We start from the raw sequence: 114931 nt of genomic DNA on the forward strand, positions 1-114931 counted from the left end.
TAATGGCTGTTCAAGGGCCGGCCGGGCGCACATTGTGGTACCCGCCCGGTCCGGCGGCGGGGCACGGGGCGTGGTGGGTGGGGGCCGCCCCGTAGGGGGCGGCCCCACTCCGGGATTCCCGTAGTCGGACGTCACAGTCCGGTGGCGCTACTCGGACGCCTCCGCCTCCGCCAGTTCTTCCGCCGTCGGCGGCTCCGTGGGGCGCAGCTTCATCCAGATCAGGAAGAACAGGCCGAGGATCAGCATGCCGATGCCGGTCCACAGGTTGATGTTGATGTCCTGGGCCTTCTTGAGGTCGGCGTCGGACGCCGTGAAGCCGGCGATCGTGACGATCACGCCGTACACCACGAAGAGGCCGCCGATGATGCGTCGCACGTCGAAGAGGCGGGCCGCCGTCGCCGACTTGGCCTCAAGCTCCTTCACTTCCTCGACGTGCTGGTTCATTTCGTCGCTCATGTCGTGTTACCTCGGACCTCAGAAGGAGAACGGGATGTAGCAGATGACGGCGAGGACGATCGCTCCCCAGCCCAGCAGGGCCGGCTTGCGGTACCAGGCGTCGTCACCCTCGGCCGGCGGCTCCTCCATGCCCGGCGACTTCGTGCCGTACACGAGACCGGCCAGCTCCTCGGCGGGCTTGGACTTGGTGCAGAGCGTGACCACGAACATCACCACGGCGCCGACCACGAAGGCGACGATCGAGGAGACGAAGTTGGCGCCCTGGTCGGAGGGGATCGAGATGACGCCCTGCTTGTAGAAGTAGAAGTAGTTCACCATCGCGGCCACGGTGCCCGTGAGCAGCCCCCAGAAGCCCGCCGCCGGCGTCGTCCGCTTCCAGAACATGCCGATGATGAAGACCACGAACAGCGGGACGTTGAAGAACGAGAACAGCGTCTGCAGGTAGTTCATGATGTTGCTGAAGCTGCCCGCGATGAACGCGGTGCCCATGCCGATCACGACGCCGACGGCGGTGACGACGCGGCCGGTCGCCAGGTAGTGCCGGTCGCTCTGGCCCTTCTTGATGTACGCGGCCCAGATGTCGTTGGTGAACACCGTGTTGAAGGACGAGACGTTGGCCGCCATGCCCGCCATGAACGCGGCGAGCAGACCCGTCACCGCGATGCCGAGGACACCGTTGGGCAGCAGGTCGCGCATCAGGACCGGGATGGCGTCGTTGTACTGGAGGCCGTCCGCGGACTTGCCGATGGACGGCTCCATGACCAGGGCGATCAGACCGGGGATCACGACGACCATCGGGATGAGGATCTTCGGGAACGCGGCGATCAGCGGGGTGCGCTTGGCGGCGGAGAGGTTCTTCGCGGACAGCGCGCGCTGCACCTCGGCGAAGTTCGTCGTCCAGTAGCCGAAGCTCATCACGAAGCCGAGGCCGAGCACGATGGTCAGCCAGTTGGCGCCGAGCGGGTTGGCGTCGCCGATGCCCGTGCCCTGCCAGGCGGTCATGAACGAATCACCGTGCGAGCTGGACAGGGAGTCGGATATGCCGTCCCAGCCGCCCACGCGCTTGAGGCCGACGATCGTCAGCGGGATGAGCGCGGCGAGGATGACGAAGAACTGCAGGACCTCGTTGTAGATCGCCGAGGAGAGCCCGCCGATCGTGATGTACGCGAGGACGAACAGGCCCGCGATGACGATCGCCACCCACTGCGGCCAGCCCAGCAGCGCCTGGAGCACCAGGGCCATCGCGTACAGGTTGACGCCCGCGATCAGCACCGAGGAGACGGCGAAGATGATCGAGGAGAGCAGGTGTGACGAGGGGCCGAAGCGGTGGAGCAGGAACTCGGGGACCGAGCGCACCTTCGACGAGTAGTAGAAGGGCATCATCACCAGGCCGAGGAAGACCATGGCGGGGATGGCGCCGATCCAGTACCAGTGCACCGTGTAGAGGCCGTACTGCGCCCCGTTGGCCGCCATGCCGAGGAGCTCGGTGGCGCCCAGGTTCGCGGCGACGAACGCGAGACCGGTGACCCAGGCGGGCAGGGAGCGTCCGGACAGGAAGAAGTCCAGGCTGGTCTTCACGGACCGGCGAGCGGCGAAGCCGATGCCCAGCACCACGACGAAGTAGATCGCCATGATCGCGTAGTCGAGGCCATTGGTGGGCAGCCGGAGCCCCTCGGCCAGGGTTGTTGTGGGGGACAGCATGTAGATCTCGCTTCGTTGCGCGAACTGAAACATCCCGGAACCTACGCCTCCGGCTTCAATAAGTGAACAGTTCCGCTGACGTTCTTTGTTGGATTGTGATCGAGATCCCGTTCCGACCCCTCGGGACGGCACGAGACAGCACAGAAAGCGCACAGTCCGCTGCGGGCTGTCGGTGCGGCCCGTTCCCCTTGACGCCACTGTTGGCTTATGCTTTGTTGTGTTTGGTTCTGTTTGGTTGTTGTGATGAGGAGCATCGGCCGTGAAGAAGACGTCGACCCGGCTCGCCGACGGTCGTGAGCTCATCTATTACGACTCGCGCGACGACGTCGTCCGGGACGCGGCCGACCGCCGCCCCCTCGACCCCACCGTCACCACCTCCGAGGTGCGCCGCGACCCGCTGCTCGGCGACTCCGTGGCGATCGCCTCACACCGCCAGGGCCGCACGTACCACCCGCCGGCCGACGAGTGCCCGCTGTGCCCCTCCGAGGGCGAGCGGCTGAGCGAGATCCCCGACTCCTCGTACGACGTGGTGGTCTTCGAGAACCGCTTCCCCTCGCTCGCGGGTGACGCGGGCCGCTGTGAGGTCGTGTGCTTCACGTCCGACCACGACAAGTCCTTCGCCGACCTCACCGAGGAGCAGGCGGGCCTCGTCCTCGACGCGTGGACGGACCGCACCGCTGAGCTCTCCCACCTCGACTCCGTCGAGCAGGTCTTCTGCTTCGAGAACCGCGGCGCCGAGATCGGCGTCACCCTCGGCCACCCGCACGGCCAGATCTACGCCTACCCCTTCACCACCCCGCGCACGGCCCTGATGCTGCGCTCCGCCGCCGAGCACAAGGAGCAGACCGGCGGCCGCAACCTCTTTGCGGATGTCGTGGAGAAGGAGGTCGAGGACGGCTCGCGGATCGTCCTCGAAGGCGAGCACTGGGTGGCCTTCGTGCCCTACGCCGCCCACTGGCCGTACGAGGTGCACCTCTACCCCAAGCGCCAGGTCCCGGACCTGCTCGCGCTCGACGACGACGCACGCACAGAGTTCCCCAAGATTTATCTGGAACTCTTGAGGCGCTTCGACCGGATCTTCGGCGCGGACCAGCCGGTGACGCCGTACATCGCGGCCTGGCACCAGGCCCCGTTCGGCTCGCTGGACGAGTTCGAGGGCGTCAACCGCGATGACTTCGCGCTGCACCTCGAGCTTTTCACCATCCGCCGCACTTCCGGCAAGCTGAAGTTTCTCGCGGGTTCCGAGTCCGGCATGAGTGTGTTCATCAACGACGTGCCGCCGGAGACCGCGGCCGAGCGACTGCGAGAGGTAGCGAGCAAGTAATGGGTAAGGCCGTTTCCAAGAAGTACCTGGTCACTGGCGGTGCCGGCTACGTCGGCAGCGTCGTCGCGCAGCACCTGATCGAGGCGGGCCACGAGGTCACCGTCCTCGACAACCTCTCCACCGGCTTCCGCGAGGGCGTCCCCGCGGGCGCCGCCTTCATCGAGGGCGACATCCGCGACGCCGCCAAGTGGCTCGACTCCTCCTACGACGCCGTGCTGCACTTCGCCGCGTTCTCGCAGGTCGGAGAGTCCGTCGTGAAGCCCGAGAAGTACTGGGCCAACAACGTCGGCGGCACCATGGAGCTGCTCGCCGCGATGCGCGCGGCGGACGTCCGCAAGCTCGTCTTCTCCTCGACCGCCGCCACCTACGGCGAACCGGTCAACACCCCGATCACCGAGACCGACCCGACCGCGCCCACTTCCCCGTACGGCGCCTCGAAGCTCGCGGTCGACCACATGATCACGGGCGAGGCGGCCGCGCACGGACTGGCTGCAGTGTCCCTTCGGTACTTCAACGTGGCGGGCGCGTACGGCAGTTGCGGTGAGCGGCACGACCCCGAGTCGCACCTCATCCCGCTCGTCCTCCAGGTCGCGCAGGGCAAGCGCGAGGCGATCAACGTCTTCGGCGACGACTACCCGACGCCCGACGGCACCTGCATCCGCGACTACATCCACGTCGCGGACCTCGCCGAGGCGCACCTGCTCGCCGTCGACGCCGCACAGCCCGGCGAGCACCTCATCTGCAACCTCGGCAACGGCAACGGCTTCTCCGTCCGCGAGGTCATCGAGACCGTCCGCCAGGTCACCGGGCACCCGATCCCCGAGGTCGTCGCCCCGCGCCGCGGCGGCGACCCGGCCGTCCTGGTCGCCTCCGCCGACACCGCGCGCGAGCGCCTCGGCTGGAACCCGTCCCGCGCGGACCTCGCGGGCATCGTCGCCGACGCCTGGGCCTTCGCCCAGGCCCGCCAGTAGGAATCAGGGGCTTCAACTCATGTCCGTCGACGCGCAGTTCAAGGACCTCTACGGGTACGAGCCCGCCGGAGTGTGGGCGGCCCCCGGCCGCGTCAACCTCATCGGCGAGTACACCGACTTCAACGAGGGCTTCGTCATGCCGCTCGCGCTGCCGCACACCGCGGTCGCCGCGGCGGCCCGGCGCGAGGACGGCGTCCTTCGCCTGCACTCCGCCGACATCGACGCCCCGGTCGTGGAGCTGCGCGTCGACGACCTGGCCCCGCTGTCGAAGTACGGCCAGGGCGGCTGGGCCGCGTACCCCGCGGGCGTCGTCTGGGCGCTGCGCGAAGCGGGCCACACGCTGACCGGCGCCGACATCCACCTCGCCTCCACGGTCCCGACCGGCGCCGGCCTGTCCTCCTCGGCCGCACTTGAGGTCGTGACCGCGTACGCCATGAACGACCTGTACGAACTCGGGCTCACCGGCGCCGAGTTGGCGGTGCTGGCACAGCGCGCCGAGAACGCCTTCGTCGGCGTGCCGTGCGGCGTCATGGACCAGATGGCCTCGTCCTGCGCCACCGAGGGCCACGCGCTGCACCTCGACTGCCGCGACCTGTCCATCCGCCAGGTCCCCTTCGACCTGGCGACCCATGGCCTCCAGCTGCTCGTCGTCGACACCCGCGTCAAGCACGAGCTGGGCGACGGCGCGTACGCGGAGCGCCGCGCGGGCTGCGAGGAGGGCGCGCGCGTCCTCGGCGTGAGTCACCTGCGCGACGTCTCGTACGCCGAACTGGGCAGGTCCGTCGCGGAGTTGGAGCTGGCCGGGGTCGACGAGAAGGTTGTCCGCTACGTCCGCCACGTCGTCTCCGACGACCACCGCGTCGAGCGCGTCATCGAGCTGCTCGACTCCGGCGACGTCCGCGCCATCGGCCCGATCCTCGTCCAGGGCCACGTCTCGCTCCGCGACGATCTGCGCATCTCCTGCCCAGAGTTGGACCTTGTCGTTGGCACGGCGATGACGTCCGGCGCGATCGGTGCCCGGATGACGGGCGGCGGCTTCGGCGGCTCCGCGATCGTCCTGGTGGAGTCGGACGAGGCCGACACCGTCACGAAGGCGATCACCGCCGCCTTCGCGGAGGCCGGCTACACGGCGCCGCGCGTGTTCCCGGCGGTGCCTTCGGCGGGGGCGCACCGCACCTCGTAACGGCTACCCCAGCCGCTTCGTCAGCGTGAACTCCTTGATCCCGGGCGGGTAGTCCGGGATCACGGACACCACCTCGTATCCCTGCAGCCGGTAGAAGCCCGGGGCCTGAAAGTCCCACGTCTCGACACGGGAGCCCCGGCACTCGCGCTCCTCGCGCGCGAGGCGCTCCGCCTCCGCGAGGAGCCGGGAGCCGAGCCCCGCCCCGCGGTGCTGCTCGGCGACCCACAGCAGATCCACGTGCAGCCAGAACGCCCACGTGTACGCGTCGAGCCCCGCCGCCAGTGCGCCCTCCTCGTCCAACACCCATACCTGGAGCGGGACATGCTGGTCGGCAGGGGTGCCGCGCAGCTCGCGAAGCTCCGGTGACGCCGCCGTATTGGTCTCCCTCAGCAGCGACCGGAGCAGAAGGGCGCGCTCCTTGTCGACTTCTGTCTCGATGCGAAACATGCGCATCACCATAAACGCGCAGGACAGTCGCTGCTCCGCCAACCGACAACCAGTTCTGCGAATTGACTTCCCCTGTGGGCCTTCGCCTCTACTCTGAGGACAGCACCGGTGGGGGCCGGTGCCGATCAGGGGGCGAGACAGCCGGGTACGACGCCCGGAGCGGGGGTAGCAGTTCTGCGCACGGCGGCGGCCGTGCCGCTGCGGCGACCCGTACTCCGGGCGCCGTACCTGTGTTGGTCCGACCCCGGCGATGGGGTATCCCCTGCTCCTTCAGGGAGCTCGGGGAAGGGGGTAATCACGTGGTTCGCATCAGGGTCCTGGTGGTCGACGACCATCGCATCTTCGCCGAGTCGCTCGCGGCGGCACTCGCCGCCGAGCCCGATGTCGACGTATCGGCCGCGGGAAGCGGCCCCGCGGCCCTGCGCTGCCTCGACAGGGCGGTCGCGGAGGGACGCCGCTTCGATGTGCTGCTGATCGACGCGGACCTGGGCGCGGCATCGTTCCAGGGCATGCGCGCGCCGACGGCGGTACCCGACAGCGCCTCGCAGGACGGCCTCGTCGACGGCATCTCCCTGGTGGCGGGCGTCCGTTCGGGCCAGCCCGCCGTCCGCACGGTGGTGCTCGCCGAGCGGGACGATCCGCGCCGCGCGGCGCTCGCGCTGCAGGCGGGGGCGTCCGGCTGGGTCGCCAAGGACTGCTCCCTGTCGCGCCTGTTGACCGTCATACGGGGCGTGCTGCGCGAGGAGACGCATCTGCCGCCGGCGCTGCTCACGGGCGTACTGCGGGAGTTGACCGCGGCGCGCAAGCACCGCACCGAGTCCGAGCGGCTCGTCGAGTCCCTGACGCCCCGGGAGCGCGAGGTGCTGCGCTGCATGGTGGCCGGTCTCGGCCGCAAGGCGGTGGCGGAGCGACTGTTCCTGTCGCCGCACACGGTGCGGACACACATGCAGAACGTACTGGGCAAGCTCGGGGTGCACTCGACACTCGCGGCGGTCGCACTCGCCCGCAGGGCGGGCGTGGGCCCGGCGGACCTGGAGGCGGCCAGCTGAGGCCCTACGCCTTGGTCCTCAGCCCGGGATGTTGTCGAACGGCGCGGTCAGCTGGCGGAGCAACCCCGCCAGTTCACCGCGCTGCGTACGCGACAGCTCCGCCAGAATCGCCCGCTCCTGGTCGAGCAGCCCGGCCAGGGCCTGGTCGGCACGGTCGCGGCCCTCGTCCGTGAGGCGGACCAGGACGCCGCGGCGGTCACTGGGATCCGGCAGCCGCTCGACGAGGCCCTTCTTGGCGAGCCGGTCGATACGGTTGGTCATCGTGCCGGAGGTCACCAGCGTCTGCGTGAGCAGCTGACCGGGAGAGAGCTGGTACGGGGTGCCCGCGCGGCGCAGCGCCGTCAGGACGTCGAACTCCCACGGCTCCAGGTTGTGCTCGGAGAACGCCAGGCGGCGGGCCCGGTCGAGATGGCGCGCGAGCCTGCTGACCCGACTGAGCACCTCGAGGGGCTCCACGTCGAGGTCGGGGCGCTCTCGGCGCCACGCTGAGACCAGACGGTCGACCTCGTCCTCCATGACGATCAGTGTAGGGGGTGTGTCGACGTGAAGTCTCTTGAGGTCGACTATCTTGACATCGAGATACCAGCGGCCGACGCTTGATGCATGACGCCCACACCCACCTGGGACCCCCACCAGTATCTCCGTCATGCCGGCCACCGCGGCCGCCCCTTCGTCGACCTGCTCGCCCGCGTCCCCGCCCTGCCGGGGGAGCCCGCCCGCATCGCCGACCTCGGCTGCGGCCCCGGAAACGTCACGACGCTGCTCGCCGAACGCTGGCCCACCGCCCGCATCACCGGCTACGACAACTCGCCCCAGATGCTGGAACAGGCCCGCGCCCACGCCGGTGACCGCCTCGACTTCGCGTACGCGGACGCGGCCGACTGGGCGCCCACGGAGACGTACGACCTGCTGCTGTCGAACGCGACGCTGCAATGGGTCCCGGACCACGTCGACGCCTTCCCCCGGTGGATCGACGCGGTGGCACCCGGCGGCACGTTCGCCTTCCAGGTGCCCGGCAACTTCGACGCGCCCAGCCACGTCCTGATGCGCGAGCTGGCGGAATCGGCCCGCTGGAAGGACCGATTGGCCGGGGTGCTGCGCCACGGGGACGCGGTGCTCACGCCTGCGGCCTACCTGGAGCGGCTCGCCGGCCTCGGCTGCGAGGTCGACGCCTGGGAGACGACGTACATGCACCTGCTGGCGGGCGCGGACCCCGTCCTCGACTGGGTCAAGGGCACGGGCCTGCGCCCGGTCCTCACGGCCCTGGCCGACGACCCGGAGGCGCGCGACGCCTTCGTCACCGAGTACCGGGACCTGCTCCGCGAGGCGTACCCGGCGACGGAGCACGGCACGGTGCTGCCGTTCCGGCGGATCTTCGTGGTGGCGACGCGCTCATGACGCTGGTCGGGGTGGACCACGTACAGCTCGCGGCGCCGCCGGGCAGCGAGGAGATCCTGCGGTCCTTCTACGCCGACGACCTCGGCATGACGGAACTCCCCAAGCCACCGGCGCTCGCGGCGCGGGGCGGCTGCTGGTTCCGGGCCGGGGCGGTGGAGCTCCACCTGGGCATCGACCGGGACTTCCGCCCCGCCAAGAAGGCGCACCCGGGCCTGCGGGTGCGGGACATCGAGGCGTATGCGCGACGCCTCGCGGGGCGGGGCGTGCCGGTCGAGTGGGACGACCTACTGCCAGGGCGCCGCCGCTTCTATTGCACGGATCCTGTCGGCAACAGACTGGAGTTCGTCAATTCCAGCCCCGCTCTGTGAACGAGAGCCAGCGGGGCCTGGGGCAGAGCCCCGCGACCGCAACGCCGCCGCGGCGTGTCAACTCTTCCGGTGCCCTATCAGCCGCGGCTTCGGCTCGAGGCCATCGAGCCCATGCCACGCCAGATTCACCAGATGCGCCGCGACCTCCGCCTTCTTCGGCTTGCGGGCGTCCAGCCACCACTGGCCCGTCAGCGCCACCATCCCCACCAGCGCCTGCGCGTACAGCGGCGCCAGCTTCGGGTCGAAGCCCCGGTTCTTGAACTCGCGGCCGAGGATGTCCTCGACCTGCGTCGCGATGTCGGAGATCAGCGAGGCGAAGGAGCCCGTGGACTGCGGGATGGGGGAGTCGCGGACCAGGATGCGGAAGCCGTCCGTGTACTCCTCGATGTAGTCGAGGAGCGCGAACGCGGCCTGCTCGCACAGTTCGCGCGGATGCCCGGCCGTCAGCGAGCTGGTCACCATGTCCAGGAGCTGGCGCATCTCGCGGTCCACGACCACCGCGTACAGGCCCTCCTTGCCGCCGAAGTGCTCGTACACCACCGGCTTGGAGACCCCGGCCTTCGCCGCGATCTCCTCCACCGACGTGCCCTCGAAGCCCTTCGCGGCGAAGAGGACGCGACCGATCTCCAGCAGCTGCTGACGCCGCTCCGCCCCCGTCATCCGCGTTCTGCGCGTGCGCCGAGCCTTCTCCGGCCGCTCGGGCCGGTCACTGCTCGCGTTGCCAGGGGTGCTTGAGTCGGTCGCCACGTCCCCATCATGCCGTGCCGCGCTCACGCGGCATCGGCGACCTTCTCCTTGCGGCGCGAGGCGATGCGGTCCTTGGACGGCCAGCGCACGTCGTGCGCCCAGCCCAGCTGCTCGAACCAGCGGATGAGGCGGGCCGAGGAGTCGATCTGGCCGCGCTCCACGCCGTGCCGCGCCGACGTCGGGTCCGCGTGGTGCAGGTTGTGCCAGGACTCGCCGCAGGACAGAACGGCCAGCCACCACACGTTGCCCGACTTGTCGCGGGACTTGAAGGGGCGCTTGCCGACGGCGTGGCAGATCGAGTTGATCGACCACGTCACGTGGTGCAACAGCGCCACCCGGACGAGGGAGCCCCAGAAGAACGCCGTGAACGCGCCCCACCACGACATCGTCACCAGGCCGCCGATCAGCGCGGGCAGGAACAGCGACAGCATCGTCCAGAAGATGAACTGGCGGGAGATCGCGCGGATCGCCGGGTCCTTGATCAGGTCCGGCGCGTACTTCTCCTGCGAGGTCTGCTCCTCGTCGAACATCCAGGCCATGTGCGCCCACCACAGGCCCTTCAGCAGGGCCGGGACCGTCTCCCCGTACCGCCACGGCGAGTGCGGGTCGCCCTCGGCGTCGGAGAACTTGTGGTGCTTGCGGTGGTCGGCGACCCAGCGCACGACCGGGCCCTCCACCGCGAGCGAGCCCATGACCGCCAGCGCGATCCGCAGCGGGCGCTTCGCCTTGAAGGAGCCGTGCGTGAAGTACCGGTGGAAGCCGATCGTGATGCCGTGGCAGCCGATGAAGTAGAACGCGACGAGCAGCCCGAGATCGAGCCAGCTCACTCCCCAGCCCCAGGCCAGCGGCACCGCCGCGAGCACGGCGAGGAACGGGAGGACGATGAACAGGAGCAGTGTGATCTGTTCCACGGAGCGCTTCTTTTCGCCGCCGAGCGTCGCGGAGGACGAGGTGGCGGGGGGTTCTGACGCCGGACCGGGAGCTTCTTCGATCACATCGGTACTGGTGGCCATGGGAGTCCCCTGTAAGTCGAGGGTTGAGACGGGCTGAGACGGGTCAGGAGATCCACGGGGATCCGCGGACAGCTTGCCTACGGTTCCGTAACCTACGGCACCGTAAGTACGTAAGCGTGCAGCCGGGCGGCAACAGGCTCCGAGCCTCGCCGTCGGCGGTGGCACATATCCTTGGAATCGGTCGGACAGCGCGGTCCGCTCTGAATCTCCACCCCGGGTCTAGTACCCGGATCCGGGGATCCTTCCTCCCGTGTCACGTGCTTCACCATTGCAAGGAGCCGCACCTGTGAGCAGTGCCGACGAACAGACCGCTGCGACGAGCACCAGCGCCGAGCTGCGCGCCGACATCCGTCGGCTCGGTGACCTGCTGGGCGAGACCCTGGTCCGCCAGGAGGGCCCGGAGCTCCTCGAGCTGGTCGAGAAGGTCCGCCGCCTGACCCGCGAGGACGGCGAGGCCGCCGCCGAGCTGCTGCGGGGCACCGAGCTGGACACCGCGGCCAAGCTGGTCCGCGCCTTTTCCACGTACTTCCACCTGGCCAACGTGACGGAGCAGGTGCACCGTGGCCGCGAGCTGCGCGCCATGCGGGCCGCCGAGGGAGGACTGCTCGCCCGTACCGCGGACCGGCTCAAGGACGCCGACCCGGACCACCTGCGCGACACGGTCAAGCACCTGAATGTACGACCCGTCTTCACGGCGCACCCGACGGAGGCCGCCCGGCGAAGCGTCCTCAACAAGCTGCGCCGCGTCGCCGAGCTCCTGGAGACCCCGGTCCTGGAGACCGACCGGCGCCGCTACGACACCCGTCTCGCCGAGAACATCGACCTGGTGTGGCAGACGGACGAGCTGCGCGTGGTCCGCCCCGAGGTCACGGACGAGTCCCGCAACGCGATCTATTACCTGGACGAGCTGCACGCCGGAGCCGTCGGCGACGTCCTGGAGGACCTCACCGCCGAGCTGGAGCGCGTCGGCTTCAAGCTCCCCGAGGACAGCCGCCCGCTCACCTTCGGCACCTGGATCGGCGGCGACCGCGACGGCAACCCGAACGTGACGCCGGCCGTCACCTGGGACGTCCTGATCCTCCAGCACGAGCACGGCATCAACGACGCGCTCGACATGATCGACGAGCTGCGCGGCTTCCTGTCGAACTCGATCCGCTACACGGGCGCCACCGAGGAGCTGCTCACCTCGCTCCAGTGCGACCTGGAGCGCCTCCCGGAGATCAGCCCCCGCTACAAGCGGCTCAACGCGGAGGAGCCCTACCGGCTCAAGGCCACCGCGATCCGGCAGAAGCTGGAGAACACCAAGACGCGGCTCGCCGACAACACCCCGCACCGGGAGGGCCGCGACTACCTCGGCACCGCCGAGCTGCTGCACGACCTCAAGCTCATCCAGACGTCGCTGCGCGAGCACCGTGCCGGACTGTTCGCCGAAGGCCGCATGGACCGTACGATCCGTACGCTCTCCGCCTTCGGTCTGCAGCTCGCCACGATGGACGTCCGCGAGCACGCCGACGCCCACCACCACACGCTCGGCCAGCTCTTCGACCGGCTCGGCGAGGAGTCCTGGCGGTACGCGGACATGCCGCGCGACTACCGGGGCAAGCTGCTCGCCAAGGAGCTCCGCTCCCGCCGCCCGCTGGCCCCGACCCCGGCGCCGCTCGACGCCGAGGGCGAGAAGACGCTCGGCGTCTTCCACACCATCACCAAGGCGCTCGACGTGTTCGGGCCCGAGGTCATCGAGTCGTACATCATCTCGATGTGCCAGGGCGCCGACGACGTGTTCGCCGCCGCCGTGCTCGCCCGCGAGGCCGGTCTCATCGACCTGCACGCCGGCTGGGCCAAGATCGGCATCGTGCCGCTCCTGGAGACGACGGACGAGCTCAAGGCCGCCGACACGATCCTCGAGGACATGCTCTCCGACCCGTCCTACCGGCGCCTCGTCGCGCTCAACGGGGACGTGCAGGAGGTCATGCTCGGCTACTCCGACTCCTCGAAGTTCGGCGGCATCACCACCTCGCAGTGGGAGATCCACCGCGCCCAGCGCCGCCTGCGCGACGTCGCGCACCGCTACGGCGTGCGCCTGCGCCTCTTCCACGGCCGCGGCGGCACCGTCGGCCGCGGCGGCGGCCCCTCGCACGACGCGATCCTCGCCCAGCCCTGGGGAACCCTGGAGGGCGAGATCAAGGTGACCGAGCAGGGCGAGGTCATCTCCGACAAGTACCTCGTGCCGTCCCTGGCCCGCGAGAACCTGGAACTGACCGTCGCGGCCACGCTGCAGGCCTCCGCCCTGCACACGGCGCCGCGCCAGTCCGACGAGGCCCTCGCCCGCTGGGACGCCGCCATGGACGTCGTGAGCGACGCCGCCCACACGGCGTACCGCAAGCTCGTCGAGGACCCGGACCTGCCGAACTACTTCCTCGCCTCCACGCCGGTCGACCAGCTCGCCGACCTGCACCTGGGCTCGCGGCCCTCCCGCCGCCCCGGCTCGGGCGTCTCGCTCGACGGACTGCGCGCCATCCCGTGGGTGTTCGGCTGGACGCAGTCGCGGCAGATCGTGCCCGGCTGGTTCGGCGTCGGCTCCGGCCTCAAGGCGCTGCGCGAGGCGGGCCTGGACACCGTCCTCGACGAGATGAACGAGCGCTGGCACTTCTTCCAGAACTTCATCTCCAACGTCGAGATGACGCTCGCCAAGACCGACCTGCGCATCGCCCGCCACTACGTCGACACGCTCGTGCCCGAGAACCTCAAGCACGTCTTCGACGAGATCGTGGCCGAGCACGAGCTGACCGTCGCCGAGGTGCTGCGCATCACGGGTGAGGACGAACTCCTCGCCGCGCAGCCCGTGTTGAAGCAGACGTTCGCGATCCGCGACGCCTACCTCGACCCGATCTCGTACCTCCAGGTCGCCCTGCTCAAGCGGCAGCGCGACGCGGCGGCCGCGGGCGAGGAACCGGACCCGACGCTCGGCCGCGCCCTGCTGCTCACCGTGAACGGTGTGGCCGCGGGCCTGCGCAACACCGGCTGACCCAGGGGCCGTTCAAGAAACGGCTAGAAGCCGACGGCCACGAAAGCCGCCGTCAGCAGCGCGATTCCGGCGCCTCCCGTGACCCACGTGAGGCGCCGGTTGCGTATCCCGCCCGCGAGCACCACCGACGCGAGCAGCAGCGCCCCGCCGAGCGGCACCCAGGCGTGCAGGAATCCGGCGGTGCCCGCACGGACCGCCGAGGTCGAACTCGGCTTCAGGACGACAGGGAAGCGCGCACCCTTCTTCTCCCCGATGGAGCGGTCGATCGTCACGCTCTTGTGCCGCACGGCGGTGGGGGAGGCGGGCGAGAACGGGCCGGCGCAGGTCTCGTCCGCGCACCGGCTCACCGTCATCGTGCCGCGCTCACGGCCCGTCGGGAACATCACGTGCTGCGCCGCACCCCACGAGGCCCACACGCCGGCGATCAGCAACAGTGCGGCGACCACGGCCGCCGCGGCTTGACGGGCAACTGGCAACATGGCCGGGATCCTTGGCCATCACCCTGCGTACGGTCAACTCCCGGCGGAATCCCGCCCCGACAAGTCCGTACAGGTCAGGAGTTGTACGCCGTGCTCAGGAGTTGTACGTCGACTGCGCGCGCTCCAGGCCCTCGATCACGAGCGCCTCCGCCGCGTCGGCCGCCCGGTCCACGAAGTAGTCGAGCTCCTTGCGCTCCGTCGACGAGAAGTCCTTCAACACGAAGTCCGCGACCTGCATCCGCCCCGGCGGACGCCCGATCCCGAACCGCACCCGGTGGTAGTCGGAGCCCTGCGACTTCGTGATCGACTTCAGACCGTTGTGCCCGTTGTCGCCGCCGCCCAGCTTCAGACGCAGCACCCCGTAGTCGATGTCCAGCTCGTCGTGGATCGCCACGATGTGCTCCGTCGGCACCTTGTAGAAGTCGCACAGCGCCGTCACGGGACCACCCGAGACGTTCATGTACGACATCGGCTTCGCGAGGATCACCCGGCGGTTCAGCGGCCCCGGCGGACCGATCCGCCCCTCGACGACCTGCGCCTGACCCTTGGTCGCCCGCTTGAACTTGGCGCCCATCCGCTGCGCGAGCAGATCGGCCACCATGAAGCCGACGTTGTGCCGGTTCATCGCGTACTCGGGCCCAGGGTTGCCCAGCCCGGCGATCAGCCAGGGAGCGTTCTCGTCGGACATGCACATTCCTTAGGTGTACGTCGATACGTCGCGATACAGCGATACGGGGTGGTGGGCCGCGCCCACCACCCCGTACAGGTCAGACCCTGAAGGCTCAGGCCTCCGCGGCGGCCTCGTCGCCCTCGGCCTCGGCCGGGGCCTCCTCGGCCTGCGCGGCCAGGACCTGGAGCACGACGGCGTCCTCGTCCGTGGCCAGCGTGGTGCCCTTGGGGAGCTTGATGTCCTTGGCGTGGATCGAGGCACCGGCCTCGAGGCCCTCGACGGAGACGGTGACCGACTCGGGGATGTGCGTCGCCTCGGTCTCGACCGACAGCGTGTTCAGCACGTGCTCGAGCAGGTTGCCACCCGGGGCCAGCTCGCCCTCGGTGTGGACGGGGAGCTCGACGGTGACCTTCTCGCCGCTCTTCACCTGGAGCAGGTCGACGTGGACCAGGAAGCTCGTGATCGCGTCACGCTGCACGGACTTCGGGATGACCAGCTCGGTGGACTTGCCGCCGTCGATGTCCAGACGGATCAGGACGTTCGGCGTACGCAGGGCCAGCATCAGGGCGTGCGAGTCGAGCACGATGTGCTTCGGCTCGTCGCCGTGGCCGTAGACGACACCGGGAACCTTCTCGACCTGGCGCAGACGGCGCGAGGCACCCTTGCCGAACTCGGTGCGGGTCTCGACGGAAAGCTTGACCTCGGACATGCTCTTCAACTCCTCGTAGAACTAGGGGAAAGAGTCACCCGGCCACGAACGGCCTGCTACGAAGAGCGCGTCGATAACGGACAGCCGACCTTCTGAGAACAGAAGTGCGGCCTCCCTCGCCGAGCAACTTCAGCAGTTTACCCGGCGGAGGAGGCCGCACCCAAATGGATCTTCAGTGAGGAGATCCCCTACGGGATCAGGCCTCGCCCTCGAAGAGGCTGGTCACCGAGCCGTCCTCGAAGACCTCGCGCACCGCGGAGGCGATCGTCGGGGCGATCGACAGGACCGTGATCTTGTCGAGCTCCAGCTCGCCCGGCGTCGGCAGCGTGTCCGTGAAGACGAACTCGCTCACCTTCGAGTTCTTCAGGCGGTCCGCGGCCGGACCCGACAGCACACCGTGCGTCGCCGTCACGATGACGTCCTCGGCGCCGTGCGCGAACAGGGCGTCGGCGGCGGCGCAGATCGTGCCACCGGTGTCGATCATGTCGTCGACGAGCACACAGACGCGGCCCTTCACGTCACCGACCACCTCGTGGACGGTCACCTGGTTGGCGATGTCCTTGTCGCGGCGCTTGTGCACGATCGCGAGCGGGGCGCCCAGACGGTCGCACCAGCGGTCGGCGACACGCACGCGGCCGGCGTCGGGGGAGACGACCGTCAGCTTGCTCCGGTCCACCTTCGCGCCCACGTAGTCCGCCAGGATCGGCAGCGCGAACAGGTGGTCCACCGGGCCGTCGAAGAAGCCCTGGATCTGGTCCGTGTGCAGGTCGACCGTGAGAATGCGGTCCGCGCCGGCGGTCTTCATCAGGTCCGCGACCAGGCGCGCCGAGATGGGTTCACGTCCGCGGTGCTTCTTGTCCTGCCGCGCGTAACCGTAGAACGGCACGATGACGGTGATGGAGCGGGCCGACGCGCGCTTCAGCGCGTCGATCATGATCAACTGCTCCATGATCCACTTGTTGATCGGAGCCGTGTGGCTCTGGATCAGGAAGCAGTCGGCACCGCGAGCGGACTCCTGGTAGCGGACGTAGATCTCGCCGTTGGCGAAGTCGAACGCCTTGGTCGGGACGATCCCGACACCGAGCTGGTGCGCGACCTCCTCGGCAAGCTCGGGGTGGGCGCGGCCAGAGAAGAGCATCAACTTCTTCTCGCCCTGCGTCTTGATCCCGGTCACAGCACTAGTCTCCTCAGACGAGTTCGTCCGCCGCAGCTGCCCGCGCGTCCCATTAGCAGCGAGCCAGGCGAATCGTGAGCACCTATCACGGTACGCCGTGTCGGGCGCACCTGTTTCCGGTCAGACCACGTCAGTCCGTGGTTTCCGGATTCCTGGAAGCCGCCTCCGCCGCCTTGGCGGCCGCGCTCCCGGGTCGCTTTCGGGCCACCCAACCCTCGATATTCCTTTGCTGGCCCCGCGCCACGGCCAACGAGCCGGCCGGCACATCCTTCGTGATCACGGACCCGGCAGCGGTGTACGCACCGTCCCCGATAGTGACAGGAGCCACAAACATGTTGTCCGAACCGGTCTTGCAGTGGGACCCGACGACGGAGTGGTGCTTGCTCTCACCGTCGTAGTTCACGAAGACGCTCGCGGCACCGATGTTGGTGTGATCGCCGATCGTCGCGTCACCCACGTACGAAAGATGCGGCACCTTCGTGCCCTCACCGATCGACGAGTTCTTCGCCTCGACGAACGTCCCGATCTTCGACTTCAGACCGAGCCGGGTACCGGGCCGCAGATACGCGAACGGACCGACGGACGCCTCCGGACCCACCTCCGAGCTGTACGCCACCGTGTTGTCGACCCGGGCCCCCGCACCCACGCGGGTGTCCGTGAGACGGGAGTTGGGGCCGACCACGGAGCCCTCGGCGAGATGCGTGGCACCCAGCAGCTGCGTGCCCGGGAGAACGGTGGCGTCCCGCTCGAAGGTCACGGCGACGTCGACGAAGGTGCTGGCCGGATCGACGACCGTCACACCCGCGAGCATCGCCTGCTCGAGCAGCCGCTCGTTCAGAGTGCGACGGGCCTCGGCCAACTGCACCCGGTTGTTGATCCCGGCGATCTCACGGTGATCGCGCGCCACGGACGCCCCGACCCGATGCCCGGCCTCCCGCAGAATCCCGAGCACGTCCGTGAGGTACTCCTCACCCTGACTGTTGTCGGTCCGCACCTGCTTCAACGCCTCGACGAGCAGCCGCCCGTCGAACGCGAACACACCCGAGTTGATCTCACTGATCGCGCGCTGCGCCTCGGTCGCGTCCTTGTGCTCGACGATCGCGGTGACGGCGCCCGACACGTTGTCCCGGACGATCCGGCCGTAGCCGGTGGCGTCGGGGACCTCGGCGGTCAGCACGGTCACGGCGTTGCCGTCGGCGGCGTGCGTGGCGGACAGGGCCTGGAGCGTCCCGCCGGTGAGCAGCGGGGTGTCGCCGCAGACCACGACGACGGTGCCGTCGAGGTCCGCGCTCCCGCCGGCCAGCCCTTCGAGCCCCATCCGTACGGCGTGCCCCGTGCCGTTCTGCTCGGCCTGCACGGCGGTGCGGGCCTCGGCGTCGACCGCGCCCACGTGGGCGGCGACCTTCTCCCGCTCGTGGCCGACGACCACGACGAGCTGCTGGGGGTTCAACTCACGGGAGGCGGCGAGCACATGGCCGACCAGTGAGCGGCCGCAGAGCTCGTGCAGGACTTTCGGCGTGGCCGACTTCATACGGGTGCCCTCACCCGCTGCGAGTACGACGACGGCTGCCGGGGTGTTGGCGCTGCTCACGGGTGGGCCCTTCGGCGTCGGATGCGTTGTGGGGTGGACATCCGCAGGATACCGGGGCGTTTTGGGCCGGGCATGGGGGCGGGGCCCGACCGTTTCGATCGGGCCCCGCAGTGTGCTCCCGGGGAAGGAATCGAACCCTCATTCAATGGACCAAAACCATTTGTCCTGCCATTAGACGACCCGGGATAGATCGTCCGCTATGTCCAATTGCTTGGATCACTCGCGGAGGCAGCCTCTACTATGCCGTACCAAGAGCCTTCGATGCGACGGTACAGCTCGGCGCTCTGCAGAACCTTGATCACGAGGCAACCTCGGTAGGCCTCACCGATGTTCTTGCGCACGGTCTTCGGGTTGTGCTTCTTGAGCGTCGTTTTGTAGAAGGCGTCGCGGTCCGAGCCGACGAGGTCTGCCCAGTAGCGCTCGGAGGCGGACACGTCCGCCGTTTCGTGGATCATCACGCAGAAGCGCAGGCGGCGGCGCTCGACCCCGAGCATGTCGAGCCATGCCAGGAAGACCTGGATCACGCCCGGATCGCTGTTGACGAATGTGACGGTCTCGCGTCGCGCGTGCGGCTTGTCCTTGGTGCCCTCGGCCCAGTACAGGGCGGCGCCGACGAGGAGCAGCTCGCGGTCCGACATCCGGCCGACTTCCAGCCGGGCGGCTTCCTTGGTACGCGACCGTTCTGCCTCTCGCACCGCGTGCTCGTGCTCCCACCTCTTCCGTGCCGCCAGCTTGGCCTGGTCCGACCGGGCCGACTGTTCCGGCTTCGGCAGGTCCCGCACCCACAGCGAGATCGAGCCCTTCGAGCAGCCCAGTTCGACCTGGATGCGGTCGTACGTCCAGCCCTGGAGGCGCAGTTCGCGGGCGCGGTCGCGCAGGTCGTCCTTCGCGTTGGGGCGGCGGGTCCAGTCCGGGGGCGGCTCGCCTTCGAGGAGGCGGTTGAGGATGTCGTTGTTGTCGACGTGCAGGGTGTCGCGGATCTGGCGCCGGCTGAGGCCCTCGCGGCGCAGCTGGACGGCTTGCTCGCGGAGGGCTTCGAAATCGGCGTACTTGCCTGTGGCGTGTGTCATGGGCAACAGGGTGGGGCGGAATCTCGGGATCCGGCGGATGTTCGATTAGGGATCACCAGTACGCGTGGTGGAGTTATCCACAATGCGGGCCGCGCGGAGTGGGGTGGTGGAGACCACTACGTAAAACTCGCCGGAAATCGGGCACCCGGCGCCCGTAGTCTTGAGGGCATGACCACAGCGGGGGAAGTTCACCGAGCCGCGGCCGGGGGGCCGTGGTGGTGGGCGCGGCGCAGGGCTGCCGCGCTGGATGTGGTGCTGGCGGTGGCGTCCGCGGTGGAGTGTGCCGTGGAGGGGGTGCCGTTCGCGCACAAGGCCGGGCTGCCGGTCTGGGTGGGGGTCCTTTTCGGGGCGCTGACCGGCTCGACGCTCGTGCTGCGGCGGCAGTGGCCGATCGCCGTGGTGCTGATCTCGGTGGCGGTGACGCCGGCGCAGATGGGCGTGATGCTGACGGTCGTCGGGCTGTACTCGCTGGCGGCGTCGGAGGTGCCGCGGCGGATCATCGGGGCGCTCGCGGGCATGTCGTTCCTGGGCACGTTGATCGTGTCGGTGGTGCGGGTGCAGCAGGACTCCGCGGCGCATGCGGACACGTTCCAGGTGGCCAACTGGGTCGTGCCGTTCCTCGCGATCACCACGGCGCTCGGGGTGACGGCTCCGCCGTTGCTGCTCGGGCTCTACGTGGGGGCGCGGCGCCGGCTGATGGATTCGCTGCAGGAGCGCAACGAGTCGCTGGAGCGGGAGTTGGGGCTGCTCGCCGAGCGGGCCGAGGAGCGGGCCGAGTGGGCGCGGGGCGAGGAGCGGACCCGGATCGCGCGCGAGATGCACGACGTGGTGGCGCACCGGGTGTCGTTGATGGTGGTGCACGCGGCGGCGTTGCAGGCGGTGGCGCGGAAGGACCCCGAGAAGGCCGTGAAGAACGCGGCGCTGGTCGGGGACATGGGGCGGCAGGCGCTCACCGAGCTGCGGGAGATGTTGGGGGTGCTGCGGGCCGGGGAGCCGGTGCCGCGGCGGGTGGACCGGATGCCGTTGGAGGCGGTGGGGGTGGCCGCCGCGGCGGCGGCGTCGCGGGCCGAGGCGGAGGTGGAGGCCGGGCCGTGGCTCGCCGAGCTGGAGGATCTGGTCGGGCAGTCGCGGGAGGCCGGGATGGTCGTCGAGGTGTCCGTGGAGGGGGAGTCGCGGGGGTACGCGGCGGTGGTGGAGCAGACGGCGTACCGGGTGGTCCAGGAGGCGCTGACGAACGTGCACAAGCATGCGGCGGGGGCGAAGACGTACGTGCGGCTCGCGCATCGGGGTGCGGAAGTGGCGATGCAGGTGGAGAACGAGCCGCCGCCGGAGCCGGGGGCTGCCGCGTCGGCCGGGTTGCCCTCCGGGGGAAACGGTTTGGTGGGCATGAAGGAACGTGTCGCCGGGCTCGGCGGGGTGTTCGTGTCGGGTCCGACGGATGCGGGTGGCTTCCGGGTGTCGGCGGTGCTGCCGGCGGCGTTGTAGGGGGCGGGTCCCCTCCGGGGCGTCTTCCGTGATGGGTTGCGGCGCCGCGGTCTTGAGCTGGGCCGGGGTGGCGCCTGCCGTGATCGTTGCGCGGCACCGGTCTCGTCCGGCTGCGCCGGTGCCGGAGTTGGTATCTGGCGTGATGGCTACGCGGTGCCGTTCCCTGTGCGGCTGTGCCGGTACCCGCTCAGGTCCCACCACCCGCCCCCTTCCGGGGGCTTCGGCCCGATGCCCGGCGTGGTGGTTGCGCGGTGCCGCGGTTTCGAGCTGCGCCGGGGTGGCCGCCCGCCCTTTCCGCTGCGCGGAACCAGGGCTTGGGGGCGGTGCCGGAGTTGGTGCCTGGGGTGATGGCTACGCGGCGCCGGTCCTTGTCCGGCTGTGTCGGTGCCGGCTCACCTCCCGCCGCCCGCCCCCTCCGGGGGCTTCGGCCCGACGTCCGGCGTGGTCGTTGCGCGGCACCGGGGCTTTTCGCCGGGCTGTGGTCCGTGTCTGCCGCGAGTGGTGCGCTGGTCGCTGCGTGGCGCCAGGGGTTGTGGGTGTGTCGGAGTTGGTGCCTGGCGTGGTGGTTGCGCGGCGCCGGTCCTTGTTCGGCCGCGCCGATGCCCGCTTACCTCCCACCGCCCGTCCGCGGGGGCCGACGTCTGTCGTGAACGGCGCGCTGTGTCAGGGGCTGTGGGCCCACGCGCCCGTTGCACGGCGCCGGTCCCCGTCCGGCTGCGCCGATGCCCGCTCAACTCCCACCGCCCGCCCCTCCGGGGGCTTCGGCCCGACGCCTGGCGTGATCGTTGCACGGCACCGGGGTTTCTCTCCGGGCTGTGGTCCGAGTCTGCCGCGAACGGTGTGCCCGCCGGGGCGCCTTGCCCACCCTGTCGCCCGGTGGGGTCTCCCCTGCCCGGATCGGAGCTTGTCGTAGAGCTTGGGCGGTCGGCCGACTGCCAACGGTGGGGAGCCTTGGGCGGCGGCAGGCGTCCAAGGTGGGGTGGGCGGTCGGACGAACGCAACGGCTGGGAACCTCGCCCCTCTCGGCCGGAGCCCCCGGAAGGGGTGGGCGGGGGAGAGGCGGATCAGGTGGGGTCGGCTGTGGCCGTGCCCGGCGTCTGTCGTGAGCGGTGCGTTGCGCCAGGGGCTGTGCTTGTCCGGGGCTGGGCCCCACGCCCGTGTTGCGTGGCACCGGTCGCCGACCGGGGGTGCCGTACCCCTCTGGGCGGGAGTCCCCGGAGGGGGTGGGCGGGGGAGAGACGGATCGGGCGGGGTCGGTCGTGGCCGGGCTCGGCGTCTGTCGTGAACGGTGCGCTGCGCCAGGGGCCGTGCTTGTCCGTGGTCGGGCCCCACACCCGTGTTGCGCGGCACCGGTCGCCTACCGGGGGTGCCGCACTCCTCTGGGCGGGAGTCCCCGGAAGGGGCAGGCGGGGGAGAGACGGATCGGGTGGGGTTGGCCGTGGCCGGGCTCGGCGTCTGTTGTGAGCGGTGCGTTGCGCCAGGGGCTGTGCTTGTCCGGGGCTGGGCCCCATGCCCGCGTTGCGCGGCACCGGTCGCCAACCGAGGGTGCTGCACCCCTCTGGGCCGGAGCCCCCGGAGGGGGCGGGCGGGTGGGAGATGGGCGGCGGATCCGGCGGAGTCAGGCGGGGGTTGGCCGTGGCCCGGCAGGGGCGGTTGAGGTCAGACGGGGCCGGACGGCGCGGGACCGGCGGGTTGCGGACCCGTTCGGCGCGGGTGGGGGACAACGTTCGACGCGGGTGGGGCACACCGTTCGACCCGGGCGGGGGACACCCTGCCGCAGGTGGGCAGGTGCCGGTTACCCCGGAGGGGACAGGCGTGGGGGCTGGAGGCCCGTGATCAGGGTGGAGAGGGCCGCGTCTATGTCGGGGCCCAGGTACCAGTCGCCGCTGTGGTCGAGGGCGTAGATGCGGCCCTCCGTGTCGATCGCCAGCAACGCCTCCGTGCCCGACTCCGCCCCCAGCGGAGCGAGTTCCGTGTCGAGGGCGCGGCCGAGGTCGCCGAGGGTGCGGGCCGCGTGGAGGCCGTGGAGGGGGTCCAGGTGCGGCTGGGCGGGGGCGATGTGGCGGCCGGGGCCCGTGGGCGTGAGGTGGAGGCCGCCGAATTCGGCCCAGGCCTCGACCGCCGCCGGGAAGACGGAGTGGCGGTGGCCGGCGGGGGAGACGTGGGTGCGCAGGGCGTCCGCCCAGAATTCCGCCTGCTTGATGTCCCAGCGGCCCGGCTGCCATCCGGCGACGCGCAACGTGGCGTCGACCAGGTCGGAGAAGCGGGCGTCCTGGGAGGTGGGGTGGGGCATCAGTGCGCGGCCTCGTTGTCGTCGTGCGGGGTGTTGTCCGTCTCGGGGGCCACTACGTGGACGCCGAAGTGGGCCGTCAGCGCCGTACAGGCGCGACAGGGGCGGGCGAAGCCGCCGTGCAGCGGGTCCCCGTCCTCGCGGATGCGCCGGGTGGTGAGCTTGGACTGCTTGAGGGCCTTGCGGGCCTCTCCGACGGTCATGGGCCTGCGGCGGGCCCGCTTCGACTTCTCCGTGCGCTCGGCGTCGCTCGCCGTGAGGTGCCGGGAGACGAGGATGACCTCGGCGCAGCGCCCGGTGAAACGGTCGCGCTGCGCGCTGGTCAACGTATCCAGGAAGTCCTGGACCAACGGGTGCAGGGCCGGGGCCTTTTCGCCGCGGGCCGCGGTCGCGGTGAGGGTGGTGCCGCGGACGGAGAGGGCGGCGGCGACGGTGGGGAGTATGCCGTCCCGGCGCACGCGAAGGGTGGGTACGGCGCCGTCGTCGGTGGCGCTCCAGCCGACGCGCGGGTCGTCGCCGGGCTGCTCGTCCGCGGGTGCAGTTTCCTCTGCGGTACCGCTGCGCATCTGTTGTTTCCCCTCCTGCAGTTCCCCACTGCAATCCCCCTGGTTGCCTGCACAGACTGCCAAACGGGCCCGCGGATGTGGAAGCCGGACCCCGATGTCGGCGCTGTCACGCCCGATCGGTCACGTCGTGGTGATGCTCAGGTGACTGCTGGTCATGGAACCGGAGGCCCGGTGACCGGTGTCGCACAACCGCATAGGCTGTCGTTTGATTCGTACGGATCAGGAGCAGGTCCGGAACAGACCCGGGACGGCCCCGGGACAGATCCGCAACCGTCACGAGCGCCGCAGGGGGCAACAGCCATGACGACAGGTCGGCTCGGGCAGCAGGCCGCGCCGCCGAACGCGGCTTATGCCGGGCAGGTCGTGCACTTCCCGGACCCGGTCCGCGCTGCCCGTCATCCGCGCGGAGTTCGCGTGGACGATGACGGTTTCCCGGATTTCTCCCCGTATGCCCGTGCCGTCGCGGAGATCGCGGATCCGCCGCAGGGCTTCGGTGTCGACGAGTTGCGGCTGACGGACTACGTGTCGGCGAACGCGGCGCTCGCCGCGTCCGGGCACGAACTGTGGGACATGATCCCGCCGGTGGCGACGCCGCACGGCTGGACGTGGCACCACGCGCGCGGCTCGCGTCGCCTGGAGTTGATCCCGGTCGAGGTGAAGGCGCTGCTGCGGCACCACGGTGGTCTCGCGACGGCTGCGGTGGACCAGCGCAAGCGTGGCACGCGGCCGTTGCAGGACACGCGGCCCGTGCACTTCGGTCTCCCGAAGTCCGGGGTCGCGGTCTCGGAGAGCCAAGTGCTGTCCGCGGAGGAGGACTTGGGCTACCGGCTGCCGGGCGCGTACCGCTCGTTCCTGAAGGCGGGCGGCGGCTGCGCGCCCGTCGGGACGGGCCTGGACGCCGAGTTGGGCCTCCTGGTCGACCAGCCGTTCTTCACGGTGCGCGACGAGGCGGCCGTGAACGACCTGGTGTATGTCAACAAGTGTCTGCGCGATCACCTGACGAAGGACTATCTGGGTGTCGCGTTCGTGCAGGGCGGGTTGCTCGCCGTGAAGGTGCGGGGCGACGCGGTCGGCTCCGTGTGGTTCTGCGCGTACGACGACGCGCGGGACAGCGGTGAGACGGCGGTGCTGCCGGTGGCCGAGCGGGTGGAGCGGCTGCTGCTGCCCTGCGGTGCGGACTTCGACGGTTTCCTGTCCCGACTCGCGGGCAGTCCGCCGGAGTTGGAGACGGTGGCGAATCTGATGGTGGACGGCGGCTTCGCGCGTGCCGTTCCGGTCGCCGGTGGGGAGTGAGCTTGCGATGGTGACGTTCGCGCAGGCGCAGGAGCGCGCCGAGGAATGGATCAACGGGGAGGTGCCCGCGTACCAGCACCGTGAGGTGCGGGTGCGGGAGTTCGAGCTGGGCTTCGTCGTGTGGGCGGAGGACCGGGAGGCCGGTCCGGTGTCCGACGGCGGGCGCCAGCGCCTCGTGATCGCGCGGGACAGCGGGGACGCCTCGCTGTGGCCCTCGCTGCCGGTGGGTGAGGTGATCCGGCGGTACGAGGAGGAGTACGGGCTGCCGGACGCGCCGGCCGAGCCGTCGGCTCCGCGGTCGCCGGAGCGGGTGGACCTGAACCAGACGTCGTTCCTGCTGACTCCTCCGGAGTGGTTGCAGGAGGAGGCGGACCGGCGTTCGGACGCGCCGGCCGAGCCGGTGGATTCGGTTCCTGCGCGGGTCGATGCCGAGCCGCAGGACGCCGTGCCCCCGGCCCCGGTCCCGGTCGATGCGACGCCGTGGGCCGGTACGGACACGAACGGGGTGGGCGACGAGGAGGACCGTTCGGTTCCGCTGCCCGACACGGTGTTCTCGCCGCCGCTCGCCGAGGACGCGCCGCCGCCCGGTGTCACGCCGGACGCGCAGACGGCCCGCATCGTGGGTGGCAGCCAGCTGCCGCCGACGGCACCGTCCCCGGCCCTGGACAAGCAGCCGGAGACGTCGTCGTACGGCTACCCGGCGGGTCCCCCCGAGGCCGCCCAGCCGCCGACGGCCCCGCCCTCGTACGGCTACCCACAGGGCACCATCCCGCCGCCCCCACCACCGCCCCCGTCGGACGTCCCGGTGACGTACGCCAACCAGCAGCCTGCGCCTGACGCGCCTGCCCAGCAGCCCCCGTCGGCTCCGCCTGCTCCTTCGCACGGCTTCCCGCCGGCTGCGTCGGACACGGGTGCTCAGCCCCCGTCGGCTCCGCCTGCTTCGGCGCCTTCGTACGGCTTCCCGCCGGCCGCGTCCGACACGGGCCCTCAGCCTCCGTCGGCTCCGCCTGCTTCGGCGCCCTCGTACGGCTTCCCGCCGGCTGCGTCGGACACGGGTGCTCAGCCTCCGTCGGCGCCGCCCGCGGCTCCGACGCCCCCTCCCGCCGAGCGGACCGACTCCTACGGCTATCCGCAGGCCGCGGCCGCGGCCTCGTTCCCGCCGCCCGCTCCGGGGACCGCGGTTCCCGGGCCGCCGCCTCCCGGGGCTTCGTACGGCTACCCGCAGGAGGGTCCCGGGGCACGCGACGCCGGCGGTCGGCCGCTGCCGCCCGGCGCCGGTGACATCGCGAACGCCGCGACCAGCAAGGCCGAGCCCCCGCGGGGTGGCGGTGCGCAGACTCCGCCGCCGCCGGGACCTCCCGGTGCCCCGGCGGGTGGCTACGTGCCTACGCAGATGATGTCGCAGCCCGGCCCGGACGCGCCGCCGCAGACGCCTGGCGAGCCCGGCCCGCCTCCGCCTCCCGGCGCCCCTGGTGCCCCCGGTGCTCCCGGCGAGGGCGTTCACCACGCCGCGACGATGCTCTCGGGCCCGCCTCCCGGCGGCCCCGCAGGTCAGGCCCCGCCTCCGCCTCCCGGCGCCCCTGGCGCCCCTGGTGCTCCCGGCGAGGGCGTGCACCACGCCGCGACGATGCTCTCGGGCCCCGGCCCGCAGGGCCCCGACCAGTCGACGCCGCCCCCACCCCCACCCCCCGGCGCGCCCGGCGCGGGTGTCCACCACGCCGCCACGATGCTCTCGGGTCCCGCCCCGCAGGGTCCCGGCCCCATGCCCCCGCCCGCTCCCGGTCAGCAGATTCCCGGCGCGCCCCCGGCGGCGTACGGGTATCCGCAGCCGCCGCAGCGTCAGCAGCCCGCCCAGCCGGCGGGGCAGCCGACCGTGGGGCCCGGGTATCAGGCCGTGCTGCGGTACCGCGCGCCCGACGGGTCCGAGCAGCAGCTCATCCGGCGGTCCGCGCCGGGGACGCCGCACCCGGAGTGGCAGATCTTCCACGAGCTGCGCGGCATGAGCGTGCCGCCGGACCAGGTGCTCGAACTCCACACGGAGCTGGAGTCCTGCTCGCTGCCCGGCGCGTACTGCTCGCGCATGATCCAGGAGCAGTGGCCGCAGGCGCGGATCACGTCGATCGCGCCGTACGGCACCGATCACGCGAGCCGTCAGCAGGGCATGCAGCAGCTCCTCGCGCACCAGGGCGAGCTGCACCAGGTCGCCGACGGCCCGGCGCGCCCGGCGCCGGTGCGCGCCCCGCTGCAACCCGCGCACCCCGCGCCCCCGGCCGCGCCGGAGGCGATCGCGCAGGAGCTGGCGGCGGCGTTCGGCCCCGGTGTGTTCCGCTTCGACCAGCGGGCCGTGTCGCGGCAGGGCGTCCCGGACACCGTGGCGCACACGCTCGTCGTCGCGGGTCTTCCGTCCGACTTCGGGCCGTTCTTCTGGGCGCAGGCCCAGCCTGGCCGCCCCGTGCCGACGCTCGCCGAGCTGGCGCAGGAGCGTGGCGTGCAGGCGGCCTCGGACGCGGGCTCGTACCTCGTGATGGGCAGCGACTTCGGCAAGGCGCTGTGTGTGCAGTACGGGACGGCGAACATCGTGGCCGTGCCGGTGGAGGCGGGGCCCGACGGCGCCCCCGCGCCGCCGCAGTTCGTGAACAGCGGTCTGCCGGAGTTCGCCCGCTCCATCGCTCTGCTCGGCCGGATGTGGCGGCTGCGCTTCGGGCTCAACCAGGAGCAGGCGGGCCGCTGGACCGTCGACTTCCAGGCGGAGCTGAGCGCGATCGACTCGGCGGCGCTCGGATCGCCCGAGACCTGGTGGTCGGTGCTGCTCGAGCAGATGTGGGACGGGCTGCTGTAGGCGGCCGCGTAAGGCTGTCTCGTACGGCGGTGACGGGGCGCTCGACCTGCGCGACGGGTCGGGCGCCCCGATCATGCGCACATGGCAGCTGAGTGGAGTGAGCCGACGACGTTGCGGGCGAAGCGGCCGCGGCGGCGCTGGCCCCGGCGGGTCGGACTGACCCTGCTCGTCGTCCTCGTGGTGCTCGCCGCGTACGGCATCGGCCTGTGTTTCTGGGCGGGTTCGCGGCTCCAGACGACGGACGCGTTCAGCGACTACGACGGCCGTCCGGCCGCGGGCGCGGGCACGAACTGGCTGCTGGTCGGTTCGGACTCGCGGGAGAACCTGACGCCCGAACAGCGCAAGGACCTGCACGTCGGCAACGACGAGGGCAACCGCACCGACACGATCATGGTGCTGCACTACGGGGACAGCGGCCCGTATCTCGTCTCGATCCCGCGCGACTCGTACGTCCCGATCCCGGGATACGGCCAGAACAAGATCAATTACGCGTACTCGGTGGGCGGCGCGAAGCTGCTCACACAGACCGTGGAGCAGGCGACGGGGCTGCGCATGGACCACTACGCGGAGGTCAGCTTCCTGGGTCTCGTCGATGTCGTCGACGCGCTCGGCGGGGTCGAGATCTGTGTGGCCGACGGCGGCCTGCACGACGAGAAGTCGGGCGCCGACTTCGACGCTGGCTGCCAGACGATGAACGGCACGCAGGCCCTGCAGTACGCGCGCGCCCGCTACTCCGACCCGACGGGCGACCTGGGCCGGGTCAAGCGGCAGCAGCAGCTGGTGGACGCGATCGCCCACAAGGCGCTCAGCCTGCGGGTGCTGGTGCCGCCGTGGAGGCTGATCCCGTTCATGAGCGCCTCGCTCGACGCGCTGACCGTCGACAAGGACACCGGGGTCGGCGCGCTGGCGAACATGGGTGTGAAGATGTCCGATCCGGCCGCGACGACGACCGTTCCTGTGGGCAGTGAGCCCGATGTTTCGGGAGTCGGGGACGTGGTGATGTGGAACGAGAGCGAGGCCGATCAGCTCTTCACCGCGCTGCGAGAGGACAAGGCGATTCCGACTTTCGACGGCAATTGACGCATCCTGGACCGAGTGGGTCGACCTGGGCGTCACGTGTGTCGGAATGTGGCCGCCTCAGGTTGTTCCATCAAGATGTGCGCCAATCGCGCAAAATGTCGTAGATCGGGCTTGCCGGTGCCGGTCGGTGCCTTGCCGGAGAGGGGATCCAGATGAGCGGTGCGGGTGGAACGGGGTCGTCGCAGTACGGCTTCGTCGGCGTACGGGGCCGGGGGTATCGGCCCGAGCAGGTGGAGGCCGCCGCCGCCAAGCTCTCCGGGGAACGGGACGAGGCCTGGGAGCGGGCCGCGCGCCTGACCGTCCTCGCCAAGGAGATGGAGGAGGAGGTCGAGCGACTGCGTGAGGCCGTCGCGAACCTCGCCCCGCAGACGTACGAAACGCTGGGCAAGCGGGCCCAGTACCTCCTGGAGCTGGCCGAGGAGGAGGACACCGCCGTGCGCGGCGCCGCGCTGGCCGACGCGCAGGCCGAGGCCGATGCCGCACGCGCGGCGGCGGACGAGGCGCGGGACGACGCGCAGGCGCACTCCGACGAGGTGCGCGGCAAGGCGGAGGAGTACGCGCAGCGGCGCATCGCGGCCGCGCAGGCCGAGGCCGACGACATCCGGGTGTCCGCCCGGCGCGACGTCAAGGAGATGCGCGGCGAGGCGCTCGCGGTGCTGCGCGAGATGCGTGAGCGCACGGACGCGCACCTCGCCGACCAGGCCAAGGAGCACGCCGAGCGGATCGAGGAGGCGGACCGGGAGGCGGCCGAGCAGGTGGCCGCGTCCGAGGCGTGGGAGGCGGGTGCCGTCGCCGAGGCCGAGGAGCGGCTTTCGGAGGCGAAGCGGTTGCTCGGTGAGACCGAGGAGGAGGCGCGGCACGGCCAGGAGGACGCGGAGGCCGCGGCGGCGGAGCTGCTTGCCCAGGCGCGGGCGCGTGAGGAGCGGATCGAGCGGGAGACGGAGTCGATCCTCTCGGGGCACGAGGAGGAGCGCGAGGAGATGCGCTCCCACATGGAACACGTCCGCGCCTCGCTGGCCACCCTCACGGGCAAGGCGTCCGCCGAGGCCGAGTGAGGCCCACCCGATCCCACGCCACGGGGCGCTGCCCCGGGCCCCGCGCCTCAATCGCCGGCGGGGCTGGAAAGATCGGGGCTCCGCCCCGGACCCCGCGCCTCAAACGCCGGCGGGGCTGGAAATGCCAATCGCCGCCGGGCCGGGTCGCCTCAATCGCCGGCGGGGCTCGGTATTTCCAGCCCCTGCGGCGATTGAGCAGCGGGGTCCGGGGCGGAGCCCCGTGGCGTGGGGGCGGACGAGTGCACCGTTAAGGTTGGGCGGTCGTCAAGTGGTGGGCGGATGCGAAAGGTTGAGTCGACATGGGTGATGGCCAGCTGCTGCCGGAGGTGGAGCGCGGCGCGGTCCGGCGCATCACGATCGTCGGCGAGGACGTCCTGCGCCGCCGCTGCGAACCCGTCACCGCCACCCTCTTCGGCACCCCCGAGCTGGACCGCCTGATCGACGACATGTTCGCCACGAACCACGTCGCGCACGGCGCGGCCATCGCCGCCAACCAGGTCGACGTGGACCTCCAGCTCTTCGTCTACGACATGGAGGACGACTGGGGCGTCCGGCACACCGGCCACATCTGCAACCCCGTGCTCGACGAGCAGCCGCCGGCGGACCGCAGGCTCGTCGACGAGATGGAGGGCTGCCTCTCCGTGCCGGGCCCCTACAAGACGGTCGCGCGCGCCGACCACGCCGTCGTACGCGGTCAGGACAAGGACGGCAACCCGCTCGTCGTCGAGGGCCGCGGCTACTTCGCCCGCTGCCTCCAGCACGAGACGGACCATCTGTACGGCCGCCTCTACATCGACCGCCTCGCCAAGCGCGAACGCCGGGACGCGCTGCGGGAGATGGAGGAGCTGAAGGATGATGTGCTCGCGCGTCGCGCCGAGTTGGCGGAGCGGCTCGGCAAGTAACGCCGGGCGCGCTCAGTTCCGCGTGCTCCCGCCCGGCGCCGTCGGCGAGCCCGCCAGGATCCACGCCTCCACGGCCTCGTACTGCTGCCGCTGCGCGTCGGCCTTGCGCCGGTCCGTGAGGACCGTGCCGAGCCAGCCGAAGAGGAAGCCCAGCGGGATGGACACGACGCCCGTCGTCGTGAACGGGAACCAGTTGAAGTCCATGCCGGGGAACGCCGAGGTCGGCGAGCCCGACACCAGGTTGGTGCCGGTCATCAGGACGACGCAGGCCGCCGTGCCGCCGAGCAGTGTCCACAGCAGGCCCGCGCGCGTGTAGCGGCGCCAGAAGAGGCTGTAGACGAGGGCCGGGGCGATGGCCGACGCCCCGAGGCAGAAGGAGAGCGTGACCAGCGGCTGCAGGTTGCGGTGCTGGAACACGCAGGCCAGGGCGATCGCGAAGGCGCCGACGCCGAGGGCCGACATCCGGGCGATGGTCAGTTCCTTACGGCCCGTCAATTCCCGCTTGGTGTAGGCGATCACGTCGTGCGCGAGGGAGTTCGCGCAGGCCAGGATCATGCCCGCGACCGAGGCGAGCAGCGTCAGGAAGAGCGCCGTGGTGACGGTGGTGAACAGCAGGGACTCGCCCGTGCTCGTCGTCGCGCCGAAGACCGCCCGCGCCCCGAGCAGATACGCCGTGTTGCCCTGCCGGTCGGCCTGGGTGATCGCCTGGCTGCCGAGCATCGCCGTCGCGCCGAAGGCGACCACGGAGATGATCAGTACGAACAGGCCGACAGCGGACACCGCCCAGGTCATCGAGCGGCGCACCTCGCGCGCGTGCCGGGCCGTGTACATGCGCATCGTGACGTGCGGCAGCGCGGCCCCGCCGACGACCACCGTCAGCTCCGAAGTGATCATGTCGAGGCGGGGGGCCGGGCTGCCCGCGAACTGGAGGCCCGAGGACAGATAGGCGTTGCCCGCGCCGCTGCCGCGCGCGGCGGCCGCGAGCAGCGTTCCGGGATCCCAGTCGAAGCGGCTCAGTACGAGCAGGGCGATCACCATGCCCGAGCCGAGCAGCATCACGATCTTGAAGATCTGGATGACGGCGGTGCCCTTCATGCCGCCGATCACCGCGTAGCTGATCATGAGGGCGCCGAGCGCGATCACGGCGGCCGTCTTGAAGGTCTCGTTGCTGAAGCCGAGCAGGAACGCCAACAGGTCGCCCGCTCCCGCCAGTTGGACGAGCATGATGGGCATCAGGGCCGCGATCGTGGCCGCGCAGGCCGCCATCCGCACCGAGCGGCCCGGCATCCGCCGCGCCAGGGTGTCGCCCATCGTGAACCGGCCCGCGTTGCGCAGCGGTTCGGCCAGCAGGAACATCAGCAGCATCAGGGAGAGCGCCGTGCTCAGGGCGAGCACCACGCCGTCGTAGCCGAGCAGCGCGATGATGCCGCCGGTGCCGAGGACGGTGGCCGCGGAGATGTAGTCGCCCGCGATGGCCAGGCCGTTGCGGATCGGGCCGAGGCGGCCGAAGCCCGTGTAGAACTCCTCGAGGCCGTCGCGGTCGGGGCCGGTCATGATGCACAGCAGCAGCGTGATCGTCGCCACCGCCGTGAACGCGACCAGGGACATGGCGTCGGTGGACGCGGCGGCGACGGCCGGACCCGTTGTCATCGCGCGTAGCCCCCGCCCTTGCGGCACTGCCGGCGGATGCGGTGGACGAGCGGGTCCACGCGGCGGCGCGCCGTGTACTCGTACAGGAACAACGCCAGGCAGGTGACCGGGAGTTGGCACAGGCCGATGAGCAGTCCCGTGGAGAGGCCGCCGGTGGCCGAGCGGTTCATCAGGCCCGGTGCGAACGCGGAGAGCAGCAGGAACAGCGTGAAGTACCCGAGGGCGGTGAGGGTGGCGACGCGGCGCTGCCAGCGGTAGGCGGTGCGCAGCAGGCGCAGTTCGCCGCTGGGTGCGTCGGGATGGCGCGGGAGACGGTGCGAGTGGGGGTGAGCGGGGGCGCGCGTGTGGGGAGGGGGGTACGCCTGGAACGGATAGGGCTGTGATGGCTGGGGCTGGTACGACATCCCTGTTCTCCTTGCGTGGCTCGGGCCCGCCGGGGACTGGACGGACCGCAGGGAGTGTGTGGGGAGCCGGAACGTTACTCGTAGGTAGACGAGTTGGGGAGCGTTTAGGTGAACGATCAGTCGGTGCCGGGCGACTTTTCTTGTACGTGAGGTGAGTGTTGCTGGTGGGGGAGTTGTGCGGCGGATGACTTTTCCTGCCCGCTCTTCTCCGCTAGGGGATCGGGAGCCTCCGATTCCAGGACGGGAAAGCGCCGCGGGGCGAGCGTGAGGAGGACGAGCAGGGCGATTCCGGCGGCGCAGGCCGCGCCGACGTACACCGAGTCGACGGCCGCGTCGATCGCCCGGCGCACCTCGTCGGCGCCGGTGTCGCGGGCCACCGAGTCGAGGTCGGTGCCGGAGCCGAGGCGGCCCGCGATCACCCCGTTGGCGACCGCTCCGAAGGCGGCGGCGCCGACCGTCTGCCCGATCTGCCGGTAGAAGAGGACCGACGCGGTGGCGGTGCCGCGCTCCGCCCAGCCGACCGTGGACTGCACGCCGACGATGAGCGGGAGCTGGAAGAGGCCGAGGGTGGCGCCGAGCAGCAGGCTGAGCAGCGTGGGCTGCCAGACCTCCCCCGGGTACGGCAGCAGCAGCGGGAACGCGGCGAGCAGCACCAGCGCCCCCGCCATCCCGATCGCCGCCGTGTCCCGGAAGCCGATCCTGCGGTACACGTGCTGGCTGAGGGCCGCCGAGACCGGCCAGCTCAGCGTCATGACGGAGAGCACGAAGCCGGCGGCCGTGGGGGACAGGCCGAGGACGGACTGCGCGTACGTCGGGAGGAACGCGGTCGGCGCCACCATCAGCAGGCCCATCGCGCCGAGCGCCAGATTGACCGCCGCGATGGTGCGCCGCCGCCACACCCAGCCCGGCAGGATCGGCTCGGCGACCCGCCGCTCGATCAGGAAGACGGCGCCGATGAGCGCAATTCCCGTACACAGCAGGGCGATCGAGGGCACCGATCCCCACGCCCACGCGACCCCGCCCTGCACCAGCCAGGTCAGCAGCGCCCCGCCGGCCGCGAACACGGCGAGCGCGCCCGCCCAGTCGATCCGCGGGCGGGCCGCGTGCTCCCGGTCCGCCCGAGGTTCGTGCAGGTGTCGTACGAGGAGGAAGAGCGCGACGGCGCCGATCGGCAGGTTGATCAGGAAGATCCAGCGCCAGCCCGCGAACGAGGCGAGCAGCCCGCCGAGCGCCGGGCCGAGGACCGACGAAGTGGCCCACACGGTCGACAACTTGGCCTGGATCTTGGGGCGTTCCTTCAGGGGGTAGAGGTCGGCCGCCAGGGTCTGCACCGTGCCCTGGATCGCGCCGCCGCCCAGGCCCTGCACCACCCGGAAGGCGATCAGGGCGCCCATGTTCCACGCGGACGCGCACAGCAGCGAGCCGACCAGGAACAGCACGCTGCCCGCGATCAGCACGGGCTTGCGGCCGAAGGTGTCCGACAGCTTCCCGTACACGGGGAGGGTGACGGTGACCGCGAGCAGATAGCCCGAGAACAGCCAGGAGAAGACGGAGAAGCCGCCGAGGTCGCCGACGATCTGCGGTACCGCGGTCGAGACGATCGTCGTGTCGAGCGCGGCGAGCGCCATGCTCAGCATCAGCGCGGCGACGACTGCCCCGCGGCGTCGGTCGGTGGACCCCTGCATGTGTTCCCCCTGCACGTATCTACGTCAGGAGCTTATGCGGGTGGAGGCGCCCCTGAGTAGACGTCCACCGAGGGGTGGACCTCCCCTAAGGGAGCCTCCGTACAAGGGGCCAGGGTCGGTTCGTACCGCTGGAGGACGAGCGGGCACAGGGGGGTTCGTAGCGTTTGGGTGGTGGGGTTTTCCCCCGGAAAAGACGGGGCTTTTCCACAACGCGCAGGGGCACCCCGCTCCACCAGACTTAGCCGCACAAGGCGTTGATCCCACGCATCCGACGCGTGACCGACTTAGGAGACTTACCGTGACTACGGCTGCAACCATTCCCGGGTACAGGGACACTGGACAGCGTTCGGCCGTCGCCGCGCGGGCGCTTCAGCTCGTGAAGGCGTACGGGACGGGGGAGACCCGAGTCGTCGCGCTCGACCACGTCGACGTGGACATCGCCCGCGGGCGGTTCACCGCGATCATGGGCCCTTCGGGCTCGGGCAAGTCGACGCTGATGCACTGCCTGGCGGGCCTGGACACGGTCACGTCCGGGCAGATCTTCCTCGACGAGACCGAGATCACCGGCCTCAAGGACAAGAAGCTCACCAAGCTGCGCCGGGACCGCATCGGCTTCATCTTCCAGGCGTTCAATCTGCTGCCGACGCTGAACGCGATCGAGAACATCACGCTCCCGATGGACATAGCGGGCCGCAAGCCGGACGCCGCGTGGCTGCGCCAGGTCGTCGAGACCGTGGGGCTCGCCGAGCGCCTGAAGCACCGGCCCACACAGCTCTCCGGCGGACAGCAGCAACGGGTCGCCGTGGCCCGGGCGTTGGCCTCCCGGCCGTCGATCATCTTCGGTGACGAGCCGACCGGAAACCTCGACTCGCGCGCCGGCGCCGAGGTCCTCGGCTTCCTGCGCCGCTCCGTCGACGAGCTGGGCCAGACGATCGTGATGGTCACGCACGACCCGGTGGCCGCCTCGTACGCGGACCGCGTCCTCTACCTCGCGGACGGCCGCATCGTCGACGAGATGACGCGCCCGACCGCCGAGGCAGTCCTCGACCGGATGAAGGACTTCGACGCCCGAGGTCGCACATCATGAGTGCCAACACGGTCATGAAGACCTCGCTGCGCAACTTCGTCGCGCACAAGGGCCGGATGGCCCTCTCGGCGGTCGCCGTGCTGCTCTCGGTCGCCTTCGTCACGGGCACCCTCGTGTTCACCGACACGATGGACAAGACCTTCGACAAGCTCTTCAGCGCCACCGCGTCCGACGTCACCGTCAGCCCCAAGGACTCCGATGTCGAGGGCGGCGCCACCGGGCGGCCCGAGTCGCTGCCCGCGTCCACGCTCGCGGCCGTCCAGAAGGCCGAGGGCGTCAAGTCGGCCGAGGGCGCGGTCAGTTCGATGAACGTGACCGTGGTGAACTCCGACAACAAGAACATGGGGTCCACCACCGGCGCCCCGACGATCGCGGGCAACTGGACGCACAACGACCTGCGGTCCATGGAGATCACCTCCGGGCACTCGCCGCGCGGCCCCACCGATGTCATGGTCGACGCCGACACGGCGAAGAAGCACCACCTGAAGCTGGGCGACGAGCTGCGCACCATCGCCGCCACCGGAGACTTCAAGGCGAAGATCACCGGCATCGCCTCCTTCAAGGTGACCAACCCCGGCGCGGCCGTCGTCTACTTCGACACCGCGACCTCCCAGCGTGAACTCCTCGGCAAGACCGGTCAGTTCACCCAGATCAACGTCGCCGCGGACAGCGGCGTCAGTGACACGCAGCTCAAGAAGGACGTCGCCGCGACCCTCGACGCCGCCGGCACGTACAAGATCCAGACCCAGCAGGAGACCGCGGACGCCAACGCCGCGGACGTCGGCTCCTTCATGGACGTCATCAAGTACGCCCTGCTCGGCTTCGCCGGCATCGCCTTCCTCGTCGGCATCTTCCTGATCATCAACACGTTCTCGATGCTGGTCGCCCAGCGCACCCGCGAGATCGGCCTGATGCGCGCCCTCGGCTCCTCGCGCAAGCAGGTCAACCGCTCGGTGCTGGTCGAGGCGCTGCTGCTCGGCGTCGTCGGCTCGGTGCTCGGCGTCGTCTCGGGCATGGGCCTGGCCGTCGGCCTGATGAAGCTCATGTCGTCCATGGGCATGGAGCTGTCCACCGGCGACCTCACCGTGAAGTGGACGACCCCGGCGATCGGCCTGCTGCTCGGCATCGTCGTCACCGTCCTCGCCGCGTATCTGCCGTCCCGACGGGCCGGCAAGGTCTCCCCGATGGCCGCGCTGCGCGACGCGGGCACCCCGGCCGATGTCAAGGCGGGCGCCGTACGCGCGGTCATCGGCCTCGTCCTCACGGGCGGCGGCGGGTACGCGCTGTACCTGGCAACGCAGGCGGACAAGGCGAGCGAGGGCTCGCTGTTCCTCGGCGCGGGGATCGTCGCCTCGCTCATCGGTTTCGTCGTCATCGGCCCGCTGCTCGCCGGGATCGTGGTCCGCGGCATCAGCGCCGTGCTGCTGCGGATGTTCGGCCCGGTGGGCCGCATGGCCGAGCGCAACGCGCTGCGCAACCCGCGCCGCACCGGCGCCACGGGCGCGGCCCTGATGATCGGCCTCGCGCTGGTCGCCTGCCTCTCCGTCGTCGGCTCCTCGATGGTGGCCTCGGCCACCGACCAGCTCGACAAGTCGGTCGGCGCGGACTTCATCGTCGAGCCGAGCAACGGCGACATCACGCCGCAGGCCGCCGCGGCCCTGAAGAAGGTCCAGAAGAGCGGGAGCGTCTCCCACGTCACCGAGGTCAAGTTCGTCAAGGCGACACTGACGACCCCCTCCGGCGCCAAGGAGAAGGAGGAGCTCTCCGCGGCGAGCCCGAGCTACGCCGAGGACCTGCGGCGCGACATGACCTCCGGGCAGCTGTCGGCGGCGTACGGGAAGAACGCGATGTCGGTCGGCTCGGAGTTCGCGAAGCGCCACCACATCAAGGCCGGCGACACGATGACCGTCGCCTTCGACCACGGGCGCACGGCCGAGCTGAAGGTCGCGGCGATCACGAACGACGAGAACACGGTCTTCGACAAGGGCGCGATGTACACGAACGTCGCGACGGCCGCCCGGTACCTGCCGGCGGACCGGGTGCCGCTGAACGGGATGATGTTCGCGAAGGCGGAGCCCGGCAAGACCGACCAGGCGTACAAGGCCCTCAAGGCCTCCGTCGCCGCCGACCCGACCGTCAAGGTCAAGGACCAGACCGACTACAAGCAGACACTGAAGGACCAGATAGGCCAGCTCCTGAACATGATCTACGGGCTGCTCGCGCTCGCGATCATCGTGGCGGTGCTCGGCGTCGTGAACACGCTGGCCCTCTCCGTGGTCGAGCGGACCCGCGAGATCGGCCTGATGCGTGCCATCGGCCTCTCGCGCCGCCAGCTGCGCCGCATGATCCGCCTGGAGTCGGTGGTCATCGCCGTCTTCGGCGCGCTCCTCGGCCTGGGCCTGGGCATGGGCTGGGGCGCCACCGCACAGAAGCTGCTCGCCCTGGAGGGCCTCGGCGTCCTGGAGATCCCCTGGCCGACGATCATCGCGGTCTTCATCGCCTCGGCTTTCGTGGGCCTCTTCGCAGCCCTGGTCCCGGCGTTCCGGGCGGGCCGCATGAACGTCCTGAACGCAATCGCGACGGAATAGCCGTCCGGCACCGGCGGGGGAACGGGGGCGCGGGCCCGGGAAGCGAGAGCTTCCCGGGCCCGTTTTGCGCCCCTTCGGCGGGACGGCACGGTCAGCCCCGGCGGCGGGCGGGCCAATCAAGCCCCTGCGGCGTTTGAGCAGCGGGGTCCGGGGCGGAGCCCCGAGGCCGCAACCCCGGGTAGCCGGAAACGTTCAAACGGGTGAGCCTCCGGAGGACGACGTACTCTGGAACCCCCCGGCCCGTACCACGTGTCGGGCCCTTTGCGTTGCCCACTGACCCGGGACGGATCTTCTCCATGAGCCTGCACGGACTGCTCGACGCCGTAGTCAAGGACGCGGCCCTCGCCGAAGCGGTGAAGGCCGCGGGGGACGGCAACCGGATGCACGTCGACCTGGTGGGCCCACCCGCGTCCCGCCCCTTCGCGATCGCCGCGCTCGCCCGCGAGGCGAAGCGCCCCGTCCTGGCGGTGACCGCCACCGGGCGTGAGGCCGAGGATCTGGCCGGCGCGCTGCGCTCGCTGCTGCCGGAGAGCGGGATCGTCGAGTACCCGTCGTGGGAGACGCTGCCGCACGAGCGGCTCAGCCCGAGGTCGGACACCGTCGGCCGCCGCCTCGCCGTGCTGCGCCGCCTCGCCCACCCGACCACCGACGACCCGGAGACGGGCCCGGTCTCCGTCGTCGTCGCGCCCATCCGCTCCGTGCTGCAGCCGCAGGTCAAGGGCCTCGGCGACCTGGAGCCCGTGGCCCTGCGCAGCGGGCAGAGCGCCGACCTGGAGGAGACCGTCCAGGCGCTGGCCGCGGCGGCGTACGCCCGGGTCGAACTCGTCGAGAAGCGCGGCGAGTTCGCCGTGCGCGGCGGCATCCTCGACGTCTTCCCGCCGACGGAGGAGCACCCGCTCCGCGTCGAGTTCTGGGGCGACGACATCGAGGAGATCCGCTACTTCAAGGTCGCCGACCAGCGCTCCCTCGAAATCGCCGAGCACGGCCTGTGGGCGCCGCCCTGCCGCGAGCTGCTGCTCACCGCCGACGTCCGCGCGCGTGCGGCCGAGCTCGCCGAGCAGCACCCTGAGCTGGGCGAACTGCTCGGCAAGATCGCCGAGGGGATCGCCGTCGAGGGGATGGAGTCCCTCGCCCCCGTCCTCGTCGACGACATGGAGCTGCTGCTCGACGTGCTGCCGGCCGGATCGATGGCCATGGTCTGCGACCCCGAGCGCGTACGGACCCGGGCCGCCGACCTCGTGGCCACCAGCCAGGAATTCCTCCAGGCGTCGTGGGCCGCCTCGGCCACGGGCGGCAAGGCCCCCATCGACGTAGGGGCGGCGTCCCTGTGGGCCATCGCGGACGTACGGGACCGGGCGCGCGAGCTCGGGATGATGTGGTGGTCGGTGTCCCCGTTCGCGGCGGACGCGGTGGACGGCGAAGCGGACACCCTCCAGCTCGGCATGCACGCCCCGGAGACGTACCGCGGTGACACCGCCCGTGCGCTCGCCGACACCAAGGGCTGGCTCGCCGACGGCTGGCGCGCGGTCTACGTCACCGAGGGCCACGGCCCGGCGACCCGCACCGTCGAGGTGCTCGGCGGCGAGGGCATCGCGGCCCGCCTGGAGAAGGACCTCGGCGAACTCGCCCCGTCCGTCGTCCAGGTGTCCTGCGGCAGCCTCGAATTCGGTTTCGTGGACCCGGGGTTGAAGCTCGCCGTCCTCACCGAGACCGACCTCACCGGGCAGCGGGCAGCGGGCAAGGAAGGCGCCCGCATGCCCGCGCGGCGCCGCAAGACCATCGACCCGCTCACCCTCGAATCCGGCGACTACATCGTGCACGAGGCGCACGGTGTGGGCCGCTACATCGAGATGGTGCAGCGCACGGTGCAGGGCGCGACCCGCGAGTACCTCGTCGTCGAGTACGCGCCCGCCAAGCGCGGCCAGCCCGGCGACCGCCTCTACATCCCCACGGACCAGCTGGAGCAGATCACCAAGTACGTGGGTGGTGAGGCCCCGACGCTGCACCGCCTGGGCGGCGCCGACTGGACGAAGACGAAGGCGAAGGCCAAGAAGGCGGTCAAGGAGATCGCCGCCGACCTGATCAAGCTGTACAGCGCGCGCATGGCGGCGCCCGGCCACGCCTTCGGCTCGGACACCCCCTGGCAGCGCGAGCTGGAGGACGCGTTCCCGTACGTGGAGACGCCCGACCAGCTGACCACGATCGCCGAGGTCAAGGAGGACATGGAGAAGACGGTCCCGATGGACCGGCTGATCTGCGGCGACGTCGGTTACGGCAAGACGGAGATCGCGGTCCGCGCCGCGTTCAAGGCCGTCCAGGACGGCAAGCAGGTGGCGGTACTGGTCCCCACCACCCTCCTCGTACAGCAGCACTTCGGTACGTTCACCGAGCGGTACGGCCAATTCCCGGTCAGCGTAAAGGCGTTGTCGCGCTTCCAGACGGAGACCGAGTCGAAGGCGACGCTTGAAGGGCTGCGGGACGGCTCGGTCGACATCGTCATCGGCACGCACCGGCTGTTCTCCTCCGAGACCAAGTTCAAGGACCTGGGCCTGGTCATCGTCGACGAGGAGCAGCGCTTCGGCGTCGAGCACAAGGAGCAGCTGAAGAAGCTCCGCGCCAACGTCGACGTGCTGACGATGTCGGCGACCCCCATCCCCCGTACGCTCGAAATGGCGGTCACCGGCATCCGCGAGATGTCGACGATCACGACGCCGCCGGAGGAGCGCCACCCGGTCCTGACCTTCGTCGGCCCGTACGAGGAGAAGCAGATCGGCGCCGCGATCCGCCGCGAACTGCTCCGCGAGGGCCAGGTCTTCTACATCCACAACCGGGTCGAGTCCATCGACAGGGCGGCGGCCCGGCTCCGGGCGATCGTCCCGGAGGCGCGGATCGCGACGGCGCACGGCCAGATGTCCGAACAGGCCCTGGAACAGGTCGTCGTGGACTTCTGGGAGAAGAAGTTCGACGTCCTCGTCTCGACGACGATCGTCGAGTCCGGCATCGACATCTCCAACGCCAACACCCTGATCGTGGAACGCGGCGACAACTTCGGTCTCTCTCAGCTCCACCAGCTGCGCGGCCGCGTGGGCCGAGGCCGCGAGCGCGGTTACTCCTACTTCCTCTACCCGCCCGAGAAGCCCCTGACGGAGACCGCGCACGAACGCCTCGCCACCATCGCCCAGCACACGGAGATGGGCGCGGGCATGTACGTCGCGATGAAGGACCTGGAGATCCGCGGCGCGGGCAACCTCCTGGGCGGCGAGCAGTCAGGACACATCGCGGGCGTCGGCTTCGACCTGTACGTACGCATGGTGGGCGAGGCGGTCGCGGACTACCGCGCGTCGCTCGAAGGCGGCGTGGAGGAGGAGCCGCCGCTGGAGGTCAAGATCGAGCTCCCGGTCGACGCGCACGTCCCGCACGACTACGCGCCCGGCGAGCGCCTGCGCCTCCAGGCCTACCGTTCCATCGCCTCCGCGAACACGGAGGAGGACGTCAAGCAGGTCCGCGAGGAACTCGTCGACCGCTACGGCAAGCTGCCGGAACCGGTGGAGAACCTGCTGCTCGTGGCGGGCCTGCGGATGCTGGCGCGGGCCTGCGGGGTCGGCGAGATCGTGCTCCAGGGCAACAACATCCGCTTCGCACCGGTGGAACTGCGGGAGTCCCAGGAACTCCGCCTCAAGCGCCTCTACCCCGGCACGGTCATCAAGTCGGCCACCAACCAACTCCTCGTGCCCCGCCCCAAGCCCAAGAAGATGGGCGGCAAGCCGGTGGTCGGCCGTGACCTGCTGGCCTGGGTCGGAGAGTTCCTGGCGTCGATCCTGGGGGCGTAGGCCGCGGCCGGGCGATGGGCGGGGCGGAAAACCGGCTGCGGTGCCGCCCCGCCCGCTGCACGATGTGCGCATGAATTCCGACCCTGGGTCCGACTCCAGCACTGGCACCGGCTCCGGCCCTGATCTCGCGATCAGCACCCTCGCCGAGCGGCCCGAGCTCGCGGTTGCCATGTGGACGATGCCGGACACCTGGCCCGCGTTCATCGGGCACGACGTATGTGCCGGGATCTTTCTGCGGCGCATCTGGGAGGAGCTGCCCGAGTACGCGTTCGTGGCGACGGATGCCGGAGGGGACGTGGTCGCCAAGGCGTACAGCGTGCCGTTCGCGTTGCACGCCGAGGGGCGCGGGGTGCTGCCGGACGGGGGCTGGGACCAGGTGTTGCGGTGGGCGTTCGCCGACCGGGCCGCCGGGGTCGCGCCCGACACCGTGAGCGCCATCGAGATCGCGATCCGGCCGGAGCTCCAGGGGCGCGGCCTTTCGGGGCGGATGCTCGCGGCGATGCGGGAGAACGCGCGGGCCCGCGGGTTCGGCGAGGTCGTCGCGCCCGTGCGGCCGACCGCGAAGCACCTTGAACCCGGAACGCCGATGTCCGAGTACGCGTTCCGGGTGCGGGAGGCGGACGGGCTGCCGCACGATCCGTGGCTGCGGGTGCACGTGCGGGCGGGCGGCGTCATCGAGAAGGTGGCGTCCGCCTCGATGGCCGTGTCCGGGTCGCTCGCGCAGTGGCGGGGGTGGACCGGCCTCGCCTTCGACAAGGAGGGCCCGGTCGAGGTGCCCGGCGCGCTGGTGCCGGTGCACTGCGAACCGGAGCACGACTACGCGGCGTACGTGGAACCGAACGTGTGGGTGCTGCACGCGCTGTGAACACGCGGACGAGGCACGCGCGTTGAGCGCGTGCCTCGTCCACTCCCCCCATTTTCCGAAGCCGGTTACAGCTTCAGGTCCCATTGCGTGCCGTCGTAGTCGAAGCCCGGCGTGACCTCGACGGTCAGGTTCTTCGCGTCCGCCGGGGCGTCGAAGCCGTAGACGACCGTGGCCTTCTTGCCGGGCAGGATCGTGCCGGTGAAGGCGTCGCCGACGTTGTCGTCGAAGATCTGCTCCGCCGAGGTGCCGTTCTTGCCGGCGCGGGCGTCGGCGGTCAGCAGGGTCGCGTCGAACTTCTCCTTGGAGTCGTTGGTGACGGTGACCGTGACCTTGTAGGCGTGGTTGCCGTTCTTGTGGCCCGCCGCGAACTCGCTCGGGCTGAACGTGACCGCGTTGGAGACGGAGACGGTGAGGTCGTCGTCGTAGACCACGGCGTCGCCCGCGGCGAGCGTCTTGCCGGCGGCCGGCTTCTCGTCGCCCTTGTCCTTTGCGTCGCCGGACGACTTCGCGTCCTTGGCCTTCGTGTCGGACACCGACTTGTTGATCTCGTCGACCGCGTCGTCCACGGCCTTGAACGTCGTGTACGCACCGAAGACCGCGAGGCCCATGGCCGCGAGGCCGAGGATCGTGCCGGCCAGGGCGATGCCCTTGTTCGTGGCCTCGCCGCGCTTGGCCCTGCCGCGCCCCGTCAGGCCCAGGATCAGGGCGATCACGCCGAGGATCCCGGCCAGCCAGAACAGCAGCGGGATCAGCCCCGACAGCGCGCCGATGACGCCGAGGATCAACGCTGCCGTCCCCAGCCCGTTGCGCGCGACCTGCCGCGGCGGCTGCTGCTGGAACGGCGGGTACTGGGGGTGCTGCTGCGGCGACTGGGGCGGCTGGGTCTGGGACATAGCTGTTCCTCCGATGAGAGATGCCAACCTCCCCCCGGCTTTCCGTCTATCCGGCGGTTGGCTGAGGCAATAACAGCACTGTCTGTGAACCGAGTCAACCGCGTTCACAAAACTTGATGCGCTCACGGCTGTGAATGCGGGTCTTATGCGGGAGTCTGTATGGTCGGTCGCACAGGCACGTCAGGACGCATCGGTGGGACAGGCGTCCGGAGAGGAGTCGGCTCGTGCAGGACAACGCGACAGAGGTCACGGCCGCGGGAATCGCCCGGCTCGCCGGGGTGGGGCGCGCCGCCGTCAGCAACTGGCGCCGCAGACACGCGGACTTCCCCAAGCCGGTCGGTGGCACCGAGACCAGCCCCTCCTTCGCGCTCACCGAGGTCGAGGAGTGGCTGCGCGACCAGGGCAAGCTCGCCGAGGTCCCGCTGCGCGAGCGCGTGTGGCAGCAGCTCGCCGGGCACCCGGCGGGCCCGGTCACCGCACTCCTGCACACGGGCTGCGCCCTGCTGCTCGTGCACGACCGGCCCACGGAATGGCTCACGCTCGCCGCGACCGACAAGGAGCGCGACCTGGCCCAGCGCCTGTCGGCGTCGCTCGAAGGCGTCCTCACCCCGCGCTTCGGCCACGCCACCGAGCGCGCCGTCGCGACCCCGACGCCCGCCGACCTGCTGCCGTCGGTGCCGCTGCTGCGCGGCGCCGCCGAACTCGCCGCGGAGCTGGGCGCCCGCGGCACCTTCGCGTTCCTGCTCGGCCGGCACCTCGACGCCAACCCGCGCCAGTACACGCTCACCCCGCAGGGGCCCGCCGAACTGATGGCCGCGCTCGTCGGCCCCGCCACCACCGCCCTCGACCCGGCCTGCGGCACCGGCGCCCTCCTCGACGCCGTACGCGCCCACGCCCCGCGGCCCGGCCGCACCCTGTACGGCCAGGACGCCTCCGCCGAACTCGCCGCGCTCACCGCACTCCGCCTCGCCCTCGACGGCAACGGCGGGACGGACGCCCCTGCCGTGCGCACCGCCGCGGCCGACACCCTGCGCGCCGACGCCCTGAGCGACGTACGGGTCGACGCGGTGCTCGCCCACCCGCCGTTCAACGAGCGCGGCTGGGGCCACGACGAGCTGGCCTACGACCCGCGCTGGGAGTACGGCCTCCCCGCCCGCACCGAGTCCGAACTGGCCTGGGTGCAGCACGCGTTGGCGCGCCTGAAGGACGGCGGCAGCGCCGTGCTCCTGATGCCGCCCACCGTCGCCTCGCGCCGCTCGGGCCGCCGGATCCGCGCCGACCTGCTGCGCCGCGGCGCCCTGCGCGCGGTGATCGCGCTGCCCGCGGGAGCCGTCCCGCCCAACAACATCCCGCTGCACCTGTGGGTGCTGCGCCGCCCCGGCCCGGGCGCGCCCGCCGCCCCCGAACTGCTGCTCGTCGACACGGCCTCGCTCGCCGAGTCCGGCGACGTACGGGAGCAGCAGGTGTGGGACGAGGTGCGCAGCACCGTGCTCGACGCCTGGCGCGCCCACGACCGGGACGGCTCCCTGGAGGAGCGGCCGGGCCTCGCCCGCTCCGTGCCCGTCATCGACCTGCTCGACGACGAGGTCGACCTCGCGCCGGCCCGCCGCCTGCCCCCGCCGGCCACGGGCGGCGGCGCCGCGGAGCTGACCGCCGTACGCGAGGAACTCGCGGACGCGCTGCGGCTGACCACGAAGCTCGCCCCGCGGGCCGTCCCCGACGCCACGACCCCGGCGCGCTGGCCACTGACGACGGTCGGTGAACTCGCGCGCGCGGGCGCGCTGTCGCTGCGCACCGCGGCGACGGGTGGCAGTCCGGGAGGCCACGCGCGCGTACCCGTCCTCACCGACCACGACGTCCTGACGAGCACCGCGCCCTCCGGCGCCCACGCCGCGGACGACGACCCCGTGATCCTCGAAGTCGGGGACGTCGTCGTGCCGGTGGTCGGTGGCACCGCCGCCGTCCGCGTCGTCGACGAGGCGGACGCGGGCGCCGCGCTGGGCAGGGGACTTGCCCTGCTGCGACCCGAACCGGCCGCGCTCGACCCGTGGTTCCTCGCCGGCTTCCTGCGCTCCACGGCCAACAACCGGCAGGCCTCCAGCCACGCCTCCACCGCCACGCGTCTCGACGTCCGGCGCCTGCAACTGCCCCGCCTGCCCCTCGCCGAACAGTCCGAGTACGGCGAGCGCTTCAAGTCCCTGGCCACATTCGAGGACACCCTCCGCCACGCGTCCCGCCTCGGCGAACAACTCGTCCAGGGCCTCCACGACGGCCTGACGGCGGGAACCCTGCCCCCGAACGGTTAGGCCCGGCAATTTCAGCCCCGCCGGCGATTGAGGCGCGGGGTCCGGGGCAGAGCCCCGTGACGTAGGACCGGTCGACCGGCCACCACCGGAGGCACCCGTTCCACAAGAGCCCGGTGTGAGCGGAGCGACATCCGTTCCGTACAACCCCGGGCCCGTTGTCCGAGTCCGCCTATACGCTCGAAGCAACCGGCATCGCATTGCCGCGTGTTCCACCCCGCACAAGTGACCAGGAGCTGCCATGTACGGGCCCGGCGCGGCGCCGCCCCGACGCGAGAGCGACGGCGCGGTCATCACCCTGAGGGTGCTGTTCCCTGCGCTGTCCGTGCTGACGTGCGGCCTGCTCTCCTGCGCCCCGCTGTTCCGCATCGCGGCGCTGCGGCGCAGGCCGCTCGACTGGGCCCTGGCCGTCGCCTCGTTGCCGGTCAGCATCACGCTGTTCGCCATCATCGGCTCGCTGCCGGAGGAGGACACGCGCACGGACGTCGCCCTCGCCCTGTTGCTGCTCCTCGCGATCGGCAGCGCCGTGTACTTCCTCGTGTACGACATACGCAGGCTGTCCTCCGCGCCCCCGCTGACCGCGTACGCGCCGAGGCCCCCGTCCGGGCCGTCCGCCTACGGCCACCCGCAACCGCAGCAACCCTGGCCCGCCGCACCGCCGCAGGCGCACACGACGATGGGCACACCAGGCACACCCATGCCGACGCCTGCGCCCACGCCGCCGCCCACACCCGCCCCGCCGCCCACGCCTCCGCAGAACCAGGCCCCGCCGCCGCACCGCATCGACCAGGTCCGCGCGGAGCTGGACGAGCTGAGCGACTACCTGCGCAAGCAGGACGGCGGCCGGTGACCGGGCACCCCCAGGCCGGCGGCCGCGTCGTCGCCGAGCGCTACGAACTGTCCACGCTCATCGGTCAGGGCGGCATGGGCCAGGTCTGGACGGCGTACGACCAGCGCCTCGACCGCCGCGTCGCCGTGAAGCTCGTACGCCCCGACCGCGTCGCGGGCGCCGAGGCCGATGAGCTGCGCCGCCGCTTCCTGCGCGAATGCCGGGTCACGGCACAGGTCGACCACCCCGGCCTCGTCACCGTGCACGACGCGGGCAGTGACGGCGACGAGCTGTACCTCGTCATGCAGTACATCGACGGGGCCGACCTCGCCGACCACCTCGCCGAGCACAGCCCCTTCCCCTGGCCCTGGGCGGTCGCGGTCGCCGCGCAACTGTGCGCCGTGCTCTCCGCCGTGCACGCGGTGCCGATCGTGCACCGCGACCTCAAGCCGCGGAACGTCATGGTCAAGCAGGACGGCACACTCACCGTCCTCGACCTCGGCGTCGCCTCCGTCCTCGACACCGACACCACCCGCCTCACCCACACCGGATCGCCCATCGGCACGCCCGCCTACATGGCGCCCGAACAGGCGATGGGCGGCGCCGTCGGCCCGCACACCGACCTGTACGCGCTCGGCGTGCTGCTGTACGAACTCCTCAGCGGCGACGTCCCGTTCGCGGGCACCACCGCCCTCGGCATCCTCCACCGCCACCTCTACGAGGCCCCCGTCCCGGTCCGCCAACTGCGCCCCGAAGTACCGCAGGCCCTCGAACACCTGGTGCTGCGCCTGCTCGCCAAGGACCCCCAGGACCGCCCGGCCTCCGCCCAGCAGACGTACGAGGAACTGCTCCCGCTGCTGCCCGCGCGCGGCGTGCCCACCGGCCGCCCGCTCGACCCCACCCGCCCCTTCCTGCGCCCGCACGCCCCCTGGCCCGACCGCGCCGTCACCCCGGCCCCGCAGCCCCCGGGAACCGACCTCCAGGGCGACCGCCCCGACGTGGCACGCGCCGTCGACGAAGTGAAGGTGCTGCTCGGCGAGGGCCGCATCACACAGGCCGTCGACATCCTCGGCGCGATCCTGCCCGCCGCGGCCGTCCAGCACGGCGAGCACTCACCCGTCGTCCGCACCCTGCGCAAGCAGTACGCGGCCACCCTCATGGACGACGGCCAGTACCGGCGCGCCCTGCCCGAACTGCGCCGCCTCGCCGATGAACGCGCCGCGGAGGCGGGCCACGCCGACCCGCAGTCCCTCCAGTTCCGCTACGAGGCGGCCCAATGCCTGGAAGCCCTCGGTGAACCCGCCGCGGCGCTCGCCGAATACCGCTCCCTGCTCCCGTACTACGAGAACCAGTACGCGACCACGGACCTCAGGCTCGCCCTCGAAGTGCGGCGCCGCATCGGCCAGTTGCTGCTCTCCGTGGGCGACCGGGGCGCGGCCCACGAGACACTGACCCGACTCCTGCACGACGCCGAACGCCTGCACGGCCCCGGCCACCCGTTCCCCGCGGAGGTGCGCCGCACGCTGCAATGGTTGGGACAAGTGCGCGGCTGAGCAGCGGCCTTTACGGTCAAGCCCCGGCCAAGATCCTCCCAAGGCGCCGTTCCAGGGGCGGTGACGGCGAACTGATCGTGCACAATCAGTCAGCTCCCTGTGTGCATCCCCCGGCGCGCCAGGGTCCCGCCCCACCGGACCCCGCGCATCCCGCCCTCGGCGGCGCCCACACGGCGTTCCCCCCACGCATGTCCCCACCCCGCAAGTCCCCAAGGAACCTCATGCGTACCGCTGTCCGTGCCGCCGCCGTGCTCGCCCTGGCCGCCCTCCCACTCACCCTGACCGCCTGCTCGTCCGGCGGCTCCCACGACGACTCCGACGGCGCCGCCAAGCCGGCCGCCAAGACCTCCCGGAATTCCGACGCCGGACTCGCGAAGGGAGCCCGGCTGAAGTCCGCGCTCGCGCCCGCGTCGTTCTTCGGCGCCGGCTACCGGATCGACCAGGACGCCGCCCGCGACACCGGCGACACCTACCAGGAGCCGAGCAGCGACCCGGCCGCCCTGAGCAAGCCGGACTGCACCAAGCTCGGCGGCACAAGTTGGCTCGCCCTCACCGGCGACGAAGGCGTCTCCTTCGCGCAGAACGACTACATGAACGCGAAGACCACCGCAGACATCGCACAAGAGGTGGACGTCTTCCGCGGCAAGACCGCGGCCACCGTCATGCGCCACCTCCAGAAGGCCGTCGCCTCCTGCCCCACCTACAAGGACGCCGACACCAAGAGCGACGTGAAGGTGGCGGGCACCGCGACGTCCGGGCTCGGCGACGAGGCGTACACCATCACCCTCACCGACCCGACGTGGGAGAACGGCACGACCCTGATCGCCGCCCGCACGGGAACGGCCGTCGTCACGGTCATGTCGACGGACGGCCACGACAACGGCGCGGCCACGGCGAAGAAGCTCGCCGCGAAGGTCACCGCCGCCGTCGCCGCCCTCAACTGACGCCGCACCCCCGCCCGCCCGCGTACGACGAAGGAAGACGCATGCCCACTCCGGTCCGGCACCGCCGCTCCCGCACAAGACGCCGCCTCGCCATCGGCGCGGTCGGCGCCGCCGTCCTCGCGGGCGGGATCACGGTCCAGCAGTCCCTCGCCACCACGACCACCTGGCCCGCCGCGAAGTACTACGCCGGCCGCGCCTTCGACGCCTGCACCGCGCCCTCCGCCTCCGCCATGAAGGCCTGGCACACCGGCTTCTACGGCGCGGCAGCCGTCTACGTGGGCGGCAAGAACCGCGGCTGCACCCAGGCCAACCTCACCGCCTCCTGGGTCAAGACCGTCAACTCCCAGGGCTGGAAGCTGATTCCGCTCTACGTAGGCGCGCAACCGCCCTGCGCGAGCGGCACCAACCCCGAGAGGATGACGACCACGACCGCCGCCTCCCTCGGCGCCACCGACGGCGCCGACGCCGTCGCCAAGGCCTCCGCGCTCAACATGAAGGCGGGCAGCGCGCTCTACCTCGACATGGAGGCGTACGACACCACGAACTCCTCCTGCAACACGGCCGTTCTCACCTACATCCGCAACTGGCAGAAGGCGGTCCACGCGAAGTACTACCGGACCGGCATGTACGGGTTCTCCAGCTCCAGCGCCAAGGCAGTCGCCACGACGACCGACCGCACGAACCTGCCGGGCAACCTCTGGTACGCAAAGTGGGACAAGGTGAACACGACCACCACGGACTGGCCGTTCGCCTCCACCCTGTGGACCGGCCACCACCGCGGCCATCAGTACATGGTCAACAGCAAGGAGTCGCGCGGCGGTTACGCGATCACCGTCGACCGCGACGCGTGGGACGCACCGGTGGCCGTGGTCGGCTGAGCGCCGGTCGATACCTCGACCCGCGGCGAATCGTTGTCGAATAGGTGGCCTAGCAAGCGGCCACCTCCTAACATCGATCACCGCCGGACTTTGTGCACCGACGCACAAACTCTTCGCAGGGAGGCCCACCTTGCACCGCCGCAACAGTCGCCGCACCGTAGTTGCTCTGTCCGTCGCCATCGCCGCAGTACCCGCCCTGACCGCCTGCGGCAGCGAAGCGCACCCCGGTGCCGCGGCCGTCGTCGGCGGCCAGCGGATCACCGTCTCGCAACTGGAGAGCCGGGTGAACGAGGTGCGGGACGCGCAGCAGACCGCCACCAAGGACGCCGCGCAGTACGAACAGGCCATCGCCAAGACCGGCGGCCTCACCCGCAACACGCTGCACACGATGGTCCTCGACCGGGTCCTGCACCGCGCCGCCACCGACGCGGGCATCTCCGTCACCCGCAAGGAGATGCAGAGCATGCGGTCCGGCCTGGAACAACAGGCGGGCGGCGCCAAGCAGTTGGAGGTCGCCTGGCTCCAGCAGTACAACGTCCCGCCGAACCGGCTCACCGAGAGCCTGCGCACCGAGATCGAGGCGCAGAAGCTGTCGACCGCGCTCGGCGCGGACATGCAGACCCCCCAGGGCAAGGCCGTCTTCTGGAAGGCACTCTCCAGCGCCTCCAAGGAGCTGGACGTCGACCTCAACCCCCGCTACGGCACGTGGGACGTCAAAAAGAACAGCCGGGTCGACGCGAAGACGCCGTGGCTGAGGCAGATCACCAAGGAAGCCCCGGCCCAGCAGCAGCAGACGACGTAGGGACCCGGGCCCGGGGAGGCGGGGCTGTCAGTGGCCTGCGTTACGTTCGAGGGGTGAACGAACCCGAGGCGCACGACCACCACACCCCCGCCGCAGCAGGCGACACCGCCGGCCGCGTCGTCCTGCTCACCACCAGCCACCGGGTCGCCCCCGGGCTCCTCTCCTGGCAGGCGTGGCAGACGCTGCGTACCGCCGACGAGGTGCTGTGCGCCGACTCCGCGCACCCGCAGCTGCCGTACGTGAAGGACGCGGGCGTCCAGGTGACGATCGCCTCGCCCACCGCCCGCGAGCTCGTCGACCGCTGCGGCGACGGCGGGCGCACCCTCGTCGTCCTCGCCACCGCCGAGGGCGACCGGCAGCTCACGGACGGCCTGGCGCGCCTCGCGGGCTCGGGCCGCGAACAGATGCCGAACCTCGAACTGCTCCCCGGCTCCTACGACCTGCCGGGCGCCCGCCTCCTCGACCTCGTCCAGGTCATGGACCGCATCCGCCGCGAATGCCCCTGGTCGAAGCAGCGCACCCACGAGGACCTCGCCAAGTACGCGATCGAGGAGGCGTACGAGCTGGTCGAGGCCATCGAGACGGACGACCGGGAGGAACTGCGCGAGGAGCTCGGCGACGTACTCCTCCAGGTCGTCTTCCACGCGCGCATCGCCGAGGAGGACGCCGACGAGCCGTTCTCGGTGGACGACGTGGCGGGCGGCATCGTCGACAAGCTCATCCACCGCCATCCGCACGTCTTCGGCGACGACACCGCCACGACCCCCGAAGAGGTCAAGGAGCACTGGCTGCGCACCAAGGCGGAGGAGAAGCGCCGCGCCTCGGTCACGGACGGCGTCCCGGTGGGCCAGCCGGGCCTCGCCCTCGCCGCCAAGCTCGGCTCGCGGGTGCGCACGGCGGGCCTGGACGTCCCGGTCCCCACGGGAGAGGGCGTCGGCTACGAACTGCTGGCCCTCGCCCTGCGCGCCGAGGCGGAGGGCGTGGACCCGGAGGCGGCGCTCAGAGCCGCCGCCCGCGCCTACCGTGACGCGGTACGGACCACCGAGGGGCTCACCGACCAGTAGGGGCGGCTACGGTCGGGTGGTGACCGAGAGCCCCACCCCCTCCAGCGCCCCCGAACTCTTCAGCTGGGAGTTCGCCAGCAACCCGTACCCCGCCTACGCCTGGCTGCGCGAGCACGCGCCCGTGCACCGCACCACGCTGCCGAGCGGCGTCGAGGCCTGGCTGGTCACCCGGTACGCGGACGCCCGCCAGGCGCTCGCCGACCAACGGCTCAGCAAGAACGCGGACCACCACGACGAGCGGAGCCCCGCCAAGGGCAAGACGGGCATCCCCGGCGAACGCCAGGCCGAGCTGACGACGCATCTCCTCAACATCGACCCGCCGGACCACACCCGCCTGCGCCGCCTCGTCTCGAAGGCGTTCACCCCACGCCGGGTCGCCGAATTCGCGCCACGCGTCCAGCAGTTGACGGACGACCTCATCGACGCCTTCGCGGCCAAGGGCGAGGCCGACCTCATCCACGACTTCGCCTTCCCCCTCCCCATCTACGCCATCTGCGACCTGCTCGGCGTCCCCCGCGAGGACCAGGACGACTTCCGCGAGTGGGCGGGCATGATGATCCGCCACGGCGGGGGACCGCGCGGCGGCGTGGGCCGGGCGGTGAAGCGGATCCGCGCGTACCTGGTGGAGCTGATCCACCGCAAGCGCGGCGACCTCACCGACGACCTGATCTCCGAGCTGATCCGCGCCTCGGACCACGGCGAACACCTCACGGAGAACGAGGTGGCGGCCATGTGTTTCGTGCTGCTCTTCGCCGGTTTTGAAACTACGGTCAACCTGATCGGCAACGGCACGTACGCCCTGCTCACGCACCCCGACCAGCGCGAGCGCCTCGTGAGGTCGATCGCGGCGGGGGAGACGGGGCTGCTGGCGACCGGGATCGAGGAACTCCTGCGCTTCGACGGGCCGGTGGAGATGGCCACGTGGCGCTTCGCCAGGGAGCCGCTGACCATCGGCGGTCAGGAGATCGGCGTCGGCGACCCGGTCCTCGTCGTGCTCGCCGCCGCCGACCGCGACCCGGCGCGCTTCACAGAACCCGACACCCTCGACCTCTCCCGCCGTGACAACCAGCACCTCGGTTACGGCCACGGCATCCACTACTGCCTCGGCGCCCCGCTCGCCCGGCTGGAAGGCAGGACGGCCCTGGTGACGCTGTTGTCCCGGCTGCCGGATCTCAGACTGGCCGTGGAGCCGGCGGAACTCCGCTGGCGTGGTGGTCTGATCATGCGCGGGCTGCGCTCCCTTCCTGTCGAGTTCACTTGATTCTGTAGAGGGGATCCGGCTTTCACGCCGGGGAGGAATGGACTCCCGAGCCTGCGGCGCGGAGCGTCGCAGGCTCGACCCTCTTACTGGGGCGGGGCACCGACCATCGAAGATCTGGCGCAGCCGGGTAATGCGAACAATTGCTCGCTCTGGCACCGGTCTTGATGATCTCGGGACGGATGGCGGTCTGATGTGTGATGGCCGTACTAATGTCCGGGCTTGTGAAGCTGGTGGTGCGGGTAAAGCTGCTGCCGACGCGGGAACAGGCGTCGGTACTGGAGGCGACCCTGCGCGCCTGCAACCGTGCTGCCACCTACGCCGCCGAGGTCGCTTTCGAGCGCAAGGTGTACTCCCGCAACGATCTACAGAAACTCCTCTACGCGGACGTGAAGGCCACCTTCGGGCTGTCCGCCCAGCCCGCCGTGCGGGCAATCAAGAAGACCGTGGACGCTTACGCCACCCTGCGCGCCAACCTCAAGGCCGGGAATCTGGGCAGGGCCGGCTCGAAGCGGTGGCGGAAGGCCACCGGGGAACCGGTCGCCTTCCGTGCGCAGGCCGCCCAGCCGTTTGACGACCGGTGCCTGTCCTGGCAGTACGACGCCCGCACGGTCTCGATCTGGACCGTCGAGGGACGGTTGAAGAACCTGCGCTACACCGGCCAGGCCGACCAGCTCAAGACGCTGGCCGAGTACCGGCGCGGGGAGAGCGACCTCGTCCAGGTCAAGGGAAAGTGGTATCTCCTGGCGACCTGCGAGATTCCGGATCCTGAGGTGTATGAGCCGGTCGACTGGATCGGTGTGGACCGGGGCATCGTCAACCTCGCCACCACCAGCGACGGCACCAACCACCAAGGCCGCCACCTGTCCCGCTACCGCCGCTGGCAGGCCCGTAAGCGGGCCGAACTGCAGAAGAAGCAGACCCGTGCGGCCACCCGCCGTCTGGCCCGCCGGGCGCAGAAGGAGTCCCGACATGCCACGCATGTGAACCACAGGATTGCCAAGGAGATCGTGTCCGTCGCGCAACGCACCGCTCGCGGGATCGCTGTCGAACAACTCGGCGGTATCCGCGATCGGGTACGGCTTCGACGCGACCAGCGGGACGCGCTCTCCTCCTGGCCCTTCCACCAGCTCGGGCAGCACCTGGCGTACAAGGCCCGCCGGGCCGGGGTGCCGTTCCTGGAGGTGGATCCGGCCTACACCTCGCAACGCTGCGTGCGCTGCGGGCACACCGAGAAGGCCAACCGGTCGACTCGGGACCACTTTTGCTGTCGTCGGTGCGGTCTCGCTGGGCCCGCCGACCACGTCGCTGGGGTCAACGTGCGCAACCGTGCACGCTCGGCGTGGGTGCTCGTCAACGCACCCGTCCCCGTCGTGCCCGGCTGAACCAGCCCGGCATGACAGGGAGATGCGACCCGTGACCGTCCTGTCGTAGGGGGCAGTCGGGAGCGCGACAAGGTGTGAACGACCAGAGCCGAACAGGCTCCGGCCGTTCACGGCCGAGAAGTTGACGTGATCTACGCTGCATCGACTTGTGACAGGTGTTCGAGTGCCGCTACGTTCACGGATCATCGCGACACATGCACAACCCGCACCACTTGCACCACCCGTCGCGCGTAGCAGCATCAGTCTCGCGAAAGGCAAACGCATGCTCTCCGGGAACGGTCGTCACCGTCGCCCCCGTCAGGCCCCTGCTCTCGTCGTCGCCGCCGGAGTCACCGGCAGCGCCATCGCGATCCCGCTGTTCGCCGCGAGCGGCGCGAGCGCCGCGACCACGCAGGCGTGGGACAAGCTCGCCGAGTGCGAGAGCGGCGGGCAGTGGAGCCTGGACGCCGGTAACGGCTACTACGGCGGTCTCCAGTTCACGCAGGAGAGATGGGAGGAGTACGGGGGGCTCGAGTACGCCCCGCGTGCCGACCAGGCCAGCCGCTCGCAGCAGATATCCGTCGCCGAGAAGGTCCTCGACGACAAGGGTGTGAGCGCCTGGCCGATGTGCTCGCTCACCGCCGACCTCACCAAGGACGACGACTCGGCGGACGTCGACCCGGGCGTGTCCGCGTCGCCGCAGCCGTCCGAGTCCTCCGCGTCGTCCGACACCGATGCCGACAGCAAGTCGGACGACGGTGACGACAAGAGCGCCGACGAGGACGCCGACAAGACCGGCTCCCCGGACGCGACGGATGCGACCGAATCGGCTGATTCGGGAGACAAGGGTCACGATGAGGCCGAGGGCTCCGACGCGTCGGACGGCCCGTCGGCCGACGAATCGGGCGATACCTCCGGTAACAAGGCCGAGGACTCCTCGACCCCTTCAAGTGACAAGTCCCACGCGCCTTCTGACGACACCGCCTCCGAGGCGGCCCCGCCGTCCGCCTCGCCCTCCGGCGAGACGCAGGACGACGCCACGTCCGGCCGTCACCGCGGCGATCGCGCCGCCGAGGACGGCTCCGACTCCCGTGCGGGAGAGGGGCGTCACGCCTCGCGCGACGAAAGGCGCGACGGTGACACGTACAAGGTGCACGCCGGCGACAACCTCTGGGACATCGCGAAGGCCCAGGACGTGCACGGCGGATGGGACGCGCTCTACGAGCGGAACAAGGAGACGGTCGGTACCGACCCAGACCTCATCCTTCCTGGTCAGAGCCTCGATCTTGGGGACGGATCGGACAAAAAGTAGCGGGAGTTCGAGGCGGTTGAAGGGGCTTTGTCCGATCTTGATCGAGTGAGACATGGGTCTCAAAGCCCCTGATCGACTTTGAAATCGGACGGATCGACCGCTTACGTTCGTGACCGCTCGCTTCAGCGGGCCCCGATGGACGTCACGCCGAATCCTGCCAACGTCCGTACGGGAACAGTCGACGCGTATGCGCCGTAGGCAGGAGCGGGGGACCCAGGTAAGTGCCCTTCCGGGAGACCGGACGGGCTTGGGGTTAAGCAGCGCACAAGGATGCGTCTGCCGGGCACTCACTGGCCCGAACCCGACAGCTCACCTCGCAGGCGTCGGTGAGGGGATATCTCCATGCTGTTTTCCGGCAAGAACAAGCACCGCCGCCCGTCCAAGGCCGTCCGCGTCGCCACGCTCGGCGGTGTCGCCGCTGCCGCCGTCGCCGTGCCGCTGATGGGTGCGACCTCCGCCTCCGCCGCGACCACGTCCGAGTGGGACCAGGTCGCGCAGTGCGAGTCCGGTGGCAACTGGTCCACCAACACCGGCAACGGTTTCTACGGCGGCCTCCAGTTCTCGTCCTCCACGTGGTCCGCCTACGGCGGCGACCAGTACGCCTCCACCGCCGACCAGGCCTCCAAGGCCCAGCAGATAGCCGTCGGCGAGAAGGTCCTCGCCTCCCAGGGCGCGGGCGCCTGGCCGAACTGCGGCTCGGGCCTGTCCTCCACCCCGAACGAGGGTGGCGCGGACGACTCGTCCTCGCAGCAGCAGGCTCCGCAGCAGGAGACCCAGCAGCGTGCCGACCGCTCCGAGCAGCGTCAGCAGCCGCAGCAGGAGGCCCCGAAGCAGGAGGCCCCCAAGCAGGCGGCTCCGAAGCAGGACACCGTCACCACCCCGACCGGCAACAAGGTCGAGAAGGGCGACGGCGAGTACAAGGTCAAGTCCGGTGACACCCTCAGCAAGATCGCCGAGGCGCACGACACGACCTGGCAGCAGCTGTTCGAGAAGAACAAGGACATCGTCAAGGACGCCAACCTGATCTACCCGGGTCAGCAGCTGCACCTCAGCTAAGGCATCCGGTCCGCACAGGACCACCGGTCCGTACAGGACCACCGGTCCGTACAGGACCACCCCAGGCCCTCCCAGGCCATCAGGTACGGGCTCGGCATCGGCGGACGCCGAGCCCCGCCGCACCCCGTCCCCACGGGCCGCTCACTTCGGCGACCTCCGTCCCGGCACAGCCGGGACGGAGGTCGCTGTTTTTGTTCAGTTAAGGAACATTTCGCTATCGGCGTTGTCCACGAGGCGGGCGTTCGGATGGCCGATGCCCGCGAGCCGGTTACGCTCAGGGGTGCGGGACCACGTACCAAGCAGCCGCCCGCATAGCCTGCGTCACATCCAAGAAGGAGATGCTCGTGCCGTCCATCGACGTCGTCGTAGCCCGGGAAATCCTGGACTCCCGAGGCAACCCCACGGTCGAGGTCGAGGTCGGCCTCGACGACGGGAGCACCGGCCGTGCCGCCGTCCCGTCGGGTGCCTCCACCGGTGCCTTCGAGGCCATCGAACTCCGTGACGGTGACCCCAACCGTTACCTCGGCAAGGGTGTCGAGAAGGCCGTCCTCGCCGTCATCGAGCAGATCGGCCCGGAGCTCGTCGGTTACGACGCCACCGAGCAGCGCCTGATCGACCAGGCGATGTTCGACCTGGACGCGACCGACAACAAGGGCTCGCTCGGCGCCAACGCGATCCTCGGCGTCTCGCTCGCCGTGGCCCACGCCGCCTCCGAGGCCTCCGACCTGCCGCTGTTCCGCTACCTCGGTGGTCCGAACGCGCACCTGCTGCCCGTCCCGATGATGAACATCCTGAACGGTGGGTCGCACGCCGACTCCAACGTCGACATCCAGGAGTTCATGATCGCCCCGATCGGCGCGGAGTCCTTCTCCGAGGCCCTTCGCTGGGGCGCCGAGGTCTACCACACGCTGAAGAAGGTCCTGAAGAGCAAGGGCCTGGCCACCGGCCTCGGCGACGAGGGCGGCTTCGCTCCGAACCTGGGCTCGAACCGTGAGGCCCTCGACCTGATCCTCGAGGCCATCAAGGAAGCCGGCTACGTTCCCGGCCAGCAGATCGCCCTCGCGCTCGACGTCGCCGCCTCCGAGTTCTACAAGGACGGCAAGTACCAGTTCGAGGGCAAGGAGCGCTCCGCCGCCGAGATGACGGAGTACTACGAGGAGCTCGTCTCCGCGTACCCGCTCGTCTCCATCGAGGACCCGCTGTACGAGGACGACTGGGCCGGCTGGAACACCATCACCGAGCGCATCGGTGACAAGGTCCAGCTCGTCGGCGACGACCTCTTCGTCACCAACCCGGAGCGCCTCGCCCGCGGCATCGAGGAGAACTCGGCGAACGCCCTGCTCGTGAAGGTGAACCAGATCGGTTCGCTGACCGAGACCCTGGACGCCGTCGAGCTCGCGCAGCGCAACGGTTTCAAGTGCATGATGTCCCACCGCTCCGGCGAGACCGAGGACGTCACCATCGCCGACCTGGCCGTCGCCACCAACTGCGGCCAGATCAAGACCGGCGCCCCGGCCCGCTCCGAGCGCGTCGCCAAGTACAACCAGCTCCTGCGCATCGAGGAGATCCTGGACGACGCGGCGGTCTACGCCGGCCGTTCGGCCTTCCCGCGCTTCAAGGGCTGAGCCTCACTGAGGTAGCAGTTACGTACGTCCCCGCACTCGGTCCCGTACCGTGTGCGGGGACGTACGTACGTGAGCGGGGAGGCGGGAGCAGGCGATGCCCGGAAAGGTCCGAGACAGGGACTCCAGAGATCGCTTCTCGACGGCCACCCGCCTGCGCGTCCTGGGTGAGCAGACCGCCGAGCGCGTCTACCGCTCGCAGAGCAAGCGGCAGGCCCGCCGCTCCCGGCTCACCGGCCGCGCGGCCCTGCTCGCCCTCGTCCTGTGCACCCTCGTGGTCGCGCTCGCGTACCCGATAAGGCAGTACGTGTCGCAGCGCGGCGAGATCGAGGACCTGCGGCGCCAGCAGCAGGAGGCCAAGGAGCGGGTCGACAAGCTGCGCGACCAGAAGGCCCGCTGGCAGGACGACGCGTTCGCCGAGCAGCGCATCCGCGAGCGCCTGCACATGGTGATGCCGGGCGAGACCGGCTACGTGGTGCCGAACGAGCGCACCGCCGCCGCCGAGCGCGCCCAGCAGGGCGCGGAGGACCGCCCCTGGTACTCCAACGTCTGGGACGGCGTCGACAAGGCCGACCAGGCGGACAATTGACGTTCACCGCCGACAACTGACGATCACTGAAGGAACACCCGAGCGATGGAAACGCCCCCGCCGCAGACCGAGCCCACCGCGCCCACGGACGCCGACATCCAGGCGTTCAAGGAGCAGCTGGGGCGCCCGCCGCGCGGACTGCGCGCCATCGCGCACCGCTGTCCCTGTGGCAACCCGGATGTGGTCGAGACGGCCCCGCGTCTGGAGGACGGGACGCCGTTCCCGACGACGTACTACCTCACGTGTCCGCGGGCGGCGTCGGCGATCGGGACGCTTGAGGCCAACGGGGTGATGAAGGAGATGACGGAGCGGCTCAAGACGGATCCCGAGCTGGCTCGTCAGTACCGTGCCGCGCACGCGGACTACATCGCCCGTCGTGACGCCATCGAGGTCCTGGAGAACTTCCCGAGCGCCGGCGGCATGCCGGACCGTGTGAAGTGCCTGCACGTTCTGGTCGGCCACTCGCTGGCGGCGGGGCCCGGTGTGAACCCGCTGGGCGACGAGGCGATCGCGATGCTCCCGGAGTGGTGGCGCAAGGGCGCCTGCGTCACGTCCGAGTCCACCGACTGACCTTCTCCTTCCCCACCCCACCCCTTCCCGAAAGTCCTGCCGGACGGGCCGCCTCAATCGCCGGAGGGGCTGAAAATTCAGCCCCTCCGGCGATTGAGGAGCGGGGTCCGGGGCGGAGCCCCGGGGACGGGACGGGAAGGGGCGGCGGGGGCGACTTCCCGCTGACCGTCACCATCACCACGACCACAGGAGACCACCGCCATGACCAGGGTCGCCGCCATCGACTGCGGCACGAACTCGATCCGACTCCTCGTCGCGGACGCGAACCCGGAAACCGGCGAACTCGTCGACCTGGACCGTCGGATGACAATCGTCCGGCTCGGCCAGGGCGTCGACAAGACGGGCCGCCTCGCCCCCGAGGCCCTGGAGCGCACCTTCGCCGCGTGCCGCGAATACGCCGAGGTCATCAAGGAACACGGCGCCGAAAAGCTCCGCTTCGTGGCCACCTCCGCCTCCCGCGACGCCGAGAACCGCGCGGACTTCGTGAGCGGCGTCCTCGACATCCTGGGCGTCGAGCCCGAGGTCATCACCGGTGACCAGGAGGCGACGTTCTCCTTCACGGGTGCGACGAAGGAACTCACGGGCCGGGCCGACCTGGACAAGCCCTACCTGGTCGTCGACATCGGCGGCGGCTCCACCGAGTTCGTTGTCGGCGACGCCACCGTGCGCGCCGCCCGCTCCGTGGACATCGGCTGCGTACGGATGACGGAGCGCCACCTCGTGGCCGAGGACGGCGCGGTCACCGACCCGCCGACCCCGGCACAGATCGAGGCGATCCGCCAGGACATCGGCGAGGCCCTCGACCTGGTCAACCAGACGGTGCCGCTGACCTCGGCCCGCACGCTGGTGGGCCTCGCCGGCTCCGTCACCACGGTGGCCGCGCTCGCCCTCGGCCTGAGCGAGTACGACTCCACGGCGATCCACCACTCCCGGATCTCCTTCGACAAGGTCGCCGAGCTCACCGACTGGCTGCTGACGTCCACGCACGACCAGCGCGCGCTGAAGCCGGTCATCCACCCCGGCCGGGTCGACGTCATCGCTTCGGGCGCGCTCGTACTGCGCCTGATCATGGAGTGGATCGGGGCACGCGAGGTGGTCGTCAGCGAACACGACATCCTCGACGGGATCGCCTGGTCCATCGCCTGAAACGGGCTCCGGAATCAGCTCCCAGGCCACCCCCGGAACACCCCAAAACCGTCTCTCCTGAGCGCCCCACGCAGCGTCTGAGCGCCCCGTGGGGCGCTTCCGACACCCCGCCGCGACACGCTGTCGGGAAAGTTCGTGAAGTTCTTCACAAGGAAATCGGCCCACTTGGTCGCTGTTACGCGCTCTCGGGCCCGTTCGGGGGCTCGCGAGGGGCCCGGCGCGGGGCGCGCGTGAGGTTGCCGCAGTGTTGCGGGCCGATTGCGGACCGGAGTGGTCCAGTACCGCCAAATGCTCACTATGGCTGCTCAAGAGGGGTGAGCAACGTCTGGGACGGTGCCGTGGTTCCCCCTGGATGTCATGACATGGGTCACGTGGGCGGCGCAGTGTAGCAGAGCCCCCCTACAAGCTTGTGAAGGGGCGCACGAGCGACCCCCGCCAGTCGGGTGGATACTCGATGGCATGAGCACCACGGAGCGTCCCAGGATCCTCATTGTCGGGGGTGGGTACGTAGGCCTGTACGCGGCGCGGCGCATTCTCAAGAAGATGCGCTACGGCGAAGCGACCGTCACGGTCGTGGACCCGCGCTCGTACATGACGTACCAGCCCTTCCTCCCCGAGACCGCCGCCGGCAGCATCTCGCCGCGCAACGTCGTCGTCCCCATGCGACGCGCTGTGCCGGGCGCAGAGATTCTCACCGGCCGCGTCACCTCCATCGACCAGGACCGCAAGGTCGCCTCCGTCGCGCCGATCGTCGGCGAGGCGTACGAGGTTCCCTTCGACTACCTGGTGATCGCGCTCGGCGCGGTCTCCCGCACCTTCCCGACGCCGGGCCTCGCCGAGGCCGGTATCGGTATGAAGGGTGTCGAGGAGGCCGTCGGCCTGCGCAACCACGTACTTGAGCAGCTCGACAAGGCCGAGTCGACGACGGACGAGGAGATCCGCCGCAAGGCGCTCACCTTCGTCTTCGTCGGCGGTGGCTTCGCGGGCGCCGAGACCATCGGTGAGGTCGAGGACCTGGCGCGCGACGCGGCCAAGTTCTACAAGAACGTGAAGCGCGAGGACATGCGCTTCGTGCTCGTCGACGCCGCCGACAAGGTGCTGCCCGAGGTGGGCCCGGAGCTCGGCGTCTACGGCCGCAAGCACCTGGAGTCCCGCGGGATCGAGGTCTACCTCTCCACGACGATGCCGTCCTGCGTCGACGGTCACGTGGTCCTGAGCAACGGCCTCGAGGTCGACTCCAACACGATCGTGTGGACCGCGGGCGTCAAGCCCAACCCGGCCCTCTCCCGCTTCGGTCTGCCGCTCGGCCCGCGTGGTCACGTGGACACGCAGGCCACCCTTCAGGTCGCCGGCAGCGACTACATCTGGGCCGCGGGCGACAACGCCCAGGTTCCGGACCTGGTCGGCCGCGCCAACGGCAACCCGAACGCCTGGTGCCCGCCGAACGCCCAGCACGCGATGCGCCAGGCCAAGGTCCTCGGCGACAACGTGGTCTCGGGCATGCGGGGCTTCCCGCAGGGCGAGTACAAGCACGCCAACAAGGGTGCGGTGGCCGGTCTCGGCCTCCACAAGGGCGTCGCGATGATCGTCATGGGCAAGATGAAGATCAAGCTCAAGGGTCGTCTCGCCTGGTACATGCACCGTGGCTACCACGGGCTCGCCATGCCGACGTACAACCGCAAGATCCGTGTGATCGCCGAGTGGACGATCAACATGTTCCAGAAGCGCGACATCACCGCGCTCGGCGCCCTGGAGACTCCGCGCGAGGAGTTCTACGAGGCCGCCAAGCCGGCTCCGAAGCCCGCGGCCGAAGCGCCGAAGGCCGAGGAGAAGAAGGACGAGAAGGTCGAGGAGAAGGCCAAGGCCTCCTGACCTGCAGTTAGCTCAGCCCGAAGGGGTCGCTCGCCATCCGTGGTGCGGGCGGCCCCTTCGGCATTTCCACACCGATGTACGTGGTGGCTACAAGTATTTTGCCGTTCCGTGACTCGATATCGGGACTGCGCAGGCGGCCTGTCGGTGTTTACGTGGTGTTGAACCGTTCCGGGATTTCCGAGAATTCGTCTCGTCACGGAGGTGTCCGCCATGCAGAACGCCGCACAGCGGCTGAAGAATGTCGCCGAGCAGTTGTTCGGCGTCGAGCTCCCGGTGCGCCTGCGCGCCTGGGACGGCACGGAGGCAGGTCCTCCGGACGCCCCCGTGCTCATCGTCCGCAGCCGTCGCGCGCTGCGCCGCCTGCTCTGGAAGCCGGGAGAGCTGGGCCTCGCCCGTGCCTGGGTCGCCGGTGAACTGGACGTGGAGGGCGACCTCTACGCGGCCCTCGACCGGATGGCGGGCCTCATCTGGGAGCGGGATCCCGACGACGACGGCGAGGGGTCCAGAAGCCTCGCGCAGGCCCTCAAGGACCCCAAGGTGCGCTCCGCGGCCAAGGAGCTGGTGAAGCTCGCCGGCGCCCCGCTGCCGCCCGCGCCGCCGCCCGAGGAAATGCGCAGGGGTGGCCGTCTCCACCTGCACACCAAGGGCACCGACAAGCGGGCCATCAGCCACCACTACGACGTGGGCAACGACTTCTACGAGCTGGTCCTCGGCCCGTCGATGGTCTACTCGTGCGCCTACTGGGAGTCGCCCGAGGCCGGTCTCGAGTCGGCCCAGCGCGACAAGCTGGAGCTGATCTCCCGCAAGCTGGACCTGAAGCCCGGCATGCGGCTGCTCGACGTGGGCTGCGGCTGGGGCTCCATGGCGATCCACGCCGCGCGTGAGCACGGCGTGAGCGTCGTCGGTGTGACGCTCTCCCAGGAGCAGGCCGCGTACGCCAGGAAGCGGGTCGCCGACGAGGGGCTGACCGACCGCGTCGAGATCCGCGTCCAGGACTACCGCGACGTGCGTGACGGCCCGTACGACGCGATCTCGTCCATCGGCATGGCCGAGCACGTGGGCGCCGAGCGGTACCTGGAGTACGCATCCGATCTGTACGCCCTCCTCAAGCCCGGCGGGCGGCTGCTCAACCACCAGATCGCGCGGCGGCCGCAGCGGGACGAGTCGACGTACGAGGTCGACGAGTTCATCGACGCGTACGTCTTCCCGGACGGGGAGCTCGCGCCGGTCGGCTCCACCGCGGGGCAGCTGGAGCGGGCCGGATTCGAGGTGCGGGACGTCGAGGCGATCCGCGAGCACTACGCGCTCACGCTGCGCCAGTGGGTCAGGAACCTGGAGGCGCGCTGGTCCGAGGCCCTGAAGCTGGTCAGCCCCGGCCGGGCCCGGGTCTGGCGGCTCTACATGGCCGCGTCCGCGCTCAGCTTCGAGCGCAACCGCATCGGGGTCAACCAGGTCCTCGCGGTGAAGACGCCGGAGAGCGGGGCGTCGGGGATGCCGCTGCGGGCACGCACCTGGAACATCGTCAGCTAGCCCGTCCCGTAAGCGAATCGGGGCGCACCCGCGACTGCGGATGCGCCCCATTTTCGTAACTCCGGTTCGTAACTCCGTTACGGCTACTCGGACTTGATCGCGTCGAGCATGTTCAGACGGGCCGCGCGGCGGGCCGGCCACAGGGCCGCCAGGATGCCGACGACCGCGGCGAGCGCGAGGAAGATCCCCATCCGGCCCCAGGGCAGGATCAGTTCGTACGTCGACATGGAGTTGCCGATGAGCTGACCCGCCGCCCAGCCGAAGAACACGCCGAGACCGATGCCGAGCACGCCGCCGAACAGGGAGATCACCAGGGACTCCAGGCGGACCATCCGCTTGATGCCCTTGCGGTCGATGCCGATGGCGCGGAGCATGCCGATCTCCTGCTGGCGCTCGAAGACCGACATCGCCAGGGTGTTGATGACGCCGAGCACGGCGACGATGACCGCCATGGCGAGCAGGCCGTAGAGCATGTTCAGCATCAGCGTGAAGACCTGGGCGATCTCGTTGGAGACGTCCTGCTTGTCCTGGATCTTGATCGCCGGGTTCTCGCCGAGCGCCTTCGTGAGCTTGTCCTGCGTGGCGTCGGAGGCGCCGCCGGACGTCTTCACCATGACCTGCATGTCACCGGTGTCCGCGGCGAGGTGCGGGGCGAGCGTCGGGCTGTCGATCATGATGCCGCGCATCATCTCGTTGGCCTCGTAGACGCCCGCGACGGTCAGCTTCTGCCGCTTGCCGTCCTCGTAGTGCGTGGTGAAGGTCGAGCCGGTGGTCCAGTCGTGGTCCTTCGCGGTCTTGTCGTCGACGACGACCTGGCTGCCGCCGACCGTGAACGTGCCGCTGTCCAGCGGGAGTTCGGCGAGCTTCGTGATCGTCTTGCCGTTGACGCCGGTCAGGTACTCGGTGCCGCCGTCGATGCGCGCGGGCGAGTTGGTCAGGCCGCTGACGGCCGTGACACCGGGCGTCTTGTCGAGGGTCTGTACGACGTCGGGGGAGAGCTGGTTCCCGTTCGCCATGGAGACGGTGTAGTCCGCCTTCAGGGAGTCCGCCGCCATCTTGTTGATCGCCGACTGCACGCTGCCCGCGATCACCGTGAGGCCGGTGATCAGGGTCAGGCCGATCATCAGCGCCGACGCGGTGGCGGCGGTGCGGCGCGGGTTGCGCACCGAGTTGAGGCGGGCCAGCTTGCCGGAGATGCCGAAGGCGCGCAGGACCGGGGCCGCGAGCGCGATCAGCGGGCGGGAGAGCAGCGGCGTGAGGATGAAGACGCCGATGACCAGGAGCGCGGCGCCGAGCCCCATCGGGGCCTGGCCGCTGTCGCCGCTGAGGGTCGTCGCGTAAAGGACGGCGGCGACACCGGCGGCGGAGACCAGGGCGCCCAGCGTGTTGCGCAGCACCAGGCCCTTGGCGGTGGGCGCGGCGTGCACCGAGTTCATCGCGGCGACCGGCGGGATCTTCGCGGCGCGGCGGCCCGGGAGCCAGGCGGCCAGCATCGTGATCAGGATGCCGACGACCAGGGCGGCGACGACAGTGTCGGGGGAGACGACGAGCGGCCCGTCCGGGATGATCGCGCCCGTCGTGCCCATGAGCTCCCGCATGCCCGCGGCGATGCCGATGCCGACGCCGAGACCGGTCACGGCGGCGACCGCGCCCACGACGAAGGCCTCCAGGAGCACGGAGCGGGTGACCTGACGGCGGGAGGCGCCGACGGCCCGCATCAGCGCGAGTTCCTTGGTGCGCTGGGCGACCAGCATCGTGAAGGTGTTGGCGATGATGAAGATGCCGACGAAGAGCGAGATGCCCGCGAAGACGAGCAGCATCGTCTTCATGGAGCTCATCTGGTGGGAGATGGACTCCGCCTGGTCGTCGGCGAGCTGCTGCGCGGTGGTGGTCTCGGTCTGGCCGCTGGGCAGCGCCTTGTCCAGCGCCGACTTCAGCTGACCCTGGCTCGTCCCGGCCGCGGCCGTCACATCGATCTCGTCGTACGCGCCCGGCTTGTGGAAGAGCTGCTGCGCGGTCGGGGTGTCGAAGAGGGCGAGCGAGCCGCCCGCGGCGACGTTGCCGTCGTCGGTGGTGAAGATGCCGGTGAGCGTCGGTGTCAGGACCGGTCCGTCGACGGACATCCGCACCTGGTCGCCGACCTTGTAGCCGGCGCGCTCGGCGGTCTTCGCGTCGAGGGCGACCTGGCCGGAGCCGTGCGGGGCGGTGCCCTTCTTCAGGGGGTACCGGGCGTCGTCCTTGCCCCAGTAGTTGCCGCCCTTGGTGGAGAACCCGTCACCGACGAGCTTGCCGCTCTGGTCGGCGACGGCGGCGTAACCGCTGAGGACGCCGTACGCGGAGCCGGCGCCCTGGGTGTCCCGCGCCGCCTTGAGGGTGGAGTCGGTGAGCTTGGCCTCCTTGCCGACGGTGTTGCCCTTGTCCTCGCCGTACTGGGCCGTGACGGCCACGTCGACGTGGCTGAAGCCCTTGGCCGAGGACTTCTCCATGGCGCCGGAGATGGTGTTGGTGAAGACGAGGGTGCCGCTGACGAAGGCGACGCCGAGCATGACGGCGAGCACGGTCATCAACAGCCGGGCCTTGTGCGCGAGCACGTTGCGCAGGGCGGTTCGGAACATGGGTCTACTCAGTCCTGGGTCGGTGGCTTCAGCGGGCCGCTCGGGTCGTACGGCCGGTCAGGTCGTCCGGCCCTTGGCGTCGAAGCGCTTCATGCGGTCCAGAACCGAGTCCGCCGTCGGGTCCCGGAGCTCGTCGACGATGCGGCCGTCGGCCAGGAAGATCACCCGGTCCGCGTACGCGGCCGCGACGGGGTCGTGCGTGACCATGACCACGGTCTGCCCCAGCTCCCGCACGGAGTTGCGCAGGAAGCCGAGCACCTCCGCCCCGGACCGCGAGTCCAGGTTTCCGGTGGGCTCGTCGCCGAAGATGATGTCCGGCTTGGAGGCGAGCGCGCGGGCCACCGCCACGCGCTGCTGCTGACCGCCGGAGAGCTGCGCGGGCCGGTGCCCGAGGCGCCCGGAGAGCCCCACCATGTGGATCACGTTCTCCAGCCACTGCTTGTCGGCCTTGCGGCCCGCGATGTCCATGGGAAGCGTGATGTTCTCCAGGGCGGTCAGCGTCGGCAGCAGGTTGAACGCCTGGAAGATGAACCCGATCTTGTCGCGCCGCAGCTTGGTCAGCTGCTTGTCCTTCAGCGAGCCGAGCTCCGTCTCTCCGATCCGGACGGACCCGGAGGAGAACGTGTCGAGGCCCGCGACGCAGTGCATCAGCGTCGACTTGCCGGAACCGGACGGGCCCATGATCGCGGTGAACTCGGCCTGCCGGAACTCGACGGAGACCTGGTCGAGCGCGACCACCTTGGTCTCGCCCTGTCCGTAGATCTTCGACAGATCCGTGGCGCGGGCGGCGGCCGTGGTGGTGGGGCGGCCCGCGAGCGGGGTGGTGGTCACGGGAGGGTGCTCCTGTCGGTCTGTGTGCTGCTTACGGGGACGCTTTCCATCCTCCCGGCGGATCGGGCGGGGGAGGTCAGTCGCAGCTCTCGTTCCGGAGGGCGACTTCGGAGGGATCAGGGGAGCCCGAGTCATACCTGGGGATGACCCCGGCCCCTGAGACGCGTCGGGCCCGGGCGGGCCGGACCGGGACGGTGAAATTCCGTCAATCCCCGGGGACCCGTCCCCGAAGGCCGCAGGGCTCCCGGCAGGTGCTGACGGGCCCCTGCGTGTGCTGATGCACCCTCAGGCGCCAATAAAATAAGACAACGTGGGGCTGTGCTTCCGCTGATCGGGGGACGCCGCCGGATAGGCTCGGAACGTCGACGCGGAGCCCCACAGCCTGCCCGGATGGTGGAATGCAGACACGGCGAGCTTAAACCTCGCTGCCCTTAGCGGGCGTACCGGTTCAAGTCCGGTTCCGGGCACCTCCGAACTTCCTCGCCGCTGCCTCTCGCGGCTCCTCAACCCCCGTCAGTTTTGAGGGTATTGGCGTCGGCGCGCGGCCGTCCGCCGCCGCCCGGTGGGACGCTGCTGCCGAGGCTTCACGGGGGCACGGGGGAGTGGCTCATGATGAATCGGCCTGTGATCCGGTACGGCGTCGTGGGCGCGGTCGCGGCGGCCGCCCTCGCGATGGGTGCTTGCGCGGGCGGCGGTGGCTCGGACGGGGTGCCGGGCGACGGCGGCGCAGGGACGACCGGTGCGCCCGCGACGCAGGCCTCGTCGCAGGGCGGGGGCGCGCCGGAGGGCGGCGGCTCGGGCGGCGGCGATCCGGGGGTCCCCTCGGTGAAGGGGCCGCCCAAGGACACGGGTGGGTCCCCGGGCCCCGGGAACGGACTCACTCCGACCCAGGAGCCTTCGACAACGGGGTCCCCATGCGTCAGCAACCCGAGCGCGGGTCCGGACACCGGCGCGAACCCGTCCGGCCACTGCCCACCGGGTCCTGGGACCACGACCCCTGACCCCGTCCCGGACACGTCCGCGACCCGGTCGGTGCCGGCCCCGCAGACCGACTCGGCCGCTTCCGGTGGCAACTGACGACGACGGGGCGCCGGTCCCCGCACCGCCGCGCCCCGCGCCCGCGCCCTCGCGCGGCATCCGCCTCGACCTCGTCAACTCTGCGGTGGGAGCGGGGTCGTTCGCGGCCGGGCTCATGCTCTATGCGGGCTACATCTACACCAGCGCCTACTACGGCTACTTCCGGCTGGACCCCTTCGCCATCGGCTTCAGCACCTTCGAACTGGTCATGCGCAGCCTGCGACTTGCGGCCCTGCCGGTCCTCGAAGTGCTCACCCTCGTCCTCCTCGCACCCGCGCTGCCGCGGCTGCTGACGGTCTTTCGAGTCCCGACCGAGCGCATCGAGCGGGTGCGCGGCGCGGGTGCCGCGGTGGCCCGTGCGCACCTCGTGCCGGTCGCCGTGGGGGCCGTGCTCCTGCTGTTGTGGCGGTGGATCCAGCCGTACGGGTGGGTGGCGCCGCTGCTCGTCGCGGGGGGCCTGCTGCTCGGGCTCGCGTCCGCGGCGGGGCACCGTCCCGTCCTGGAGCGGACGGTGTCGCTGCTCGTGGCGGGCCTCTTCCTGATCTGGGTCGTCGCCCTCGCGGCGGGGCAGTTGGGGCGGCACGACGCCGAGGACGCGGCGGCGCAGATCGTGCGCCGCCCCTCCGTCGTGGTCCTGAGCACCGACCGGCTGTCCATCGCGCCGCCCGGCCCCGGCGCCACGGACCTGGGCAAGGGGGCCCACTACCGGTACCGCTACGAGGGCCTGCGGCTGCTGGTCGAGCGCAACCAGCGGTACTACCTGCTGCCGTTGGGCTGGACCCGCGAGACCGGCCCCGTCTACGTCGTCGAGGACGACAGCGGGGTCCGTATCGAGATCAGGCCGGGCGTCCGAACCCATTGACACCCGCCCCGCGCGGGGCGAGGATCCGCTCAGAACTTGATGAACGAAAGTTCACCAGGCGAACACGACGCTACAAAGGCACCACAGGCGAACAACCGCAATGACGCGAGAGGGATCCCGTATGCGCACCACCGTCGGCATCATCGGAGCGGGCCCGGCCGGGCTGCTCCTGGCCAGGCTCCTGCACAACGCCGGCATCGAATCGGTCGTCCTGGAGAGCCGCGATCGCGCCTACGTGGAGCAGCGTCAGCGCGCCGGGATCCTGGAACAGGGCACCGTCGACGTGCTGCGCGAGGCCGGTGTCGGCGCGCGCATGGACCGCGAGGGCCTGCCGCACGACGGCATCGAGCTGCGCTTCGACCGGCGCCGCCACCGCGTCGACTTCCCTGCCCTGACCGGCGGCAAGCAGGTCATGGTGTACGCGCAGACCGAGGTCTGCAAGGACCTCATCGCAGCCCAACTGGCCGACGGAGGCCCCCTGTTGTTCGAGGCGGAGGCGCTGGCGGTGGAGGGCGCCGACAGCGACAGCCCCCGTGTCCGCTTCCGCCACGAGGGCCGCGAGCAGACCCTCGACTGCGACTACGTAGTGGGCTGCGACGGCTTCTGGGGTGTGGCCCGCAAGGCGGTCCCCGAGGAGCTCTCGCGGACGTACGAGCGCACCTACCCGTACGCCTGGCTCGGCATCCTCGCCGATGTGGCGCCCTCCCACGACGAGCTGATCTACAACCGCTCCGACCGCGGCTTCGCCCTCATGTCCATGCGCTCACCGCACGTCACGCGCGCGTACCTCCAGGTTCCGGCCGACACCGACGCCGAGTCCTGGTCCGACGACGAGATCTGGGCCGAACTCGACCGCCGCCTGGAGGTCGACGACCCGATCTGGCGCCTCGCCCGCGGCCCCATCACGTCGAAGTCCGTCACCCCCATGCGGTCGTACGTCCACGAGCCGATGCGGCACGGCCGCCTCTTCCTCGCCGGGGACGCGGCGCACATCGTCCCGCCGACCGGTGCCAAGGGCCTCAACCTCGCCGTCGGCGACGTCATCACCTTCGCCCGCGCCCTCACCACGTACCTGGAGAAGGGTGACGCGGAAGCGCTCGACACGTACTCCGAGACCTGCCTGCGCCGCGTCTGGCAGGCCGAGCGGTTCTCGTACGCGATGACGACCATGCTGCACCGCGCCCCCGACGCCACCGCCTTCGACGACAAGATCCAGCTGGCCCAGCTGGACCGGGTGACCGCGTCGAGGGCGGCCGAGACGGATCTTGCCGAGGCGTACACCGGTTTCCCCGTCTGACGAGGGCCGGAAGGCGGAACACAGAGGGTGCACGGGACGTTGCTCGTAACAGGATGGGAAAGATCCTCCCTGAGCACTAGGGTCGGATCTTTGCCAGACCATTACTCTTGATGGCAAGGCCATACAGGGTGGCCATGGAGGAGTGAAATGAGGAGCAGCAACCCGGTCTTCTCGCGACGGGGGTTCAGCCGCGACAACGGCTACGCGCAGTTCAACGCGCAGCAGCCGCAGGCCGGGGGCCCCGCTGTCGGCACGGCGCAGGGGAACCCCTACGCCCAGGCCCCCGCCGGCAACCCGTACGCGCAGAACCCCTACGCACAGCAGGACGTCCAGTACGGGGCTCCGCAGGCGCCCGCCACCACCGGCCGCATGACGATCGACGACGTCATCACGCGGACGGCCACGACGCTCGGCCTGCTGATCGTCACCGCGGCGCTCTCCTGGGCGCTGCTGCCGATCGACGAGGCCAACCTCGGAAAGTCGTACGGCATCGCGATCGGCGCGGGCCTCGTCGCGATGGTCCTGGGCTTCGTCCAGGCCTTCAAGCGCAAGGCGTCCCCGCCGCTGATCCTGGCGTACGCCGCCCTTGAGGGGGTCTTCCTCGGCGTGCTCTCGAGCATCGTCGACAACTACATCGCGGACGGCGCGGCCATGCAGGCCGTGCTCGGCACGATGGCCGTCTTCACGGCGGTCCTCGTCGCGTACAAGGCGGGCTGGATCCGCGTCAACCGTCGCTTCTACGGCTTCGTGATGGCGGCGGCCCTCGGCTTCGTGCTGCTGATGGGCGTCAACCTGCTGTTCGCCGTCTTCGGCGGCGGTGACGGCCTCGGCTTCCGCAGCGGTGGCCTCGGCATCCTGTTCGGCATCATCGGCATCCTGCTCGGTGCCTGCTTCCTGGCCCTCGACTTCAAGCAGGTCGAGGACGGCATCGCGTACGGCGCCCCGAAGGAAGAGGCGTGGCTGGCCGCGTTCGGCCTCACCATGACGCTGGTCTGGATCTACATGGAGTTCCTGCGGCTCATCGCGATCCTGCAGGGCAACGACTAGGCGTAACGCCTGACGGTCGAAAGTCAGGGGCCCGCACACCTTCGGTGTGCGGGCCCCTTGCTGTGAGGTGAGGTTGTGAAGGGGAGCGGGGCGCTACCGGAATCGCCGTGCGGCGCGCCTCAGGTCGTACTCGTGGATGATCGCTTTCGCGTGGCCGTACGCGAGATCGTGCTCGCCACGCAGCCAACTGACCTTCTCTTCGAAACGAAGGAAGCAGGGGCCTTCTTCAACGGTGCGCATCCAGTCGCGGAGTTCGCGACCGGTGCAGTGGGGGATGCGAGCCAGCAGATTGCGGTGGGTCTCCTCGGAGAAGACTTGGGACATCGGCGCCTCCGGAACGCTTCGATGTGGCCGGTCCTTCACGCCACCGTGCCTGAGCGCCGGGGCCTTGTAAACAGCTACAGTCGCCGCGTGCTTGATACGACGCCTTTGACCGCCGCAGTGGATCAGTTCGCCGACCGGCTCCGGGCCGCGCCGCAGAGCAGATTGCAGCGAGGTGCTGCCGCGGAGGCGCTGGCGCTGGCCAGGGAGCTTTCGGAGCGGGCCCAGAAGTTGGACGAGCCCGACGTGCCCGTGCGGGAGATGCCCGATGCGGGGATGTTCGCCGCGGCGGACCAAGTGACGGTCGCGGGGCGGGACTTGGCGGTTTCCCTCCGGGAAGCGGGGGAGGTCGCCGAGGCGGTGGAATTGGTCGAGGCGGCGATGAAGCGGGCCGGTATCTGACCCGTTACGGCCGCGGGGCTCCGCCCCGGACCCCGCGCCTCAATCGCCGGCGGGGCTGGATATGGGGGGCTGATCAGGCGGGGCTGAATTGGCTCAGGCCGAAGCTATGACGCGGTCGGCCAGGATGTAGACGTTGGAGCGGGCGCACTCGAAGGTCAAGGCGTACGCGCCGGAGACGCCGGAGCCGCCGAGGAGGACCGGGGTCTCGCCCTCGCGCAGGGCGGACGCCAACTGCTCCGCCGTCTCGCGGTGCCCGGGCGTCATGCAGAGCGTCGTACCGTCGGCGAACACGTACACGTCGAGCGTGCCGAGCGGGCCGGGCCGGACGTCGGCGAGGGCGGTACGCGTCTGCGCCAGCTCCTCGAGGCACTGCACCGTGCGCTCGTGGTCGCCCACGACCGGCGACTGGACCGGCACGAAGTCGGGGTGCGAGGGGTGCCGCCGACGCGCGGCGGCCAGCTCGGGCGACTCCTCGACGACCTCGTCGAGCGCCGCCGTGCCGGCGAACTCGTCCTCCGGCTCGAGCGAGGGCTCCCCGAAGGGCTCCAGGCCCACGAGGTCCGCCTGACGCGGCAGGAACATGTCGTCGCCGAGCGCGCCGCCGGCCAGGAACGGCGGCAGCTCCGAGCTGTCCCGCGCCTCCTGTGCGGCCCAGAACGCCCGGGCCTCCGCCAGCTCCCGCTCCCGCTCCTCGGCGAGGGCGTCGGCGACGGCGTTGCGTATCGCCTCGGCGTCCGGCGTGGTGCGGGCGGCGGGGACGCCGGGAAGCGCCTGGACGGCGCGATCCCTGCTCAGCTCGTCGCGCAGCTCCGAGACCTGTCGGCGCAGACCCCTGACGTGCTGCAGGGTGGCGACACCGACGGCCGTGGCAGCGGCCGTGGCGAGCACGAGGACACTTATGGCGGCAGGCATGGCGCTCACTGACGTACTCCCGGTTTCAAGTCGACCCCCGACTTCCTACATCAGCTTGAAGCCTGGACGAACCAGCTGTCAGTGCATTACGTCACGAAACGGACAGGTCTTTTGGCGGGTGTTTAGCACCGGTATGGGGTGGGAACGGGGTTGACCTGCGAAAATGAATCTCCCCCGAGATGCACGTCACATCCTGGGGGAGATTGGATCACGAACGGGTAGACCGCCCCGGTCGGGACCGGGTCAGCTCAGGCGCTCGATGACCATCGCCATGCCCTGTCCACCACCCACACACATGGTCTCCAGACCGAACTGCTTGTCGTGGAACTGGAGCGAGTTGATCAGAGTGCCGGTGATCCGGGCGCCGGTCATGCCGAAGGGGTGGCCGACGGCGATGGCGCCACCGTTCACGTTCAGCTTGTCCTCGTCGATGCCGAGCTCGCGGGCGGACGGGATGACCTGCGCGGCGAACGCCTCGTTGATCTCGGCCAGGTCGATGTCGTCGATGGTCAGGTTGGCCCGCTTCAGGGCCTGCTTGCTGGCCTCGACCGGGCCGAGGCCCATGATCTCGGGGGACAGGCCCGAGACGCCGGTGGAGACGACGCGGGCGAGCGGGGTCAGGCCCAGCTCGCGCGCCTTGGTGTCGGACATGATCACGAGGGCGGCGGCGCCGTCGTTCAGCGGGCAGCAGTTGGCGGCCGTGACCAGGCCGTCGGGGCGGAAGACGGGCTTGAGGCCCGAGACGCCTTCGAGGGTGACGCCGGCGCGCGGGCCGTCGTCCTTGCTCACGACGGTCCCGTCGGGGGTCGTCACCGGGGTGATCTCGCGCTCCCAGAAGCCGTTCTTGATGGCTTCCTCGGCGCGGTTCTGCGAGCGCACGCCGAAGGCGTCCATCTCGGCGCGGGTGATGCCCTTCACGCGGGCCAGGTTCTCGGCGGTCTGGCCCATCGCGATGTACGCGTCCGGGACCAGGCCGTCCTCGCGCGGGTCGTGCCAGGTGGTGTTCTCCTGCGTGGCGACCTCGGCGGTGCGGGCCTCGGCCTCGGCGAAGAACGGGTTGTGGGTGTCCGGGAGGGAGTCCGAGTTCCCCTTCGCGAAGCGGGACACCATCTCGACGCCGGCCGAGATGAAGACGTCGCCCTCGCCGGCCTTGATGGCGTGCAGCGCCATGCGGGTCGTCTGGAGCGAGCTGGAGCAGTACCGGGTGACGGTGCAGCCCGGGAGGTGGTCCATGCCCATCTGCACGGAGACGATGCGGCCGAGGTTGTTGCCCTGCTCGCCGCCGGGGAGGCCGCAGCCGAGCATCAGGTCGTCGATCTCGCGGGGGTCGAGCTCGGGGACCTTGGCGAGGGCGGCCTGGATGATCGTGGCGGTCAGGTCGTCCGGGCGGAGGTCCTTGAGCGACCCCTTGAAGGCGCGGCCGATGGGGGAACGGGCGGCTGAGACGATCACTGCTTCGGGCATCACGCGGCTCCAAGAGTTCGATACGGCTGACCGTGAGGGAAGTTACCCGTACGTACCGGCTGGGTCACCGGGTGAGGTGTGTGACCCGCACCGCATTTTACTAAGCGCTTGCTCAGGGCTCCGCGGGTCTCCAGGATTTTGTTCGCGGTCACCCGGCGCGCGCCCTCGGGGCTCCGCCCCGGACCCCGCGCCTCAAACGCCGGCGGGGCTGGGTAAATCAAGCCCCTGCGGCGATTGAGCAGCGGGGTATGGGGCAGAGCCCCAATCTTTCGCCCCGTCCGGCGCACGGGCTCGGGGCTCCGCCCCGGCTCCTCAAGCGCCGGAGGGGCTTGAGTGAGCCGGGACCGGGTCCTCGCCGGCTACCCGCCTCCTGCGGCGCCGCTTCAGCAATGCCCATGGTCCCCGGGGACCGGTCGGCATGGCCGCCGCGACCTCCGTACCGCCCTCCTGGGCGGCCTGCGCCGCCGCGCGGGCCACCGGGAGGAAGCCCTCGGAGCGGGAGGCGTCCGGACGCTCCTCCTCCGGCCACAGGCCCAGCGCGGCGCAGAGCGTGGGCAGCACCGCCATCGCCGCGGTCGCGTAGCCCTCCATGGAGGGGTGGTAGTTGTCCGGGCCGAACATTTCCCGCGGGTTCGCCGAGAACTCGGGTCCCAGCAGGTCGCCCAGCGACACCGTGCGGCCCCCCTGCTCCACCGTGCCGATCGTCTGCGCCGCCGCGAGCTGCCGCGAGGCACGGCGGGCCAGCCAGCGCAGCGGCTGCTGGACCGGTTCCACCGACCCGAGGTCGGGGCACGTGCCGACCACCACTTCGGCGCCGGCCGTCCGCAGACGGCGTACGGCCGCGGAGAGGTGGCGTACGGACTTCGTCGCCGGGATGCGGTGCGTGACGTCGTTCGCGCCGATCATGATCACGCAGACGTCGGGCTGCCAGTCGGGGTCGGCGAGCCCGAGCGGCACCTGACGGTCCAGGTCGTCGGAGCGCGCGCCCGGCAGCGCCACATTGCGCAGCTCCACCGTCCGCTCCGCCACCGCCGCGAGCCCGGACGCGAGCAGCGCGCCCGGCGTCTGCCCCGCCCGGTGCACGCCCTGCCCCGCGGCCGTCGAATCCCCCAGCATGAGGAAGCGCAACGGTTCGCCGTCGCGAGGGCCGTACATCCGCCGCCCGTACACACCGTCCGCGGCCGGCACGTGCACCGGCTCGGGACCGTGGTTGCCGACCTGACGGCGCGCGATCTGTACCTCGGCGAGCACCACGCCGACCGTGGCCGCGCCCAGCAGCCCGATCCCGCCGCCGCCGTACGCGGCGCCCGCTGCGATCCGCCGTGCCACCCTCGCCCTGCTCGACATGTTCCGCGGCCACCTGCCTCTGCGACTCTTTTACGGCTACAAGGACTCCTTGCCCCGTTATCCCTGTCGGCCAATCGCAACGCCGGATGAAGCGACATGGTCCATGGTGTGCGCCTTACCCTGGCGGCACCATTACGGAGGAGAACCCGGAGACCACGGTGCGCATCCACGAATCGATGATCGACCTCGTCGGCAACACCCCGCTGGTGAGGCTCAACAAGGTGACCGAAGGGCTGCGGGCGACCGTCCTGGCCAAGGTCGAGTACTTCAATCCCGGCGGCAGCGTGAAGGACCGCATCGCGCTGCGCATGATCGAGGCGGCCGAGCGGAGCGGGGAGCTGGAGCCAGGAGGCACCATCGTCGAGCCGACCAGCGGAAACACCGGCGTCGGCCTCGCCATGGTGGCCCAGCAGAAGGGCTACAAATGCATTTTCGTCTGCCCTGACAAGGTCTCCACGGACAAGATCAATGTGCTGCGCGCGTACGGCGCCGAAGTCGTGGTTTGCCCCACGGCGGTGGACCCCGAGCACCCCGATTCGTACTACAACGTCTCGGACCGGCTCGTACGCGAGACGCCCGGCGCCTGGAAGCCGGACCAGTACAGCAACCCGCACAACCCCGAGTCGCACTACCACTCCACCGGACCCGAGCTGTGGGAGCAGACGGACGGGCGGATCACCCATTTCGTCGCGGGCGTCGGCACCGGCGGCACCATTTCGGGGACCGGGCGCTACCTGAAGGACGCGAGCGAGGGGCGCGTCAGGGTCATCGGCGCGGACCCCGAGGGGTCCGTCTACTCCGGTGGCTCCGGGCGCCCGTATCTCGTCGAGGGCGTGGGCGAGGACTTCTGGCCCACGGCCTACGACCGTGAGGTCGCCGACGAGATCGTCGCGGTGTCCGACAAGGACTCGTTCCAGATGACGCGGCGGCTCGCCAAGGAGGAGGGGCTCCTCGTGGGCGGCTCCTGCGGGATGGCCGTGATGGCGGCGCTGCGGGTCGCGGAGGGGCTCGGTCCCGACGACATCGTGGTCGTGCTGCTGCCGGACAGCGGGCGCGGATACCTCTCGAAGATCTTCAACGACGACTGGATGGCGGACTACGGCTTCCTGGAGGACGCCGGGCCGAGCGCCCGCGTCGCCGACGTGCTGAAGGACAAGGAGGGCGGCGCGCTGCCCTCGCTCGTCCATATGCACCCGGAGGAGACGGTCGGTCAGGCGATCGAGGTGCTGCGCGAGTACGGGGTCTCGCAGATGCCGATCGTGAAGCCGGGCGCGGGGCACCCGGACGTGATGGCCGCCGAGGTCATCGGCTCGGTCGTGGAGCGGGAGCTGCTCGACGCGCTGTTCGCCCAGCGGGCCTCCCTGCACGACCCGTTGGAGAAGCACATGTCGGCTCCGCTGCCGCAGGTCGGCTCCGGGGAGCCGGTGGCGGACCTGATGACCGTGCTCGGTGCGGCCGACGCGGCGATCGTGCTGGTCGAGGGCAGGCCGACGGGTGTGGTGAGCCGTCAGGACCTGCTGTCGTTCCTGGCCAAGAACGGTGCGAAATAGGCCGGTTCGGGGTCGATCGGCAGTCCGTTCCGTAGGCCGCTTTCCCGGGTTCGCGAAAACGGTACGAGCGCGACACGTGCGCGCAGCACCGGCTTAACACGGCTCCGGCAGATTGGTGGATGTCGGAAGGGGCGGGAGCGGCTCCCCGCCCCACCCGGCACCGAGCGGCGTCAAAGGAACCTCCGGAGCGGCTCCCGGACCTCCATGGACGCCCTGGGCGTGCACCCGGCCTGACCGGGGCGCGTCCCTCGCGGGGACCGCCGTCGTCCCGCCCCCCGTCACACGGGGGTGCGGCGGTCCCCGCGCAACTCACTTCTCCCGTGCGGGTGTTGACCGTCTACGGGTATTGACCGTCACTCGACGAAGAGGCCGCGCTCCGCCGCCCGTACGTCGAACTCCTCGAGGCGCGCCTGTGCCTGCGGCAGCCCGTCGCACATCGCCTCAAGCAGCACCCGGCCCAGCAGCATCGGCGAGCACGCCGTGTCGAAGGCGAGGCCCGTTCCGACCGCCGCGGGCAGCAGCAGGTCGGAGTGGCGGGCGACGGGGGCGAAGGCGGAGTCGGCGACCGTGACGACGGTCAGGCCCGCCTCCTTCGCGTACGCGAGGGCGTCGACGACCTCGCGCGGGTGGCGGGGGAGCGCGAAGCAGAGCAGGGTCGTGGCGCCCGCGCGGACGGCCGCGTCGATGCGGTCGGCGAGCATGGTGCCGCCCTCGTCGAGGAGGCGTACGTCGGGGTGGACCTTCGCGGCGAAGTACGCGAATCCGAACGCCTGGGACGCGGCCGCGCGCAGCCCGAGGACGAGCAGCGTCGGCGAGGCGGCGAGGATCCGGCCCGCCCGCTCCACCGGCTCCGGGTCGGCGAGCAGTTCGGCGAGGTGCCGGAGGTTGGCGATCTCGGCTTCCACGGCCTGCTGGTACTCGTTGGCCTTGGTGGCGGTGGCCGGTCCTGAGGGTGCCGTCTCGCGCAGGTGCTTGCGCAGCGCCGGGTAGCCGTCGAAGCCGAGCGCCACCGCGAACCGGGTCACGGAGGGCTGGCTCACGCCCGCGAGGTCGGCCAGCTCCACGGACGACAGGAACGGCACCTCGGCCGCTCGCCGCACCATGCAGTGCGCGATGCGGCGCTGGGTGGGGGTGAGGCGGTGCCCCTCGAAGAGGCTCTGGAGGCGGGCGGAGGGGCCCTGTGCCCCCGCGTCGTCCGACCCGCTCCGTGTGCTGTCCGTGCGCTCGCTCATGTCTCCCGCCGGTCCATTCAAGGGTCCCGAATTGTGCATGATTCTATTCAAAATGCAGGCGTGGGGGCTAGGGGCCCTGGGGCTAGGGAGTCACGAACCGGCCCAGCAGTCGTGCCGCGCGCTCCACGTCCTCCGTCAGCGGCCGGTCCGCGATCTCCGCCGGCAGTTCCTGCGACGCCAGCTCGAACGCCCGCCCCACCGGGAGCTCCGCGTCCGGATGCAGGTCGCGCAGCCTCAACGCCCGTACCGCCGCGACCAGTTCACAGCCCACGACCTGGCGGAACGCCGCGCACGCGCGCAGGGTCTGGCGGGCCGCCAGGGAGGCGAAGCTCGCCTGCTCCTCGACGCCGCGGGAGAGCACGGCGTGGCCGAGCGAGGCGGGGGCCGAGAAGGCGCGCAGGTCGGCGAGGGCGCCACCGGCGGCGTACTCCAGGATCATCACGCCGGACGACGCCGGTTCGCCGTCCGCGAGGAACGGGCGAAGGCGGGTGAAGTTCGGTTCGTTGAGGGTGGAGAGGCGGGACGTGGAGAGGCGGGCCACCTGGCTGATCGCGAGGCGGAAGTGGTCGAGGGCCAGGGCGAGTTGGGCCATGTAGAAGCCGCCGTGGTGGTAGGCCGCCATCTCCGTGTACGAGATCAGGGGGTTCTCCGCCGCCGCGTTGATCTCCACCGTGAGGACGTCCTCCAGGGCGTCCGCCGCGTCCTGCGCCGGGCCGTGGATCTGCGGCACGCAGCGGAAGCCGTACGGGTCCTGGATCCGGCCGAGCGGGGGCGTCGGGTGGTCGTCGGCGCCGAGGATCTCGCGCATCCGGGCCGCCACGTCGAAGCTGCCCCTGTGGCGGCGCGACTCGTGCACGGGCAGGGCGTACGCCTCGTAGGAGCCGTCGACCGCGAGCAGACTCAGGGCCGCCACCAGGTTCGTCGCCGCCAGCAGATCGCGCATCTCGTGCAGGGCGAGGGCCGCCTGGCCGAGGGTGAGCGCGTTCGAGGAGATCAGGGCCAGGGCGTCGTTGTTGTCGAGGGGCTGCGGCTTGGGCGGGGTGCCCTTGCCGCGCCACGGGTGCTCGCCGGCGAGGGCCAGGCCCATCTGGGCCAGGGGCGCGATGTCGCCGGTGCCGACCGAGCCGTGCTCGTTGACCGCCGGGTACGCGCCCGCCTCCAGGGCCTCGCAGAGTGCCGTGACGACCGTGGGGCGCAGGCCCGCGCCGCCGGCCAGGAGCTGGTTCGCGCGGACCGCGAGCATCGCGCGCACCTCGCGCTCCGGCAGCTCGTCGCCGATCGCGCCCGCGTGGCTGCGCAGCAGGCGCAGGCCGTGGTCGGCGGCGGCCTCGGTGGGTACGTCCTCGCTGCGGTTGGCGCCGACGCCGGTGGAGCGGCCGTAGACCCTGCCCCAGGCGGCGATCTCCCGCGCCGCGTTCCAGGACCGGTCCACGCGGTTCATGGCGTCCGTGCCGGGGACCGGACGGGCGCTCGCATGGGCGAGGCGGACCACGTCGGCGACCGGGAGGCCGTGGCCGTCGAGCACGACGACCGGCTGTGACACCATGCGCTGTTCCCCCTTGATCAGTGTTCAAATGCCCCGAAACGGGCGTCCGCGTCTCATAGTTCGGTCCCCGGTGCGGGGATTTACCTGCGATTTACGCGGGGGCATTGACAAGTTATTCACGTACCGAGAACTCTGCATGACGATATGCAGGACGGGCAAGAGGACTCCAGAGGCGCTCCATGATCCAGTTCGACGCGGTCCACAAGCGATTCCCGAACGGCACGACAGCGGTGCATGATCTCTCGCTCGACATGCCGGAAGGGGGTGTGACCGTCTTCGTCGGCTCGTCGGGCTGCGGCAAGACGACCAGCCTCCGGATGATCAATCGTATGGTCGAGCCCTCGTCCGGCACCATTCGGGTCGGCGGGCGCGATGTCCTGGAGCAGGACGCGGCCGAGCTGCGGCGATCCATCGGGTACGTGATCCAGCAGGCGGGGCTGTTCCCGCACCGGACCGTGCTCGACAACGTCGCGACGGTGCCGCTGCTGCTCGGGTGGGGGCGGAAGAAGGCGCGGGCCGCGGCCGGTGAGCTGCTTGAGCGGGTCGGGCTCTCGGCCGAGATGGGCAAGCGGTATCCGCATCAGCTGTCCGGTGGTCAGCAGCAGCGGGTGGGTGTCGCGAGGGCGCTGGCCGCGGATCCGCCGGTGCTGCTCATGGACGAGCCGTTCGGGGCCGTCGACCCCGTCGTGCGTACCCAGCTTCAGGATGAACTGCTGCGGCTTCAGACCGAGTTGAGCAAGACCATCGTCTTCGTCACGCACGACATCGACGAGGCGGTGCGGCTCGGGGACCGAATAGCCGTGTTCCGGGAGGGCGGGCACCTCGTGCAGTGTGCTCCGCCGGAGGAGCTGTTGGCGCGGCCGGCGGACGAGTTCGTGGCGGACTTCCTCGGGGCCGAGCGCGGGTTGAAGTTGTTGTCCCTGACCACGCTCGCGGGCGTCGGGCAGGGCGAGTACCCCGCGGACACCGGCTGGGAACTGATCCTGGACGAGGCGCGTAAGCCGTTGCTCTGGCGTGACGAGGGGACGGGCGTGGAGCTGCCCATACGCCCCCTGCGGGACACGGACTCCCTCCTGTCGGCGCTGAACGAGTCGATCGCGGCGCCGGGCGGGTTCGTGGCCCGGGTGGACGCGGAGGGCGTGCTGGTCGGTGTCTCGTCCCGCGACGAGATCCACGACCGCGCCGGCCTCGCCCACGCCACCGCCGGGCCCGGCACGGGACAGAGCGCGGGAGCCGGCAAGGCCGAGGCCGCCGAGGACACGGACGTGACGTCATGACCATCGACTGGTCCTGGATCGGGGCGCACCAGTCCGATCTCGCCACCCTCACCCTCTCCCACCTCCAAGCCGCCCTCAGCGCCGTGCTGTTCGGGCTCGTGATCTCGTTGCCGCTGGCTGTCGTCGCGCATCGGGTGCGGCCGCTGCGTGGGTTTCTGCTCGGGATGTCGAATGTGCTGTTCACCATTCCGTCCATCGCCGTCTTCGTGCTGCTGCTGCCCGTCTCCGGGCTCACCCGCACCACCACCGTCATCGGCCTGACGATCTACACGCTCGTCGTCCTCCTGCGGAACACCGTCGAGGGGCTCGACTCCGTGCCCGCGAAGACGAAGGAGGCCGCCAAGGCGATGGGGACGCGGCCGATGCGGACGCTGCTCACCGTCGAGCTGCCGCTCGCGCTGCCCGTGATCATGGCGGGTGTGCGGATCGCCACCGTGATGGCCATCTCGCTCGTGTCCGTGGCGACGTACATCGGGGACGGCGGGCTCGGCCAGCTGTTCACCGACGGGTTCCAGCGGAACTTCCCGACCCCGGTGATCGTCGGCGTCGTCCTGACCCTGCTGCTCGCGCTCGTCGCGGACGCGCTGCTCGTCGGCGTGCAGCGGCTGCTCACTCCGTGGGCCCGTACCCGTACTCGGACCCGGAAGGCCTGAACCCGCCATGTTCGAACTCTTCAAGAACCTCGGGGCCTGGCTGGTCGGCGGGGAGCAGTGGGCGGGGAGCGACGGCATCGCGACGCGCGTCGCCGAACACCTCCAGTACTCACTGCTCGCCACGCTCGTCGCCGCCGCGATCGCCCTGCCGGTCGGGCTGCTCATCGGGCACACCGGTCGTGGCGCCTTCGTCGCCATCAACCTGTCGTCCTTCGGGCGGGCCCTGCCGACCGTGGGCCTGGTCGTGCTCGTCTTCCTCGCGAGCGGTCTCTCGATGTGGCCCGTCTACATCGCGCTCGTCGCGCTCGCGGTGCCGTCCATCGTCACCAATACGTACGCCGGGATGACCGCCGTCGACCCCGAGGTGCGGGATGCCGCGCGCGGGCAGGGCATGAAGGCCCACCAGGTGCTGTTCCAGGTCGAGTTGCCGCTCGCGCTGCCGCTCATCATGACGGGCCTGAGGCTCGCGCTCATCCAGGTCGTCGCCACCGCCACCATCGCCGCGTACGTGTCCTTCGGCGGGCTCGGCCGCTACGTCTTCGACGGGCTCGCCCAGCGCGACCTGGTGCAGGTGCTCGGCGGGGCCGTGCTCGTCGCGGTCGTCGCCATCGTGCTCGACCTGGCGCTGTCCGGGCTCCAGAGGCTCCTCTTCCGCAACCGCCCCACCACTCTCAAGTCCGCCTAGGAGCAAGCAAGATGCGCAATCTCAACCGACGTGCCCTCCTGGGCGGCCTGGCAGCCGCGGCCTCCGTCCCGGCCCTGTCCGCCTGCTCCAGCGGCATCACCTCGCTCGACCAGCAAGGGGGTTCGCTCTCCGGCGGCGGCTCCAGCAAAAAGGGTGTCACCATCGGCACCGCCAACTTCACCGAGAACCAGGTGCTCGGCTACCTGTACGCGGCCGCGCTCGAAGCCGCCGGTGTGAAGACGAGCGTGCGGCCGAACCTCGGTACCCGCGAGATCCTCATCCCCGCCCTCAAGGGCGGCGACATCGACCTGCTGCCCGAGTACCAGGGCGCCCTCCTGCACTACCTCGACAAGAACGCGAAGGCCACCGAGGAGGGCGAGATGCAGAACGCCCTCGCCATGGTGCTCCCCACCGGCCTGCAGATCCTGCCGTACGGGATGGCCGAGGACTCCGACGCGTTCGCGGTGACCCGCGAGACCGCGAAGAAGTACAAGCTCAAGTCGCTCGCCGACCTCGCGAAGCACAACGGGAAGCTCGTCATCGGCGCCGCCCCGGAGGTCAAGAAGCGGCAGGTGGGGTCCGTCGGGCTCAAGGACGTCTACGGCGTCGAGTTCAAGGAGTTCAAGTCCCTTGATTCGTCCGGGCCGTTGGTGAAGGGCGCCCTGAAGAAGGGCGACGTCGACGTCGCCAACCTCTTCACCACCGACACCGACATCGCCGCCAACGACTGGGTCGTCCTCACCGACCCCAAGAACCTGGTCCCCGGTCAGCACGTCGTCCCGCTGATCGCCGACCGCAAGGCCGACTCGACCGTCCGTAAGGCCCTCGCCCGCCTGGGCAACGTGCTGACGACCGAGCAGCTCACCGAGCTCAACCGGCTCGTGGACAAGGACAAGAAGGACCCCGAGGACGTCGCGAACGACTACGCGCGCAAGCACGGGCTCACGAAGAAGAAGTAGGGAGCGGGATCCATGGCAGCGGGAGTAGTCGAGAAGCACTCCATCGACGTCGTGCCGGACAGCGAACGGCACGGCAGCGCGTTCAATCAGTTCACCCTCTGGCTCGGTGCCAACCTCCACATCACGGCCGTCGTCACCGGCGGGCTCGCCGTCGTCTTCGGCGGCGACGTGGTCTGGTCGCTGATCGGGCTCGTGCTCGGCAATCTGCTCGGCGGCGCCGTCATGGCGCTGCACTCGGCGCAGGGCCCGAAGCTCGGGCTGCCCCAGATGATCCAGTCCAGGGCCCAGTTCGGAGTGAAGGGCGCCGTCGTCCCGCTGCTCCTCGTCATCCTGATGTACGTCGGGTTCTTCGCGAGCGGCACCGTCCTCGCCGGGCAGGCCACCGCACGGCTGACGCACACCAACGACACGACGGGCATCATCGTCTTCGCGCTCGTCACGGGCGTCGTGGCGACGGTCGGCTACCGCGTCATCCACGCCCTCGGGCGGGTGGCGAGCGTCGTGTGCGCGCTCGCCTTCGTCTACCTGGGCGTGCGACTCTTCGACCGGACCGACGTCGGCGCGCTGCTGGGTGACGCGCACTTCTCGCTGCCGATGTTCCTGCTCGCCGTCTCCCTGTCGGCCTCGTGGCAGCTCGCCTTCGGCCCCTACGTCGCCGACTACTCGCGCTATCTGCCGCGTACGACCAGCGGCAAGGCCACGTTCTGGTGGACGCTCGCGGGCTCCGCGCTCGGCTCGCAGTGGTCCATGGCGTTCGGTGTGCTGGTCGCGGCGAGCGCGGGCGAGAAGTTCATCGACAACCAGGTCGGGTACGTCGTGTCGCTCGGCGGGGCGGGGCTCGCCGCCTCGTTCTTCTACTTCGTGATCGCGCTCGGCAAGCTCACCGTCAACGTGCTCAACACGTACGGCGGCTTCATGTCGATGGTCACCGGCATCAGCGGATTCCGCGGCCAGCGGGTGCTTTCGCAGCGCGGCCGGGCGGTCTACATCGGGATCATCATGGTCGCGGGCACGGTGGTCGCCCTCGCGGGCAAGGACAGCTTCCTGACCTCGTTCAAGGACTTCCTGCTGTTCCTGCTGACGTTCTTCACGCCGTGGTCCGCGATCAACCTGGTCGACTACTACCTGATCTCGCGCGAGCGCTACGACCTCCCCGCTCTCTCCGACCCCAACGGCCGGTACGGCGCCTGGCGTTGGGACGCGCTCGTGGTCTACGGGATCGGGCTGCTCGCCCAGCTGCCGTTCCTGGTCACGCACTTCTACACGGGCCCGCTCGTCGAACCGCTCGGCGGCGCGGACGTGTCGTGGATCGTGGGCCTCGTCGTCCCGGCCGTCCTGTACTGGCTGCTCGCCCGGCGCAATGCGGGGGAGTGGCCCAGTGAGAAGACGGGGGATAGCCCTACTGCGGTGGGGGCCACCGCTCCGTAACGTCGAGCGGTATGGAAGCCCGCGAACGCGCTAGCGACGCCGAACTCAAGAAGGAACTCGACGCCACCCTGCACGCACGCAGGGAACTCGGCGACGACTACGAGCCGGCGCTCGTCGACTCCTTCCTGGAAAAAGTCGAGCAGCGGCTCGACTCCGTCGTCGACCGCAGGGTGCGGCGACAGCTGGCCGAGCACCGGATCACCGTGGCCCGCGGGGCCCGCGACTCCGGCGCGGAGAACTGGGGCGAGCGCTTCGGCTTCGCCGTGGTCTCGCTCGTCCTCGCCATCCCACTGTCCGCGATCGCCGTGGTCAACGCCGGACTGCCCGGGCTCTTCGTGGCCTGGGCCGGGATCGTCGGGGTGAACGGGCTGCACGCGGTGCGGTGGGGGCCCGTCCGGCGCCGCGAGCGCCGGGACCGCGAGGAGTCCGACTGGGAGGGGTAGCCGGGGTGGGCCCGTAGAGGCCCGCGCGGACGTGAGGTGACGTGAGGGCGCCGCGCCGGTGGATCCGGCGCGGCGCCCCTCACGTGCTTCGCTCAGACCTCCAGCTCACCCTCGATCTTCTTGAGCTGGTGGCGGGCCATCGCGAGGTTCGCGCGGGACTTGTCGAGCACCAGGTACAGGAACAGACCGTTGCCACCGCGCCCCGTGATCAGGCGGATCAGGTGGTACTGGGACCCGAGGGTGATGAGGATGTCCTCGATGCCCTCCTTGATTCCCAGCTGCTCCATGGTGCGCAGTTTTGAGCGGACGACGTCGGTGTTGCCGGCCGCGGCGACCTCGAGGTCGAAGCTCTTGGTGCCGCCGATGGTGCCGAGGGCCATGCCGCTGGTGTAGTCGACGAGGGCCGCGGCGGTGGCGCCTTCGATGGAGGCGAGGGCGTCCTTGAGGGCGGTCTCGGTGTTGGCCATGATGCTGGGTCCTTTCGTGCGTTCTTTGCGGGCGTGCCGGTGGTCAACTCATGGGCTGGGTCGGCACGTTGGTGGGCGGCCGGACAGGGAGTCCGGTCTCGGTCGTCGTGGTGGTGGTGGCTGCCGTGCGGGCACGGGCCCGGCCGCGGACGCGGGGGGTCGGCTCGGGCGGCGTTTCCTCCTCCGGGGGAGCGGTGAGCTCCCCGATGCGGATGCTGGAGCGGCGTCCCTCGAGATGCAGCCGGCCGACGTTGATCCGGTCCTCCGCGAGGAGCGTGAGGACGGCGGTGTCCCCGGCCGCGTACGTCGCGACGTAGCCGTCGGCGCCGCGCACCAGGAGTTCGCGGAAGGCGCCCTGCTCGGTGGCGTCGGCCAGGCGCTGGGTGACACCCAGCGCGGTGGCGGTGAGCGCGGCGACACCTTCCGGTTCGACGCCCGGGGCGTCATGGGCGAGCACCAGGCCGTCGACGCTGGCGACGAGGGCCCCGGTGACCTGGGGTACGCGGACTCTCAACCGCTGAAGTTCGGCGAGGAGCGCGCCCTGGTCGGCCATCGGCAGTCTCCTTTCTGGGGTTCGGGAGGAACGCAGCAGGCGTTTCACAGGGCCTCCAGACCGGCGCGCAGCCGCCGCAACAGGGCCACGTCGGGGTCCTCGACGACGGCCTGCTCGGGCAACGAGGGCGGAGCCGGCGCGGGGACCGGGGTCACCAGTCCGCACGCGGCGAGGCGCCGCAGGTCGACAAGGGTGTGGAAGGCGGGCCTGCCCAGGGTGAGCGCGATCTGGGAGGCCGTGCGCGCGCCGTCGACGAGGTCGAGGACGTGACGTCTGCGCGGTGGTACGGACGCCTCGCCGTGCCGGATGATCCGGTTGAGCGGCGCCGAGTCCGTGTCCGGCTCGGGCCAGATCCGCTGGAGCAGGTCGCGGCGGCGCAGCGTCTCGCGCTGGACCGCCGCCACCGGCACCGGGCGCACCGACCCGAACCAGTGCGAGACGCCGTACCGGAACCGGGTCGGCCCGCTGCTCGGGGCGAGCGTGAAGTACGCGGCGTCGAACAGGGCGCCCAGATGGCACAGTTCGAGCGCCCCGTCGGAGAGCCGGCCCTGCTCGACGAGGTAGCGGCCGACCCGCTGCCGCGCGCCCGCCCGGTCCACGGCCTCCGACCAGCCCTCGGCCTGCACCGCGCCGCCCCTGGTGAGCAGCACGTCCATGCCGGGGGTCGAGGGCGATTCGGCGTGCACGACCCGGCCGTCCTCGAGATAGAGGGTGCCGTGCTCGCGGATCAGGGCGCCGGTGGCCTGCTCGTCGGCGAGCCGGCTGAGCATCGGCGAGACACCCGTGCGGGCGTCGATGCTCATCCCAGGACCATCCGGTCGGATATGTCGGTGAGCCGCAGCCGGGCGAGCGCGAGGTTGCCCTCGCCCCGGTCCAGCCACAGGTGGATGAAGACGCTGCTGTCGAAGGTGGTGCGCACGAAGCGCAGTACGTGATAGCTGTCTCGATTGGTGACGATGACGTCCTCGACGGGGGGCGCCTTGTCACTGGCGGATCCCTGCGTCCAGTCGCTGCCGTCGGCGGGGGCGAAGGCGCGGTGCTCGGCGGCGATCCTGGCCAGTTCGGCGGACTCGGCGGCGTCCGCCTCGTGGTCCCCGTTGCGTGCGTCGCCGACCGTGCCGAGGGCGAGACCGCTGGTCCAGTCGACGACGGAGGCGCCACGTGCTCCTGGAAGCCGCATGACCTCCAGGAGACATTCGTCGATTCCGGGCACCCCTGAACCTCCCCACCCGATCGCCACTTTGTGCACCACTCGTACACGTGTGACGACGAAGCTACGCACGGTACGGAGAGCAGGTGAGGCTTCTGGCATTTCCCGGTGGAACATGCGTGGGACGGCTAGAATCCGCCAACCGGCCGCGGGGGTTGGCGGATTCGGGCCGCTCGGGCGCGCTCCGGGGCCCTACTCGTCCCCGTGCGCCTTCATCACCGCCTTGTTGACGGCCCACAGTCCGATCCCGATGGCGACGAGGATGCCCGCCCGGATGTAGACCTCGGCGGCGCGGTCGGCGAGCGGACTGGCGAGGATCAGCGAGGTGACCGCGCCGAGCACCGGAAGGACCGTCGGCGTACGGAAGTGCCGGTGGTCGACCGGGTCCCTGCGCAGCACGAGCACGGCGACGTTGACCACGGCGAACACGCACAGCAGCAGGAACGACGTGGTGTCGCCGAGCCCCTCGATCTCCCCGGTCGACACGAGCCCGACCGCGAGCAGCGACACGAAGACGATGCCCACGACGGGCGTGCGTCGCTTGGGCAGCACCCGGCCCATCGCGCTCGGCAGGATGCGCTCGTTGGCCATCCCGTAGCAGAGCCGCGAGGCCATCATGATGTTGATGAGCGCCGAGTTGGTGACGGCGAACAGGGCGATCAGCGCGAAGAGCTTGTGCGGGAAGTCGACGCCGCCGGCCTTCACCACTTCGAGCAGCGGCCCGCTCGACGCCTCCAGCACCTTGTGGTCGACGAGCAGCGAGGACACGAGTGCGACGAGCACATAGATGGTGCCGGTCACGGTGACGCCGATGAAGAGCGCGCGCGGGAAGGTGCGGGCCGGGTTCTTGGTCTCCTCGGCCATGTTCACCGAGTCCTCGAACCCGACGAACGCGAAGAAGCCCAGCGCGGTCGCCCCCAACACCCCTGTCATCAGGGCGAATCCGGTGCCGCCCGTGTCGATGTCGGTCAGCCGGGACGGCTCCCCCTCCCCGGTCAGGACGGCGTACGCGCCGATGGCGAGGATGATGGCGAGCCCGGTCACCTCGACCAGGGTCAGTACGACGTTCGCCTTCACCGACTCACTGACGCCCCGCAGGTTCAGCGCGGCGAGCGCGAGCACGAACAGGATGGCGACCAGGGTGGGCGGCAGCGCGTTGCTCGTCAGCTCGCCGAGGTAGTCGCCGCTGAACGCGCGGGCGGCGGCGCTCGCGGACGAGAGCCCCGAGCACATCACCATGAACGCGATGATGAAGGTCAGGAACGGGACCTTGAACGCCTTCTGCGCGTAGAGCGCCGCGCCCGCCGCCTTCGGGTACTTGCCGACGAGTTCGGCGTACGAGGCGGCGGTGAGCAGCGCCACGACGAACCCGATGACGAACGGCAGCCACAGCGCACCGCCGACCTTCCCCGCGACCTTGCCCGTGGTCGCGTAGATCCCGGTGCCGAGGATGTCCCCGACCACGAACAGGATCAGCAGTTTCGGCCCGATCGCCCGGTGCAGTGGGGTGTCGGCTGTCGCAGATGTCACTGGACCTCCCGCGAGGTGCGTAGGTGGTTGTCCGCGTAGGAGGTAGGGATTCCCCCGGGCACCTCTTGACTAGACCTATTCATGTCGCCAGGATGTGAATAGAAGGCTGAACAGCCGATCGACACGCACTCCAGGAGGCCGCCGATGTCAGGACCCCGCCCCGTACGAGCCCCGCGCGGCACCGAGCTCAACACCCTGGGGTGGCAGCAGGAGGGCGCCCTGCGGATGCTCATGAACAACCTCGACGGCGAGGTTGCCGAGCACCCCGACAAGCTCGTCGTCTACGGCGGCACCGGAAAGGCGGCCCGGTCCTGGGAGGCGTACGACGCGATCGTGCGCACGCTGAAGACGCTGAAGTCGGACGAGACCCTCCTCGTCCAGTCCGGCAAGCCGGTCGGCGTGCTGCGCACCAGCGAGTGGGCGCCGCGCGTGCTCCTCGCCAACTCCAACCTGGTCGGCGACTGGGCCAACTGGGAGCACTTCCGCAAGCTGGAGGCCGAGGGCCTCATGATGTACGGCCAGATGACGGCCGGCTCGTGGATCTACATCGGCTCGCAGGGCATCGTCCAGGGCACGTACGAGACGTTCGGCGCGGTCGCCCGCAAGAAGTTCAACGGCACGCTCGCCGGGACCATCACGCTCACCGCCGGTGTCGGCGGCATGGGCGGCGCCCAGCCGTTGGCCATCACCATGAACGAGGGCGTCGCGATCTGCGTCGACGTCGACGAGACCCGCATCGACCGCCGCATCGGCACCCGCTACCTCGACGTCAAGGCCGACAATCTCGACCACGCCCTCGAACTGGCCGTGCAGGCCCGCGACGAGCGCCGCGGCGTGTCCATCGGCGTCGTCGGCAACGCGGCCGAGGTCTTCCCCGAACTCCTGCGCCGCGGCGCTCCGATCGACATCGTGACGGACCAGACCTCCGCCCACGACCCGCTCGCCTACCTGCCCGTCGGCATCTCCGTCGAGGACTGGGACAAGGAGCGCGAGGCGGACCCGGCCGGCTTCACGGAGAAGGCCCGCCAGTCGATGCGGCTGCACGTCGAGGCCATGGTCGGCTTCCTGGACGCGGGCGCCGAGGTCTTCGACTACGGCAACTCGATCCGCGACGAGGCCCGCAAGGCCGGCTACGACCGCGCCTTCGACTTCCCGGGCTTCGTGCCCGCGCACATCCGTCCCCTCTTCGAGGAGGGCCTCGGCCCGTTCCGCTGGGCGGCGCTGTCCGGCGACCCGAAGGACATCGAGGCCACCGACAAGGCGATCAAGGAGCTGTTCCCCGAGAACAAGCACCTGCACCGCTGGCTCGACATGGCCGGCGAGCGCATCGCCTTCGAGGGCCTCCCGGCGCGCATCTGCTGGCTCGGTTACGGCGAACGCCACCTGGCGGGCCTCAAGTTCAACGAGATGGTCGCGTCCGGCGAACTCTCGGCCCCCGTCGCCATCGGCCGCGACCACCTCGACTCGGGCTCGGTCGCCTCTCCGTACCGCGAGACGGAGGCCATGAAGGACGGCTCCGACGCGATCGCCGACTGGCCGCTCCTGAACGCCCTGGTCAACACCTCCTCCGGCGCCACCTGGGTCTCCCTCCACCACGGCGGCGGCGTCGGCATGGGCCGCTCCATCCACGCGGGCCAGGTCTGCGTCGCCGACGGCACGGACCTCGCTGCCGCGAAGATCGAACGCGTCCTGACGAACGACCCGGCGATGGGCGTGATCCGGCACGTCGACGCGGGCTACGAGCACGCGGCGGACGTGGCGGCGGAGCGCGGCGTACGGGTGCCGATGCGGGAGGGCGAGTGACCAATCAAGCCCCGCCGGCGTTTGAGGCGGCCCGTCCGGCAGGACTTTCGGGAAGGGGCGGGGTGGGGAATTCTCCGTCCTTCCTGGAGATGTGGCGCGATCTGCGCCCCATCGGTCGCAACGCCGACTCCGGCGGCTACCGCCGATTCGCCTGGACGGCCGCCGACACCGACTGCCGCGCATGGTTCAAGTCCCAGGCCGAATCCCGCGGCCTGACCTACGAACTGGACCGCAACGGCAACCAGTGGGCCTGGCTCGGCGACCCCGAGGCCGGCGACGCCGTCGTCACCGGCTCCCACCTGGACTCCGTCCCCGACGGCGGCGCCTTCGACGGCCCCCTCGGCGTCGTCTCCTCCTTCGCCGCCCTGGACGAACTCCGCCGCAGGGGAGCGGAGTTCACCAAGCCCCTCGCCATCACCAACTTCGGCGACGAGGAAGGCGCCCGCTTCGGCCTCGCCTGCGTCGGCTCCCGCCTCACCGCAGGCGTCCTCACCCCCGAGGCGGCCCACAAGCTCATGGACGCCGACGGCATCACCCTCCCGCAGGCGATGGAGCGGGCCGGTTACGACCCGGACGCGATCGGCGCCGACCGCGAACGCCTGGACCGTATCGGCGCGTTCATCGAACTCCACGTGGAACAGGGCCGCGCCCTGGACCTCTCCGGAGACGCCATCGGCATCGCAAGCTCCATCTGGCCCCACGGCCGCTGGCGCTTCGACTTCCGCGGCGAGGCCAACCACGCGGGCACGACCCGCCTGGTCGACCGCCGCGACCCGATGCTGACCTACGCGGAGACGGTCCTGGCGGCCCGCCGCGAGGCCCAACTGGCGGGCGCGGTAGCCACGTTCGGCAAGATCTCGGTCGAGCCGAACGGCGTCAACGCCATCCCCTCCCTCGTCCGCGGCTGGCTCGACTCCCGCGCCGCCGACCAGGAGTCCCTGGACGCGACGGTCACCGGGGTCGAGAAGGCGGCCCGCGAGTACGCGGAGGCGCACGGCATCGACGTATCGCTGACCCGCGAGTCGTTCACGCCGATCGTCGAGTTCGACGACGCGCTCCGCGACGAGCTGGCCCGCATCCTGGGCACGAAGGACTCGGCAGCGGATCTGAAGGTCCCCGTCCTCGGAACGGGAGCGGGACACGACGCGGGAATCCTCGCCCAGTCGATCCCCACCGCCATGCTGTTCGTGCGCAACCCGACGGGCGTCTCGCACTCCCCGGCCGAATCCGCGGCCGAGGACGACTGCCTGGAAGGGGTACGCGCACTGGCCGACGTACTGGAAGGACTGGCCTGCACGTGACGCAGACGACGATGTACTGGTTGGAGCACGCCTGGCTCGGCACGCATGTCGAGCCGGGCGTGGCGGTGGACGTGTCCGATCAAGAAGGGGTGGGCCGCTTCACGGCGGTCCGCACGGGGGTCGGCGCGCCCCCGCCCGGCGCGACGGCCCTGCGCGGCCTGACCCTCCCCGGCCTCGCGAACGCCCACAGCCACGCCTTCCACCGGGCGCTCCGCTCGACGGTCCAGGTCGGGTCCGGGACGTTCTGGACGTGGCGTGAGGTCATGTACTCGGTGGCGGACCGCCTGACGCCGGACACGTACCACGCACTCGCGCGGGCGGTGTACGCAGAGATGGCGCTCGCGGGCATCACGGCGGTCGGTGAATTCCACTACCTCCACCACGCCCCCGGCGGCACCCCGTACGCCGACCCCAACGCGATGGGCGAGGCGCTGATCGCGGCGGCGGACGAGGCGGGCATCCGCATCACCCTCCTCGACACGGCGTACGTCTCCTCCGGCTTCGGCAAGGCCCCGGACCACCACCAGCAGCGCTTCAGCGACGGCACGGCGGAGGCGTGGGCGGAACGAGCGTCCCTGCTGAAGGACCGCCCGCACGCCCGGATCGGCGCGGCGATCCACTCGGTACGGGCGGTCCCGGCGCCCCAACTGTCAACGGTCGCGAACTGGGCCGCGGCCCGCAGCGCCCCGCTCCACGTCCACCTCTCCGAACAGACAGCGGAGAACGACGCATGCCAGGCAGCCCACGGCTGCACACCAACCCAACTCCTGTCGGATCACGGGGTATTGGGCGCACGGACCGTCGGCGTCCACAACACCCACCTCACGGACACGGACATCGCCCTGCTCGGCGGCTCGTCCACGGGCACGTGCATGTGCCCGACGACGGAACGCGACCTGGCGGACGGCATCGGCCCGGCGGTGGAACTGGAGCGCGCGGGCTCGCCCTTGTCGTTGGGCTCCGACAGCCACGCGGTGATCGACCTCTTCGAGGAGGCGCGCGCGATGGAGCTGAACGAGCGCCTGCGTTCCCGTACGCGCGGCCACTGGACGGCGGCGGCCCTGCTCCGCGCGGCCTCCGCGGACGGCCACGCGGCCCTCGGCTGGTCGGACGCGGGAGTCATCGAGCCCGGCGCGGTGGCCGACCTGGTCACGATCCGCCTCGACTCCGTCCGCACGGCGGGCCCCGAGCCCCGCTTCGGCGCGGAAACGGCGGTGTTCGCGGCGAGCGCGGCGGACGTCTCCGACGTGGTGACGGGTGGCCGCGTGGTGGTCCGCGACGGCGAACACGCCCGGCTTGGCAACGTGGCAGAAGCCCTGACATCGGCCATCGCCGCACTGCACAACTAACGCCCCGGCCCCCGCTTTTTAAGCCCCGCCGGCGTTTGAGGCGGCCCGTCCGGCAGGACTTTCGGGAAGGGGCGGGGTGGGGAAGAAAACCCCACCCACCCACGGAGAGGAACCATGACGAACCCCACCACGGCCATCACCAACATCGGCACCCTGGTCACGAACAACCCCGACCTGGGCGAAGGCCCCCTCGGCCAAATCCACAACGCCGCCCTCGTCATCGAGAACGACAAGATCGCCTGGGCGGGCCCCACGGCCAAGACCCCGGCGACGGACGAGACCCACGACGCCGCCGGCCGCGCCGTCATCCCCGGCTTCGTCGACTCCCACTCCCACCTCGTCTTCGCCGGCGACCGCACCGCCGAATTCAACGCCCGCATGTCGGGCCAGAGCTACTCCGCCGGCGGCATCCGCACGACAGTCGCGGCAACGCGCGCCGCAACGGACGAAGCCCTGGAGGCGAACCTCAAGCACCACCTCGCCGAGGCCCTCCGCCAGGGCACAACAACCTTCGAAACCAAGTCCGGCTACGGCCTGACGACAGCGGACGAGGAACGCGCCCTCCGCATCGCAGCAGCCCACACGGACGAAGTCACGTACCTGGGCGCCCACATCGTCTCCCCGGACTACGCGGACGACCCCGCGGCATACGTGGAATTGGTGACGGGCGAAATGCTCACCGCCTGCGCCCCCCACGCCCGCTGGATCGACGTCTTCTGCGAAAAGGGCGCCTTCGACGGCGACCAGGCCCGCGCGATCCTCACGGCAGGCAAGGCCAAGGGCCTGCTCCCCCGCATCCACGCGAACCAACTGTCGTACGGCCCCGGTGTCCAACTGGCGGTCGAACTGGACGCGGCATCGGCCGACCACTGCACGCACCTCACGGACGCGGACGTGGACGCCCTCGCACAGGGCAACACGGTGGCCACCCTCCTCCCCGGCGCCGAATTCTCCACCCGCGCCGAGTGGCCGAACGCCCGCCGCCTCCTGGACGCGGGCGCGACGGTCGCGCTCTCCACGGACTGCAACCCGGGCTCGTCCTACACGTCCTCGGTCCCCTTCTGCATCGCCCTCGCCGTACGCGACATGGGCATGACCCCCGACGAGGCCCTCTGGTCGGCCACGGCAGGCGGCGCCAAGGCCCTCCGCCGCACGGACATCGGCCACCTCTCCCCGGGTGCACGAGCCGACCTGACCTTCCTGAACGCCCCGAGCCACGTCCACTTCGCCTACCGCCCGGGCGTCCCACTGGTCTCGGAGGTGTGGCGGGCGGGGAATCGCGTCTAGGGTTTCCCGACCAACCGCGAACGGGGGAAAGCGATGGATCCCGAAATCGAAGCCGGTGACGGCGTGGAAGAACCGGCCGGGCCTCCGGCGGAGGACGCCCTGCACCGCTGGGCCCGTGAAAACGGCATCGTCCTCCACGACCGAGGCCGCGTCCCCCGGAACGTCCGCGAGGCCTACGACGAGTCGCAGTGAGCACCGAACGCGTCGAACGGGTCGACGACAACGACGAGGTCGTGACGGTCGTGAGCAGGGCTGACGCGATCCGCCACCACTGGCTGCACCGCATCGCCACGATCGTCTGCCGCGACCCCGAGGGCCGCACCCTCGTCCACCGCCGCCCCGACGACGATTCACGCTTCCCGGGCCAGTACAACTGGATGCTCGGCGGTGCCGTAGAGGTGTCCGAGTCCTACGAACAGGCCGCGGCGCGGGAGTTGATGGAGGAGCTGGGCGCCAGGGCCGCCCCCAAGTTCGTCCTCAAGTTCCGCTGCGAGGGAGTGATCAGCCCGTACTGGCTCGCCCTGCACGAAGCCGTCGTGACCGGCCCTTTCATCCCTGACCCCGCGGAGATCGCCTGGCACGCCTGGCTGACGGACGCCGAACTCGTCGATCTCGTCGGGCACGAGAAGTTCGTCCCGGACGCCCGCGAGGCCTTCGACCGCTACCTCGCCGCGCAACGGTCCGCCGGTCGCCAGGCCCGTCACGCACTCCTGCCGCCGGGGTAGCTCACCGCTCCTCTTCCCCGCGCACCTGACGAAGCACCTCGGAGAGCCGGACCGGAGCCTCCGGCCGAGCGGGCGGGCCCAGGACCGCGACCGGACGCCCGTCGCGGATGATCTCCACCCGCACCCGCACCGGTTTCCCGGCTACAGGCTCTCCCCCGCCCGCCACCGCTGCTCGTCCCCGCCGTGGAACTTGCGTTGGCCGAGGCGGAACGAGCCGTCGTCGAGGGGTGTCACGGCGGTTTTCCAGTCGGAGGCGGGGCGGATCGAGCCGTCGCCGTGCACGGAGAAGGTGAGGTCGGCTCCGTGGTCGTCGTCGGCGGCCGCGCAGTGGCCGAGGCCGATCGCGCGGTCGGTGTCGCCGCGGTTGTCCAGGCAGAAGTCGGGGTTGGCGGCGGACTGGATGACGCCGAGGGCCGGGTCCACGCGCCACTGCTGGCTGCCCGTGCGGTCGCACTTCGCGGCCACGACGTCGTCGCCGTCCGTCATGGGCGTGCGGGAGACGTCGAGGCACAGGCCGGAGGCGACGTCGATCACCTCCGCGTACTCCTCGCCGGGCGGGCGGAAGCGTGGCGGCTGCGGTTTGTCGGACGAGGACGAGGACGGCTTCGAACTCGGCTTTCCCCGTGGGGGGTTGGTGGTGGGCCTCGGGGGCGGAGGCACCGTGATCGTCTCCGTGCTCCGCGCCGTCGTCGTCGCCGTGGCGGTCGTCGTTGTCGTCGTGGTGGCCGTCGTCGTCGCCGTGACCGTCACCCGGACCGGGGGCGGTGTCGTGGGCGTCGCGCCCATGCCCTGGCCCACCGCCGACAGGTCGGGGCGGCCCTCCGTCAGCGTCAGGATCAGCAGCGGTACGAGCAGCACGCCGACCGCCGCCGAGGCGAGCGCGAAACCCATCGGTGTCGCGCGGACGACCGTTGGGCGCCGGGCCGCCTTCCGGCGGGCGCGTCCGGCCGGGCGGCCGCGTCGGTCGGCCCTCGTCGTGGGCGTCGCGCGGTGGCGGCGTGGAGCGGTCTGCTGGGGCGCCACAGAAGGAGCCGTAGGAGTAGGAGCAGGAGCTGGAGCGGGGGCCGTCGGTGGCGCCTCCGTCAGGAGGTAGTCCGTGCCGCCCCACGGCAACAGGCCCTCCGCCAGCGCGCGGCGCGGGTCGTCGCGCAGGGCCGTCAGCTCCAGGTACGCGGCCGTGCAGCTCGGGCAGCGGGCGAGGTGGGCGTCCAGGTCGGCGGTGTTGCGGGGCCGGCCGGGTCTGGTCGCCTCCTCGATGAGGCGCCCGTAGCCCCGGCAGTGCGTGCCCTGCGCGCGGGCCACCCGCGCCGCGAGGCAGGCGTCGCGCAGCGCGTCGAGCGCCGCGACCCGCGCCTGCGCCACCTCCCGCGCGGACATGCCGGTGACGATGCCGGTGGCGGCGTCGGAGTCCCCGTCCACCACGGAGTGCCAGAGCAGCGTCTGGGTGCGCGGCGGCAGCGTATGGAAGGCGGAGAGCAGCGCGGCGGGTGCCCTGGGGGCGTCCCTGTCCCTCGAGACGAGGGTGGCCAGGAGACCGGGGGAGAGGCGTGCGCGGCGCTCGTCGGTGGCCCACTCGGCCGCGGTGCGGTGGACGAGCAGCAGCGCGTGATGGCGCCAGGAGCCGCGCGGTTCGACGCCGCGCGCGACCTCGCGTGCGGCACGTGCGAAGGCCTGCGCGCCCAACTGCCGTGCGGCGTCCGTGTCGTTGGCGCACACCCGCGCGTACGCCAGGAGCGCGTGCCGGTGCCTGCCGCGCAGCTCGCCGAGCGCCGGGTACGCGGTCGGGGTGTCGGCCCGCAGCAGGGCGACGAGCCGGTGGTCGGGCGCCGTGGCATGGGCGCCACCGTTCGCAAACACCGTGTCCTCCTGTCACCGGGTGCCAGATGGGTGCTCATAGTGGTGCAGGAGAGGTGCTACGGGTAGGTGTTTCTCGGGGTAACCGGCCGTGGAGAAGCGGGAGTTGACAAAAACACACCGAGGGGGCCGACGGTGTGCCGGTCGGCCCCCTCGACGTGACAGGGTGTTACGGGTGGTGCCGGTGTTACAGGTCCGAGCGATTACTCCTCGAGCGTCAGACCCTTGCGCAGGCGCACCAGCGTCCGCGACAGCAGCCGCGACACGTGCATCTGCGAGATGCCCAGTTCCTCACCGATCTCGGACTGGGTCATGTTGGCGACGAACCGCAGCGACAGGATCTTGCGGTCGCGCGGGGGAAGGTCGGCGATCAGCGGCTTCAGGGACTCGACGTACTCGATGCCTTCGAGCCCGTGGTCCTCATAGCCGATGCGGTCCGCGAGCGCACCCTCGGAGTCGTCCTCCTCGGGCTGGGCGTCGAGCGAGCTGGCGGTGTAGGCGTTGGACGCCGCCATGCCCTCGACGACCTCTTCCTTCGACAGGCCCAGGCGTTCGGCGAGCTCGCCCACCGTGGGGGCGCGATCGAGCTGCTGGGCGAGTTCGTCGCCCGCCTTGGCAAGGTCGAGACGGAGTTCCTGGAGGCGGCGCGGTACGCGCACGGACCAGGAGGTGTCACGGAAGAAGCGCTTGATCTCGCCGACGATGGTTGGCATCGCGAAGGTCGGGAACTCGACCCCACGGCTCAGCTCGAACCGGTCGATTGCCTTGATCAGGCCGATGGTGCCGACCTGGATGATGTCCTCCATCGGCTCGCTGCGGGAGCGGAACCGGGAGGCCGCGAACTTGACCAGAGCCAGGTTCAGCTCGACCAGCGTGTTGCGGACGTACGAAAATTCGTGAGTGCCTTCTTCGAGGGACTCGAGCCGCTCGAAGAGGGTCTTGGAGAGGGCTCGGGCGTCGAGCGGTCCCACCTCGTCGTAGGGGGGGATCTCCGGAAGGCCTTCGAGGCCTTCAAGGCTTTCGGCCTCGACGTCGACAGTTTCCGGGGGGAGTGTCGACGTCGCTTGGTCAGTACGCGATTCGTCGAGCCGGGCTGACATGATGTCCTCCATGCGTTCTCGGCATATGGCTGCCGATGCCAATGCGTGCACTGCTTTTAAGTGCGGCGCCTCCAAAGCCGGCCGTGGTCGAATGTTGTCCTTACTAGGCCTACCCGTTTTCCACACCGGGCCGCAAGTGCGTTCTGAGTCGAAATGTCCGAATTCTAGAGGTTGTTCGGGTGTCGATGCACGGCCTGAGGGCGTAGTGTTCGAGGGCGTCAATCGGCACGTCGAAGGCAGCGAGAGAGAGACGTCATGGACCGCGGGACAGTCGGCAGTGCGCATCGGGGCCGGCTTCTGGTCGAGGTGCGACAAGAGGGCACCAGTGCCGTCGTGACCCCAGCCGGTGAGTTGGATCACCATACGGCCGACCTGCTGCGTGAACCCCTGGAAGAATGCCTCAGCAATGGACATTCCCGGCTCGTGATCGACTGTTCTCGCCTCGAATTCTGCGATTCGACGGGGTTGAACGTGCTGCTCGGGGCCCGGCTCAAGGCCGAGGCGGCCGGTGGTGGAGTGCACCTCGCGGGCATGCTTCCAGTGGTTGCGCGGGTGTTCGAGATCACTGGCGCGGAGGCCGTCTTCACGGTGCACGCGTCGCTCGACGAGGCCCTCCAGCCGGACCCCTCCGGCGACTGACCGGAACCGGGCGGCTGCGTAGTGTGGTCGGCGGCAGAAGTTACGCTCCAGTTGTCGCTGTGTGATCTAGGCGTTACCAGCGTCACAGGAGCCGTTCTGAACAAGTGGGTGTTTCCGTCGTTCCCTCGGGCAGGAGACCCCCCGAACACGACCCCGACCCTGCGACCCCGATGACCCTCCGACCCCGATCCGCGACCCGGACTTCATGGCCGGGCAGTGGGAACTCGGACCCTGAATCCTGAATCCTGAAGCTGAATTGGTGAATCGGTGAGGTGAAGTGCTGATGAGCACCACCCGGCCTTACTCGCCGGGCGACCACGGCCCCGAGTCCGGTGAAGTACCGGTCGTCGCGGGTCCGCGGGTCCGCAGGCTGAGCCTCAGCGGCGCGAGCGGGATCGTTCCGCTCGCCCGTGACTTCACCCGCGAAGCGCTGCACGCCTGGGGCTGGCTGCCGGCGGCGACCGCGGACCGCCGGGCCGCGGCGGAGGACGTGCTGCTCGTCGTCTCCGAGCTGGTCACGAACGCGTGCCTGCACGCCGAGGGGCCCGACGAGATCATCCTGTACTTCGGCGACTCCCCGGCCAACAAGGTGCTGCGCATCGAGGTCGCGGACCGGGGGGCGGGCCAGCCGGCACCACGCACCCCGCACCGGGCGGGACGACCCGGCGGGCACGGCATGTTCATCGTCCAACGCCTCTGCCTGGACTGGGGAGTTGTCCGCACCCCGGGAGTCACGGGCAAGGTCGTGTGGGCGGAGGTCGGCGCCCCCGCGTAGCCGCCTTTCGTGCGTATTTGAGAGCACGCCGGATCGACTTCGATCCGGCGTGCTCTTTGTCTTCCCTCGGCAGGGTCCCCGGCGTACCTTGAGCCACCCAGATCTGATGAACCGTCAGTAACCTTCGGTCTGAAGGGACTTCGAGGTGACGTACCGGACGTACCAGAAACGAACCGCCGCGTTCGCGCTCAGCGCGGCCCTGGCAGGCTCGGCGGTGCTGATGGCCGCCCCCACCGCCTCGGCCACGGTGCAGAACGTGAACTACCAGTGCAAGACGCCGATCGGGAACAAGGGAGCCGTCTCCCCGATCGACATGAAGAGCGCCAAGAGTGGCAGTGGCTACAAGATCACGATGTCCTTCCAGAAGGGCGTCTCGTCCAGCCCCGTCGAGCTCGGCAAGGGCGCCATGCACCCGAGCGCGGTGATCAAGGTGGGCGGCGCGGACAGCGGCCAGTTCACGGCGACCGGGCCGCCGAACGACAAGGCGATCCCCGCCAACACCCCGATCAAGATCAGTGACTTGACGGGTACATACACGCCGAAGAAGAGCGGCAAGGTGGACTTCACCGCCGGCGTCCTCACCATCAAGGCGCTCGGTACGAACACCACGTGTACGCCGTCCAACAGCCCGAAGCCGTCGCTCGAGATGGACGTGAAGGCGGCGGGGGGCGGCGGGGCCGCGGATTCGGGTAGCGGGTCGTCGGCGTCGGCGCCGTCCGGTGGGGAGGAGTTGCCGCAGACCGGGCCGGAGGATTCGGCGATTGCGCTCGGGACGCTGGGTGGAACGGTGTTCCTGGCCGGAGCGGCGGGGGTGCTGTGGTTGACGCGGCGTAATCAGGCGGCGTCCCGTTAAGGGGCGGGCGTAGGCGGTATGACGTTGCGCTCGTCGATCGAGGGTGGGGCCCCGCGGTGTTGCGGTCGCGGGGCTCTGCCCCGAACCCCGCTGCTCAATCGCCGCAGGGGCTTAATTGTGGTCCCGAAGCTGCTCAATCGACGCGGGGGCTTGAAATGGTGCTCGATTCCCGCGACCACCTTGCTCTCCGCCGTGGTGCTTGCCCTGGGCGGCCTGACTGTGCCCGCCTTCGCGGCCGGACCCGGCTGGACCGTCGCGCCCTCGTCTGCCGGGGGGACTAGGCCCGCCGACGATGACGGGCGGGCGTACATCTATGCCGAAGGGGCGCCCGGGGCCGTGTTGGAGGACAAGGTGGCGGTCGCGAATCCGGGGGACAAGCCGTTGAAGGTCTCCCTGCGGGGGGCCGACGCCGACAATGCGGGCGACGGGGCGCTGGACGTCCGTAAGAAGGCCACGGACACCGGGGCGTGGATCCGGTTCGCCGAGGAGAGCGTGGAGATTCCGGCGCGGACCCGCGCCGAGGTTCCCTTCACGGTCTCCGTGCCCGCGGGCGCGACCCCCGGCGACCATCCGGGCGCCGTCGTGGCGCGGGCGGGTGGGCGCGACGCCGGTGTCAGTGTCCATCTGCGGGTCAGCGGTCCCACGCTGTCCGCGCTCACGGTCGAGAACGTACGGGTGCGCAAGGGCGCCATCGCCTACGACGTGGTGAACCGCGGCAACACGACGCTCTCGCCGCGCCTCGCGGTGAAGGCCGACGGGGTGCTCGGCGCCGCCCTCGACAGGAGCCGGGCCCTGCCGGTGCAGCTGCTGCCGGGCCGCAGGGTCGGCCTCACCGAACCGTGGAAGAACGCCCCGGCGCTCGACGCCGTCGACGTGAAGGTGACGGTCACCGCGGGCGGCGGCGCGGCGGACTCGGCCACGGCGAGCGCGCGGTTCGTGCCGTGGGCGGCGGTCGGCGGGATTCTCGCCGTGCTGGCGGGGGCGGGGTGCGCGGCCTACTGGTACCTGCGCCGCCGGCGGCCCTCCTGGCCCGTACCGCCGCACCTGCTCCGACTGCTCCGTCGACAAGGGAACGTAAGGAGTGCGCCATGAACCGCCGCAGCTCGCGGCTGCTGACCGTCCTCGCCCTCGTGGCGGCCCTGCTCGCGGGCACCGCGCCGTGGGCGTCCGCCGCCTCCGCAGCCGCCGACAAGCCGTCCGTGAGCCTCTCCAAGTCCCAGGCGGGGACCGGGGGTTCGATCACAGTGAAGGGCGCGGGCTGGCGGCCCGACACGCTGCTGATGATGCTGATCTGCGGGCAGTCCAGCCCGTCGCGCGGCGTCATCGGCGGCACCAACTCCTGCGCCAACTCCGAGGGCCGCGCGGTCACCACCGACACGGAGGGGGCGTTCAGCAAGTCGCTTCCGGTCGCCGAGCCGCCGAATCCGTGCCCGTGCGTCGTCCATGTCGCCACGGTGACCGGGCAGAAGGCGCAGGCGGACGCCGTGTTCCAGGTGGCCGGGCATCCGGTGAAGGCGTTGCCGAAGACGTCCGGCAGCGGACAGCTGTCCATGGTGGCCGACACCCGGCTCGAGGGCTCCAGTGGCCTGCTGACCTGGTTCGGCGCCCCGCCGGCGCGGTCCTTCACGTTCACCGTGGGCAACGTCGGCTCGACCGCGGTCAAGAATCCCGTCTTCCAAGTCGGCACCTCCCACGGCGTGTTCGCGCCGCAATGGGAGGACCAGCAGTGGCGCGGCACGATCAAGCCGGGGCAGAAGGCACAGGTCGAGCTGCCCGTCGAGCTGTCGGCGGGCGCGCACGGCGACTATCTCGTCTCGCTCAAGTACGGCGGGAAGGTGCTGGCCGAACAGCCCTGGGGCGTGGGCCGCCCCTGGGGCGTCACGCTCTTCTGGATCCTGCTCTGCATCGTCGTGCCGGCCGCCGTCTTCCGGATCGGCATGGCGGTCGTGGACCGCGTACGGCCGCGTGATCGCCCTTCGGGGCCGTCGAGGCCGTCGAGGTCCAAGGGGTCGCGGGCGGCCAACGGGGCGGGTGGGCGCACCGTACGGCTTCCGAAGGTGCGGTCGACGCCGCAGAAGCCGGCGCCCGCCGACCCGGCCACCGCACCGAACGGCACGACACAGACCACGACCCTGCCCTGGTTCACCCCGGACACCGGTCCCACCGGTCCGGAGCGGCCCGAGGCCGGTCAACTCTCCGCACCGCACGAGAACAGTCCGACGACGAAAGGAAATACGTGAGCACCCAACGGAGAGTGAGCGCGGCCGGTGTCGCCCTGATGCTCGGCGGGGCGGGCCTGCTGTTCGTGGCGGCTCCCGCGCAGGCCGCGGAGTCCTCGTACAAGACGGAGTGCATACCGCCCTCGATCTCCGGGCTCGACCCGGTGCAGGGCACCACCATCACGCAGATCACGGCGCCCGCCGAGGCGAAGGTCGGCGACACGGTCAATGTGACCTGGAAGTTCATCCAGGGCGCGTCGAAGAACCCGGACGTGCTCGACCTCAGTGAGAACACCGTCCAGCCCACCGGCACGCTCAAGGCGGCGGGCGCGCAGACCGGTGACATCGCCATGCAGGGGCCGCGCGAGAATCCCGCGATCCCCAAGAACAGCCCGATGAAGCTGTCCACGATGACGGGCAAGCTGAAGCTGGAGAAGCCGGGGGAGGTGAAGCTGACCCCGGACAAGTACAACATCAACGTCAGCAAGCCGATGTCGACGGACACCAAGTGCTCTCCGAAGGAGGCCGTGAATCCCGGCGCGGTCATCAAGGTCCTTGAGGGCGCCGGGAGTTCGGGTGGTTCGGGCGGCTCGGGTGGTGCCGTCGGCGGGCTGCCGGGCACCTCGTCCGGCGGCGCGATCGGAGGCCTGCCGGGTACGTCGACGGGCGGCTCGTCGGGCGGCTCTGCGGGTGGCTCTTCGAGTTCCGGCGGCGGTGACTCGGGCGGCTCCTCCACAGGCGGTGGCGGCGACAGCGGTCAGAGCGACTTCACCGGTAAGGAGGTCAGCGTCCCCTACGCCTGCAAGACGCCCATCGGCGACAAGAACGCCACGTCCCCTGTGCAGATCAACGCCAAGAAGGACGGCGGGAACTTCGGCCTCACGGTGAAGTTCAAGAAGTCCGTGATGGACAGCCCCGCCGACATCCCGGCCGATTCGGTGAAGCCGTCGATGGAGGTCAAGCTGGGCGGCTCCGACAAGGGCACGGTCCCGGTCGAGGGCCCGACCAACAAGAAGCCCATCAAGTCCGGCGACCCGATGACGATTCCCGACCTGACCGGCACGTACAAGCCGGGCGCCGACGGCAAGTCCACGCTCTCGCCGGGCGTCCTCACGGTGAAGGCGCTGGGCACGACCACCACCTGCACGCCGAAGAGCGCTCCGGTCTCCCTGGAGCTCGACACGTCGAAGCAGGCGGGCGGCGCGGCGGGCGGCTCGGGTTCGGCGGGCGGCACGGGTGACGCGGCGGCCGGCGGCTCCGCGGCTACGTCCGGCGGCCTCGCCGAAACCGGCGCCTCCAACGACGGCGCCCTCCGCGCCCTCGGCCTGGCGGCCGGCACGGTGATCCTCCTGGGCGGCGCGGTCTTCACCTTCCTGCCGCGGGCACGGCGGGTGGTCCGCCGGTAGCAGGCAACCAACAGCAACGGAGGCCGCCGCACCCGTACGCGGCGGCCTCCCTCTGTTCCCGTGCCGGGGAACTGTCGTGCACGACGGGAGAAGTGCCCGATCCGCTCGTCCCTCGCGGGGTACGGCCAGCAGGTCAAGTAGTCCGGACACAGCGAAGCGCCGCCGTACCCCTCCGGGTGCGGCGGCGCTTGCTTTGCATGTGCGCTCGAAGTGCTGCGGCTACTTGACGCTGCCCATGAGCTCCTTGACCTTCTTGCGGTACATCCAGAAGGCGACACCGGCGGCGATCGCGAGGACCGCCTCGACGGTGACCGCGCCTGTGGTGTTGAGGTTGACACCGGCGGTCGAGAGCAGGCCGGTGACGGAGTCGCCCGCGGTGACCGCGAGGAACCAGACACCCATCATCTGCGAGCCGTACTTGGCCGGGGCCATCTTGGTCGTGACCGAGAGGCCGACCGGGGAGAGGCAGAGCTCACCGATGGTCTGGATGAAGTAGATCGACACCAGCCACATCGGAGAGACGCGGCCGCCGTTGTTGGCCGTGTCGATCAGCGGGATGAGGAAGACGACGAAGGAGATGCCGATCAGGACGAGGCCCGAGCCGAACTTGACCGCCGTGCTCGGCTCCTTGCCGCGCTTGTTCAGCCACAGCCAGGCAGAGGCGACCACGGGCGCGATCGCCATGATGAAGATCGGGTTCAGCGACTGGTACCAGGAGGTCGGGAAGTCGAAGCCCAGCAGGTGGTTCGTCGTCGAGTTCTCACCGAAGATCGACAGCGTCGAGCCGTTCTGGTCGTAGATCATCCAGAAGATCGCGGCGACGACGAAGAACCAGACGTAGCCGGAGAGCTTGGACTGCTCGTCCTTCGACAGCTCCTTGTCGCGCTTCATGCGCACCAGGACCGCGACCGGGATGATCAGGCCGATCAGCGTCAGCGGCACCAGGATCCAGTTGAGCGTGTACGTGCCGGTGGCGACGACGATCGCGTAGAAGACGGCGGCGACGACGGCCCAGATCAGCGACGTGCGCAGCGACTTGGCCTTCTCCTCGGCCGTGGCGGGCTTCGCCACGATGTCGCTCTCGCTGCTGAGGTGGCGGGTGCCGAGCAGGAACTGGGCCAGACCCAGGGCCATGCCGACCGCGGCGAGGCCGAAGCCGAGGTGCCAGCCGACGTTCTCACCGACGGTGCCGATGGTCAGCGGCGCGAGGAAGGCACCCAGGTTGATGCCGATGTAGAAGATGGTGAAGCCGGCGTCGCGGCGCGGGTCCTCGGGGCCGTCGTAGAGGTGGCCGACCATCGTGGAGATGTTGGCCTTGAGGAGACCGGAACCGAGTGCCACGAGTGCGAGACCCGCGAAGAACGTGCCCGAGCCGGGCAGGGCCAGCGTGATGTGGCCGAGGATCACGATGCTCGCGCCGTAGGCGACCGTCTTGCGGGGCCCCCAGAAGCGGTCGGCGAACCAGCCGCCCGGTTGGGCGAGCAGGTAGACCATGGACATGTAGACCGAGTAGATCGCCGTGGCCGTGGCGGGGTTCATGTGAAGCCCGCCGGGAGCGATCAGGTACAGCGGGAGCAGGGCTTTCATGCCGTAGAAGCTGAAGCGCTCCCACATCTCGGTCATGAAGAGAGTGGCCAGTCCGCGGGGGTGGCCGAAGAAGGTCTTCTGCGAGCCGGGGGTACCGGCCGAGTCCTTCGTCAGGCTGGACGCCATGGTCGATCCTCGTGGGGTGTCGGGACGCGCCGCGCAGAAGCGAGTACGCGCCCGGTGGGGGCGGCCGGCACCGGAGTCCTACCGTCCTCCCCACGCCCTGAAGGGATGTGCCCGCACGAGATGGTCGTACGGGACGAGGTACGGCGGACCCGAGATCCACACCCGACGCGCGTCATCACACGCGGGGCCCGGCCACAGGTCATTCCTAAAAATGCTGACTGACGTCAGCTCACACAAGAAAGGGACCTTGGGTGCGCAGTGCGCTCCAAAGGTCCCCCAGTAGTGCATCAGGCGTTGAATCACCTTACGAACGACTCAGTGGCATATGGAAGGACTTGAGAGATGGATCACAGGCCTTCACGGAACCACCAGCACTGTTTCAAAGGTCATCCCCACGATGACACCCGGACACCGCAGGGCGCGAACCCGGAGGCAAAAATTCCGTTAGCCACGGGAAGCCGCAGTGACCGATCACCCCACGGGCGTCGTCCGCCGCGGACTACCATCACCTCATGACCCGTGTACTGCTCGCCGAGGACGACGCGTCCATCTCGGAGCCGCTGGCCCGCGCCCTGCGCCGCGAGGGTTACGAGGTGGAAGTGCGCGAGGACGGTCCGACCGCCCTCGACGCCGGACTGCAGGGAAGCATCGACCTCGTCGTGCTCGACCTCGGACTGCCGGGAATGGACGGCCTCGAGGTGGCCCGCAGAATGCGCGCCGAGGGGCACACGGTGCCGGTCCTGATCCTCACCGCCCGCGCGGACGAGGTGGACACGGTCGTCGGCCTCGACGCCGGCGCCGACGACTACGTGACCAAGCCCTTCCGCCTCGCCGAGCTCCTCGCCCGCGTCCGGGCCCTGCTCCGGCGCGGCGCCACCGAGCCCGTCCAGGCCCCGGCCACGCACGGCGTCCGGATCGACGTCGAGTCGCACCGCGCGTGGATGGGCGAGGAGGAACTCCAGCTCACGGCCAAGGAGTTCGACCTCCTGCGGGTCCTCGTACGGGACGCGGGCCGCGTGGTCACCCGCGACCAGCTGATGCGCGAGGTCTGGGACACGACGTGGTGGTCGTCGACCAAGACCCTCGACATGCACATCTCGTGGCTCCGCAAGAAGCTCGGCGACGACGCGGCGAACCCGCGGTACATCGCGACGGTGCGCGGCGTGGGCTTCCGCTTCGAGAAGAGCTGAGTCAATCGAGCCCCTGCGGCGATTGAGCAGCGGGGTCCGGGGCGGAGCCCCGAGTCCCTAACCCCGGTGCGGCGCACCAATCCGGGACACTAAGAACATGCGCCGCCGCCTGATCAACTCCACCCTCGCCGTCGTCCTGGTCGTGATCGCCGTCTTCGGCGTCTCCCTGGTCATCGTGGAGACCCGGACCATCACCAACAGCGCCCAGGAACGCGTGGAGTCGGAGGCCGTCCGCCTCGCCTCCATCGTGGACAGCAGAATCCTCGGCGAGGAACAGATCACCGGCAGCATCCTCAAGGACCAGGTCGCGGGGGAGCGCTACGCCGAGATCGACATGCCCGGCCGCCGGCCGCTCACCATCGGCACGCAGCCCGTCGGCGACGTCATCTCCTACACGGCGACGGGCGAGCAGGGCGAGAAGGTCACCGTCGAGGAGGCCCGCTCGGCCGTCACCACGGAGGTCGGCCGCACGCTCCTGATCATCGCGGGCGTGGCCCTCCTCGCGATCGTCGCCGCCGTGCTGCTCGCTGTACGCCAGGCCAACCGCCTCGCGTCCCCGCTCACCGACCTCGCCTCCACGGCGGAGCGCCTCGGGTCCGGCGACCCGCGCCCCCGGCACAAGCGCTACGGCGTCCCGGAACTGGACCGCGTCGCCGACGTCCTCGACGGTTCGGCCGAGCGCATCGCCCGCATGCTGACCGCCGAGCGGCGCCTCGCCGCCGACGCCTCGCACCAGCTGCGTACGCCCCTCACGGCGCTCTCCATGCGCCTGGAGGAGATCACCATGACCGAGGACCTCGACGAGGTGAAGGAGGAGGCGACGATCGCGCTCGCGCAGGTCGAGCGGCTCACCGACGTCGTCGAGCGGCTGCTCACCAACTCCCGCGACCCGCGCACCGGATCCGCCGTCCCCTTCGACCTGGACGAGGTGATCAAGCAGCAGCTGGAGGAGTGGCGGCCCGCCTACCGCAGCGCCGGCCGCGCGATCGTCTCCTCCGGCAAGCGCCACCTCACGGCGGTCGGCACCCCGGGCGCGGTGGCCCAGGTGCTCGCCGCGCTGATCGAGAACTCGCTGATGCACGGTGGCGGCACGGTCGCCCTGCGCACCCGCGTCACCGGCAGCCAGGCCATCGTCGAGGTCACGGACGAGGGCCCCGGGGTCCCGCCGGAGCTGGGCTCGCGGATCTTCGAGCGGACCATCAGCGGCCGGAATTCGACGGGCATCGGCCTCGCCGTCGCGCGCGACCTGGCGGAGGCAGACGGCGGCCGCCTCGAAATGCTCCAGACCGCCCCGCCGGTCTTCGGCCTGTTCCTCTCCCGTACGCCGCTGAAGAAGGCGTCGGGCGCGGCCGAGGACGAGGACCAAATGATCAGGTAGATCGGGCGGATCAGATAGCGATAGCGGTCACTGGATCAGGCAGCCGCGTTCACTTCACGCGCTGCACCGGCTGCGCGGTCGGCTCGCCGAGGAACGATTCCGCGCTGGCCACGGCCTCCCGCGCGGGCAGCGTCTTGAACACCCACGTCCGGTACGACCAGAACCGGAACAGGGTCGCGAGGCCCATGCCGAGGAACTTGAAGATGTTGCTCTGCAACGGGCTGTTCCAGCCGAACCCGTACGTCGCCGCGTACAGGACCCCGTTCTCGATGATCAGGCCCGCCGCGCTGAACAGCAGGAACAGCGTGAGTTCCTTGGTCCGCCCGCTCTTGTCGCGGTCGCGGTACGTGAAGTAGCGGAACCCTACGTAGTTGAAGACGATGGCGACGACCGTCGCGATCACGCTGGCCCGCACCACCTGGAGGTCGGTGCTGTGCCGCATGAGGTTGAAGACGGCGAAGTTCACGAGGACGCCCAGGGCGCCGACGACACCGAACTTCGCGACCTCGCGGGCGACGCCCGCGAGCCGCTGTCGCAGTGCGCCGATGCGGCCGGTACGTCCGGTGATACCCATGTGGTCGCCTCAGCCCCCGTTGTCTCTTGATCGGGCCGGTCGTTCGGTCGTGACCGACCCAGCCATGCTAACCGGGGCCTCTCCCGGACGTCGGGGGACGGCGACGATGGCCGTACCTCGCCCGTACCTCGTCCGTTCCTTGTCCTTTCCTACAGGACGAGGTGCGTACGGGATCCGGTCAAATGGCCGATACCCTGGACCGGTGACGTTCCCCGTAGTCGGCATGGTCGGCGGTGGACAGCTCGCTCGTATGACACACGAGGCAGGCATCCCGCTCGGCATCAGGTTCAAGCTCCTCAGTGACACCCCGCAGGATTCCGCGGCGCAGGTCGTCAGCGATGTCGTGGTCGGCGACTATCGCGACCTGGACACGCTGCGCGAGTTCGCGCGGGGCTGCGACGTGATCACCTTCGATCACGAGCACGTACCGACAGAGCACCTACGGGCCCTGGAGGCGGACGGCATCCCCGTGCGCCCGGGGCCCGACGCGCTGCTGTACGCCCAGGACAAGGGTGAGATGCGCGCGAAGCTCACGTCGCTCGACGTGCCGTGCCCGCGTCATCGCATCGTGAAGGACCCGGCCGATGTGGTCGCGTTCGCCGAGGAGGGCGACGGCTTCCCCGTCATCCTCAAGACGGTGCGCGGCGGCTACGACGGCAAGGGCGTGTGGTTCGTACGCTCCGAGGCCGACGCCGCCGACCCGTTCAAGGCGGGCGTGCCGGTCCTGGCCGAGGAGAAGGTCGACTTCGTACGGGAGCTGGCGGCCAACGTCGTCCGCTCCCCGCACGGCCAGGCGGTCGCCTACCCGGTCGTCGAGTCCCAGCAGGTCGACGGCGTCTGCGACACGGTGATCGCCCCGGCGCCCGAGCTCGACGAGTCCCTCGCGGGCGAGGCCCAGGAGCTGGCGCTGCGCGTCGCGCAGGAGCTCGGCGTGGTCGGCCACCTCGCGGTCGAACTCTTCGAGACCCGCGACGGCCGCATCCTGGTCAACGAGCTGGCGATGCGCCCGCACAATTCCGGCCACTGGACGATGGACGGGGCGGTGACGTCCCAGTTCGCGAACCACGTGCGCGCCGTCCTCGACCTGCCGCTCGGTGACCCGCGCCCGCGCGCGACGTGGACGGTCATGTGCAACGTCCTGGGCGGCGACTACCCGGACATGTACAGCGCGTATCTGCACTGCATGGCCCGCGACCCGCAGCTCAAGATCCACATGTACGGCAAGGACGTGAAGCCCGGCCGCAAGGTCGGTCACGTCAACACCTACGGCGACGACCTGGACGACGTGTTGGAGCGCGCCCGTCACGCAGCCGGCTACCTCCGAGGAACGATCACAGAATGAGTTCTGCAGTGAGCCCCGTGGTGGGCATCGTCATGGGCTCGGACTCCGACTGGCCCGTCATGGAAGCCGCGGCGAAGGCCCTCGACGAGTTCGAGATCCCCTACGAGGTCGACGTCGTCTCCGCGCACCGGATGCCGCACGAGATGATCTCGTACGGGGAGCAGGCCGCCGAGCGCGGCCTCAAGGCGATCATCGCGGGCGCGGGCGGCGCGGCCCACCTGCCCGGCATGCTGGCGTCGGTGACGCCGCTGCCGGTGATCGGCGTGCCGGTCCCGCTGAAGTACCTCGACGGCATGGACTCCCTGCTGTCCATCGTGCAGATGCCGGCGGGCGTCCCCGTCGCGACCGTCTCGGTCGGCGGCGCGCGCAACGCGGGCCTGCTCGCGGCCCGCATGCTCGCCGCTCACGACGAGGAACTCCTCGGCCGCATGCGGGACTTCCAGCAGGAGCTGAACGACCAGGCGACCGAGAAGGGCAAGCGGCTGCGGGCCAAGGTCGAGGGTTCGGCCGCCGGATTCGGCTTCGGGAAGTGACGCGCGTGACCACCTCCGCCGCCCTTGAGGAAGTCCGCTCGCTGCTGGCCGAGTTCCCGGTCGTCGACGGGCACAACGACCTGCCGTGGGCGCTGCGCGAGCAGGTCACGTACGACATCGACGCGCGCGACATCGCCACCGACCAGAGCGCCCATCTCCACACGGACCTGGGCCGGTTGAGGGCCGGTGGCGTCGGCGCGCAGTTCTGGTCGGTGTACGTCCGTACGGACCTGTCGGGCGACGCGGCGGTCAGCGCCACGCTCGAACAGATCGACTGCGTCGACCAGTTGATCGCCCGGTACGCGGGTGAGCTGCGCGAGGCGCGGACCGCGGCCGACATGGAAGCGGCGCGGAAGGAGGGCCGCATCGCCTCGCTCAAGGGCGCGGAGGGCGGCCACTCCATCAACAACTCCCTTGCCACGCTACGGGCGTTGTACGCGCTGGGCGTCCGCTACATGACGCTCACGCACAACGACAACATCGCGTGGGCGGACTCGGCGACGGACGAGCCGGGCGTCGGCGGCCTATCGGCCTTCGGCCGTGAGGTGGTCCGCGAGATGAACCGCGAGGGCATGCTGGTCGACCTCTCGCACGTCGCGGCGACGACGATGCGCGCGGCGCTCGACGTGTCCGAGGCGCCCGTGATCTTCTCCCACTCCTCGTCGCGGGCGGTGTGCGACCACCCCCGCAACATCCCGGACGACGTGCTGGAGCGCCTGTCGGGGAACGGGGGAGTGGCCATGGCCACCTTCGTCCCGAAGTTCGTGCTGCAGGCGGCCGTCGACTGGACCGCGGCCGCGGACGACAACCTCCGCTCGCACGGCTTCCACCACCTGGACACGTCCCCGGAGGCGATGAAGCTGCACCGCGCCTTCGAGGAGGCGCGCCCCCGTCCGATCGCGACGGTCTCCACGGTGGCGGACCACCTGGACCACATGCGCGAGGTCGCGGGCGTCGACCACATCGGCATCGGCGGCGACTACGACGGCACGGCGTTCACGCCTGACGGCCTCAACGACGTCTCCGGCTACCCGAACCTCATCGCGGAACTGGTCGACCGGGGCTGGTCCCGCGACGACCTCTCCAAGCTGACGTGGCGCAACGCGGTACGGGTGCTGGCCGACGCGGAATCGGTGGCGTCCGACCTCCGCTCCCGCAGGGGCCCGTCGAACGCGACGTTGGGGCAACTGGACGGGTAGCGCGGGGCGCGGACCGGGTGGGTGGTTCCGGTGTCCCGGACGGGGCGGGGTGGTTCCGGCGTCCCGGACGGGGCGGGGTGATTCCGGCGTCCCGGCCGGGGTGAGGTGGTTCTGCCGGGTCGGGTGGTCCCGGCGTCCCGGGCCGGGCGGGGTGGTTTCGGTGGGCCGGGGCGTTGGGGTGGTTGCGGTGCCCTCCCCGGCTCGCTCGGTTTGCCCAGCCCAGTTCCTTCCTCCTCGCCCACCTCCCACCACCCGCCCCCTCCGGGGGCTGCGGTTGGGCGCTCCCGGCTCGGGCTCGGGCCGCCTGCGCCGGGGTTGAGCCTTGGGGCGACGCCGCCAGCCCCAGCCCCGCCGCCCTTCGGGCTCGTACCGTCCGCCTACGAGCGGGCTTTCGACCGCCCGCCGCTACGGCCCTACGGGCGAAACCTGCAACCGTCACCGCTTGGCGCGGTCCGCCGTCAGGCATGGCTCCCTGAGACGACCTCACCTCGGGCGAGTGGTCGGTTGGCGTGGTCCGTCACGCAAGTGGGCTCCGCGGCCGGTGCCTCGGGCGAGTAGTCGGCTGGTGTGTTCGCCATCCCGGTTGGCTCTGCGGCCCCTGTCGTCGGGTGATTGGCCGCTGGCGTGGTTCGCCTCCGGGGTGGGCTCCGCGGCCCGTGCCTTGAGCGAGTGGTAGGTCGGCACGGTTCGCCTCCCGGGCCGGCCTCGCGGCTCCTGCCTTGGGTGGATCGGCCGCCGGCATGGTTCCGTCACCTGAGGCAGCCCCTCCGCCCCTGCCTCGGACGAGCAGCCACCGGCCCATCCATGGCGCCGGCTGCCGCCTCGCGTCGGGTTGTCCGCCGCCGGACGGACGGACTTCCCTACCCGAGACGGCAGGGCCTGCCACGCCTTGGGTAACTGCCTTTCCCAATCCCTCCGCCTGGCTCCGCGCAGGTGAGACCCCATCCGATGCCGGGGTGGGCACGTTCGCGCCCCCTCCGGGTGCCCCGTACCCATCGCCTCCGGCGCCGCCCCGGCAGCGCTCCGAACCCCGCTGCTGCGCGACTGTTGCGGCAGGCGCCGCGATGCGTCCGGGGCCGGACCCCGTTGGGCCGACGCCCCCGGAGGGGGCGGGTGGGTGGGAGGTAGGCGGGTGCCGGCCCGGCCGGCGAGGGGTGGTGCAGCGGATCGTGCGGGTGGCGTGGGGTGCCGCCCCCGGCAAGGCTCCGGCTCCCGGTGCCGCGTGCGAGTGCGCGGGTTGGGGCCCCGGTGCCCGCGTAGCGAACAGGGCAGACGCCAACTCCGGTTGCGACCGTTGCGGCAGGCGCAGCGCCCCGGGCCCCGGTGGGCCGACGCCCCCGGAGGGGGCGGGTGGGTGGGAGATTGGCGGGTTCCGGCCCGGCCGGCGAAGGGGCGGTGCAGCCC

General features: G+C 70.6%; 98 protein-coding genes, 2 tRNA genes and 1 riboswitch. Of the genes, 64 read left to right on the plus strand and 36 right to left on the minus strand.

Features of this window, described 5'->3' with window-relative positions; translation table 11 throughout:
- Nucleotides 1-147 precede the first annotated feature (147 nt).
- Together ACYSUO_RS24035 and ACYSUO_RS24040 are read right to left on the minus strand one after the other, a co-directional pair.
- Nucleotides 148-456 (minus strand): hypothetical protein, encoded by a 309-nt coding sequence (locus ACYSUO_RS24035; RefSeq protein ID WP_461778309.1) that lies wholly within the window; start codon nt 454-456, stop codon nt 148-150.
- Nucleotides 457-474: 18 nt separating this feature from the next.
- Nucleotides 475-2157: a sodium:solute symporter family protein gene (locus ACYSUO_RS24040; RefSeq protein ID WP_461778310.1), complete on the minus strand. Its 1683-nt coding sequence runs from the start codon at nt 2155-2157 to the stop codon at nt 475-477.
- Nucleotides 2158-2416: 259 nt separating this feature from the next.
- Here ACYSUO_RS24040 and galT point away from each other — a divergent pair, with 259 nt between their 5' ends.
- The 3 genes from galT to galK are packed head-to-tail and all read left to right on the plus strand — an operon-like array spanning nt 2417 to nt 5635.
- Nucleotides 2417-3481 (plus strand): galactose-1-phosphate uridylyltransferase, encoded by a 1065-nt coding sequence (gene galT, locus ACYSUO_RS24045; RefSeq protein ID WP_461778311.1) that lies wholly within the window; start codon nt 2417-2419, stop codon nt 3479-3481.
- On the plus strand, nt 3481-4452 hold the full coding sequence (gene galE, locus ACYSUO_RS24050) for a UDP-glucose 4-epimerase GalE (protein WP_461778312.1): 972 nt from the start codon (nt 3481-3483) through the stop codon (nt 4450-4452). The genes galT and galE overlap by 1 nt, the downstream gene beginning before the upstream one ends.
- Nucleotides 4453-4471: 19 nt before the next feature.
- The gene (galK, locus tag ACYSUO_RS24055; RefSeq protein WP_461778313.1) at nt 4472-5635 is read left to right on the plus strand and encodes a galactokinase; all 1164 of its coding nucleotides are present in this window, start codon (nt 4472-4474) and stop codon (nt 5633-5635) included.
- A gap of 3 nt (nt 5636-5638) precedes the next feature.
- Here the strand turns inward: galK and ACYSUO_RS24060 are convergent, their stop codons facing one another.
- Nucleotides 5639-6094: a GNAT family N-acetyltransferase gene (locus ACYSUO_RS24060; RefSeq protein WP_461778314.1), complete on the minus strand. Its 456-nt coding sequence runs from the start codon at nt 6092-6094 to the stop codon at nt 5639-5641.
- 287 nt (nt 6095-6381) lie between these two features.
- On the opposite strand from ACYSUO_RS24060, the gene ACYSUO_RS24065 reads away from it, so the two are divergent.
- Entirely contained in the window at nt 6382-7131 is a 750-nt protein-coding gene (locus tag ACYSUO_RS24065; RefSeq protein WP_266711060.1) for a LuxR C-terminal-related transcriptional regulator, read from the plus strand.
- Between the two features lie 18 nt (nt 7132-7149).
- Here ACYSUO_RS24065 and tamR read toward each other — a convergent pair whose 3' ends face one another.
- A complete protein-coding gene (gene tamR / locus ACYSUO_RS24070; protein WP_266711058.1) occupies nt 7150-7647 on the minus strand; it encodes a MarR family transcriptional regulator TamR in 498 nt (165 codons plus the stop codon).
- Nucleotides 7648-7734: 87 nt separating this feature from the next.
- On the opposite strand from tamR, the gene ACYSUO_RS24075 reads away from it, so the two are divergent.
- Nucleotides 7735-8529, plus strand: a complete 795-nt coding sequence (locus tag ACYSUO_RS24075; RefSeq protein WP_461778315.1) for a trans-aconitate 2-methyltransferase — start codon at nt 7735-7737, stop codon at nt 8527-8529.
- Complete coding sequence (locus tag ACYSUO_RS24080; protein ID WP_461778316.1) at nt 8526-8897, plus strand: VOC family protein; 372 nt, start codon at nt 8526-8528, stop codon at nt 8895-8897. The genes ACYSUO_RS24075 and ACYSUO_RS24080 overlap by 4 nt, the downstream gene beginning before the upstream one ends.
- 57 nt (nt 8898-8954) lie before the next feature.
- Here the strand turns inward: ACYSUO_RS24080 and ACYSUO_RS24085 are convergent, their stop codons facing one another.
- Both ACYSUO_RS24085 and ACYSUO_RS24090 read right to left on the minus strand, forming a co-directional pair.
- Nucleotides 8955-9644: a TetR/AcrR family transcriptional regulator gene (locus ACYSUO_RS24085; protein ID WP_426903173.1), complete on the minus strand. Its 690-nt coding sequence runs from the start codon at nt 9642-9644 to the stop codon at nt 8955-8957.
- Nucleotides 9645-9667: 23 nt separating this feature from the next.
- Entirely contained in the window at nt 9668-10657 is a 990-nt protein-coding gene (locus tag ACYSUO_RS24090; protein ID WP_266711053.1) for an acyl-CoA desaturase, read from the minus strand.
- A gap of 286 nt (nt 10658-10943) precedes the next feature.
- On the opposite strand from ACYSUO_RS24090, the gene ppc reads away from it, so the two are divergent.
- On the plus strand, nt 10944-13682 hold the full coding sequence (gene ppc, locus ACYSUO_RS24095; protein ID WP_461778317.1) for a phosphoenolpyruvate carboxylase: 2739 nt from the start codon (nt 10944-10946) through the stop codon (nt 13680-13682).
- A gap of 23 nt (nt 13683-13705) precedes the next feature.
- Here ppc and ACYSUO_RS24100 read toward each other — a convergent pair whose 3' ends face one another.
- The 7 genes from ACYSUO_RS24100 to ACYSUO_RS24130 form a co-directional block, all read right to left on the minus strand.
- Nucleotides 13706-14161, minus strand: a complete 456-nt coding sequence (locus tag ACYSUO_RS24100) for a hypothetical protein (RefSeq protein WP_461778318.1) — start codon at nt 14159-14161, stop codon at nt 13706-13708.
- 94 nt (nt 14162-14255) lie between these two features.
- Nucleotides 14256-14855 carry an aminoacyl-tRNA hydrolase gene (pth, locus tag ACYSUO_RS24105; protein WP_461778319.1) on the minus strand — a complete coding sequence of 200 codons (600 nt, stop codon included), beginning with the start codon at nt 14853-14855 and terminating at the stop codon, nt 14256-14258.
- 88 nt (nt 14856-14943) lie between these two features.
- Entirely contained in the window at nt 14944-15540 is a 597-nt protein-coding gene (locus ACYSUO_RS24110; RefSeq protein WP_461778320.1) for a 50S ribosomal protein L25/general stress protein Ctc, read from the minus strand.
- Nucleotides 15541-15736: 196 nt separating this feature from the next.
- Nucleotides 15737-16714 (minus strand): ribose-phosphate diphosphokinase, encoded by a 978-nt coding sequence (locus tag ACYSUO_RS24115; protein ID WP_385760460.1) that lies wholly within the window; start codon nt 16712-16714, stop codon nt 15737-15739.
- 130 nt (nt 16715-16844) lie between these two features.
- Complete coding sequence (glmU, locus tag ACYSUO_RS24120) at nt 16845-18305, minus strand: bifunctional UDP-N-acetylglucosamine diphosphorylase/glucosamine-1-phosphate N-acetyltransferase GlmU (RefSeq protein ID WP_461778321.1); 1461 nt, start codon at nt 18303-18305, stop codon at nt 16845-16847.
- Between the two features lie 115 nt (nt 18306-18420).
- Nucleotides 18421-18491 (minus strand) — tRNA-Gln (locus ACYSUO_RS24125).
- Nucleotides 18492-18502: 11 nt separating this feature from the next.
- Entirely contained in the window at nt 18503-19375 is an 873-nt protein-coding gene (locus ACYSUO_RS24130; RefSeq protein ID WP_461778322.1) for a hypothetical protein, read from the minus strand.
- Nucleotides 19376-19543: 168 nt separating this feature from the next.
- Between ACYSUO_RS24130 and ACYSUO_RS24135 the strand changes: the two genes are divergently transcribed.
- Nucleotides 19544-20860 carry a sensor histidine kinase gene (locus ACYSUO_RS24135; protein WP_461778323.1) on the plus strand — a complete coding sequence of 439 codons (1317 nt, stop codon included), beginning with the start codon at nt 19544-19546 and terminating at the stop codon, nt 20858-20860.
- Between the two features lie 1795 nt (nt 20861-22655).
- On the opposite strand, the gene ACYSUO_RS24140 is transcribed toward ACYSUO_RS24135, so the two are convergent.
- Together ACYSUO_RS24140 and ACYSUO_RS24145 are read right to left on the minus strand one after the other, a co-directional pair.
- Nucleotides 22656-23153 carry an SUKH-3 domain-containing protein gene (locus tag ACYSUO_RS24140; protein WP_403853644.1) on the minus strand — a complete coding sequence of 166 codons (498 nt, stop codon included), beginning with the start codon at nt 23151-23153 and terminating at the stop codon, nt 22656-22658.
- Entirely contained in the window at nt 23153-23716 is a 564-nt protein-coding gene (locus ACYSUO_RS24145) for a YwqJ-related putative deaminase (protein WP_461778324.1), read from the minus strand. Before ACYSUO_RS24145 ends, ACYSUO_RS24140 begins: the two co-directional genes overlap by 1 nt.
- A 300-nt stretch (nt 23717-24016) precedes the next feature.
- Here ACYSUO_RS24145 and ACYSUO_RS24150 point away from each other — a divergent pair, with 300 nt between their 5' ends.
- The 5 genes from ACYSUO_RS24150 to def all read left to right on the plus strand — a co-directional run bounded on the left by ACYSUO_RS24150 (nt 24017) and on the right by def (nt 30885).
- Nucleotides 24017-25009, plus strand: coding sequence for an SMI1/KNR4 family protein (locus tag ACYSUO_RS24150; RefSeq protein WP_461778325.1), 993 nt, complete (start codon nt 24017-24019; stop codon nt 25007-25009).
- 7 nt (nt 25010-25016) lie between these two features.
- A complete protein-coding gene (locus ACYSUO_RS24155; RefSeq protein WP_461778326.1) occupies nt 25017-27848 on the plus strand; it encodes an SUKH-4 family immunity protein in 2832 nt (943 codons plus the stop codon).
- Between the two features lie 81 nt (nt 27849-27929).
- The gene (locus ACYSUO_RS24160) at nt 27930-28928 is read left to right on the plus strand and encodes an LCP family protein (protein WP_461778327.1); all 999 of its coding nucleotides are present in this window, start codon (nt 27930-27932) and stop codon (nt 28926-28928) included.
- Between the two features lie 152 nt (nt 28929-29080).
- Complete coding sequence (locus ACYSUO_RS24165) at nt 29081-29983, plus strand: cellulose-binding protein (RefSeq protein ID WP_461778328.1); 903 nt, start codon at nt 29081-29083, stop codon at nt 29981-29983.
- Between the two features lie 299 nt (nt 29984-30282).
- On the plus strand, nt 30283-30885 hold the full coding sequence (gene def / locus ACYSUO_RS24170) for a peptide deformylase (protein ID WP_461778329.1): 603 nt from the start codon (nt 30283-30285) through the stop codon (nt 30883-30885).
- 12 nt (nt 30886-30897) lie between these two features.
- Here def and ACYSUO_RS24175 read toward each other — a convergent pair whose 3' ends face one another.
- The 3 genes from ACYSUO_RS24175 to ACYSUO_RS24185 all read right to left on the minus strand — a co-directional run bounded on the left by ACYSUO_RS24175 (nt 30898) and on the right by ACYSUO_RS24185 (nt 34624).
- Nucleotides 30898-32535, minus strand: coding sequence for a sodium/solute symporter (locus ACYSUO_RS24175; protein ID WP_461778330.1), 1638 nt, complete (start codon nt 32533-32535; stop codon nt 30898-30900).
- Nucleotides 32532-32939 (minus strand): DUF485 domain-containing protein, encoded by a 408-nt coding sequence (locus ACYSUO_RS24180; RefSeq protein ID WP_461778331.1) that lies wholly within the window; start codon nt 32937-32939, stop codon nt 32532-32534. The genes ACYSUO_RS24175 and ACYSUO_RS24180 overlap by 4 nt, the downstream gene beginning before the upstream one ends.
- A gap of 116 nt (nt 32940-33055) precedes the next feature.
- Nucleotides 33056-34624 carry an MFS transporter gene (locus ACYSUO_RS24185; protein ID WP_461778332.1) on the minus strand — a complete coding sequence of 523 codons (1569 nt, stop codon included), beginning with the start codon at nt 34622-34624 and terminating at the stop codon, nt 33056-33058.
- Nucleotides 34625-34922: 298 nt separating this feature from the next.
- Here ACYSUO_RS24185 and ACYSUO_RS24190 point away from each other — a divergent pair, with 298 nt between their 5' ends.
- From ACYSUO_RS24190 to ACYSUO_RS24205, 4 genes are all read left to right on the plus strand, one after another.
- A complete protein-coding gene (locus ACYSUO_RS24190; protein WP_461778333.1) occupies nt 34923-35711 on the plus strand; it encodes an ABC transporter ATP-binding protein in 789 nt (262 codons plus the stop codon).
- Nucleotides 35708-38299, plus strand: coding sequence for an ABC transporter permease (locus tag ACYSUO_RS24195; RefSeq protein ID WP_461778334.1), 2592 nt, complete (start codon nt 35708-35710; stop codon nt 38297-38299). The genes ACYSUO_RS24190 and ACYSUO_RS24195 overlap by 4 nt, the downstream gene beginning before the upstream one ends.
- 296 nt (nt 38300-38595) lie before the next feature.
- Nucleotides 38596-42129 carry a transcription-repair coupling factor gene (gene mfd, locus ACYSUO_RS24200; protein WP_461778335.1) on the plus strand — a complete coding sequence of 1178 codons (3534 nt, stop codon included), beginning with the start codon at nt 38596-38598 and terminating at the stop codon, nt 42127-42129.
- Between the two features lie 70 nt (nt 42130-42199).
- Nucleotides 42200-42994, plus strand: coding sequence for an N-acetyltransferase (locus ACYSUO_RS24205; RefSeq protein WP_461778336.1), 795 nt, complete (start codon nt 42200-42202; stop codon nt 42992-42994).
- A gap of 65 nt (nt 42995-43059) precedes the next feature.
- On the opposite strand, the gene ACYSUO_RS24210 is transcribed toward ACYSUO_RS24205, so the two are convergent.
- Nucleotides 43060-43887: a DUF4190 domain-containing protein gene (locus ACYSUO_RS24210; protein WP_461778337.1), complete on the minus strand. Its 828-nt coding sequence runs from the start codon at nt 43885-43887 to the stop codon at nt 43060-43062.
- Nucleotides 43888-44111: 224 nt separating this feature from the next.
- Here ACYSUO_RS24210 and ACYSUO_RS24215 point away from each other — a divergent pair, with 224 nt between their 5' ends.
- From ACYSUO_RS24215 to ACYSUO_RS24295, 17 genes are all read left to right on the plus strand, one after another.
- Nucleotides 44112-46193 carry an N-6 DNA methylase gene (locus ACYSUO_RS24215; RefSeq protein WP_461778338.1) on the plus strand — a complete coding sequence of 694 codons (2082 nt, stop codon included), beginning with the start codon at nt 44112-44114 and terminating at the stop codon, nt 46191-46193.
- 238 nt (nt 46194-46431) lie between these two features.
- Nucleotides 46432-47040 carry a hypothetical protein gene (locus ACYSUO_RS24220; protein WP_461778339.1) on the plus strand — a complete coding sequence of 203 codons (609 nt, stop codon included), beginning with the start codon at nt 46432-46434 and terminating at the stop codon, nt 47038-47040.
- Nucleotides 47037-48572, plus strand: coding sequence for a serine/threonine-protein kinase (locus tag ACYSUO_RS24225; protein WP_461778340.1), 1536 nt, complete (start codon nt 47037-47039; stop codon nt 48570-48572). Before ACYSUO_RS24220 ends, ACYSUO_RS24225 begins: the two co-directional genes overlap by 4 nt.
- 221 nt (nt 48573-48793) lie before the next feature.
- Nucleotides 48794-49516, plus strand: a complete 723-nt coding sequence (locus ACYSUO_RS24230; RefSeq protein WP_461778341.1) for a hypothetical protein — start codon at nt 48794-48796, stop codon at nt 49514-49516.
- A gap of 41 nt (nt 49517-49557) precedes the next feature.
- Nucleotides 49558-50394, plus strand: a complete 837-nt coding sequence (locus tag ACYSUO_RS24235; protein ID WP_461778342.1) for a glycoside hydrolase domain-containing protein — start codon at nt 49558-49560, stop codon at nt 50392-50394.
- Between the two features lie 130 nt (nt 50395-50524).
- Complete coding sequence (locus ACYSUO_RS24240; RefSeq protein WP_461778343.1) at nt 50525-51196, plus strand: SurA N-terminal domain-containing protein; 672 nt, start codon at nt 50525-50527, stop codon at nt 51194-51196.
- A 53-nt stretch (nt 51197-51249) separates the two neighbouring features.
- Nucleotides 51250-52260: a nucleoside triphosphate pyrophosphohydrolase gene (locus ACYSUO_RS24245; protein WP_461778344.1), complete on the plus strand. Its 1011-nt coding sequence runs from the start codon at nt 51250-51252 to the stop codon at nt 52258-52260.
- Between the two features lie 19 nt (nt 52261-52279).
- Complete coding sequence (locus ACYSUO_RS24250) at nt 52280-53521, plus strand: cytochrome P450 family protein (protein ID WP_461778345.1); 1242 nt, start codon at nt 52280-52282, stop codon at nt 53519-53521.
- A 209-nt stretch (nt 53522-53730) separates the two neighbouring features.
- Complete coding sequence (locus ACYSUO_RS24255) at nt 53731-54903, plus strand: RNA-guided endonuclease InsQ/TnpB family protein (protein WP_461778346.1); 1173 nt, start codon at nt 53731-53733, stop codon at nt 54901-54903.
- Nucleotides 54904-55165: 262 nt separating this feature from the next.
- Nucleotides 55166-56194: a transglycosylase family protein gene (locus ACYSUO_RS24260; RefSeq protein WP_461778347.1), complete on the plus strand. Its 1029-nt coding sequence runs from the start codon at nt 55166-55168 to the stop codon at nt 56192-56194.
- A gap of 180 nt (nt 56195-56374) precedes the next feature.
- A riboswitch (cyclic di-AMP (ydaO/yuaA leader) is annotated at nt 56375-56532 on the plus strand.
- 4 nt (nt 56533-56536) lie between these two features.
- Nucleotides 56537-57250, plus strand: coding sequence for a transglycosylase family protein (locus ACYSUO_RS24265; RefSeq protein WP_461778348.1), 714 nt, complete (start codon nt 56537-56539; stop codon nt 57248-57250).
- 344 nt (nt 57251-57594) lie between these two features.
- Nucleotides 57595-58875 (plus strand): phosphopyruvate hydratase, encoded by a 1281-nt coding sequence (eno, locus tag ACYSUO_RS24270; RefSeq protein WP_461778349.1) that lies wholly within the window; start codon nt 57595-57597, stop codon nt 58873-58875.
- A gap of 94 nt (nt 58876-58969) precedes the next feature.
- Nucleotides 58970-59461 carry an FtsB family cell division protein gene (locus tag ACYSUO_RS24275; protein ID WP_461778350.1) on the plus strand — a complete coding sequence of 164 codons (492 nt, stop codon included), beginning with the start codon at nt 58970-58972 and terminating at the stop codon, nt 59459-59461.
- A gap of 45 nt (nt 59462-59506) precedes the next feature.
- Nucleotides 59507-60031: a DUF501 domain-containing protein gene (locus ACYSUO_RS24280; RefSeq protein ID WP_461778351.1), complete on the plus strand. Its 525-nt coding sequence runs from the start codon at nt 59507-59509 to the stop codon at nt 60029-60031.
- 201 nt (nt 60032-60232) lie between these two features.
- Nucleotides 60233-61177 carry a Ppx/GppA phosphatase family protein gene (locus tag ACYSUO_RS24285; protein WP_461778352.1) on the plus strand — a complete coding sequence of 315 codons (945 nt, stop codon included), beginning with the start codon at nt 60233-60235 and terminating at the stop codon, nt 61175-61177.
- Between the two features lie 459 nt (nt 61178-61636).
- Nucleotides 61637-63049, plus strand: coding sequence for an NAD(P)/FAD-dependent oxidoreductase (locus ACYSUO_RS24290; RefSeq protein ID WP_426903211.1), 1413 nt, complete (start codon nt 61637-61639; stop codon nt 63047-63049).
- Between the two features lie 210 nt (nt 63050-63259).
- Nucleotides 63260-64579 carry a class I SAM-dependent methyltransferase gene (locus ACYSUO_RS24295; protein WP_461778353.1) on the plus strand — a complete coding sequence of 440 codons (1320 nt, stop codon included), beginning with the start codon at nt 63260-63262 and terminating at the stop codon, nt 64577-64579.
- A gap of 83 nt (nt 64580-64662) precedes the next feature.
- Here ACYSUO_RS24295 and ACYSUO_RS24300 read toward each other — a convergent pair whose 3' ends face one another.
- Entirely contained in the window at nt 64663-67194 is a 2532-nt protein-coding gene (locus ACYSUO_RS24300) for an ABC transporter permease (protein WP_461778354.1), read from the minus strand.
- Between the two features lie 57 nt (nt 67195-67251).
- Nucleotides 67252-68025, minus strand: coding sequence for an ABC transporter ATP-binding protein (locus tag ACYSUO_RS24305; protein ID WP_461778355.1), 774 nt, complete (start codon nt 68023-68025; stop codon nt 67252-67254).
- A 384-nt stretch (nt 68026-68409) separates the two neighbouring features.
- On the opposite strand from ACYSUO_RS24305, the gene ACYSUO_RS24310 reads away from it, so the two are divergent.
- The 5 genes from ACYSUO_RS24310 (at nt 68410) to ACYSUO_RS24330 (ending at nt 72308) form a co-directional block, all read left to right on the plus strand.
- Nucleotides 68410-68492, plus strand: a tRNA-Leu gene (locus ACYSUO_RS24310).
- A gap of 142 nt (nt 68493-68634) precedes the next feature.
- Entirely contained in the window at nt 68635-69102 is a 468-nt protein-coding gene (locus tag ACYSUO_RS24315) for a hypothetical protein (RefSeq protein ID WP_461778356.1), read from the plus strand.
- The gene (locus ACYSUO_RS24320) at nt 69092-69964 is read left to right on the plus strand and encodes a hypothetical protein (protein ID WP_461778357.1); all 873 of its coding nucleotides are present in this window, start codon (nt 69092-69094) and stop codon (nt 69962-69964) included. The genes ACYSUO_RS24315 and ACYSUO_RS24320 overlap by 11 nt, the downstream gene beginning before the upstream one ends.
- Before the next feature lie 121 nt (nt 69965-70085).
- The gene (locus ACYSUO_RS24325; protein ID WP_461778358.1) at nt 70086-71261 is read left to right on the plus strand and encodes a 4-hydroxybenzoate 3-monooxygenase; all 1176 of its coding nucleotides are present in this window, start codon (nt 70086-70088) and stop codon (nt 71259-71261) included.
- Nucleotides 71262-71408: 147 nt separating this feature from the next.
- Nucleotides 71409-72308 carry a Bax inhibitor-1/YccA family protein gene (locus ACYSUO_RS24330; protein ID WP_461778359.1) on the plus strand — a complete coding sequence of 300 codons (900 nt, stop codon included), beginning with the start codon at nt 71409-71411 and terminating at the stop codon, nt 72306-72308.
- Between the two features lie 93 nt (nt 72309-72401).
- Here ACYSUO_RS24330 and ACYSUO_RS24335 read toward each other — a convergent pair whose 3' ends face one another.
- Nucleotides 72402-72632 (minus strand): DUF4287 domain-containing protein, encoded by a 231-nt coding sequence (locus ACYSUO_RS24335; protein ID WP_266711007.1) that lies wholly within the window; start codon nt 72630-72632, stop codon nt 72402-72404.
- 87 nt (nt 72633-72719) lie between these two features.
- Here ACYSUO_RS24335 and ACYSUO_RS24340 point away from each other — a divergent pair, with 87 nt between their 5' ends.
- Complete coding sequence (locus ACYSUO_RS24340; protein WP_461778360.1) at nt 72720-73031, plus strand: hypothetical protein; 312 nt, start codon at nt 72720-72722, stop codon at nt 73029-73031.
- A 93-nt stretch (nt 73032-73124) separates the two neighbouring features.
- On the opposite strand, the gene ACYSUO_RS24345 is transcribed toward ACYSUO_RS24340, so the two are convergent.
- From ACYSUO_RS24345 to ACYSUO_RS24355, 3 genes are all read right to left on the minus strand, one after another.
- On the minus strand, nt 73125-73943 hold the full coding sequence (locus ACYSUO_RS24345) for a hypothetical protein (protein WP_461778430.1): 819 nt from the start codon (nt 73941-73943) through the stop codon (nt 73125-73127).
- Between the two features lie 243 nt (nt 73944-74186).
- A complete protein-coding gene (locus ACYSUO_RS24350) occupies nt 74187-75407 on the minus strand; it encodes an acetyl-CoA C-acetyltransferase (RefSeq protein WP_461778361.1) in 1221 nt (406 codons plus the stop codon).
- A gap of 312 nt (nt 75408-75719) precedes the next feature.
- Entirely contained in the window at nt 75720-76754 is a 1035-nt protein-coding gene (locus ACYSUO_RS24355) for an SGNH/GDSL hydrolase family protein (protein ID WP_461778362.1), read from the minus strand.
- A 158-nt stretch (nt 76755-76912) separates the two neighbouring features.
- Here ACYSUO_RS24355 and ACYSUO_RS24360 point away from each other — a divergent pair, with 158 nt between their 5' ends.
- Nucleotides 76913-78304 carry a cystathionine beta-synthase gene (locus ACYSUO_RS24360; protein ID WP_461778363.1) on the plus strand — a complete coding sequence of 464 codons (1392 nt, stop codon included), beginning with the start codon at nt 76913-76915 and terminating at the stop codon, nt 78302-78304.
- 353 nt (nt 78305-78657) lie between these two features.
- Here the strand turns inward: ACYSUO_RS24360 and ACYSUO_RS24365 are convergent, their stop codons facing one another.
- Together ACYSUO_RS24365 and ACYSUO_RS24370 are read right to left on the minus strand one after the other, a co-directional pair.
- Entirely contained in the window at nt 78658-79536 is an 879-nt protein-coding gene (locus ACYSUO_RS24365) for a MurR/RpiR family transcriptional regulator (RefSeq protein ID WP_461778364.1), read from the minus strand.
- A gap of 82 nt (nt 79537-79618) precedes the next feature.
- A complete protein-coding gene (locus tag ACYSUO_RS24370) occupies nt 79619-81082 on the minus strand; it encodes an aromatic amino acid ammonia-lyase (protein WP_461778365.1) in 1464 nt (487 codons plus the stop codon).
- Between the two features lie 179 nt (nt 81083-81261).
- Between ACYSUO_RS24370 and ACYSUO_RS24375 the strand changes: the two genes are divergently transcribed.
- The 6 genes from ACYSUO_RS24375 to ACYSUO_RS24400 are packed head-to-tail and all read left to right on the plus strand — an operon-like array spanning nt 81262 to nt 86527.
- A complete protein-coding gene (locus ACYSUO_RS24375) occupies nt 81262-82359 on the plus strand; it encodes an ABC transporter ATP-binding protein (protein WP_461778366.1) in 1098 nt (365 codons plus the stop codon).
- Entirely contained in the window at nt 82356-83012 is a 657-nt protein-coding gene (locus ACYSUO_RS24380; RefSeq protein WP_461778367.1) for an ABC transporter permease, read from the plus strand. Before ACYSUO_RS24375 ends, ACYSUO_RS24380 begins: the two co-directional genes overlap by 4 nt.
- 7 nt (nt 83013-83019) lie before the next feature.
- Nucleotides 83020-83697: an ABC transporter permease gene (locus ACYSUO_RS24385; RefSeq protein WP_426903225.1), complete on the plus strand. Its 678-nt coding sequence runs from the start codon at nt 83020-83022 to the stop codon at nt 83695-83697.
- An 11-nt stretch (nt 83698-83708) separates the two neighbouring features.
- Entirely contained in the window at nt 83709-84656 is a 948-nt protein-coding gene (locus ACYSUO_RS24390) for an ABC transporter substrate-binding protein (protein ID WP_461778368.1), read from the plus strand.
- A 12-nt stretch (nt 84657-84668) separates the two neighbouring features.
- Complete coding sequence (locus tag ACYSUO_RS24395; protein ID WP_461778369.1) at nt 84669-86084, plus strand: purine-cytosine permease family protein; 1416 nt, start codon at nt 84669-84671, stop codon at nt 86082-86084.
- An 11-nt stretch (nt 86085-86095) separates the two neighbouring features.
- Nucleotides 86096-86527, plus strand: a complete 432-nt coding sequence (locus ACYSUO_RS24400; protein WP_461778370.1) for a hypothetical protein — start codon at nt 86096-86098, stop codon at nt 86525-86527.
- A gap of 92 nt (nt 86528-86619) precedes the next feature.
- Here ACYSUO_RS24400 and ACYSUO_RS24405 read toward each other — a convergent pair whose 3' ends face one another.
- From ACYSUO_RS24405 to ACYSUO_RS24425, 5 genes are all read right to left on the minus strand, one after another.
- Entirely contained in the window at nt 86620-86994 is a 375-nt protein-coding gene (locus ACYSUO_RS24405; protein WP_461778371.1) for a roadblock/LC7 domain-containing protein, read from the minus strand.
- A 43-nt stretch (nt 86995-87037) separates the two neighbouring features.
- A complete protein-coding gene (locus tag ACYSUO_RS24410) occupies nt 87038-87547 on the minus strand; it encodes a roadblock/LC7 domain-containing protein (RefSeq protein ID WP_461778372.1) in 510 nt (169 codons plus the stop codon).
- 44 nt (nt 87548-87591) lie between these two features.
- Entirely contained in the window at nt 87592-88350 is a 759-nt protein-coding gene (locus ACYSUO_RS24415) for a DUF4388 domain-containing protein (protein WP_461778373.1), read from the minus strand.
- Complete coding sequence (locus tag ACYSUO_RS24420; protein ID WP_461778374.1) at nt 88347-88760, minus strand: hypothetical protein; 414 nt, start codon at nt 88758-88760, stop codon at nt 88347-88349. The genes ACYSUO_RS24415 and ACYSUO_RS24420 overlap by 4 nt, the downstream gene beginning before the upstream one ends.
- A gap of 189 nt (nt 88761-88949) precedes the next feature.
- Nucleotides 88950-90287: an APC family permease gene (locus tag ACYSUO_RS24425; protein WP_461778375.1), complete on the minus strand. Its 1338-nt coding sequence runs from the start codon at nt 90285-90287 to the stop codon at nt 88950-88952.
- Between the two features lie 144 nt (nt 90288-90431).
- Between ACYSUO_RS24425 and hutU the strand changes: the two genes are divergently transcribed.
- The 6 genes from hutU (at nt 90432) to ACYSUO_RS24455 (ending at nt 96752) form a co-directional block, all read left to right on the plus strand.
- A complete protein-coding gene (gene hutU, locus ACYSUO_RS24430) occupies nt 90432-92090 on the plus strand; it encodes a urocanate hydratase (RefSeq protein ID WP_461778376.1) in 1659 nt (552 codons plus the stop codon).
- An 89-nt stretch (nt 92091-92179) separates the two neighbouring features.
- The gene (locus ACYSUO_RS24435; protein WP_461778431.1) at nt 92180-93391 is read left to right on the plus strand and encodes an allantoate amidohydrolase; all 1212 of its coding nucleotides are present in this window, start codon (nt 92180-92182) and stop codon (nt 93389-93391) included.
- A complete protein-coding gene (locus tag ACYSUO_RS24440) occupies nt 93388-94740 on the plus strand; it encodes a formimidoylglutamate deiminase (RefSeq protein WP_461778377.1) in 1353 nt (450 codons plus the stop codon). The genes ACYSUO_RS24435 and ACYSUO_RS24440 overlap by 4 nt, the downstream gene beginning before the upstream one ends.
- Nucleotides 94741-94854: 114 nt before the next feature.
- Nucleotides 94855-96027, plus strand: coding sequence for an imidazolonepropionase (gene hutI / locus ACYSUO_RS24445; RefSeq protein ID WP_461778378.1), 1173 nt, complete (start codon nt 94855-94857; stop codon nt 96025-96027).
- 33 nt (nt 96028-96060) lie between these two features.
- Entirely contained in the window at nt 96061-96219 is a 159-nt protein-coding gene (locus ACYSUO_RS24450; protein ID WP_461778379.1) for an Lsr2 family DNA-binding protein, read from the plus strand.
- Complete coding sequence (locus tag ACYSUO_RS24455; protein ID WP_461778380.1) at nt 96216-96752, plus strand: NUDIX hydrolase; 537 nt, start codon at nt 96216-96218, stop codon at nt 96750-96752. Before ACYSUO_RS24450 ends, ACYSUO_RS24455 begins: the two co-directional genes overlap by 4 nt.
- Nucleotides 96753-96893: 141 nt before the next feature.
- Here ACYSUO_RS24455 and ACYSUO_RS24460 read toward each other — a convergent pair whose 3' ends face one another.
- Both ACYSUO_RS24460 and ACYSUO_RS24465 read right to left on the minus strand, forming a co-directional pair.
- Nucleotides 96894-98609: a ricin-type beta-trefoil lectin domain protein gene (locus ACYSUO_RS24460; protein ID WP_461778381.1), complete on the minus strand. Its 1716-nt coding sequence runs from the start codon at nt 98607-98609 to the stop codon at nt 96894-96896.
- Nucleotides 98610-98809: 200 nt separating this feature from the next.
- Nucleotides 98810-99718, minus strand: a complete 909-nt coding sequence (locus ACYSUO_RS24465; RefSeq protein ID WP_266710978.1) for an RNA polymerase sigma factor SigF — start codon at nt 99716-99718, stop codon at nt 98810-98812.
- Between the two features lie 243 nt (nt 99719-99961).
- Here ACYSUO_RS24465 and ACYSUO_RS24470 point away from each other — a divergent pair, with 243 nt between their 5' ends.
- The 6 genes from ACYSUO_RS24470 (at nt 99962) to ACYSUO_RS24495 (ending at nt 105598) form a co-directional block, all read left to right on the plus strand.
- Nucleotides 99962-100345 carry an STAS domain-containing protein gene (locus ACYSUO_RS24470; RefSeq protein ID WP_461778382.1) on the plus strand — a complete coding sequence of 128 codons (384 nt, stop codon included), beginning with the start codon at nt 99962-99964 and terminating at the stop codon, nt 100343-100345.
- Nucleotides 100346-100628: 283 nt separating this feature from the next.
- Nucleotides 100629-101120 (plus strand): ATP-binding protein, encoded by a 492-nt coding sequence (locus ACYSUO_RS24475; RefSeq protein WP_461778383.1) that lies wholly within the window; start codon nt 100629-100631, stop codon nt 101118-101120.
- 145 nt (nt 101121-101265) lie between these two features.
- Entirely contained in the window at nt 101266-101973 is a 708-nt protein-coding gene (locus ACYSUO_RS24480; protein WP_461778384.1) for an LPXTG cell wall anchor domain-containing protein, read from the plus strand.
- A 336-nt stretch (nt 101974-102309) separates the two neighbouring features.
- A complete protein-coding gene (locus ACYSUO_RS24485) occupies nt 102310-103065 on the plus strand; it encodes a COG1470 family protein (protein ID WP_461778385.1) in 756 nt (251 codons plus the stop codon).
- Complete coding sequence (locus ACYSUO_RS24490; protein WP_461778386.1) at nt 103062-104213, plus strand: hypothetical protein; 1152 nt, start codon at nt 103062-103064, stop codon at nt 104211-104213. Before ACYSUO_RS24485 ends, ACYSUO_RS24490 begins: the two co-directional genes overlap by 4 nt.
- Before the next feature lie 38 nt (nt 104214-104251).
- Nucleotides 104252-105598, plus strand: coding sequence for a hypothetical protein (locus tag ACYSUO_RS24495; protein WP_461778432.1), 1347 nt, complete (start codon nt 104252-104254; stop codon nt 105596-105598).
- Between the two features lie 219 nt (nt 105599-105817).
- Here ACYSUO_RS24495 and ACYSUO_RS24500 read toward each other — a convergent pair whose 3' ends face one another.
- Nucleotides 105818-107311 (minus strand): peptide MFS transporter, encoded by a 1494-nt coding sequence (locus ACYSUO_RS24500; protein ID WP_461778387.1) that lies wholly within the window; start codon nt 107309-107311, stop codon nt 105818-105820.
- Between the two features lie 512 nt (nt 107312-107823).
- Between ACYSUO_RS24500 and ACYSUO_RS24505 the strand changes: the two genes are divergently transcribed.
- Both ACYSUO_RS24505 and ACYSUO_RS24510 read left to right on the plus strand, forming a co-directional pair.
- Nucleotides 107824-108501, plus strand: a complete 678-nt coding sequence (locus ACYSUO_RS24505) for a response regulator transcription factor (protein WP_266710971.1) — start codon at nt 107824-107826, stop codon at nt 108499-108501.
- 97 nt (nt 108502-108598) lie between these two features.
- Complete coding sequence (locus tag ACYSUO_RS24510) at nt 108599-109879, plus strand: ATP-binding protein (protein WP_461778388.1); 1281 nt, start codon at nt 108599-108601, stop codon at nt 109877-109879.
- A gap of 49 nt (nt 109880-109928) precedes the next feature.
- Here the strand turns inward: ACYSUO_RS24510 and ACYSUO_RS24515 are convergent, their stop codons facing one another.
- Nucleotides 109929-110453, minus strand: coding sequence for a GtrA family protein (locus tag ACYSUO_RS24515; RefSeq protein WP_461778389.1), 525 nt, complete (start codon nt 110451-110453; stop codon nt 109929-109931).
- A 106-nt stretch (nt 110454-110559) separates the two neighbouring features.
- Here ACYSUO_RS24515 and ACYSUO_RS24520 point away from each other — a divergent pair, with 106 nt between their 5' ends.
- From ACYSUO_RS24520 to ACYSUO_RS24530, 3 genes are read left to right on the plus strand one after another with little or no spacing between them, the layout of a single operon-like run.
- Entirely contained in the window at nt 110560-111795 is a 1236-nt protein-coding gene (locus ACYSUO_RS24520) for a 5-(carboxyamino)imidazole ribonucleotide synthase (protein WP_461778390.1), read from the plus strand.
- Nucleotides 111792-112328, plus strand: a complete 537-nt coding sequence (purE, locus tag ACYSUO_RS24525; protein ID WP_461778391.1) for a 5-(carboxyamino)imidazole ribonucleotide mutase — start codon at nt 111792-111794, stop codon at nt 112326-112328. The genes ACYSUO_RS24520 and purE overlap by 4 nt, the downstream gene beginning before the upstream one ends.
- Before the next feature lie 5 nt (nt 112329-112333).
- Nucleotides 112334-113527 carry a dipeptidase gene (locus tag ACYSUO_RS24530; protein WP_461778392.1) on the plus strand — a complete coding sequence of 398 codons (1194 nt, stop codon included), beginning with the start codon at nt 112334-112336 and terminating at the stop codon, nt 113525-113527.
- Nucleotides 113528-114931: the final 1404 nt, after the last annotated feature.

It is taken from the genome of Streptomyces sp. UC4497, from assembly GCF_054871485.1.

Bases quoted from the DNA above. Each gene is read 5' to 3' on its own strand.
- ACYSUO_RS24035 (WP_461778309.1), bottom strand. From the start codon at position 456: ATGAGCGACGAAATGAACCAGCACGTCGAGGAAGTGAAGGAGCTTGAG.
- ACYSUO_RS24040 (WP_461778310.1), bottom strand. From the start codon at position 2,157: ATGCTGTCCCCCACAACAACCCTGGCCGAGGGGCTCCGGCTGCCCACC.
- galE (WP_461778312.1), top strand. From the start codon at position 3,481: ATGGGTAAGGCCGTTTCCAAGAAGTACCTGGTCACTGGCGGTGCCGGC.
- galK (WP_461778313.1), top strand. From the start codon at position 4,472: ATGTCCGTCGACGCGCAGTTCAAGGACCTCTACGGGTACGAGCCCGCC.
- ACYSUO_RS24060 (WP_461778314.1), bottom strand. From the start codon at position 6,094: ATGGTGATGCGCATGTTTCGCATCGAGACAGAAGTCGACAAGGAGCGC.
- tamR (WP_266711058.1), bottom strand. From the start codon at position 7,647: ATGGAGGACGAGGTCGACCGTCTGGTCTCAGCGTGGCGCCGAGAGCGC.
- ACYSUO_RS24075 (WP_461778315.1), top strand. From the start codon at position 7,735: ATGACGCCCACACCCACCTGGGACCCCCACCAGTATCTCCGTCATGCC.
- ACYSUO_RS24080 (WP_461778316.1), top strand. From the start codon at position 8,526: ATGACGCTGGTCGGGGTGGACCACGTACAGCTCGCGGCGCCGCCGGGC.
- ACYSUO_RS24090 (WP_266711053.1), bottom strand. From the start codon at position 10,657: ATGGCCACCAGTACCGATGTGATCGAAGAAGCTCCCGGTCCGGCGTCA.
- ACYSUO_RS24100 (WP_461778318.1), bottom strand. From the start codon at position 14,161: ATGTTGCCAGTTGCCCGTCAAGCCGCGGCGGCCGTGGTCGCCGCACTG.
- pth (WP_461778319.1), bottom strand. From the start codon at position 14,855: ATGTGCATGTCCGACGAGAACGCTCCCTGGCTGATCGCCGGGCTGGGC.
- ACYSUO_RS24110 (WP_461778320.1), bottom strand. From the start codon at position 15,540: ATGTCCGAGGTCAAGCTTTCCGTCGAGACCCGCACCGAGTTCGGCAAG.
- ACYSUO_RS24130 (WP_461778322.1), bottom strand. From the start codon at position 19,375: ATGACACACGCCACAGGCAAGTACGCCGATTTCGAAGCCCTCCGCGAG.
- ACYSUO_RS24135 (WP_461778323.1), top strand. From the start codon at position 19,544: ATGACCACAGCGGGGGAAGTTCACCGAGCCGCGGCCGGGGGGCCGTGG.
- ACYSUO_RS24140 (WP_403853644.1), bottom strand. From the start codon at position 23,153: ATGCCCCACCCCACCTCCCAGGACGCCCGCTTCTCCGACCTGGTCGAC.
- ACYSUO_RS24145 (WP_461778324.1), bottom strand. From the start codon at position 23,716: ATGCGCAGCGGTACCGCAGAGGAAACTGCACCCGCGGACGAGCAGCCC.
- ACYSUO_RS24150 (WP_461778325.1), top strand. From the start codon at position 24,017: ATGACGACAGGTCGGCTCGGGCAGCAGGCCGCGCCGCCGAACGCGGCT.
- ACYSUO_RS24155 (WP_461778326.1), top strand. From the start codon at position 25,017: ATGGTGACGTTCGCGCAGGCGCAGGAGCGCGCCGAGGAATGGATCAAC.
- ACYSUO_RS24160 (WP_461778327.1), top strand. From the start codon at position 27,930: ATGGCAGCTGAGTGGAGTGAGCCGACGACGTTGCGGGCGAAGCGGCCG.
- ACYSUO_RS24165 (WP_461778328.1), top strand. From the start codon at position 29,081: ATGAGCGGTGCGGGTGGAACGGGGTCGTCGCAGTACGGCTTCGTCGGC.
- def (WP_461778329.1), top strand. From the start codon at position 30,283: ATGGGTGATGGCCAGCTGCTGCCGGAGGTGGAGCGCGGCGCGGTCCGG.
- ACYSUO_RS24175 (WP_461778330.1), bottom strand. From the start codon at position 32,535: ATGACAACGGGTCCGGCCGTCGCCGCCGCGTCCACCGACGCCATGTCC.
- ACYSUO_RS24180 (WP_461778331.1), bottom strand. From the start codon at position 32,939: ATGTCGTACCAGCCCCAGCCATCACAGCCCTATCCGTTCCAGGCGTAC.
- ACYSUO_RS24185 (WP_461778332.1), bottom strand. From the start codon at position 34,624: ATGCAGGGGTCCACCGACCGACGCCGCGGGGCAGTCGTCGCCGCGCTG.
- ACYSUO_RS24195 (WP_461778334.1), top strand. From the start codon at position 35,708: ATGAGTGCCAACACGGTCATGAAGACCTCGCTGCGCAACTTCGTCGCG.
- mfd (WP_461778335.1), top strand. From the start codon at position 38,596: ATGAGCCTGCACGGACTGCTCGACGCCGTAGTCAAGGACGCGGCCCTC.
- ACYSUO_RS24205 (WP_461778336.1), top strand. From the start codon at position 42,200: ATGAATTCCGACCCTGGGTCCGACTCCAGCACTGGCACCGGCTCCGGC.
- ACYSUO_RS24210 (WP_461778337.1), bottom strand. From the start codon at position 43,887: ATGTCCCAGACCCAGCCGCCCCAGTCGCCGCAGCAGCACCCCCAGTAC.
- ACYSUO_RS24220 (WP_461778339.1), top strand. From the start codon at position 46,432: ATGTACGGGCCCGGCGCGGCGCCGCCCCGACGCGAGAGCGACGGCGCG.
- ACYSUO_RS24230 (WP_461778341.1), top strand. From the start codon at position 48,794: ATGCGTACCGCTGTCCGTGCCGCCGCCGTGCTCGCCCTGGCCGCCCTC.
- ACYSUO_RS24235 (WP_461778342.1), top strand. From the start codon at position 49,558: ATGCCCACTCCGGTCCGGCACCGCCGCTCCCGCACAAGACGCCGCCTC.
- ACYSUO_RS24255 (WP_461778346.1), top strand. From the start codon at position 53,731: ATGTCCGGGCTTGTGAAGCTGGTGGTGCGGGTAAAGCTGCTGCCGACG.
- ACYSUO_RS24260 (WP_461778347.1), top strand. From the start codon at position 55,166: ATGCTCTCCGGGAACGGTCGTCACCGTCGCCCCCGTCAGGCCCCTGCT.
- ACYSUO_RS24265 (WP_461778348.1), top strand. From the start codon at position 56,537: ATGCTGTTTTCCGGCAAGAACAAGCACCGCCGCCCGTCCAAGGCCGTC.
- ACYSUO_RS24275 (WP_461778350.1), top strand. From the start codon at position 58,970: ATGCCCGGAAAGGTCCGAGACAGGGACTCCAGAGATCGCTTCTCGACG.
- ACYSUO_RS24280 (WP_461778351.1), top strand. From the start codon at position 59,507: ATGGAAACGCCCCCGCCGCAGACCGAGCCCACCGCGCCCACGGACGCC.
- ACYSUO_RS24285 (WP_461778352.1), top strand. From the start codon at position 60,233: ATGACCAGGGTCGCCGCCATCGACTGCGGCACGAACTCGATCCGACTC.
- ACYSUO_RS24290 (WP_426903211.1), top strand. From the start codon at position 61,637: ATGAGCACCACGGAGCGTCCCAGGATCCTCATTGTCGGGGGTGGGTAC.
- ACYSUO_RS24295 (WP_461778353.1), top strand. From the start codon at position 63,260: ATGCAGAACGCCGCACAGCGGCTGAAGAATGTCGCCGAGCAGTTGTTC.
- ACYSUO_RS24300 (WP_461778354.1), bottom strand. From the start codon at position 67,194: ATGTTCCGAACCGCCCTGCGCAACGTGCTCGCGCACAAGGCCCGGCTG.
- ACYSUO_RS24315 (WP_461778356.1), top strand. From the start codon at position 68,635: ATGATGAATCGGCCTGTGATCCGGTACGGCGTCGTGGGCGCGGTCGCG.
- ACYSUO_RS24325 (WP_461778358.1), top strand. From the start codon at position 70,086: ATGCGCACCACCGTCGGCATCATCGGAGCGGGCCCGGCCGGGCTGCTC.
- ACYSUO_RS24330 (WP_461778359.1), top strand. From the start codon at position 71,409: ATGAGGAGCAGCAACCCGGTCTTCTCGCGACGGGGGTTCAGCCGCGAC.
- ACYSUO_RS24335 (WP_266711007.1), bottom strand. From the start codon at position 72,632: ATGTCCCAAGTCTTCTCCGAGGAGACCCACCGCAATCTGCTGGCTCGC.
- ACYSUO_RS24345 (WP_461778430.1), bottom strand. From the start codon at position 73,943: ATGCCTGCCGCCATAAGTGTCCTCGTGCTCGCCACGGCCGCTGCCACG.
- ACYSUO_RS24350 (WP_461778361.1), bottom strand. From the start codon at position 75,407: ATGCCCGAAGCAGTGATCGTCTCAGCCGCCCGTTCCCCCATCGGCCGC.
- ACYSUO_RS24355 (WP_461778362.1), bottom strand. From the start codon at position 76,754: ATGTCGAGCAGGGCGAGGGTGGCACGGCGGATCGCAGCGGGCGCCGCG.
- ACYSUO_RS24365 (WP_461778364.1), bottom strand. From the start codon at position 79,536: ATGAGCGAGCGCACGGACAGCACACGGAGCGGGTCGGACGACGCGGGG.
- ACYSUO_RS24370 (WP_461778365.1), bottom strand. From the start codon at position 81,082: ATGGTGTCACAGCCGGTCGTCGTGCTCGACGGCCACGGCCTCCCGGTC.
- ACYSUO_RS24375 (WP_461778366.1), top strand. From the start codon at position 81,262: ATGATCCAGTTCGACGCGGTCCACAAGCGATTCCCGAACGGCACGACA.
- ACYSUO_RS24380 (WP_461778367.1), top strand. From the start codon at position 82,356: ATGACCATCGACTGGTCCTGGATCGGGGCGCACCAGTCCGATCTCGCC.
- ACYSUO_RS24385 (WP_426903225.1), top strand. From the start codon at position 83,020: ATGTTCGAACTCTTCAAGAACCTCGGGGCCTGGCTGGTCGGCGGGGAG.
- ACYSUO_RS24390 (WP_461778368.1), top strand. From the start codon at position 83,709: ATGCGCAATCTCAACCGACGTGCCCTCCTGGGCGGCCTGGCAGCCGCG.
- ACYSUO_RS24395 (WP_461778369.1), top strand. From the start codon at position 84,669: ATGGCAGCGGGAGTAGTCGAGAAGCACTCCATCGACGTCGTGCCGGAC.
- ACYSUO_RS24400 (WP_461778370.1), top strand. From the start codon at position 86,096: ATGGAAGCCCGCGAACGCGCTAGCGACGCCGAACTCAAGAAGGAACTC.
- ACYSUO_RS24405 (WP_461778371.1), bottom strand. From the start codon at position 86,994: ATGGCCAACACCGAGACCGCCCTCAAGGACGCCCTCGCCTCCATCGAA.
- ACYSUO_RS24410 (WP_461778372.1), bottom strand. From the start codon at position 87,547: ATGGCCGACCAGGGCGCGCTCCTCGCCGAACTTCAGCGGTTGAGAGTC.
- ACYSUO_RS24415 (WP_461778373.1), bottom strand. From the start codon at position 88,350: ATGAGCATCGACGCCCGCACGGGTGTCTCGCCGATGCTCAGCCGGCTC.
- hutU (WP_461778376.1), top strand. From the start codon at position 90,432: ATGTCAGGACCCCGCCCCGTACGAGCCCCGCGCGGCACCGAGCTCAAC.
- ACYSUO_RS24435 (WP_461778431.1), top strand. From the start codon at position 92,180: ATGTGGCGCGATCTGCGCCCCATCGGTCGCAACGCCGACTCCGGCGGC.
- hutI (WP_461778378.1), top strand. From the start codon at position 94,855: ATGACGAACCCCACCACGGCCATCACCAACATCGGCACCCTGGTCACG.
- ACYSUO_RS24450 (WP_461778379.1), top strand. From the start codon at position 96,061: ATGGATCCCGAAATCGAAGCCGGTGACGGCGTGGAAGAACCGGCCGGG.
- ACYSUO_RS24465 (WP_266710978.1), bottom strand. From the start codon at position 99,718: ATGGAGGACATCATGTCAGCCCGGCTCGACGAATCGCGTACTGACCAA.
- ACYSUO_RS24470 (WP_461778382.1), top strand. From the start codon at position 99,962: ATGGACCGCGGGACAGTCGGCAGTGCGCATCGGGGCCGGCTTCTGGTC.
- ACYSUO_RS24475 (WP_461778383.1), top strand. From the start codon at position 100,629: ATGAGCACCACCCGGCCTTACTCGCCGGGCGACCACGGCCCCGAGTCC.
- ACYSUO_RS24490 (WP_461778386.1), top strand. From the start codon at position 103,062: ATGAACCGCCGCAGCTCGCGGCTGCTGACCGTCCTCGCCCTCGTGGCG.
- ACYSUO_RS24495 (WP_461778432.1), top strand. From the start codon at position 104,252: ATGCTCGGCGGGGCGGGCCTGCTGTTCGTGGCGGCTCCCGCGCAGGCC.
- ACYSUO_RS24500 (WP_461778387.1), bottom strand. From the start codon at position 107,311: ATGGCGTCCAGCCTGACGAAGGACTCGGCCGGTACCCCCGGCTCGCAG.
- ACYSUO_RS24505 (WP_266710971.1), top strand. From the start codon at position 107,824: ATGACCCGTGTACTGCTCGCCGAGGACGACGCGTCCATCTCGGAGCCG.
- ACYSUO_RS24510 (WP_461778388.1), top strand. From the start codon at position 108,599: ATGCGCCGCCGCCTGATCAACTCCACCCTCGCCGTCGTCCTGGTCGTG.
- ACYSUO_RS24515 (WP_461778389.1), bottom strand. From the start codon at position 110,453: ATGGGTATCACCGGACGTACCGGCCGCATCGGCGCACTGCGACAGCGG.
- ACYSUO_RS24520 (WP_461778390.1), top strand. From the start codon at position 110,560: ATGGCCGTACCTCGCCCGTACCTCGTCCGTTCCTTGTCCTTTCCTACA.
- purE (WP_461778391.1), top strand. From the start codon at position 111,792: ATGAGTTCTGCAGTGAGCCCCGTGGTGGGCATCGTCATGGGCTCGGAC.